The organism is Lederbergia graminis, assembly GCF_042655485.1.
Lineage (GTDB): Bacteria > Bacillota > Bacilli > Bacillales > Bacillaceae_C > Lederbergia > Lederbergia graminis.
In genome coordinates this window covers 1-115,343 of record NZ_JBHSMC010000025.1, presented here as the reverse complement: position 1 = coordinate 115,343, position 115,343 = coordinate 1, and the positions used below count along the sequence as shown (strand labels likewise).

At 37.8% G+C, this 115,343-nt stretch carries 85 protein-coding genes (1 of these 85 running past the window's edge); 24 read left to right on the top strand and 61 right to left on the bottom strand.

From position 1 onward, the window contains the following. From ACFPM4_RS16790 to ACFPM4_RS16715, 16 genes are all read right to left on the bottom strand, one after another. Positions 1-905, bottom strand: partial view of a sulfatase-like hydrolase/transferase gene (locus ACFPM4_RS16790; RefSeq protein WP_382354293.1) — the 5' portion only. 613 nt of this gene lie to the left of the window's left edge; the window shows 905 of its 1,518 coding nt (coding positions 1-905); the start codon lies at positions 903-905; the stop codon falls past the left edge of the window. Beyond that, positions 905-3,103: a DUF6259 domain-containing protein gene (locus tag ACFPM4_RS16785; protein WP_382354290.1), complete on the bottom strand. Its 2,199-nt coding sequence runs from the start codon at positions 3,101-3,103 to the stop codon at positions 905-907. Before ACFPM4_RS16785 ends, ACFPM4_RS16790 begins: the two co-directional genes overlap by 1 nt. Positions 3,104-3,176: 73 nt before the next feature. Beyond that, on the bottom strand, positions 3,177-3,995 hold the full coding sequence (locus ACFPM4_RS16780) for a carbohydrate ABC transporter permease (protein WP_382354287.1): 819 nt from the start codon (positions 3,993-3,995) through the stop codon (positions 3,177-3,179). Positions 3,996-4,022: 27 nt separating this feature from the next. Continuing rightward, positions 4,023-4,907, bottom strand: a complete 885-nt coding sequence (locus ACFPM4_RS16775) for a carbohydrate ABC transporter permease (RefSeq protein WP_382354284.1) — start codon at positions 4,905-4,907, stop codon at positions 4,023-4,025. 111 nt (positions 4,908-5,018) lie between these two features. Beyond that, positions 5,019-6,365, bottom strand: coding sequence for an ABC transporter substrate-binding protein (locus ACFPM4_RS16770; RefSeq protein WP_382354281.1), 1,347 nt, complete (start codon positions 6,363-6,365; stop codon positions 5,019-5,021). Between the two features lie 255 nt (positions 6,366-6,620). Continuing rightward, the gene (rbsK, locus tag ACFPM4_RS16765; protein ID WP_144922111.1) at positions 6,621-7,538 is read right to left on the bottom strand and encodes a ribokinase; all 918 of its coding nucleotides are present in this window, start codon (positions 7,536-7,538) and stop codon (positions 6,621-6,623) included. Positions 7,539-7,793: 255 nt separating this feature from the next. After that, positions 7,794-8,852, bottom strand: a complete 1,059-nt coding sequence (locus tag ACFPM4_RS16760; protein ID WP_382354278.1) for an aldose epimerase family protein — start codon at positions 8,850-8,852, stop codon at positions 7,794-7,796. Positions 8,853-9,002: 150 nt separating this feature from the next. Then, on the bottom strand, positions 9,003-9,728 hold the full coding sequence (locus tag ACFPM4_RS16755) for a response regulator transcription factor (RefSeq protein WP_382354275.1): 726 nt from the start codon (positions 9,726-9,728) through the stop codon (positions 9,003-9,005). Then, entirely contained in the window at positions 9,728-11,755 is a 2,028-nt protein-coding gene (locus ACFPM4_RS16750) for a sensor histidine kinase (RefSeq protein ID WP_186324687.1), read from the bottom strand. The genes ACFPM4_RS16755 and ACFPM4_RS16750 overlap by 1 nt, the downstream gene beginning before the upstream one ends. Positions 11,756-12,473: 718 nt before the next feature. Continuing rightward, positions 12,474-12,773 carry a hypothetical protein gene (locus ACFPM4_RS16745; RefSeq protein WP_382354272.1) on the bottom strand — a complete coding sequence of 100 codons (300 nt, stop codon included), beginning with the start codon at positions 12,771-12,773 and terminating at the stop codon, positions 12,474-12,476. A gap of 270 nt (positions 12,774-13,043) precedes the next feature. Beyond that, positions 13,044-16,160: a beta-galactosidase, LacZ type gene (lacZ, locus tag ACFPM4_RS16740; protein ID WP_382354269.1), complete on the bottom strand. Its 3,117-nt coding sequence runs from the start codon at positions 16,158-16,160 to the stop codon at positions 13,044-13,046. 110 nt (positions 16,161-16,270) lie between these two features. Then, positions 16,271-17,299 (bottom strand): LacI family DNA-binding transcriptional regulator, encoded by a 1,029-nt coding sequence (locus ACFPM4_RS16735; protein ID WP_382354266.1) that lies wholly within the window; start codon positions 17,297-17,299, stop codon positions 16,271-16,273. Positions 17,300-17,476: 177 nt separating this feature from the next. Then, the gene (locus tag ACFPM4_RS16730) at positions 17,477-18,820 is read right to left on the bottom strand and encodes an ABC transporter substrate-binding protein (protein WP_382354263.1); all 1,344 of its coding nucleotides are present in this window, start codon (positions 18,818-18,820) and stop codon (positions 17,477-17,479) included. A gap of 358 nt (positions 18,821-19,178) precedes the next feature. Next, a complete protein-coding gene (locus ACFPM4_RS16725) occupies positions 19,179-19,973 on the bottom strand; it encodes a carbohydrate ABC transporter permease (protein ID WP_144922222.1) in 795 nt (264 codons plus the stop codon). 45 nt (positions 19,974-20,018) lie between these two features. Then, positions 20,019-20,963: a carbohydrate ABC transporter permease gene (locus ACFPM4_RS16720; RefSeq protein ID WP_382354260.1), complete on the bottom strand. Its 945-nt coding sequence runs from the start codon at positions 20,961-20,963 to the stop codon at positions 20,019-20,021. Between the two features lie 100 nt (positions 20,964-21,063). Beyond that, positions 21,064-22,392 (bottom strand): ABC transporter substrate-binding protein, encoded by a 1,329-nt coding sequence (locus ACFPM4_RS16715; RefSeq protein WP_144922173.1) that lies wholly within the window; start codon positions 22,390-22,392, stop codon positions 21,064-21,066. Between the two features lie 1,146 nt (positions 22,393-23,538). Here ACFPM4_RS16715 and ACFPM4_RS16710 point away from each other — a divergent pair. Further along, positions 23,539-24,432 carry a helix-turn-helix domain-containing protein gene (locus tag ACFPM4_RS16710; RefSeq protein WP_144922176.1) on the top strand — a complete coding sequence of 298 codons (894 nt, stop codon included), beginning with the start codon at positions 23,539-23,541 and terminating at the stop codon, positions 24,430-24,432. A 138-nt stretch (positions 24,433-24,570) separates the two neighbouring features. Here ACFPM4_RS16710 and ACFPM4_RS16705 read toward each other — a convergent pair whose 3' ends face one another. From ACFPM4_RS16705 to ACFPM4_RS16685, 5 genes are all read right to left on the bottom strand, one after another. Continuing rightward, positions 24,571-26,505 (bottom strand): glycoside hydrolase family 127 protein, encoded by a 1,935-nt coding sequence (locus tag ACFPM4_RS16705; RefSeq protein ID WP_382354255.1) that lies wholly within the window; start codon positions 26,503-26,505, stop codon positions 24,571-24,573. A gap of 114 nt (positions 26,506-26,619) precedes the next feature. Further along, positions 26,620-28,134, bottom strand: coding sequence for an alpha-glucosidase/alpha-galactosidase (gene melA, locus ACFPM4_RS16700; RefSeq protein ID WP_382354252.1), 1,515 nt, complete (start codon positions 28,132-28,134; stop codon positions 26,620-26,622). A gap of 52 nt (positions 28,135-28,186) precedes the next feature. After that, positions 28,187-28,894 (bottom strand): hypothetical protein, encoded by a 708-nt coding sequence (locus ACFPM4_RS16695; RefSeq protein ID WP_382354249.1) that lies wholly within the window; start codon positions 28,892-28,894, stop codon positions 28,187-28,189. 36 nt (positions 28,895-28,930) lie between these two features. Then, complete coding sequence (locus ACFPM4_RS16690) at positions 28,931-31,225, bottom strand: beta-L-arabinofuranosidase domain-containing protein (RefSeq protein ID WP_382354246.1); 2,295 nt, start codon at positions 31,223-31,225, stop codon at positions 28,931-28,933. Between the two features lie 17 nt (positions 31,226-31,242). Then, positions 31,243-32,112, bottom strand: coding sequence for a glycoside hydrolase family 43 protein (locus tag ACFPM4_RS16685; RefSeq protein WP_382354243.1), 870 nt, complete (start codon positions 32,110-32,112; stop codon positions 31,243-31,245). 137 nt (positions 32,113-32,249) lie between these two features. Between ACFPM4_RS16685 and ACFPM4_RS16680 the strand changes: the two genes are divergently transcribed. Further along, entirely contained in the window at positions 32,250-33,110 is an 861-nt protein-coding gene (locus tag ACFPM4_RS16680) for a helix-turn-helix domain-containing protein (protein WP_382354240.1), read from the top strand. 43 nt (positions 33,111-33,153) lie between these two features. On the opposite strand, the gene ACFPM4_RS16675 is transcribed toward ACFPM4_RS16680, so the two are convergent. The 24 genes from ACFPM4_RS16675 to ACFPM4_RS16560 form a co-directional block, all read right to left on the bottom strand. Continuing rightward, a complete protein-coding gene (locus tag ACFPM4_RS16675; protein ID WP_382354237.1) occupies positions 33,154-34,044 on the bottom strand; it encodes a family 43 glycosylhydrolase in 891 nt (296 codons plus the stop codon). Positions 34,045-34,080: 36 nt separating this feature from the next. After that, positions 34,081-35,691, bottom strand: a complete 1,611-nt coding sequence (locus ACFPM4_RS16670; RefSeq protein ID WP_382354234.1) for a glycoside hydrolase family 43 protein — start codon at positions 35,689-35,691, stop codon at positions 34,081-34,083. Positions 35,692-35,813: 122 nt separating this feature from the next. Beyond that, positions 35,814-42,584 (bottom strand): LamG-like jellyroll fold domain-containing protein, encoded by a 6,771-nt coding sequence (locus ACFPM4_RS16665; RefSeq protein WP_382354231.1) that lies wholly within the window; start codon positions 42,582-42,584, stop codon positions 35,814-35,816. Between the two features lie 214 nt (positions 42,585-42,798). Continuing rightward, entirely contained in the window at positions 42,799-44,307 is a 1,509-nt protein-coding gene (arfA, locus tag ACFPM4_RS16660) for an arabinosylfuranosidase ArfA (protein WP_144926287.1), read from the bottom strand. Positions 44,308-44,555: 248 nt separating this feature from the next. After that, the gene (locus ACFPM4_RS16655; protein WP_382354226.1) at positions 44,556-45,899 is read right to left on the bottom strand and encodes an ABC transporter substrate-binding protein; all 1,344 of its coding nucleotides are present in this window, start codon (positions 45,897-45,899) and stop codon (positions 44,556-44,558) included. 289 nt (positions 45,900-46,188) lie between these two features. Then, positions 46,189-47,922 (bottom strand): phospho-sugar mutase, encoded by a 1,734-nt coding sequence (locus ACFPM4_RS16650; protein ID WP_382354224.1) that lies wholly within the window; start codon positions 47,920-47,922, stop codon positions 46,189-46,191. 53 nt (positions 47,923-47,975) lie between these two features. Next, entirely contained in the window at positions 47,976-48,482 is a 507-nt protein-coding gene (locus ACFPM4_RS16645) for an AAA family ATPase (RefSeq protein WP_382354221.1), read from the bottom strand. Positions 48,483-48,554: 72 nt separating this feature from the next. Next, complete coding sequence (locus tag ACFPM4_RS16640) at positions 48,555-49,646, bottom strand: Gfo/Idh/MocA family protein (RefSeq protein ID WP_144926274.1); 1,092 nt, start codon at positions 49,644-49,646, stop codon at positions 48,555-48,557. Between the two features lie 282 nt (positions 49,647-49,928). Further along, complete coding sequence (locus ACFPM4_RS16635; RefSeq protein WP_382354217.1) at positions 49,929-50,807, bottom strand: sugar phosphate isomerase/epimerase family protein; 879 nt, start codon at positions 50,805-50,807, stop codon at positions 49,929-49,931. A 141-nt stretch (positions 50,808-50,948) separates the two neighbouring features. Continuing rightward, positions 50,949-52,574, bottom strand: a complete 1,626-nt coding sequence (locus ACFPM4_RS16630; RefSeq protein ID WP_382354214.1) for an extracellular solute-binding protein — start codon at positions 52,572-52,574, stop codon at positions 50,949-50,951. A 63-nt stretch (positions 52,575-52,637) separates the two neighbouring features. Beyond that, positions 52,638-53,534: a carbohydrate ABC transporter permease gene (locus ACFPM4_RS16625; RefSeq protein WP_144926266.1), complete on the bottom strand. Its 897-nt coding sequence runs from the start codon at positions 53,532-53,534 to the stop codon at positions 52,638-52,640. 15 nt (positions 53,535-53,549) lie between these two features. Beyond that, positions 53,550-54,515, bottom strand: coding sequence for an ABC transporter permease (locus ACFPM4_RS16620; RefSeq protein WP_382354210.1), 966 nt, complete (start codon positions 54,513-54,515; stop codon positions 53,550-53,552). Between the two features lie 33 nt (positions 54,516-54,548). Further along, complete coding sequence (locus ACFPM4_RS16615; protein WP_382354207.1) at positions 54,549-56,732, bottom strand: hypothetical protein; 2,184 nt, start codon at positions 56,730-56,732, stop codon at positions 54,549-54,551. A gap of 353 nt (positions 56,733-57,085) precedes the next feature. Further along, positions 57,086-59,137, bottom strand: coding sequence for a GxGYxYP domain-containing protein (locus ACFPM4_RS16610; RefSeq protein WP_382354204.1), 2,052 nt, complete (start codon positions 59,135-59,137; stop codon positions 57,086-57,088). Positions 59,138-59,501: 364 nt separating this feature from the next. Beyond that, complete coding sequence (locus tag ACFPM4_RS16605; protein ID WP_382354201.1) at positions 59,502-60,755, bottom strand: GntR family transcriptional regulator; 1,254 nt, start codon at positions 60,753-60,755, stop codon at positions 59,502-59,504. Between the two features lie 417 nt (positions 60,756-61,172). Continuing rightward, entirely contained in the window at positions 61,173-61,928 is a 756-nt protein-coding gene (locus ACFPM4_RS16600; RefSeq protein ID WP_382354198.1) for a phytanoyl-CoA dioxygenase family protein, read from the bottom strand. A gap of 113 nt (positions 61,929-62,041) precedes the next feature. Then, positions 62,042-63,556 (bottom strand): response regulator, encoded by a 1,515-nt coding sequence (locus tag ACFPM4_RS16595; protein ID WP_382354195.1) that lies wholly within the window; start codon positions 63,554-63,556, stop codon positions 62,042-62,044. Then, a complete protein-coding gene (locus ACFPM4_RS16590; RefSeq protein WP_382354192.1) occupies positions 63,549-65,399 on the bottom strand; it encodes a cache domain-containing sensor histidine kinase in 1,851 nt (616 codons plus the stop codon). Before ACFPM4_RS16590 ends, ACFPM4_RS16595 begins: the two co-directional genes overlap by 8 nt. A gap of 142 nt (positions 65,400-65,541) precedes the next feature. After that, complete coding sequence (locus ACFPM4_RS16585; protein ID WP_382354189.1) at positions 65,542-67,200, bottom strand: extracellular solute-binding protein; 1,659 nt, start codon at positions 67,198-67,200, stop codon at positions 65,542-65,544. 263 nt (positions 67,201-67,463) lie between these two features. Continuing rightward, entirely contained in the window at positions 67,464-68,363 is a 900-nt protein-coding gene (locus ACFPM4_RS16580; protein ID WP_382354186.1) for a carbohydrate ABC transporter permease, read from the bottom strand. Positions 68,364-68,378: 15 nt separating this feature from the next. Continuing rightward, positions 68,379-69,311 carry an ABC transporter permease gene (locus ACFPM4_RS16575; protein ID WP_382354319.1) on the bottom strand — a complete coding sequence of 311 codons (933 nt, stop codon included), beginning with the start codon at positions 69,309-69,311 and terminating at the stop codon, positions 68,379-68,381. A 501-nt stretch (positions 69,312-69,812) separates the two neighbouring features. After that, positions 69,813-70,043, bottom strand: a complete 231-nt coding sequence (locus ACFPM4_RS16570) for a hypothetical protein (RefSeq protein WP_382354183.1) — start codon at positions 70,041-70,043, stop codon at positions 69,813-69,815. 16 nt (positions 70,044-70,059) lie between these two features. Continuing rightward, a complete protein-coding gene (locus ACFPM4_RS16565; RefSeq protein WP_382354181.1) occupies positions 70,060-70,614 on the bottom strand; it encodes a DUF6241 domain-containing protein in 555 nt (184 codons plus the stop codon). A gap of 149 nt (positions 70,615-70,763) precedes the next feature. Further along, complete coding sequence (locus ACFPM4_RS16560) at positions 70,764-71,858, bottom strand: Gfo/Idh/MocA family protein (protein WP_144926229.1); 1,095 nt, start codon at positions 71,856-71,858, stop codon at positions 70,764-70,766. A gap of 662 nt (positions 71,859-72,520) precedes the next feature. On the opposite strand from ACFPM4_RS16560, the gene ACFPM4_RS16555 reads away from it, so the two are divergent. Beyond that, positions 72,521-73,336: a hypothetical protein gene (locus ACFPM4_RS16555; RefSeq protein ID WP_382354177.1), complete on the top strand. Its 816-nt coding sequence runs from the start codon at positions 72,521-72,523 to the stop codon at positions 73,334-73,336. Positions 73,337-74,193: 857 nt separating this feature from the next. Here the strand turns inward: ACFPM4_RS16555 and tagU are convergent. After that, positions 74,194-75,141 (bottom strand): polyisoprenyl-teichoic acid--peptidoglycan teichoic acid transferase TagU, encoded by a 948-nt coding sequence (gene tagU / locus ACFPM4_RS16550; RefSeq protein WP_144926223.1) that lies wholly within the window; start codon positions 75,139-75,141, stop codon positions 74,194-74,196. A gap of 272 nt (positions 75,142-75,413) precedes the next feature. Between tagU and ACFPM4_RS16545 the strand changes: the two genes are divergently transcribed. From ACFPM4_RS16545 to ACFPM4_RS16510, 8 genes are all read left to right on the top strand, one after another. Beyond that, a complete protein-coding gene (locus tag ACFPM4_RS16545; RefSeq protein WP_382354174.1) occupies positions 75,414-75,899 on the top strand; it encodes a hypothetical protein in 486 nt (161 codons plus the stop codon). Between the two features lie 423 nt (positions 75,900-76,322). Then, positions 76,323-76,466 (top strand): sporulation histidine kinase inhibitor Sda, encoded by a 144-nt coding sequence (gene sda, locus ACFPM4_RS16540; RefSeq protein WP_382354171.1) that lies wholly within the window; start codon positions 76,323-76,325, stop codon positions 76,464-76,466. A 103-nt stretch (positions 76,467-76,569) separates the two neighbouring features. Further along, on the top strand, positions 76,570-76,722 hold the full coding sequence (locus ACFPM4_RS16535) for a hypothetical protein (RefSeq protein ID WP_186324817.1): 153 nt from the start codon (positions 76,570-76,572) through the stop codon (positions 76,720-76,722). A 260-nt stretch (positions 76,723-76,982) separates the two neighbouring features. Then, entirely contained in the window at positions 76,983-77,486 is a 504-nt protein-coding gene (locus ACFPM4_RS16530; protein ID WP_144926214.1) for an Lrp/AsnC family transcriptional regulator, read from the top strand. After that, positions 77,483-78,652 carry an aminotransferase gene (locus tag ACFPM4_RS16525; protein ID WP_144926211.1) on the top strand — a complete coding sequence of 390 codons (1,170 nt, stop codon included), beginning with the start codon at positions 77,483-77,485 and terminating at the stop codon, positions 78,650-78,652. The genes ACFPM4_RS16530 and ACFPM4_RS16525 overlap by 4 nt, the downstream gene beginning before the upstream one ends. A 398-nt stretch (positions 78,653-79,050) precedes the next feature. Beyond that, positions 79,051-79,770 carry an AzlC family ABC transporter permease gene (locus ACFPM4_RS16520; protein WP_144926208.1) on the top strand — a complete coding sequence of 240 codons (720 nt, stop codon included), beginning with the start codon at positions 79,051-79,053 and terminating at the stop codon, positions 79,768-79,770. Then, positions 79,761-80,084 carry an AzlD domain-containing protein gene (locus tag ACFPM4_RS16515; RefSeq protein ID WP_144926205.1) on the top strand — a complete coding sequence of 108 codons (324 nt, stop codon included), beginning with the start codon at positions 79,761-79,763 and terminating at the stop codon, positions 80,082-80,084. Before ACFPM4_RS16520 ends, ACFPM4_RS16515 begins: the two co-directional genes overlap by 10 nt. A gap of 509 nt (positions 80,085-80,593) precedes the next feature. Next, entirely contained in the window at positions 80,594-81,022 is a 429-nt protein-coding gene (locus tag ACFPM4_RS16510) for a YugN family protein (RefSeq protein WP_382354164.1), read from the top strand. A 44-nt stretch (positions 81,023-81,066) separates the two neighbouring features. Here ACFPM4_RS16510 and ACFPM4_RS16505 read toward each other — a convergent pair whose 3' ends face one another. The 4 genes from ACFPM4_RS16505 to ACFPM4_RS16490 all read right to left on the bottom strand — a co-directional run bounded on the left by ACFPM4_RS16505 (position 81,067) and on the right by ACFPM4_RS16490 (position 87,315). Continuing rightward, a complete protein-coding gene (locus ACFPM4_RS16505; protein ID WP_382354161.1) occupies positions 81,067-82,893 on the bottom strand; it encodes a glycoside hydrolase family 127 protein in 1,827 nt (608 codons plus the stop codon). Positions 82,894-83,051: 158 nt separating this feature from the next. Next, the gene (locus ACFPM4_RS16500; RefSeq protein ID WP_382354158.1) at positions 83,052-84,083 is read right to left on the bottom strand and encodes a glycoside hydrolase family 76 protein; all 1,032 of its coding nucleotides are present in this window, start codon (positions 84,081-84,083) and stop codon (positions 83,052-83,054) included. A gap of 22 nt (positions 84,084-84,105) precedes the next feature. Further along, positions 84,106-85,263: a family 43 glycosylhydrolase gene (locus ACFPM4_RS16495; protein ID WP_382354155.1), complete on the bottom strand. Its 1,158-nt coding sequence runs from the start codon at positions 85,261-85,263 to the stop codon at positions 84,106-84,108. 60 nt (positions 85,264-85,323) lie between these two features. Further along, entirely contained in the window at positions 85,324-87,315 is a 1,992-nt protein-coding gene (locus tag ACFPM4_RS16490) for a glutaminase domain-containing protein (RefSeq protein ID WP_382354152.1), read from the bottom strand. A gap of 215 nt (positions 87,316-87,530) precedes the next feature. Between ACFPM4_RS16490 and ACFPM4_RS16485 the strand changes: the two genes are divergently transcribed. Both ACFPM4_RS16485 and ACFPM4_RS16480 read left to right on the top strand, forming a co-directional pair. Further along, a complete protein-coding gene (locus tag ACFPM4_RS16485) occupies positions 87,531-88,439 on the top strand; it encodes an ArsR/SmtB family transcription factor (protein ID WP_382354149.1) in 909 nt (302 codons plus the stop codon). A gap of 379 nt (positions 88,440-88,818) precedes the next feature. Further along, the gene (locus ACFPM4_RS16480; RefSeq protein ID WP_382354146.1) at positions 88,819-89,280 is read left to right on the top strand and encodes a hypothetical protein; all 462 of its coding nucleotides are present in this window, start codon (positions 88,819-88,821) and stop codon (positions 89,278-89,280) included. Here ACFPM4_RS16480 and ACFPM4_RS16475 read toward each other — a convergent pair whose 3' ends face one another. From ACFPM4_RS16475 to ACFPM4_RS16465, 3 genes are all read right to left on the bottom strand, one after another. Then, complete coding sequence (locus tag ACFPM4_RS16475) at positions 89,281-89,442, bottom strand: hypothetical protein (protein ID WP_186324879.1); 162 nt, start codon at positions 89,440-89,442, stop codon at positions 89,281-89,283. Between the two features lie 655 nt (positions 89,443-90,097). Next, positions 90,098-90,685: a P-loop nucleotide/nucleoside kinase family protein gene (locus ACFPM4_RS16470; protein ID WP_382354143.1), complete on the bottom strand. Its 588-nt coding sequence runs from the start codon at positions 90,683-90,685 to the stop codon at positions 90,098-90,100. Positions 90,686-90,872: 187 nt separating this feature from the next. Continuing rightward, entirely contained in the window at positions 90,873-91,553 is a 681-nt protein-coding gene (locus tag ACFPM4_RS16465) for a peptidoglycan recognition protein family protein (protein ID WP_382354141.1), read from the bottom strand. Between the two features lie 177 nt (positions 91,554-91,730). On the opposite strand from ACFPM4_RS16465, the gene ACFPM4_RS16460 reads away from it, so the two are divergent. After that, positions 91,731-92,297: a dihydrofolate reductase family protein gene (locus tag ACFPM4_RS16460; protein ID WP_382354138.1), complete on the top strand. Its 567-nt coding sequence runs from the start codon at positions 91,731-91,733 to the stop codon at positions 92,295-92,297. A 13-nt stretch (positions 92,298-92,310) separates the two neighbouring features. On the opposite strand, the gene ACFPM4_RS16455 is transcribed toward ACFPM4_RS16460, so the two are convergent. Both ACFPM4_RS16455 and ACFPM4_RS16450 read right to left on the bottom strand, forming a co-directional pair. Further along, positions 92,311-93,303 (bottom strand): glycoside hydrolase family 43 protein, encoded by a 993-nt coding sequence (locus ACFPM4_RS16455; protein ID WP_382354135.1) that lies wholly within the window; start codon positions 93,301-93,303, stop codon positions 92,311-92,313. Between the two features lie 37 nt (positions 93,304-93,340). Next, positions 93,341-94,330 carry a glycoside hydrolase family 43 protein gene (locus ACFPM4_RS16450; RefSeq protein WP_382354132.1) on the bottom strand — a complete coding sequence of 330 codons (990 nt, stop codon included), beginning with the start codon at positions 94,328-94,330 and terminating at the stop codon, positions 93,341-93,343. A 257-nt stretch (positions 94,331-94,587) separates the two neighbouring features. Between ACFPM4_RS16450 and rhaM the strand changes: the two genes are divergently transcribed. After that, complete coding sequence (rhaM, locus tag ACFPM4_RS16445; RefSeq protein WP_382354316.1) at positions 94,588-94,911, top strand: L-rhamnose mutarotase; 324 nt, start codon at positions 94,588-94,590, stop codon at positions 94,909-94,911. Positions 94,912-94,954: 43 nt separating this feature from the next. Here the strand turns inward: rhaM and ACFPM4_RS16440 are convergent, their stop codons facing one another. Then, positions 94,955-95,242, bottom strand: a complete 288-nt coding sequence (locus ACFPM4_RS16440; protein WP_382354313.1) for an RNA polymerase alpha subunit C-terminal domain-containing protein — start codon at positions 95,240-95,242, stop codon at positions 94,955-94,957. A gap of 91 nt (positions 95,243-95,333) precedes the next feature. Next, a complete protein-coding gene (locus ACFPM4_RS16435; protein ID WP_382354129.1) occupies positions 95,334-96,770 on the bottom strand; it encodes an alpha-N-arabinofuranosidase in 1,437 nt (478 codons plus the stop codon). A 187-nt stretch (positions 96,771-96,957) separates the two neighbouring features. Between ACFPM4_RS16435 and ACFPM4_RS16430 the strand changes: the two genes are divergently transcribed. The 8 genes from ACFPM4_RS16430 to ACFPM4_RS16395 all read left to right on the top strand — a co-directional run bounded on the left by ACFPM4_RS16430 (position 96,958) and on the right by ACFPM4_RS16395 (position 104,151). Beyond that, positions 96,958-97,869 carry an ArsR/SmtB family transcription factor gene (locus ACFPM4_RS16430; RefSeq protein WP_382354126.1) on the top strand — a complete coding sequence of 304 codons (912 nt, stop codon included), beginning with the start codon at positions 96,958-96,960 and terminating at the stop codon, positions 97,867-97,869. Between the two features lie 307 nt (positions 97,870-98,176). Next, positions 98,177-99,361, top strand: a complete 1,185-nt coding sequence (locus ACFPM4_RS16425; protein ID WP_382354123.1) for a beta-ketoacyl synthase N-terminal-like domain-containing protein — start codon at positions 98,177-98,179, stop codon at positions 99,359-99,361. A gap of 79 nt (positions 99,362-99,440) precedes the next feature. After that, positions 99,441-100,889 carry a sensor histidine kinase gene (locus ACFPM4_RS16420; protein ID WP_382354120.1) on the top strand — a complete coding sequence of 483 codons (1,449 nt, stop codon included), beginning with the start codon at positions 99,441-99,443 and terminating at the stop codon, positions 100,887-100,889. A 31-nt stretch (positions 100,890-100,920) separates the two neighbouring features. Further along, positions 100,921-101,310, top strand: a complete 390-nt coding sequence (locus tag ACFPM4_RS16415; protein WP_382354117.1) for a response regulator — start codon at positions 100,921-100,923, stop codon at positions 101,308-101,310. A gap of 164 nt (positions 101,311-101,474) precedes the next feature. Next, entirely contained in the window at positions 101,475-101,612 is a 138-nt protein-coding gene (sda, locus tag ACFPM4_RS16410; RefSeq protein ID WP_382354114.1) for a sporulation histidine kinase inhibitor Sda, read from the top strand. A gap of 100 nt (positions 101,613-101,712) precedes the next feature. Continuing rightward, the gene (locus tag ACFPM4_RS16405) at positions 101,713-102,558 is read left to right on the top strand and encodes a mechanosensitive ion channel family protein (protein WP_382354111.1); all 846 of its coding nucleotides are present in this window, start codon (positions 101,713-101,715) and stop codon (positions 102,556-102,558) included. Between the two features lie 1,111 nt (positions 102,559-103,669). After that, positions 103,670-103,897: a Spo0E family sporulation regulatory protein-aspartic acid phosphatase gene (locus ACFPM4_RS16400; protein ID WP_144928238.1), complete on the top strand. Its 228-nt coding sequence runs from the start codon at positions 103,670-103,672 to the stop codon at positions 103,895-103,897. Then, on the top strand, positions 103,894-104,151 hold the full coding sequence (locus ACFPM4_RS16395; RefSeq protein ID WP_382354108.1) for a DUF2533 family protein: 258 nt from the start codon (positions 103,894-103,896) through the stop codon (positions 104,149-104,151). Before ACFPM4_RS16400 ends, ACFPM4_RS16395 begins: the two co-directional genes overlap by 4 nt. Positions 104,152-104,212: 61 nt before the next feature. Here ACFPM4_RS16395 and ACFPM4_RS16390 read toward each other — a convergent pair whose 3' ends face one another. The 4 genes from ACFPM4_RS16390 to ACFPM4_RS16375 form a co-directional block, all read right to left on the bottom strand. Continuing rightward, complete coding sequence (locus tag ACFPM4_RS16390) at positions 104,213-108,118, bottom strand: carbohydrate-binding protein (RefSeq protein ID WP_382354105.1); 3,906 nt, start codon at positions 108,116-108,118, stop codon at positions 104,213-104,215. A 347-nt stretch (positions 108,119-108,465) separates the two neighbouring features. Further along, positions 108,466-109,227: a sugar phosphate isomerase/epimerase family protein gene (locus ACFPM4_RS16385; protein WP_382354102.1), complete on the bottom strand. Its 762-nt coding sequence runs from the start codon at positions 109,225-109,227 to the stop codon at positions 108,466-108,468. A gap of 51 nt (positions 109,228-109,278) precedes the next feature. Beyond that, positions 109,279-111,921 (bottom strand): alpha-L-rhamnosidase, encoded by a 2,643-nt coding sequence (locus tag ACFPM4_RS16380; RefSeq protein ID WP_382354099.1) that lies wholly within the window; start codon positions 111,919-111,921, stop codon positions 109,279-109,281. A 131-nt stretch (positions 111,922-112,052) separates the two neighbouring features. Continuing rightward, on the bottom strand, positions 112,053-113,582 hold the full coding sequence (locus tag ACFPM4_RS16375) for an alpha-L-arabinofuranosidase C-terminal domain-containing protein (protein WP_382354096.1): 1,530 nt from the start codon (positions 113,580-113,582) through the stop codon (positions 112,053-112,055). 319 nt (positions 113,583-113,901) lie between these two features. Between ACFPM4_RS16375 and ACFPM4_RS16370 the strand changes: the two genes are divergently transcribed. Further along, positions 113,902-115,113, top strand: a complete 1,212-nt coding sequence (locus ACFPM4_RS16370) for an IS4 family transposase (protein WP_382354093.1) — start codon at positions 113,902-113,904, stop codon at positions 115,111-115,113. Positions 115,114-115,343: the final 230 nt, after the last annotated feature.

The window sequence follows — 115,343 nt, the reverse complement described above, 5'->3', positions numbered from 1 at the left end:
ATGTACACAATATACGTATTATCATATAATCCTTGTGCTTTTAATTCTTCCACGATTTGTCCAACCATATCATCCATCGCCGTTATCATACCATAGTAAGTGGCAATGACCTTCTTCAATTGTTCTTCCGTTACTACACCTAGATCTAATGATTGTTGAAAACGAAATAACGCAGGGTGCAAATTTTCATTTGGAAACTTCGCATCATGTGGAAGTTCAATTTTATCTAGTTGTTCATAATACATATCATAGTATTTTTTCGGTACAGTAAATGGCCAATGTGGATAGAGTAATCCGACATAAAGTGCCCATGGATCGTTTATATCAGACTTAGCTTTTTCTTTAATATAATCAATCGACCACTCCGTTACAATCCGATCATGGTCATAGAATCCCAATGGCCCATGCCCATTTTCACCGTCGGTTATTACATCTGGACGAATGCCTGCGTTTTCAATGTGTTTTCGTTTATCAGGTCGAATATATCCTTTTAAACGAGAGTCCAACGGCGTATTCCTTGGATAAGGGTCATATGCAGCTCGCCGTTCGATAATCTTGAAATCTGTAAAGCCACCATCTTGATAGTCTCCGCAGAAATCCATTTTCCCTAACATGGTAGACGGTATCCCTGCTTCGTCTAACCGACGGGCCCACGTCATTTCATTAGGATCTAGGGGGCAACCAATAAACCAACTATCAATCTGAGAAACGTATTTCCCTGTTATAAAACTCATTCTACTAGGAGTGCACACTGGCGAGTTACAGTATGCCCGTGTAAAATGAGTCCCGTCCTCCGCAAGCTTATCTAAATTCGGTGTTTTCACTAGAGAGTGTCCTCGATATCCTGTCATCAATGGATGATGTTGATCACTGCAAATAACTAGAATATTAGGTTGGTTCGTCATTATTTTACCTCCAACATAATGACACTCCTCGGATTGATAGAAAATGTGATAGTGCCATCTTCATTTGCATCCAAACGGGTTTGCCCCTGATAAACATGTAATCTTTCATTATATAATTCAATGTTTTCCTTATCTAAAGCAAACGTTACATTTTGACTCTCTTCACTTACATTAGCAAAAAACACCCCAATACTTTCATTCTTATATTGCCACGCAGAATGAACAATACTATCTACTACTAATTCACCTTTAGCATCATAATCAGGGGAATTTTCTCCACAATTATAATGATACCAACTAAGCTTCACTTTATTACTAGAAAAATCAAGTGGTCGTAACATTTTTCCATAAGCTAAATATTTATTTCCCATCCCTGTCCGTAAATTGGCAAACTGACCAACATATTTAGCGCGTTCTGGATCAAATTCATATCCCTTTGGTTGAAACGAAAAATAATGTTCCTCAGGTGAATTTTCCTCCCCGTCAATTGCTTCCATTGGACTATATTCATAGTTTAATTCATATAATCCACCCCACAAATACGTACGGGCAACAGTATAGTAAAATAAATCACCAATCTCGTTTACTAACTTTCCCCAACCATCTAAGCGGACTGCACCATACTCGTGATAAACATACGCAAACATTGGAATGAGTTCTGCTTCCCCAGAAATTAATAAATGTTTTATATTCCATCCTTCTAGCATCGATGCTGGTTGTCCACCCGCTCTTGCTTGATAATAATCGAGCACATCCAAAAATATTTCATTCATCATTTCTGTGCCCATTGGAACATACTTACCTTGTGCTTCTTCCCTCAATGCTTGCTTTGTATTTATATAATTATCTCTGAATGCGAGAGCAATTTGTCTTCCCGCTCCTATCGTATGTTGATGTGATTCATCTGTACAATTCATCATGACATTATTAGCGGAAATATCATAGTACACCGCATCTACATCTTTTTCTTTTAATAACTGTACGTCACGTTCAACATGAAGGTTCTGTGTAAACTCCTCTGTAGGACAAAGAATCGGAAATACATACTTATCAATACTTTTCGTTGGAGATTTAGGTATTTTTTGCATTGCCTTCTTTCCGAGTTCACCATCGGAACCGTTTACATTGAATAAATAGCCAAATTCAAACGGAGCATATTTATCTCCATATGCTTTTATCGCTTTTAAGTTTTTTTCATTAAACCTTGTTGGAAACCAATCCCCTATGCCACCAGGAAAGCGATTATGAAAATCTTGGTTTGTTTTTGGCCAATCTGGTCCTAATATATGAAACATCTTTGTTTCGATGTATTCATGATATTTTTCCAACCATTTCGTCCGATCTACTCCGGCATTGATTCCGAATGTGGAAACACCCATTTCTTCTAACAACCATGTAGGTTTTTCTTCATTAGGTAAATCTACTACTTTACCATTTTGACACCAATATTGGTTGTGTGCCCATTGTTTATACTTATCAGCAGCTTCATACCAATCCAAACCATCAAGCAAGGATACGACAATGGGATATTCCACTTTCATTCCTTTTTGTGCGCCAATATCCTCACACGCATGAATGAAGGATGCCTCTAACAAATCATGATCATTTTTATAAAAATTGAGCCATTTCAAATAGCTATCTGGATCATACGCCGCAAAGTACAGTCCACCTTTTCCTTGACCATAGTAACTAAAGAATTGCATGGTCGAACCAGAAAAGGATTCCGGATAAGGCATGTAGGTAAATCCTCTCCAATCCTTTTTAAAGTGAATAGAAGGATTGTGTATCCGAAACCCCGTTGCAAAGGAATGTGCAAGATAATCATTTTTTCCATCTTCGGTAATCATACCTAAGTTCGGGATTATCGGATACTCGATACTAATCACGGAATAAGTTGATCGATTATCAACTTCGCTAGTAAAAGAGACTTCCTTTTTGTCTTTAGATAAGGTTACTTGCGCCGATACATGTAAGTTGGATTGTACTTTCCATGTAAAAGCAAAGCCCTCATCTCCTAACGATGTTTGCGTAAAATCTTCAAATTCACTTATCCGTTTATCCTCGATTTCAACGCGAAATGGTACGGCATGTTGTTTTTCTTGAATGTACTCTAGCTGCTTTTCTTTATCGAAAATACTTGTAATCGATCCTGTTTCATGATCAAAAGAAATCGATAGGTAATCGTTTTCTAATCTCATCATGTTTCCCCCTAAGTTTTTCGTTTTTTTCAAACTTTCACTTAAAGGTTATCATCTTTTCTATTGTAAAGCATTACTTAATTCCAGAAATTTTAATTCCTTCCACAAGATGTCTTTGGAAGATCAAGAACAATACAATAGTTGGAATCGCCGCTACAGTTGATCCTGCCATTATCATCGCCCAATTTGTATTTTGCTCAGATCGGAAATAAGATAGCAACTGCATAATTTGATATAAGCTTTCATCCGAAATTGTCATGATTGGCCAAATTAATGCGTTCCAATATCCTAGAAATGCACTAATACCTACAAGTACAAATACTGGGATGGATAAAGGAATGAATATATACCAATAAATTTTGAATCTGGATGCTCCATCTATAAAGGCAGCCTCTTCTAATTCGGTTGGGATGTTTAAATAAAATTGACGCATTAAGAAAACGTTCATTGCAGAAGCCAAACCTGGAAGAATAAGCACTGCCATTGTATTTAGCATTTGTAGTTTCGCAACTACTATATAGGATGGAATCAATATTGCCATTGATGGAATAAAGATAGTCATAATCACGTACATAAACCAAAAATTCTTTAATGGAAAATTCAATCGCGCAAACACATAAGCAGCCATTGAATTAATTAATAATACTAATACTGTAAAAATAATCGCTCCAACAAACGTTATTCCCATCGAACGTATAAACGCAGGGTCTTGGAACAATTGTTGATAGTTTGAAAAGTCCCATTCTGTCGGGAAGAACTTGAATGGATAAGCAAGTACTTCTCGGTCTGATTTGAATCCGGCAAGTGCCATCCAAAACAGCGGGAAGATTGCTGCTAATCCGATCAGAATTCCTATAATTCTAAGGGTTATTCTCTTTACTTTGTTATGCATATGCTCACCTCCATTGTTGTTACACAATTAGTCTTTATTAGAATTCATAAGTCTGAAGATCAATGCTGAAATAGCTCCTAATATGACAAACAATAGTAATGCTGATGCAATTGTATATCCCATATAAGGATCATTTTTAAAATGATTATAGATAAATAGGTTTGGAGTAGTCGTTTCGTTTAATGGACCTCCGCCTGTCATCATATATGGTAAGTCAAACTGTTGAATTGCACCTGTCACACCAACAACGAGTAAATATACAAATATATTTTTCAACAATGGAATTGTAATACGGAACATTTTTTGAACCGCATTCGCACCATCTATTTCTGCAGCTTCATAATATGAACTCGGAATATCATTTAAACCAGCAAGCATAATAAGGGTTGTAAAACCAAATCCTAGCCAAATTGCAGGAACGGATATACTTCCTAAGGCAATCTTAATATCATTTAGCCATGCAACTGGCTCTGCACCGAAAATTTCCAGAACAGCATTAGCAAGACCACCATGATAATCATAAATGAAAATAAAGATAATAGATGCTACAACACCGGAAATTACGTGTGGAACATAAATAGATGTTTTTACAAAGCCACCAATTTTCCCACCAACAAAGCGAATTAAATTAGCAAAAAGAAATGCTGCTATTAACTGAACAGGAATTACGATTAAGGTGAATTTCACACCTACCCATAGCGCCTTGAAGAAAAGTGGATCTTTTATAACCCTTTCGAAGTTTTGAAAGCCAACAAAAACATTATCTTGGTAAAAACTCCATTCATAAAAACTTACATATATTGCATAAATGAGTGGAATGACAACGAAGGCTGACAATAAAATAAGATTCGGAAGTAACATTCCATAAGCTGTCTTCACATCATTCTTTTTTAAAGAAAATTGGCTTTTCATCATTTCACCATCCCATTAGTAAAGCGTAATTACCATTTAATTTCGATTTCACAAAGTATAAATTTGGGAGTCTGGAGAATTGCTTCTCCAGTCCTCCCTACTTGAGTCAAATTAGTTTTGCTTTGGATTTGTACCTGCATAATCATTCGTCTTAATGTAGTCATTAATTTCTTTTTCAGCTTGTTCTAATGATTTTTTCACATCTGCACCTTGCAGATAAACACGTTCCATTGCATTTGCATAAGCCAAGCTAATTTCCCAAGCATAAATTGGTTCTGCTACCGCATAAGGTACAACTTCTTCTGCAATCATTTTTCTCCATGGATCATCTTTTGCTTCAGGATCCTCTGCTAATACTTCATCAACAGATTTACGAACAGCAAATTTTGAGAATTTTGTTGTATTCTTGAAGAAGTCAATCATGATTTCTTCATCGCCAGCTAGCATATATTGAATGAAATCAGCAGCCTCTTCTTTATGATCAGAGTTACCATCAATTGTTAATGTCCATCCACCTAAAGATGCAGTAGGGACATCTTGATTACCATCTGGTGTCGGTAATACAGCTACACCAATATTATCTAGAATTTCAGGATAGTCATTTCTTAATTGGCTAATTGCCCAAGAACCATTAATTGCCATTGCAGTACGACCTTCAGCAAACGGCTGAATATCTGTATATGGACCTGGCATTTGTTTAGGGAAAATACCTTCTTTATAAAGTGTTCCCCATAAGTTTAATAGACTTTCATATTTCTCATTGTTAATTGTTGCTTCAGACCAATCATCGCTAATCGGTGAAGCTCCTACCATCGCTTGAAGACCCCAATGTGTCCAACCAAGCTCTGACGTGTTACCTGCAGCTGTTAAACCAGAAATTCTTCCATCCTTTAATTTCTTACCATATTCGATTAGCTCATCCCAAGTCTTCGGTGGCTTGTTCGGATCTAAGCCTGCTTTTTCGAACATTTCTTTGTTATAGAAAAGTAGTGAAGATGGTTCTACTAGCATTGGGTATGCGTAATGCTTACCATCAACTGAAATAAAGTCACGAACGTTATCATATAGATCATCGAAAATTGCTGCATCTACATAATCGTCTAATGCTACGATTTTCCCTTGGTCTGCAGAGAAAACAATTTTATTATAGTTCATCGTTGTAATATCAGGGCTAGTTCCTGCAGCTTGTGCAGCAGTTATTCTTTGATCCCAAGCATCTCCAGGGATAATTTCAATTTTTACATATACATCTTCTTGTTCTTTGTTATATTTATCAATCCATTTATTCCACCAATCTTCTGATGCTTCATCCCATGCAGGTGTCCAGAAATTGATTACTGTTTTTCCTTCCATATCTGGATTATTCTTTCCACCTGGGCCATCACCACATGCGGCAAGAATAGTAGAAACAAATAATAGTGTAGCAATTAGAATTATAAAATGCTTTTTGCGCTTCATCTTTCAAACGCCTCCTTATTCATATTTTTCTCAAATACAATAATTTTTCTTGATGTATGGAAACTTCTTTGAAGTAATTCCCAGGTAAAGGTTTACATAAAAATCAGTGTTGTTTTATCGACAAATTTCGACAAATCGGGCGCATGATTACACGCCGGTTTCGTGCACCACCTCCTTTAAGTTGTATAAAAGCAGATAAGCAAATTGTTGTTATCTACTTTTATACAAGATGATGAGTTGATAAAAACCTAATAATTATTTATATTCTTTCATAAATTTCTCAACGTCTTCGGCGTATGGTAAAGATGGAATAGCGCCTTCTTTAGAAACAGTTAAAGCCCCAACCGCATTTGCATATCTCACATTTTCTTCCAACGGTTTACCGTTTACAATCCCAACGGCAAGTGCTCCGTTAAATGAATCACCTGCAGCTACTGTATCAACTGGGGAAACAGGGAATCCAGGAACAAAGATTGGACCGTTATCATTCATAACTAAGCAACCTTTTTCCGCAAGTGTCATTACCACATTTTTCACGCCTTTATTTAAAAGCGCTTTCCCAGCACGTACAGCATCATCATCTGTTTCGACTTTTATACCAGTTAGTATTTCCGCTTCTGTTTCATTTGGTGTAAGATACGTAACATTTGCTAATAATTCATCGCTTAACTCTTGTGCAGGTGCAGGGTTTAAAATTACTGGTACATTATTTGCGGCAGCATATGCTACTGCATCCTCTGTCATTTTCAAATCCATTTCTAACTGAACGATAAGTAAATCGGATTTTTTGATAATATCCTTTATTCCTTCTAAGTCAGATGATAAGTAATTCATATTAGCGCCAGGTACAACGATAATTCTATTATTACCATCTGCCTCTAATGTAACGGAACCAACTCCTGTTGACAGCTTATCGTCACGTAAAAAGTAATCAATATTAATGTTTTCATTTGCGATTGTAGCTAATGCTTCATCTCCAAATGGATCGTTACCAACCTTACCAACCATTGTTACATCGCCACCTAATCTTGCAGCAGCAACTGCCTGATTAGCACCTTTCCCACCTGGAAATTGCGAAAAGCTAGTACCGATGATTGTCTCTCCATTTTGTGGTGCTCTTGGTGTTCTAACAACCAAGTCCATCATAAAACTTCCGATAACTAAAATACCCACTGCAGCATCTTCCTTCTACTGTTTATTTAATAATAACTATGGTTATCGTTTTCAGGATATTCCTAGATTAATTAGTAATCGTTTACACAATTACTAGTGTTTTTATTAAATCTTCTAGGTAATCGTTTACATATATAATAATATTAACATGAATATTAGTCAACTATTCTTTTGAAAAAAGTTAAGATTCATAGAAATGAGTGCTCTACTTATTTCTATGAAAGTAAGAGAGCACCCTTTCTATAATGACGATGATTAAGCTTTTGCAGAAATTGTCCCAAATTTATACTTGGTTACGGAAGTACGTTTTTGATCTTTCTCTAATATCCAATTTGGGAAATGTGGATGATTCGGTGCATCTGGATAACCTTGTGTCTCAAGGCAAATTCCTAAATACTTTCTAGAAGGAACACCATACACTTCTCCCTCTTCTGGAAGCATATTGGATGTATACACTACAACTGCTTTTTCATCTGTTTCAATTGTAAGTGTACGTCCACTTTCAGTATCTTCCAAGTAAATTTCACTATCATGGTTGGTACTTAAGACAAATGGGTGATCATATCCAGAATCTGCTAATTTATTTTGAGCATAATCGGATTCCACACCTGTTCTAATCTTTCTACCAGAACGGAAATCAAATGTCGTACCTTCCACAGGAATAAGTTCGCCTGATGGTAGTAGATTATCTCGTAATTCTAAGAACTGATCACTCTTTAATGTTAATGTATGGTCTAAAATATCACGTTTCAATTCGCCACTAAGGTTAAAATATGAATGGTTCGTAATATTTAATAATGTTGTTTCATCTGAAATTCCGTCATATTGAATCGAAAATTCATTATCATTATTTAAAGTATATGTTACTTTTAATTGTAAATTACCTGGATATCCTTCTTCCCCATCTACACTTAAGTATGAGAACTCAATGCTCGCTTCATCTTCGCCTTCTTTTACTTCAGCATCCCAGATTACTTTGTCATATCCTACTAATCCACCATGAAGATGGTTATCGTTTTCATTTTGTGCTAGCGTATATGTCTTGCCATTAAGTTCGAATTTAGCACCACCAATTCGTCCAGCAACTCTCCCTACTACTGCTCCAAAATATGGTGATCTATGTAAATAATCTTCTAGATTATCATGACCAAGCACAATGTTTTCAAGTTTGCCATTTTCATCTGGTGTGTAGAGCTTTGTGATGATGCATCCATAGTCAATTGCTGTTAGTTCTACATTGTTGTCGTTTTTCAGTGTGTAAGCGTATACTGGTTTGTCTTGCAAATGCCCAAATAACTTCTTCGTTACATTCATTTGTTATGTCTCCCTTTTATTTTGTAATCGTATCCATACTATGATTCTATCATAAATTATGGAAAAGTTATAAGAATAATTAACATTAATACTTAGGGATTCATAGACAGTATTCGCATAACATCTTTATGAATATTACTTGTTATCTCTTTATAAAGTCATTCCCTGTTGTTCATACTTATTGTCACCGACGAATTTATATCCAAAGCCACGTACGGTTTGAATATATTCAGGTTTAGTAGGATCAGTTTCTAGCTTGCGTCTTAATTTACTGATATGAACTTTTACTGTTTGGATGCTCCCTTCTGAGTATTCCCCCCAAACATGATCATATAATTGTTCTGCGGTCCATACACGATTCGGGTGTTTGGCCATCAACAATAATAGCTGAAACTCTTTCTGCAAGAGACGGATTTGCTTTCCATTTAAAAAAACTTCATATGTATCTGTATGAATGTGTAATTGATTGAACGCAAGAATGGTAGAATCTCTTTTATCTTTGTTCCCCCATTCACCACGGCGTAAAACCGCGTATATCCTTGCTTCTAATTCATTAAAATCGAAAGGCTTTGTAATATAATCGTCACCTCCGACTTTTAATCCATTGATCCTATCAATCGAATCCTTTTTACAACTTACAAAAATAACAGGAACCTTTGTAATCATACGTATTTGCTCACATATATCAAAGCCCTGCATCCCTGGCATCTCCACATCTAGTAAAATGACATCCAGTTGCTGTTTAATAATAATTTCTAGAGCTTTATATCCGTTATCTGCTAATAACACTTCATAACCTTTTTTCTGCAAGAATAATTGAATTAGTTCACGAATTCCCTCTTCATCATCTACAACAAGAACGCGATCCTTACTCACTAAACTCTCTCCTTTATATGAATTCGATTTTGTAGAAGTGGCAGCGCAATATAGAATGTAGTTCCATGAAGAACTTTACTTTCTACCCAAATTTCTCCCTTATGGGCATGGATTAATTCCTTAGTAATTGCAAGCCCTAGCCCCATCCCATTATCATCCTTCTGTATATTGGACGCTTGATAGAAACGATTAAAGACGAATGGAATATCTTTTTCTGGAATCCCTTCACCATTATCATGAATTGCAATTATTACTCTACCTTCTAATTCATCCTCAGCATACTCCTGCACTTCTTCCTGCATTTCAATCGTGATAGTAAGCGTAATTTCTCCTTCCATCTCGGAGGTATGTTTAATAGCATTCCATATTATATTCGTGAAAACTTGATCCATTCTTTCTTTATCAATGGTGATATATAAACCGTCCATCTGTTTATACTCTTCAAGTGGAGGATAGTGAAATATGCGCCCACTTTGGTTCGTATCAAGCTCAATTGTTTGCACGAATTTCTCCACCCAGTCCCCAAAATTTACTTGCTGGAAATCAAGATTAATATGATTTGACTGCAGCTTCGCTAATTCTAATAAATCTTTTGTCAAACGATCTAACAATGTCAACCTCTTTTGAATCATATTTATATATCTTGTATTGTTAGCCTCAATTAGTCCTTCCTGCACTGCTTGAGTATAACTTTGCACTAATGTAATCGGTGTTCCCAATTCATGTGCAATACTTGTTAATAATGCAGTACGTGACTTTTCCATCTGTCTAAGTTGCTTATTAGCGACTGCCAGTTTTTGACTTTCTCTTACTTCACGTTCCGCTATTTCCTTCTCCCGACGCATAATCGTAATGCGATCTCCAAGTGCTAATGAAAGCAATATCATTTCAAATACACCAGCAATTTGAGCTGAATATTTTGTCCAAACAACTAACGGCAGAATTCCACCATCAGCTAGGATTGATACAAAAAAGCCTATTAAATAGACAACCCAAGCTAATAGAAAAAAGCGAGCTTGCCTTATACCTTTTTTCAAGCAAATAAATGATGCGCTCAATATCGTTACAATCGTGACGACAGCACTAACTACCATTACATTTAAAGCAATGGGATAGGAAATAAATAGAAGACCAGCATTTAAGAAGTTCATCAAGATCGCAAATTGAAAGAACCGCTTAAACTTTGGTAAATATATGTTCATATCTAAGAAATTCCTTGTGAACAGAAGCGAAAATGCACTTCCTAAACAGATGAAAAATACGATGGATCGCATATTCCACCATGGATAATCTGGCCATACGTATTGAAATGCTAGACCATTTAAAGCTAGATTAGCAAACATAGAAGTGAAAATTACCATCACATAGTATAGATAACTTTTATCACGTAAGCTAAAGAAGAGGAACAAATTATATAAAATCATGGAAGCTGCTATACCGTAATATAGACCTAAATAGATAAACTCTTTTTGCGTTTTTTCAATAAAGGTAGTTGGCTCCCAGAGCGTTAACGGCATTTGGAGTGCTCCGTCTGTCTCGAAACGAATATAAATCAGTTTACTTTCTTCCAGTTCCATATCGATAGGTACAACAAAATTCCGATGAATGATTTCTCTAAATTTAAACGGATACTGGTTTCCATACTGGTGTTTCTCATATTCACCATCTTGATTTGGAATATATATAGATATCTCATTAAGTGGTGGATAACTTATTTCTAGCATCCACGTATCCAGCATAGATTGATTCGTTATTTCAAACCGTGCCCAATATACTGATGCTGCATAACCAAAGTTTGGAACCTCTGTTGATTCATGAGAGCTAAATTGATTGGAGTATGTTGGTGAAACTACATCTTCTATTGTTAGACTATTATCCTTGTCTTCCAATAATTCTAAAGATGAATGTAAGATTAGTTTATTGGTGGAAGGTTGTAAGGTGGCTGCTTGTACTTTCGGGTGACTTATACTATTAATAAAGATAATGATGAAAAGAACAAAAACATATTTTAGTAGTCTTAAAGACATAAACTCCCCTCTATCCAACGCAAAATTTATGAATATATTTCCAATTATACCATTAAATTGTGCCATATGTTGTAAAATTCCTAAACATTTAGAACCAGAAATTTAATATATTTGGTGAGAGAAGACCCAACATGTATAAGAGAATAGGAGGAGAAAGGTTGATTAGGGATGGGGTTCTTTTGGACAATATGTTGATTAATAGTGATCTATGAGTTTTTTCTTAAAGGATACGAAGATGTGGTGTTGATTAGAACCATTTTTATTGAAAGAGGTTTGTATTAGACATTTCTGCATGTATTCGTAGTAGAAATGTCGATTTGAATCATTCTATAAGACATTTTAATTTAGTTTCTATGACGAAATGTCCATTAGAATGAGTCTATTAGACATTTCAGCCACAACCTTTGCTCAAGTGTCCATTAGAATGTCTCTATAAGACATTTCAGCCCAAATCCTTTGATCAAGTGTCCGTTAGAATGAGTCTATTAGACATTTAACTCAAAATCCCTTGATCAAATGTCCATTACAACCGCTCTATTAGACATTTCATCCAAATTCCCTTGATCAAATGTCCATTACAACCGCTCTATTAACAAACTACATTTGAAACACAAAATGTCTTTAACATACAAATAACTACCAATCATTACAAACCCCAACTAAAAACAAAAAGGCAGCAATTTATTCAACTACTTGAATAAATAACTACCTCTAATCGTTAAAGGGAATATGCTATTAATGGTTCCTTCTTATCATTTTTCGTTCTTTCTAATGATTCTACTACCCTTTCTAAATAACTAATATACGTTTCTAGTATATTTTTATGGTATGGGTCCAATTGCATGAGTGCACGTTCGATTTCATGTTCATGAAACTCTGTAACAGAATGGACCGCTTTGTCATACAACTGTTGCATTAACTCCTCTTCCGTTAGCACATCTGTATAATAGCCAGTGTCTAGACAGAACTCCCGATAAAGCGGTTTGCCGTTTATTACGATTTTTTCATACTTCGCCATTCGTCGCATTCGCCCCCTATAAGAAATCACCTTTAATACCAAAAAATTCACATTACTTTCATTTTAATGGAGTAAGGTTAAAATTAGGTTAAAAAATCATAAGTTAAATCATTTTTATTCTGTTACTTTCTGTCAAAAAAAGAAAGAAAACTGTCGAACACACCTTTCGCATCACGTCTTAAGATATAGAGTTATATAAATAAACAGGAAAAAAGAAGGACACCTTCTTCACTATATGGTGCAGTGAAGAAAAATATCCTTCTTTTTTTGTTAGTTATGGACCACTTTTAATATGAAGCTATAACGATAAGTTTCATTTGCATATAGCGTAAATTCCGGATGAGTTTTCTGGCCCCAACTATCATCGCCTCCTACGCCCATTTGCTTATGATTAATTCTTAATACTGTTTGCTTACTTTCTGGTAGCTTATAGCTGTGACTATGTTCTTCCAGTTCTTCAGGTGTATATGGGAGTGCATTGATTTCCACAGTATCTAGTGCTGCAACTTTCAAACCAACACCAGCATTATTTGTAATCATTGCCCACCTTACATCTGTTTTATTTCCACATTCTTGTGGTTTTAAATAAGGAACATACTGATCATTTACTTTGCCGTCATAAAGTCCAAGTTTTGCACCCTTATTACGATCAATGTAGTTTTCATGTGGCCCTCTTCCGTACCACTTCAGATTCTCAAATTGCTCCTCCATTATAAAGAGTAACCCTACTTCTGGTATTTCCGGCAAATCAGAACCAGGTGCTAATTCATAATCTACTTGCATTTCGCCAGAGCCATTAATCGTATATTTAATTTCCACTCTAGATTCAGTAGTTGTAGGGATACTATAGAGTACTGTAACGACAACCGCTTCATCCGTTACTTCATATTTAAAGCTATCTAATTTCCGATTAAAGCTTGCTTCTCTCCATGTTGCACTACGTTCATTCAATCTGCTACCACGGTCATTATCGGTCATAGCTCTCCAAAAGTTTGGTACTGGAGCTGATTTGAGTAATTCAACACCACTAGCAGCAATTGATTTCATCTCTCCAGTCGTTTTATTAAAATGAATGTCAAACTTACTTCCAGAAATAATGACTTCGTTATCCATTTCTGCTGTTTTTGGAGCAGCGCTCTTTTCTAGTTGCTTACGTTGAGAAGGTTGTAAAACAAATTGTTCATATGCAACTTCATGATTTTTATCTGCCCATAATGTGGCTGCTTTTTCATGAAAACTTACTGTAAGTACTAACTCACCTGTATTCGCTTGAATGTCAGCAAAATTGTAACCTAATTGGATAGATTTTGTTTCTCCAGGCTCAATGGAAACTGCTACTGTACCTTCTTGAATTACTTCTCCATCTTCTGCAATTGACCATTTGAAATCGTACTTATTGACATTAATAAATAGGTTTTTATTTTTGATTTCTACAATGCCTTTTTCTACATCCACTGCCGTAAAATCAATATTTTGATAGCATTTCTTCACTTCAAATATTTTCGGTGATACCGTTCCATCTGCAAAAATAATCCCATCACCTGAGAAGTTACCATCATGTGGAGATTCTCCGAAATCACCACCATATGCTAAAAACTCAATACCTTCTTCTGATTTTTTCCTTAAAGCCTGGTCTTTCCAGTCCCAAATAAATCCACCTTGTAAAATTGGGTATTTATCAAAAAGATCGGTATATTTGTAGAGATTCCCACATGAATTCCCCATCGCATGGCTATATTCACAAATAATGTATGGTTTCAATGGCTGTTCTTGCGCTTTAAGTGCATATTGTTCCATTTTATCTGCAGGGATGTACATCGTACTTTCCATATCAGATGCAGCTGCTGATTCACGATAATGGAAAACTCCCTCGTAGTGGACAAGACGAGTTTTATCTTTCGATTTAAGATGAGCATGCATCTTTAAGAAGTTATCGCCACCAAACGATTCATTTCCAAGAGACCAGATGATGACGGACGGATGATTTTTATCACGTTCGAACATCGTGTTACAACGATCGATTACATTTGCTGTCCACTCCGGTTTGCTACCTGGAATTGCATCACCTAATCCCTTTTGCCCATACTTCCATGTACCATGTGTTTCCATATTTGTTTCATCAATCACATACAGACCATACTCATCACATAGTTCATAGAAAAGTGGATTGTTTGGATAATGAGATGTACGAACTGCATTGATATTATGCTGCTTCATCAACTTTACATCATGAACCATATCTTCATAAGTGACGGCACGCCCACGATCGGCTGCAAATTCATGACGGTTCACACCTTTAAAGACAATACGCTTTCCGTTTATTTTCATTAATCCATCTTTTAGTTCAAATTGACGGAAACCTACTTTACAACTCTCATATTCTATTATCTCACCACTAGCATCATATAAACTTAGTACAAGTGTATATAAATTTGGCGTCTCCGCACTCCACTTTAATGGATTTTTCACGAAAACCGAAGTACTAATTTCACTAACTTCTTCGTTAGATACATCTATACGTTGATTAATCGTTTCAACCTTATTTCCCTTCGCATCAATAAGCACTGCTTCAAACGTAGCTTCTTGATTTTCCTCCATATAGTAATTATTGACTTTCGCATCAATTTCTAATTCTGCATCACGATAATCTTCATCCAATATAGTTCTTACGAAAAAATCTTGGATGTGAAGCTTTGGTGTTGCATATAAGTATACATCTCGGAAAATACCGCTCATTCTCCAGAAGTCTTGATCTTCAAGCCAGCTTGCATCACACCAGCGATACACTTCTACAGCAAGTTTGTTTTCCCCAGCTTGTAAGTAAGGAGTTAAATCAAATTCAGCTGGTGTAAATGTGTCCTCACTGTAACCAACAAGTTCTCCATTCACCCAAACATAGAATGCGGATTCTACACCTTGGAAACATATATTAACAGGGAGACCATCCCAATCATTAGGTACAGAAAAAGTCGTAATATATTGCCCAACAGGATTATATTCTGTTGGCGCAAATGGTGCTTGTACATCTTCATTTCCATCCCATGGATATCTGACATTTGTATATTGCGGATAATCATACCCTTGTAGCTGCCAATGTGCTGGTACTTTAATTTCATCCCAGTCAGCACTGTCAAAACCAGCCTCATAGAAGGATAGATTTCGTTTCTCCGGGTTCTCAGAAAATGAAAACTTCCACATGCCATTTAATGATTGATAATAATCTGACGCTGTACGGTCCCCACTAATTGCTTCTGCTTCCGTTTTATACGGCATCAAAGTAGCATGTGCAGGTAGACGATTAAGTTGAAAAATATCTGGATTGTTATTCCACTCTGGATAACCATTAGCTGGTGGCGTGTACTGGAATTTTTTTAGTTGTTTTAACATGAGAAAACCTCTTTTCTATATTTATTTTTTGATTCATCAAACTAAAAGTCTATATATTAATGGAGGGACTTATAACATTGCAACCGGTCCCAAAATACTTGAAAAAAATTTTATTTTTTTACGAGACTTGATTCTCTAATTACTAATCTTGTATCTATGAGAATTTCTTTCTCAACTGGTTTTCTCTCTATTATATTCTGGACAGAGTGAACAATTTCCGTGCTTAACATTTCATAGTTGTGATTAATGGTCGTTAAGCTTGGGTACACAATATCAGAAGGAAAGATATCATCAAAACCAACAAATGAAAAATTATCAATAGGGACATTTTGTTCACGACATTCTTTTAATGCGCCATAAATAACCATGTCATTGATACCGATAATAGCTGTTGGTCTAGGATCCTTCTGCAATAATTCTCTCATTGCATGTCTACCATTTTCTATATCATAACCTGAGTAGATTTGCCATTCATCTCTGAATTCTAAGCCTTTCTTCTCTATTTCTTCTTGAAAAGCTTTCACCTTTACATCAGTCGTCGATATTCCTTCTGCCCCACCTATTAAACTAAGATGTTTATGACCCTGCTCAATTAAGTGTGATACAATCTTACGAATTCCGTCTTCTTCATTTGTACAAATTCGGTGGCATTCGACCCCTTCCATTTGGCCATTCACCATAATCAACGGAACCCTCTCCATTACTTCTAACATTTCTTCTACTTCATTAGGATCGCTATCAACCTTATTAATTCGGCCTCCCATAAACACAATACATTCCACACGTCTTTGCACAAACTCTCGTAAATGAGTAGATTCCATTTCACTTCGATTCATAGAATTACGCAATAATACCGTATAACCTAATTCATGGGCTCTTCTTTCTACTTCGATATATGTTTGTGAGAAGAATGGATTTGTAATGTCTGGAAGAATGAAGCCAATCATATTTGTTTGCTTCTTCGTCAAACTTCTTGCAGCTTCATTAGGTGTAAAATCCATTTCTTTCATTTTTTCGAGCACTAGCTTTCGCGTACTTTCTTTTACAAGTGGATTGTTAGTTAACACCCGGGAAACTGTTGTAGGAGATACATTCGCTTCCTTCGCGATATCATAAATAGTAATGTTTTTCTTTTTCATGTTTGTATTACCTCATTTGCAGTCGATAATAATTCTATATTTTAGCAGTTTTATGTAAAATACTACTTATCTCCTATTATGCAAGATATTAAGAAAGAAAGCCACCTTTTTTGATATCGTTTACAACTCAATATAGATGAGCCCCTTTACAATTCCATTGTAAAGGGACCTGATGAATTATTGCCCAATTTCTTGTTTCAGCTTTTCAATCTCCGCTCCAAGTTCGCGATAAACTCTATCTTCTATTTGGTTCATAGTAGTTTTTGAATCAATATTCTCGTCAATTGCTTTTGCGACTAATTCAATATAGATTTCCCATGCTGCACCATCAAGTGACGTTAATCTTCTTACAGGAATATCTTCATCTAGTTTATCGTAGAATGCATAATCTTTTTGCCCACCTAAAAATTCACTTTCATGATTTGCATACCATGGTAATGTTGAGATGCTATTCCAACCTGGTTGAATAGAGTGTTCTGTAAATACCTTCCATGCCTCTTCACTACGATTCATGAACTCAACAAATGCCCATGCAGCATCTTTGTTTTGACTCTGTGATGGAATGACATGAGCTGAACCACCTAGACCAGCATTGATACCTAATGGATATCTTGTCACTCTCCATTTGCCAGCCTGATCAGGGAATGTGTTCTCTATATCACGAGCTGCATGACTTCCACCTGGAAAAGAGGCTGTTTTCCCTTGTGCAATTAGCTGTTTTCCTTCATCAGAGAACGCAGAAATTTGTGGAGACCACCCTACTTGTACTCCTTCTTTAACAAAGTCAAGTAGTTCTACCATTCTATCATTATTACGTACCCAGTTTAATTCTGAATCAAAGTATCCAGTTCCATCTCCATAATGGTTTGGAGGTGAATCACGCCATTCAAACATATAAATATCATTTGCTGCAAGTGTTTTTGCTGCTTCGATTACATTCTTATCATCTTGTAGAAATTCCCCAAGTTCTTCTGGATCACTTGGTAGACCGTGTTGTTCATAAATATCTGCTCTATAGTAAAACACTGCTGGTGTTACATCCCACGGCATCGCAAGTAACTTTTTGCCATCAATCGATTTCCAACGTTCCCAGTTATATTCTGAAGTATCATCTTGATAACGCCCCGCATTATATGGCTCTTGCAACAAATCTTCCAGCATATCTGCACCATATCTAGTGAACGCACCTTGTTCCACTACTGCTACATCCGGAGCTCCAGTCCCAGCAGCCAATGCTGTTTGTAATTTGTCATGCATCTCCCAACCCATTGCTACTTGATTCACTTTGATATTTGGGTATACCTTGTTAAATTCAACGATGACTTCATCATAAATGTTAGGAAGGAAATTCCAAAATGTAATTTCCCCCTCTAGTGACGTATCAAATGTTAATTCCTCTTCTAAACTTTTATCCTCATTCGTATTTTTATTTTGATCTGAAGTTTTATTACTGTTGCTACATCCCGAAACTACTAAAATAGCAATAATTAAAAATAGTAATGTTTGTAATGATTTCTTCATTTTTTATCCTCCTATTATATGTGCAACTTAAACATTGAAACCGGTGTCATTTCATCCAATAGATTATTAATTACAGTTTCTTCTAACCCCCCGTTGATCACTTCCAACCGCAACCGGTTTCAATTAAGGGGAAGCAAAATTGAAACCGACTGTGCTTGAAAGGATAGTTAAAGTAAGCACTTTATTGCAACCGGTACCAATAGATTGAATAAGGTTATGAAACCGGTACCAATTGCATATTACAAGAATACTTTTCTTCTTTTTTGAAGTCAACCTTTTTATGGAAATTACTGTTTTACATTTTGTTGCATTTTTCGACAAATACACCTATAAAAAGTCCCTCTTAGAAAAGAGGAACTTATCCCTTCACTCCTCCAACCGTTAATCCTTCAACGAAATAGCGTTGGAAGAAGACAAATAGAATGATAAATGGAATTATTGTCATCATGGATCCAGCAATGAGCACATCATAGTTGTTCCCATAAGGTGTTAATAGTGTTGCGAGACCAATCGGCAATGTAAACATATCACTTGATCGTAAAATGATTAATGGCCATAAGAAATTATTCCAACTACCCAATCCTTGTAAGATTGCCATTGCCGCAAATGCTGGTGTCATTAATGGCATCATAATTCGGAAGAAGATTCCATATTCTGTAGAACCATCTATCCGAGCTGCATCCATTAATTCCCTCGGTAATCCTAATGCATATTGTCGGAAGAAGAATACAGCAATCGGCGCTACGATAGCTGGGAGCATCACACCCGTATATGTATCAATAAATCCCCAACTAATCATTAACTGGTATAGCGGAAGCATCAAGATTTCAAACGGCACCATTAAGATAAACAACACTAGCACGAAGAAAAAATTCCTACCTTTAAAATCATAAACTGCTAATGCATAACCAACCATGGAGGAAAAGAATAATGATAGTATAATAGTAATCACAGTAATTATTAAACTATTGCCATACCACGACCAGTACTTACCTGCTTCTGTAAATATATACGTATAGTTATCTAAATTTAATGTGCTTATATCAAATTGAATACTAATTCCATTTCGCATTAACTCAGAGGATGGCCGAAAGGAAGATAGTAATAAGCTTAGTATTGGAAATAAAGCAATGAAAGAAATTATAACGAACATAATGTTCACTATCCATTTCAACCCAATATTTTCTCTCTTCTTCACTTATTCATCCCCCCTTTTAAATGCTCCTGTCAGGACTAATTGAATAAAGCTGACTATAAAGATGATAATCATCAATACAACTCCAATAGCCGCTCCGAACCCTAAGTTATTTTGCTGTATACCTTGTTGATAAATGTATCCAACAACCGTTAACCCGATATTACCTGGTGATCCTGCTTCCCAGAATACAAAACTCTCTTCAAACATCCGATAACCATTAATGATGGATATCGTCGTAACGAAGATTGTTACAGGTTTCAAAAACGGCAGTGTAACAAATCGAAATTTTTGCAGTCGGTTGGCACCATCGATGTCTGCTGCTTCGAATAATTCTTTCGGAACATTTTGCAATGCTGCGAGGAAGTATAATATATTAACCCCCATCCAACGCCAACAGCAAAGTAACACCATTAACAGCATTCCAGACCATGCATGATAACGCCAATCTACTGAATTTAATCCTAACCAATGCATAATTTGATTGGCTGCAGCATTATCTGTTTCCCCAAACATAAGACGAAATACCATCCCTGCTACAATGGTCGAAGTTAATGCTGGAATGAATAAAGCCGCTCTATAAATTGTCCTCATCTTCACAAAAGTAGAGTTTAGTAGAGTAGCTAAAATTATCGGAACGGTAACTAAAATGACAACTGTGAGTACGACATAAATCGTCGTATTCGATAATGCCTTATAAAAAGTTGGATTAAATATTCTCGAATAATTAGCTGTTCCAACAAATTCTATTTGTCCTGGTAATATACTTTGAAAACTCATTATGATTGCCCTTATAGATGGATAAAGGGTAAATATGAGAAATGTTATGACAAAGGGTGCTATAAAAATATAGGGAACCACTTTTTTTGAATTAAAGAAGTTAAAGAGCTTATTAGGCTTTTTCATCGGTGCAAGCGTGGCTGTTGTGTTCTTAGACGCTGGTAACATATAATCCCTCCTTCATTCATTTGCAAGAGGGGTTATTTTTCGAAGCACTTTCGAAAAATAACCCTAGGAAAAGACATACTATTGCTCTATCAAACTCAAACTATTTCATGCCACTTTCCACTGCTTCCTGCGCTTGGTCTAATGCTTCTTTCGCAGTTTGTGTTTTCTGTCTGAGCACACTATTAAATACATTGGTATTTATCTCGGTAGCAACTGCTGGTGTATATTCTGTAATATTTACAGCATTAATTTCATCTCGAATATCTAGGAGAGTATCGAAAATATCATTACCAAAAAATTGATAGTATTTATTATCAGCTTTTACTGCCTCATCTTCCCAAACATCCCAACGCGGCGGATCAAATCCTAACACTGTCCATAACTTGATATTTGCTTCTTTGGATAATTTCGCAAATGCTAGGAAATCTTTCGCAAGTTCCGCATGTTCTGTTTGATTAGTTACTACAGTCCCTGTACCTCCCATACCAGCTGAGCGATTTCCACCTTCTTCCCAAGCCGGCATTGGACGAATTACCATTTTTCCTTTCAGGTCTTCCATATAGTCTGTGAATCTACCCATATACCACAATGGCATCACAACACTAGCTGCTTTCCCATCATTCATGTAAGCATAGAATTCTTCCGCATGTGGTTCTCCACCTGGTGTTAGCTCTGCAATCTCATGTTCATATAATAAGTCATATAAAAATTGTAGTGTATTTACATTTGTTTCTGTATTCACAGTTAAATTTCCGTTTTCATCAAACCAGTCCGATCCTTGTTGATTTACCATTTGCCAAAAAGTCATATAATCCCCAGTATGAACTGTAGTCATCATCGCATCTGTTTTTTCAACTACCTGTTTACCTGCTTCCACATAATCATCCCAAGTAACAATGGAATCAATATCTACTCCTGCTTTATCCATAATTTCCTTGTTGTAATAGATGACTGAAGCACCAACGTGTGTCGGCATACCGTAATATTTCCCGTCTTTTCCATATATCTCAAATCGCGATTGCACAAAGTTATCTATTTCTGGATCAACATATTCATTCATCTCTAGTAATTGAGGCTCACCCTGCAAAAAGTTTGGAAAGCGGCCAATTTCAATATCCGCAAGATCCGGGGCACCTTTTCCCGATTGTAGTGACATGAGTAGATTATTATGCATTTGATCAAAAGGGTACGTTTCTGCTACTAGTTTTATAGGTCTATCCGGATTCTCCTCATTCCACCTCGGAACAGCATCTTCAAAGAAGTCCATGTGTAATTCAGCAAACGTCCAGTACGTCAATTCCGTGGCACCTTCAACATCTCCACCAATGACTTTAGATTCCTCTGCATCACTGTTTGAGTCTTTTCCACCACAAGCAGCTAGTGCAAATACAACCATCCCTAAAAGCATTGTAAAAAGTAGCTTTTTCATCAATAATCCCCCTTCAATTTATCTTTAAATTGAAAACGCTATCATTAAAGCTCCAAATTACACCTCCTAACCACAGTTGATGGATAAAAAAGTTGATTAATTAACAACATGTACGAACAGGTTAACATCTCACAAAAAGTCAGTCAAGAACAAAACCATTGTTTCATACCCGTCAAAAGCCTATATTTTCACGACATTTTACCTTGTTTTTAGTTCAGAGGACTTAGCCAATTTTGCAGAAAAATCTCTATAACTGTCATTTATTATAGTAAAATAGTACGTACAACTTACCTTAGTCCTATGACTTTATAATCAAAATTAAAATGATATGTAAGGGTAGGTCCATCTTACTTTTGTTATTCCTGTTTTAAGCAAAAATAAAGAAGCAGTTGAGGCTTTCGTAGAATGTGACGAATGTAGCAGAGGAAGCGTGGAAGACCTTCGTGTATGATTCGATCCAACCGCATGGAAGCACACAACAAAGTCACTATGGTATCAAGAGCATGTGAATAAATATCTAGCTAGGCATTTGGGATGATAGATTATCTGACTCTATTAATGGAAAACATCCCAGTACGACGTTATACTCCGCTAGATACACAAGCTTGCCAATTTATACACTAATCTGTAGATAGTAAAATTGCTTCTAGAACAGAAAAAAATTGAAGAAGCAGAAATGAAACGGGTGGGAACAGAAATTGAGAAGTTGAAGCAAGGAACAGAATAATGGAGTAATAGAAAAGCACTAAATAATCATATAGGTCAGAGTGCTTTTAAGATTCATCGATTTTATACGACTCTAGTAATTAATGTAAAACACATCACTTTCCTTTGTTACAAATGACGTTAGGCTAAAAATGTTTCGTCCGTCCCTCTATCATGAAGAACAAATGTATCTACAACCATATCTCCTGAGTTACCTTCGACGGGAATAAACGAAACCTCTCTTTTTGCTAACTCAATTACTTACCACTGCAAACCCCCTTACATTTTACAGTAACCACCCTCCTTGCCATTTGCAATAAAATATTGCTCCATCATTGTATTGATTGTGTTTATTCAGTAAGATATAAGTGTTGTATATTCATGATAATTTTTCCCAACGTTTCCTTCAATGGTAAAAATAAATGAAAGTAGGGTAAAATATTGCCTTTTGATCTACAAAGTAAGAATTATCAATCGTATGGATTTCTTTTTAAAGGACAACATCAAGAAGATATCGTTGGTCTTTATTCAATGGGCTGGGAAGAAGTGAAAACGCATACGTATAATTGGCATGGAATGGAACGAGATGAAATTGGAAAGTGTGTGTTTCAATACACATTATCTGGTAAAGGTGCAATTGAAATTAATGGCCAGTATCACACATTAGAAGCCGGAGATGCATTTCTTGTACAAATTCCGAGTAACCACCGGTATTTTTTACCGCAATCAAGTGATGCTTGGGAATTCATTCACATTACGTTATATGGGAATGAAGCAAGGAAAACATATCAATATTTACAAGAAACAAAAGGACATATTATTCAGGTAAGTCCAGATTCGGATTTAATAAAGTTATGGTTTACTATATTTGAAGAGGTTTCTAGCAAAAAAATTAGTGATTCCTTTCAAGCTTCTACTTTTGGATACGCATTCATTATGGAATTATATCGATATGCTCAAAATATTGCCTCATCACCTGAGAAATGGCCAGAAGCGGTAACGAAAGCCATCATCTTTATGCAAAATAATTTTAGTAAACAAATTGGTTTAGATGATATCGTGGATGCTTCTGGACTATCAAAATACCATTTCACAAGACTTTTCCATAAAGTGACTACCCTCACTCCAATCCAATATTTAACAAAGATTCGAATCGATAAAGCAATCGAATTATTGCGTTTGACGAATAAGTCTATTGAAGATGTTGCAATGGAAGTCGGTTATTCAAATGGGAATTATTTTAGCAAAGTGTTTTTAAAGAGGATTGGGATGTCTCCGGGGATGTTTCGCGAAAGTAAAAATAAGATACCTGTGGATTATTTAGTGATTGATTGAGACAGGGGCAAAAAATAATGAGAGAAATAAAAAGCCAAACTATGCTTACATCATTTTTAACATAGTTTGGCTTTCCTATTTGAAATTTTTTCTGGTAATCGGTAGCGGTATAGCTACACATTTCAGAGTATTGTTAGTTTAATTCTTCTCATTCACCCAAACAAGCATTTCTCCAGGTTCGCGGTTGCACCATGCGTAGTATGGAATTGCTTTTATTTCTATAGGTGTTGTGTTCGTTTCAGCTCGACGATATAAATGATTTCCCCAATCTTTCTCACTTACTCTCTCTGCGAGTCCTTTTATTTCCACAACTCCATCGAGTAAATCAGGGTTAAATTCTGCTTGTAATTCCGCTGTTCTTGGTAAGAAAATACCGTGTAAGTTTTTTCCGTTATCAACTTCCTCCAAGCAATAAACGACTGGCCCACGATGTAGTGCCACTTTTCCATTATTATGCCGCACTAATGGATTTGCCTGAATCCGCTCAACTTCCATTGGTAGAATGAGCTCAATTTTGTCGTCCTTCTTCCAATTCCGTTGAAGACGAATGTACCCATCTTTCATTAATGACTCATGATCAATGAGCTGACCATTAATTTTTACGATAACTTTTCTTGCCCAACCTGGAACACGAAGAGAAATCATAAAGTCTGTTTGCAACTCCGTTGATACATGAATCTCAACATTGCCATCCCAAGGGTAATTAGTGTGTTGGGAGAGAAGAACCTCTTTCCCATCTATTTCAAACTTCGCGTCATTCCCCATATAGAGATGGACAAATAGCTCTTTTTCTTTTTGTGAATAGATATAGTGGCCAATCGATGCAATTAATCTAGCTAAGTTTGGCGGACAACATGCACAGCCAAACCAGCCTTGTCGTACTGATTTTATATGACGTTTGTCTCCACGTTTTTGGCTAGCTTCTGGTAAAACTTCTAATGGGTTCACGTAAAAGAACTTTTTACCATCGAGATCCATGCCACTTATTGTGCCATTATATAAGGCAAGTTCCATAATATCTGCATACTGACTATTAATATCTAAATCTAGCATGCGATTTGCCCAAAATACGAGCGCAATCGATGCACATGTTTCAGTATAAGATAAATCGTTTGGAAGGTCATAATCAAAGGAGAATGCTTCACCAAATACCATGGAGCCGATACCTCCGGTAATATACATCTGTTTCCGTGTTACATTTTCCCATAATGTTTCACAAACCTTTTTCAATTCTGGATCATTTGTTTTTGCGGCTAAGTCTGCCATTGCTGTATACATATACACGGCACGTACTGCATGACCCACTGCTTCTTTCTGTTCGCGGACAGGTTTATGAGCTTGATTATAGGCGTAACTAATATTAAAGAAGAACCGATTTGAATCACTTCTTTCTTTTTTCTCTATTTCAAAATAATGTGGTTGCTTTCCTCTTTCATCTATGAAAAACTTACTTAAGTTTAAGTATTTTTTATTGCCCGTTACATCATATAATTTCACAAGTGCTAGCTCAATCTCCTGATGGCCTGGATAACCTTTAATCTTATCCTCTTCTGGGCCAAAAACAGTATCAATGTAATCAGCATATTTGATCATAATATTTAGAAATTTATCTTTCCCTGTTGCACGATAGTAGGCGACAGCCGCTTCAATTAAATGTCCCGCACAATAAAGTTCATGATTATCACGTACATTCGTCCAGCGTTTCTCTGGTTCTTTTACGGTATAATACGTATTGAGATAACCATCTTCCCCTTGCGCTCTACCTAATAACTCAATTACTTCATCCGCTGTTTTTTCTAGATCTGGATTTGGTTTTGTTTCAAGGCTAAACGCAACCGCCTCCAGCCATTTTGCGACATCACTATCTTGAAACACCATTCCATAAAACTCACCTTCCGCTTCACCTGCTGCAATTCGGAAATTCTCAATTGCATGACTCGGTGCAGTGTTAGGTAGCCTATCGTTCAATGCTTCCCATTGGTATGGAATAACTTGTTCGCGCACAACTTCTTGATAATGTCCCCAAAACTTATCACTTATCTTTACGCTGTTCTTTGCTTTTTCAACAATCATCGTGAATCCACCTTTCGAATTGGTTTAATTTAAAAAAGGATCATACCTGTATTTCTGCAATTCTATCTGTGGTTGTGATTGTGTTATTCTAGTAGCATTTTTTTAATACTTACATTACTTTTCTATAGCTTCAGCTGGTCTTTCTTGAGCTTTGTCGGCTTCTCCGGCATTTTTATTTGCGGCTTCGCGGTCTTCCGCCATCTCCTCGACTGACTTAACTTTTATACGGGCAGCACCAGTGTAATTATCTTTTGTTGGGAGTAAGTCTCCTAATTCCAGCCTTTCCTTAGCAGCAGCAATTGCTTCTGTATATTGCGGCAACCATTTCTCTTGAGCAACAAGGAATTCATCGACCATTTGCCATATTTCCTTCGGGTTACAAACAGCCCCAGTTAATGGATCCATCATCATCGCTTGGCGTAATAAAAAGTCGTCACCATTAACTGCTGCTTCTACTGCAAGACGTTGAACGGAAATACTCACATTACAAACTGCAGCTGGTCCAAGAGGTAATTCACCTACTTGTGTCATATTAATCCCATTTCGATCAACATAACCAGGTGCTTCAATAATGGCATCATCCGGTAGGTTTGAGATCACACCATTGTTAACAACATTGAAATGCCCACGATATACTCTGCCTGTTTCTAATCCTTCAATAATATAGGAGCCATGTTCCTTACTGCGATTCTCTTGTTTATATTCAAATGGTTTATCTTTTAACCAGTTTGGAAAATCTGTTTCAAACCAATTTCTTCCTTCTGTACAAACACGTAAATATCCACCTGTTTCCCCATTTATCCAAACGCCAAGATCAATCCAGTCTTTAATCTCTTCTGGACGCTTACGATACCAAGGTACATATTCACTTAAATGACCATTGGATTCCGTACTGTAATAACCAAATCTACGCAACATATCAATGCGCACTTTTTCCGTTTTGCTATATTCCGGGTGTTGTTCAAATGCAGGGAGTAATTTATCTGTTAAATCTTCCCCTTTATGTTTGATACTGATGTACCATGTTTGATGGTTAATACCTGCACAAATGACATCTACTTCTTCTTGTTTCAAGCCAAGCACATCCGCTATTTGCCAATGACCATGCTGCACACCATGACAGAGACCAATCGTATTCACGCCACCATATTTATTACATGCCCACGTAATCATCGCCATTGGATTCGCATAATTAAGTAAAAGTACATCAGGAGCAGCAACTTCGCGGATGTCTTTACATATTTCTAGCATTTCTGCGATACCACGCTGACCATACATAATACCGCCAGCACACAATGTATCGCCCACACACTGATCGATACCGTATTTCAATGGTATGTCAATATCTGTTTGGAACGCTTCAAGGCCACCAATACGCACAACTGAAAAAATGTATTTCGCATTTCGGAACGCCTCTCTTCTATCAAGTGTTGCATGGATTTTAATATGCAACCCATTCTCATCGATATCACGTTGGCAGAGCTGTGTGACCATGTCTAAATTACGTTCATTAATGTCCGTAAATGCAACTTCAATGTTTGCGAATTCTGGTACTGCGAGCAAATCCTTCAACAATCCACGCGTAAAGCCAATACTACCTGCACCAATAAAAGCAACTTTGAATGACATATGGTTTCCTCCTTATATAGATTGATTTTGAATCCGATTTTGGTGTTTTTTCTTACTTAGGGGGAATCATTGGACGACTTTGATTCCCTTTTTGGAATTTTTTCGACTTGGAGGGAATCATTCGCGTTGTTTGACTCCCGTTTGCGATTTTTCTTGCTCCAGAGGGAATCATTGAACGGCTTTGATTCCCATTTTGGAATTGCTTCTGCTTGAAGGGAATCATTCGCGACGTTTGATTCCCGTTTCCGATTTTTTTCATTTCAGAGGGAATCATTGGACGGCTTTGATTCCCGTTTTGGTATTTTTTCTGCTTAGAGGGAATCATTCGCGACGTTTGATTCCCGTTTCCAATTTTTTTCTCTTCAGAGGGAATCATTGGACGACTTTGATTCCCGTTTTGGAATTTTTTCTGCTTGGAGGGAATCATTCGCGACGTTTGATTCCCGTTTCCGATTTTTTTCACTTCAGAGGGAATCATTGGACGACTTTGATTCCCTTTTTGGAATTTTTTCTGCTTGAAGGGAATCATTCGCGACGTTTGATTCCCATTTCCGATTTTTTTCACTTCAGAGGGAATCATTGGACGACTTTGATTCCCGTTTTGGAATTTTTTCTGTTTGGAGGGAATCATTCGCGACGTTTGATTCCCGTTTGCGTTTTTTCTCGCTTCAGAGGGAATCATTGGACGACTTTGATTCCCGTCTTGAAATATTTTCTGCTTGGAGGGAATCATTCGCGACGTTTGATTCCCTTTTTGCATCTTTTCTAGCTTTGAGGGAGTCAATTTTCCACTAAATCATTCTTTTTCGTTCGTTATTCTTACACCGAATATTCCTCCGGATACTTTTCCTTCTTCTGATGTAAACTTGACCTCGATTTTGTCTTTCCCTTCTATCCAATCAGCAGGAATTTTATAGCTAACATCATAAAGGCGGTCCGTGCGCTTACCATCTAGTTTATGTTCTGCTAGTTTTTTACCATCTATTAAAATATCAAACTTTCTTTCATACCACTTACCATTGAAGAACATGGCTCTGTCACCATCAAAATACGTAACTTGCAAGTACATTTGTTGTTCTGGCTTAACTGTCATTTTATAACTGAAGTGCCCGCCATCACGGCTATCACGCCAACTTCTTTGAGCAATATTCAAATAACCTGCGTAAGAGTTTTCTGATTGGAAATCGTGTTCAATTTCTGGTTGTTGTTCTCCAGGTTGAACATAGTCAACCGTGATTCTTTGTAGTTTTTTCACACGTTCCTGTTCTTCATCCACAAAGTTCTTATATGTTTCTTCATCTAAAATATTCCAATAAATTGTATAACGTTGGTGGTGAAGTTCATAAAAAGGAATGAGCGTTACTTTTACGTCTCCTGGTTGTCCAACCGCAGCCGTTTCAAATTTTAAAGCATCCTCTTCTACACGTGTGATCCAACTTGCTATATCATTTTTATCTGCGACTAAATCCGGAACATTTATAAGTGGATGGTTATCCAGCTTCATGTGATCGTCTAATATATCTGTTTCCGGGAAGTCCTTATTACCAAGAGCACCAGCTAACACAACTGGTCCATATAAAATACCAACCTTATTAGGGTCATCTTTTGCTTCATATGTGTGTAGTCCCATTGGGAAGTTTATTGCAATAGAGTCCCCGGTATTCCATGTGCGGGAAAACGTAATATAGCCATCAACAGCTTCAACTGCAATATTTTCTCCATTCAATGTCACGGTGACAGCACCTGCAACCCAATACGGAACACGGACTTTCACAGATTTTACTGCTGAACTAGCTTGTACAATTTCTAGGTTAACTAGTTCTGAATTCGGGAAGTCAGTTACTTGTTTTACTGAAAAATCACCATCCACACTTGTCCATTCTGATGCAATGAATAAATTCACATATAATGTATTCTCTGTATGGTAGTAAATATTGCGATTATAACGTGCTGGGTTTTCCATTCCTGTTCCTGTACAACACCAGAAAGAATTATCTGGAGAGTTATAAATCTTAAAGTGGCCAGGCTGTGTTGGAATAAAATACATTTTCATTCCAGAATCAGGATCTTGTGATGCTAGAATATGGTTGTACAATGCTCGTTCGTAATAATCCATATACTCTGCTTTTTGTTCCCAGTTATATAAAAGTTCCGTTAAAATGAGCATGTTATACGTATTACATGTTTCCGCAGTTTGAACACCCAGCTTTTCTTGATTTGGTTGTCCGAAATGCTCATAAGCACTATTTCCACCAATAATATAAGAGCGTTTCTTCGTCACTTGTTCCCAGAAAAACACAGCCATTTGCTTATATTTTTCTTCTCCAGTAATATCATATATTTTCGCAGCTCCGATTACTTTCGGGATTTGTGTATTCGCGTGTCTTCCTTCTAATTGATCAATTCCTTCCGCAAGCGGATCTAAGATTTCGTTATGACAGAAACGAATTGCCAGCTCTAGATAACCTTTGTTTTTAGTAATATTGTAGAGGTCTGCCATCACCTCGTTCATTCCACCATGCTCACAAATTAGCATGCGTTGAAATTGCTCATCACTCAAATTATCCGTACCACGCTTCGCCCAATTTGCTAGTTTCACTACAACATCTAATGCCTTTTCATTCCCCATTAGTGTGTAAACATCGATTAACCCTGCATAAATTTTGTGTATGCTGTACCAAGGTACCCAACTACCACCAAGGCCAAAAGCTTGTACCTCAAACGTTCCTGTAAATACACGATCAAAACAATCACGTGGAAAGCCACTTACATACCCATCTGCATCAAAGCTTTGCACATGCGCAAGCTCATTTACCGCATATTCTACTTTTGCACGTAATGCTTCATCATTTGTAACCGTATACATTGTAGCTGCAGCTGACAACCAGTGACCGACAGAATGACCGGCAATTTGCTTCGCTTCCCAACCCCCATAGCGTGGTTGCTTCGGCGTGAGATTAATAGCTTCATAACAAGGTGCAATCAACCGATCTACATCTAAGTACAATAAATACTCTTTTCCTTTTTCTTGAGAGCGCTTAAATAAACCATCTAGCAGTATTGTCTTTTCTCTATTTAATGTATGTTCCATTATCCTTCACTCCTCTATTAATCTTGTAATATTAGATTGCCATCTACTTCTTTTATTTTGAAAAATACTGGTCGTTCCATCGGCGAATTATTTGGTGCGTGGATTGTGAGCATTAGTTGCCCTGAAAAACTGTGGAACAACATGCCATGACCACCATCTGTATCGAATAATGCCTCTTCGTCGTGTACCCACGGACCTGTGATTTCTCCTGAGTGGGAACGTGCAGTACCAATGGCGTACCCTTTTTCTCCAAAGCTAGACCAAAGTATGAGTAATTCTTCCTGTTGGTTTCGATATAGAAATGGCCCATCTGTTATACAATTACCGTCTCCGGTGAAACTGCTCCAGCTTGCCCCGCTTGCTTGGAAAAATACAACTGGCTCACTTACAGCTGTTTTCAAATCATCGGAAAGTTGGATGGCACACATCTTTCCATCCTTCACTTGTACCCATTCATGACAGAAAACCATCCATGGACGTTCCTGTTCATCGATGAAAAGTGTTCCATCTAAACATTCCCAATCCCTAGGTGTTACCGGCTCATTTGTTAACGGTTGAAATGGACCTTGTGGACCATCAGCAACTAGTATTTGCGTTCCACGGCATTTATCATCTGCTTTGAAACTAGCAAACATATAATACTTTTCCTTATAAACATGAACTTCAGGCGCCCAAAAATTTTGGTCTGCCCAAAAATCCTCATCTGGACGGAAGACTGGAAATGGCCCTTCCCAATTTTCTAAGTCCTTACTTTTATACACATCAAAGCCAACTGCTGTACCGTTCCAAGGATTTACATCTGTCGTCCCGTATAAATAATAGGTTTGGCTCTCTGCAATTGGTAAGATAAATGGATCTCGAATACGAATATCCTGGCTTTTCAACATATACTCCCCCACCTTTTTTACACTATAATTCTATTATCACGTGCAAGAGAGCTATTTTGAATTCACAATCTCACAGAATACATATCCTTTTTTTAGATTTTATGGTACGTTTAATAAAAAGAACAAAGGTGATGTCGATGCATCATTTTCAGTTACCTATCCATTCACTACCTCTCGTTCGAGAAACCGGATACATGTATGACACAAATGGAGAGTTCACACACCCTAATCGAAAAATGGAGAAAATCCATGTATTTGTTTTTGTCGTAGAAGGGTGTATTTATGTTTGCGAAAACGGTGTAGAGTATAGTGTAAAAAAAGGCTCATATCTTTTTTTGAGGAAAAACAATACTCATTGGGGAACGAAACACTATCATCCTGGAACAAAGTGGTTTTACATTCATTTCTATCAAGCTCCTACTGTAATTGGAGATAAACCCGAGTATAATCATTTGACGCAAACTTCATTAATTTACGAGGATGTCTATGATTCTAAGATAAGCTTTCCTATTCATGGAGATATTACAAATGTGGAATATATGGCAGCTAAATTACAGAAACTGGTCTCTATGTATGAACAACCGTTACCAATGCGCCCTTTACATTTATCGATTGCTGCATATCAATTTTTCACAGAATTGTACTCTAATCAATTGGAAAAGAATCAAGAAGCGAATAAACATTATGTTGTGAACCAAATGATTGATTTAATGAGGAATTCTAAGCACAATCTTACAGGTGAAGAGATTGCTGAGACACTTGGTATGAACTATGCATATCTATCTACTTTATTTAAGAAGCAAACGGGCATGAGTGTAAAAAGATTTCAAAATGAACTGTTAATCGAAAAGGCAATCGAAATGTTCAAGAAAAAAGAAGGAAATGTTTCTGAGGTAAGTGATGCGTTAGGATTTTCCAATCCATTTTATTTTAGTAGAGTGTTTAAAAAAGTTACAGGTGTCCCACCAACCACGTATATAAATGAGAGATTTTATTAAAGTAATGGAGGTGCTACCCCCATTACTTTAATAGAATTCATTCTTATTCATTCATAACATAAGGCACTCCATCTTCCCAACCAATTTCCACTTTGGAAAGATACCATGTTTTCCCCATGTCGTTATTCCCTTGAAAGAATAAGTATGTTTTGTCGCCATCTTCAAATAAGAAAGGGTGACCCGATTCGCTAGAGTTCCAACTACCAGGCGCACCATTTCGTAGTAAAGGTTCTTCAAAAAGTCGTTCAAAATGAATGCCATCTTTACTCACAGCGCACCCAATTTGTTGTGGTGCATTGTTATACGCTCCTGCGTAAAACATATATAATATCCCGTCTCGTTTACACATTGCTGCAGCTTCTATGCAATCTTGTTCCCAGTCTAACTCTGGTTTCAGAATAGACTCTGTACAAACTTGAGTCCAGTCTGTTCGTGCAAATTCTGAATCTATCGGTGCTGTACAAACTCCTTGCATTTGCACTTCCCCTTTTGGATCCCGTGTAGCAAAATACATGAATAGTTTTTCATCATGGACAACTACATCCGCATCTATCGCTCTCCCATTATTCCAGTCTCCTGTTGGTGAAAAAACAGGATTCGTAGCATCTTTTATAAACGTAACGCCATCTTCTGATACGGCATGGCATAGAGCGTCCTTACTGCCGTTCCCATATGTTTGATAGAATAGATGAACTTGATTTCGAAGGACGATAGCGCCTGGTGCACATATCCCATTTTGTTCACATAGTTGTTCCATAGGAAGCTCACCAATAATTTCCCAGTTCTCCAAATCAAAACTTTCTGCAATGCCTATCCCCCAGCGTCCGTCTTCAGAAGGTGCTTTTGAATAATATAAAAAATACTTACCCGCAAATTTTACTACTGCGGGATCCTTCGCAAAAGGATAACCTCTAGAATTATCGGCAAACATCATTTTAATCACTCCTTAGTTATAGAAAATGGAAAACTTTTATATACGAATACCCCAAATTGATTTTCCTTCATTAGACAATGCAGTAAAAGCTGTGTCCACTTGTTCCGTTACTTCATTCCATTGTTGTAAAAACACACCTTTGTATGTTTGACCAGCAATATTAATTTCGGCTTGATACTTGTTGATTAGTTTCCATGACCCTTGTGTAGATCCAGCAATTGTTCCATCTTCCTGTAAAGTAATTGCGGTTGTTTTTTTCACCACTTTAGAGATATCTTTTTCATGATTCACAAATTGATAGGTACCAATAATTTGGTCCTTTCTTATTTCTTGTAAACTCTCTCCTGTATAACGAGAAGGTGCGACAACTGGCCAAGCGTCTCCATTCATAAATAATTGGTGGATACGTAATTCATGGCGCTCCCCTCTATTTAAGAAACGTGTATGAAAGACTAATAGACGAAGATTATTTTCTACATCTACATATACAGAGTTATGCCCTGAGGACACATAATTGTATCCAACTTCTTCCTCCACATTCTCAACAAATTGGAAATGACCAAATAATTTATTTCCAAATGGCGCATGGTCCGTATCATGGGTACCATTCAAATCGGTTGTTTCTACTCCCATGAAAGCATGCTCTGGCTTAAGTACAGCATCTTGCCCTGAAATATCTACATATGGACCATCCGGTTTCTTCGAACGGAATACCCTCATCTGATATTCGCCATTCGCTCCTAGCCAGCCATAGGTAACAAATAAATAATAGAATTTTGTCTCTGTATCAAAGTAGACATATGGACCTTCACAGGATTTGCGATACCCTCCTGCTATTTTCGTACCAAAATAGCGATCTATTATTCTTCCATCTTCCGTTACTCCATCTTCACCAGGATAGATAGCTCTTCCTGATTCTTTATCAAGTTCTAGAATAAATATGCCACCAGACCAGGAGCCGTATGTCATCCATAGCTTACCTGTTTCGTCATAGAATAAGTTGGCATCAATGGCATTAGGGTACATGCTATTATTGTAAGCACCATCGGGATGGAACCAATCTACTTTCGCATCCTTATTTTTAATTTCCCCAGCTTTTATTAGTTGTAAAATATTCGTATTTGACCATTTTTTATTCACATTACTGCGTTTATCATACGCATCATCTCGTGTAAAACCAGAATAAATGAGGGTATCGACATATTGATAAGGTCCCTCAATTTCCTTTGCAACCGCAAAACCAATTGCAGAACGAATCGGTGTAGAAGAAGCACTATAGTACAACATGTAGGCACCTTTTGTTCCATCTTTATGTAAGTAATCTTTATTCCAAAACGGTTCAGGAGCCCATACACCAAAACCACCTTTACAATTGGCGTCATCCTCACCAGCCCATTTGAAGGTTTCTGCTAAATTTGCAGACATATCGCCATATAATGTGTTATTTGGTGTTGTATAACCATTTGTAAACCTTGTCCATTTCATGAGGTCCTTTGACTTAGCAGCAGTAACATGCGTTCCAAATACATAGTACGTATCATCTACTTTGATGATGGATGGGTCATGTACTGATACATTTTCGAATTGTGGATTAATTCGAGCGTTTTTTTCACTTTCTACATTCGTTTTAATAGGAAACGCCTCCATCTTCTTTTCATTCTTATTAATATTATTCTGCGAATTTCTCTTATTACCTTTGTTAAATAGAAAAAAGAACGGTAAAAGCCACGTCGACATGAATCATGACTTTTACCTATAAAACTTACAGATTATCTAAGACTTCTACGTCTGATGATAAACAACGATACTCCACCTAAAGCTAACAATATGAAACCTATTAATAATAGGTTATACATTGATGTCGCTGTGTTTGGAAGCTCTTCATCCTTATCATCTTTTTTATCGTCATTGTCCTGGTTACCAGGCTTTTCTGAGTCACCTGGGTCAGCTGAATCGTCTGAATCACTTGAGTCATCTGAATCATTTGGAGTGCCAGGATCACCTGGATCGCCTGGGTCACCTGGATCGCCTGGATCACCTGGGTCACCTGGGTCACCCGGATCGCCCGGATCACCTGGGTCACCTGGATCGCCCGGATCGCCCGGATCGCCTGGATTCCCTGGATCGCTCGGATCACCTGGGTCACCTGAATCTGCGATTTCGAATACACCATAAGCGCTAAAATGACGAACCTTTGCTGTTACAATGCCGTTTTCTCTGTCAATAGATTCCGGTGTAATTTCCTCCTGTTTTACGCCATTTTCATCAATAAAGACCACTTTTAAGTTATCCCAGTTCGTAACTTCGCTTGGATCTACTGTGAAAGTCAACGTAATCGGTTCAGCAAATTCAGTTACATTTTCACCATTCGCTACGATAGTGAAGTTATACAGTTTGCTTACAGCATCCGTATTTTTCTCTGCGATTACATCTGAGACTTCTCTGAAATTAAACGTAATATCCGCTCCTGCTTGTAAAAGTGCAACAGGTATTGTTACGTTCACTTGTCCATCCGTTAAAATAATTGAAGCATCTTCTTCTAACTGCTCTAATACTTCTTTCTTTAACGTGACAGACTTAGCAGGTTTTTCAACCTCATAAATACCATCACCACTAGCTATTAAATCCTCCTTCGAGCCAACTTCTAAAGAATCAACTGGAGGAAGGGAAATAGACTCATAGTAATCCTTAATATCTTCTCCAGATAACACCATATTCTCATAGACAAGTAGTTCGTCCATGAAACCTTTGTAAGGAGTATCCCAGTAGTTTACACCGAGTGCGAATACTGCATCATCCGTTGTAAAGACGTTCGGGAACCCAGTGCTCGTGAATTTGTTGACACCGTCAATGTACACATCCACTTTTCCTTTATCGACTGTGAATGCGACGTGCGTCCACTCATTCGCTTTGATTTGCAAGCCCGTTGGAGCATCGAACCACTGAGTACCAGACCATAACATCGTTTGATCATTTACTGGACCACTTGGAACGAAGCTTATCCAACTATCTGTTGTTCTAGCACCAAAGAATGTCGTTGTAAAGGCCGTTAACTCTTCTGGTTTTAACCATAAGGAAACAGTATATTGATTACTACTTATTAATCCTTTTGGTAAAAGCACCCCAGAATCGCCATTAAAATATGCTGCTTTTCCAAGCACACCATTTTCAAAGGTGATTGTTCCACCTTCAGCATCAATCCGATTACCGGTAACCGTTCCGTTTTCACTATTTCCACTGTTTTCCACTAAGTCATCATCGAAGGAATAGTGAGCAACTAAACTTCCTTCCGCTACAACAATAATCGTAAAGGTTTTAGTTGTGCTTGCTTCCCCTTTCGTAATTGTTGCAGTCAAGGTTACTTCTACATGTCCAGATCCAGGTACAGGTCTTGTAACAATACCTTCATTCGAAACAACCGCTTCGTTGGAGGATTGCCATGTGATTTTTGCCCCATGAATTCCTTGTGATGGTAAATCTATGTCGATTGAGCATGTGTCACCAAGAGTTAACTGCTCTTTTACAATCTCGACAATTTCTACATCTGATTGTTCATATGACTTTCTAATGCCCCAAATTGATTTACCTTCTTCAGAAACTGCTGTAAAAGCCATCTCTGTTGATTCTGTCACTTCATTCCACTGTCTTACAAATACGCCTTTATATGTTTTTCCATCAATCGTTAACGTCGCATAGTATTCATCTACTAACTCCCATGTTCCATTTACAGGTCCAGCAATCGTACCATCTTCATTCAATGTAATGGTTACCGACTTTTTAATCGTTTTGGAAATATCCTTCTCATGATTTACAAATTGATATTCACCAATGATTTGATCAGGATTTATTTTATCCAGTTTTTCACCTGTATATCGAGATGGTGCGACAACTAGCCACTCATCCTCATTCATAAACATCTGGTGAATTCTTAGTTCAAATGCTTCTCCCCTATTCGGGAAGCGAGTATGGAATACTAAGAAACGCTCACCAGTATCAGGATCGATATACGCAGAGTTATGACCTGATGAAACATAACCATAGCCCACTCCAGTACCAGGATCTCCTTGTTTTCTTTCGAATAAGAAGTGACCTATTAGTTTATTCCCAATTGGCGAATGATCTGCATTACTTGTGAGAACTGCGTTTTGTCCAGAAATATCTAAATATGGTCCTTCTGGATTTTCAGCTCTGAACAATCGCATATTATATTCGCCATCTGCTGCAAGCCAGCCATATGTCACATACAAGTAGTAGTAACCTGTTGCTTTATCATATGTCACATAAGGACCTTCACCTGATTTACCAAAGCCACCTGAGATTTTTGTACCGAAATATCGGTCTATTAATCTACCATCTTCAGTTGTCCCATCTTTTCCAGGATGTATTGGCTTCCCTGTCTCTTTATCTAATTCAAGTAGGAAGATTCCGCCTGACCACGAACCATATGTCATCCACAACTTCCCATTTTCATCATAGAAAAGATTCGCATCAATGGCGTTAGGGAAAACACCGTTGTTATAAGAACCATTGCTATTAAACCAACCTGGCCTTACATCGGATAATGTGCCATCTTCGATCAAGCCTGGAATATTTGTGTTCGTCCATTTCTTATTCACATCACTATTAGCATCATATGCTTCATCTCTTGTAAAACCGGAGTAAATGATCGTGTCCACATATTCATATGGACCTTCAATATCCTTGGAAACAGCAATCCCTAGAGCTGAACGAATATAAGTGGACGATGCACTATAATACATCATATACGCACCTTTAGAGCCATCTTCGTTCACATAATGCTCATTCCAGAAAATTTCCGGTGCCCATACGGAAAAGCCACCTTTACTATCGGCATCATCTTCTCCTGCCCATTGGAACGATCCTGCAAGGTTCGAAGATAAATCACCATATAATGCATTACCTGGTGTCGTATAGCCATTTGTAAACCGTTCCCAATTCATTAAGTCATCTGACTTAGCAGCTTCAATATGTGTACCGAATACATAGTACTTGCCATTTGCTTTAATAATGGAAGGATCATGGATTCCGACATTTTGGAAATTCGGATGTGCTTCCGCTTTTTCCAAGCCATCGATAGCTGCTTGTAATGCAATAATTTCTGCGCTCCAGTCATCTTTCGTATCACTTTCAAGTGCTGCTTCATACTCTTTTATAAGCGTTTGTAATGCTAAAAATGACTCATCTGTATATGTGCCATAATTTTTGATGACCTTAGCATTGACTAGTAATTCTTGAAGTTTTGTCCTTCCCTGATTTAGTTCAGTTGGGAATTCTCCTGTTTCAAAGTACGTTTTTATTTCATTAGAGGATAATACTATGCCATCATATATGAGTAATTCATCCATTAACCCTTTGTATGGTACATCCCAATAGTTGACAGCTAAACTAAATACAGCATCTTCCGTTGTAAAAATGTCTTCCAATCCTGCGCCAGAAAATTTTCGTTCTCCATTTAAATAAACTTCGACTAATCCTTCATTTACAGTGACAGCAAGATGACTCCACGTGTTTGTTGGAATTCGTGAGCCTACCATACCATCAAACCATTTTTCACCATTCGCTGTATTCGCTCTAGACCAAAGACCTGTTTGATTACCTGCATTTCCACCTGGAAGTAAGCTAATCCAGTCATCCGTTGATCTTGCTCCGAAGAAAGAAGTAGTGTATTGCGTTAATGTATCTGGTTTTAGCCATAAAGAAATGGAGTATTTATAGCTAGAAATTAAGCCATTCGGTAATTTCACACCAGAGGCTCCATCAAATACAGCTGCTTGTCCGCCGTTTACACCTTTTGTGAACGTAATCTGACCATCTGTATTATCAATTCGATCACCTGTAACGGTTCCATCTCCTGCATTTAAAGTTTCATCGGAGAGATTACCATCAAATGAATAGTATGCAGATAAGCCTGGTTGTTTGATTTCAACCAACCCATTAATAGCTGCTTGTAAATCAGCGATTGCTTGATTAAGTTCTGTTTCAGTTGTAACTGTATCAAGCGCTGCTTCTGCATCCGAAATAGCTGTTTGCAAAGCAGAAAGACTCGCTTCTGTAAAAGAACCTTCTACATATTGCTTTGCAGTATGGATTAACTGTTGTAACTTTGTTGTATTAATAGGAGTTTCTAGTTCAGGTATTTCACCTGTTTCATAGTAATCTTGTATCTGTTCTTCCGTTAGGTTTCCATTATCATAGAAGAGTAGTTCATCGATTAACCCTTTGTATGGAAGGTCCCAATAATTCACACCGAGTCCAAACACGGCATTTTGTGTGGTGAAAATGTTCGGGAAGTTTTTGCCTGTAAACTTATTTACACCATTAATGTAAACTTCTACATTCCCGTTATTAACAGAGAAAGCAATATGTGACCATTCATTTACGTTAATTTTCGTATCAGTTACGGCATCATACCAAGCTTCTCCCGACCATAACATCGTTTTTCCAGCATCACCGAGACCTGCCGGAAGAAAACTTATCCAGCTGTTTGTTGCACGTGCACCAAAAAAGCTTGTAGTAAATCCAGTTAGTTGTTCCGGATTCAACCAGAATGAAACTGTATATTGATTGCTGGCGATGAGTCCTTTCGGTAACAAGATTCCAGAAGCACCGTCGAACTTAGCCGCTTTCCCTACTTTTCCATCTGTAAAACTGATTGTTCCACCTTGCTTATCAATGCGGTCGCCTGTAACAGTTCCCTCACTGACATTTCCGGTTTCATCAGTTAAATCATCTTCAAACTGGTAGTGAGCAACTAATCCTGCTGCTTTTTCAGCTAAAACAGTGATTTCAAAGCTTTTCTTCGCAGCATATGCCCCTTTTGTAATTGTGGCGGTTAACTTCACTAGGACATTATCTGCTCCAGCTGATGGTCTTGTTACTACTCCAGTTGTAGAAATAACAGCACGGTTGGATGATTCCCAACTAATTTTCACACCATTAGCACCTGCTGTTGGAAGCGATAAGTTAGCAATGATGCCACTCGTATCACCAAGGTCTAACTCATTTTTCACTGTATCAACAAGTTGTTTATCTGTTTGGCTTACAGTCTTACTTCCCCAAACTGCTACGCCTTTTCCAGATAAAGCGGTGAATGTAAGATTATAACTTTCTGTTGTCGGGTCCCACTGACGTAAAAATACTCCTTTGTACGTCTCTCCATTTACTTTCAATGTCGCATGATAATCATCTGACAATTCCCAGCTTCCTTTGACAGGTCCTGAAATAGTACCGTCTTCTTTTAGGGTAATCGTCGTAGGTGTTGCGAGATTCATGACGATTTCTTTTCCATGGTTAATGAATTTATAATCACCACTAATGTCTGCTTTCGAAACCGCTTGTAACGTTTCCTCTGCATAACGATATGGTGCTACAACTGGCCAGCCATCAGCATTCATGAACAATTGATGAACGCGAATTTCATGCGCTTCTCCTCTTCCTGGGAAACGTGTATGGAAAATTAAGAAGTGTTGTCCAGTTGCTTCATCATAATAAACGGAGTTATGTCCAGCAGATACATATCCAGTATCTACTCCCGCTTCTCCTGGGTTTCTAGTAAACAAGTAATCTCCCATTAGTTTGACACCGTAAGGCTTTATCGACTCATCATCAAATAATGGCTTACTTCTGTCCGCTTTTACTTTGGACATATCATTACCTTCTGCATCCACATATGGACCATCCGGATTTTTGGAACGGGCAACACGCATATTGTAGCCATCACCAGCAGCAAGACCACCAAAAGTTGTGTATAAATAGTAATATTCCGTATTTGGGTCGTATTGAATGTAAGGTCCTTCAATTCTACTGTGATTGCCCCCAATTAAGTGCTTTCCATAGCCTTGGTCTGGGTATGGGAATCCTGTTTCAGGATTAAGTTTCAAGATAAAAATTCCACCAGAATAGGATCCATATACCATCCAAAGTCGATTCTCTGCATCGAAAAAGGTATGTGGATCTATCACATTAGGATGAACAGTAGCATCATAAATGGTGTCATCTTCACTGGTTTCATTCCACATGCCAGATTTCAAGAAAATCCCTAAGTCCTTATATGGACCTTCGATATGATCGGCTACAGCAACACCAAGTGCGGAACGAGGCGAATCTCCTTTACAAGCGTTGTAATACATGTAAAACTTTCCGTCTTCTAGCTGAATAATATCTCCAGCCCATAATGTTTCAGATTCTGCCCAATCGAGCGCCTCTGCTAATTCCTTTGTTACATCATCAAACAACGGATTTGCTGCATTTACACCATCTGCAACTTTATCCCATTGCATCAAATCCTTCGTCTTCGCCATAGCTAGATGAGATCCGAGTACGTAATACGTATCGTCCACCTTAATGACAGAAGGATCATGTACAGATGCATTCTTAAAAACAGGCTTATCTTGTGATTCAGCCGGTTTTACTTCTACTTCTCCCTCACCGTCAGCTGCATATACAGATGCTGGTGCAGGGACAAGTAATGATAGTGCTAAAAAGTAATATGCGATCTTTTTCAGCACATTTCTCCCCATTGCTACTCCCCCTTATTCAATTTTCAACAAATACTTTCACGATCGACTAATCATACTTATCCAAAGGCATCACACTCCTTTAAGTATAAAATGAAAGCACTTTCATTATTTTGATTTGAAATCTAAGTTGATGAAGATGTTAGTGGATATCATGAGGTAAGAATTGTTTGGGGTTAGCCCCCAAACAATTCAGGATAATGCGGGGTAAACCCCATTATTGTTTTTTCAAGCGAATTACGTTCCATGATAGCTTAGGTAGTGATGCTGTTACATGGCCATTGTCATTTTTAGCGTCTCCACCTGTGTGTGGTGCAACTGCTTGATTTGTAGCTGTGTTTACTTGCTTTAAATCATCATTTTCTAACACAATGTGTTCCAGAACGCGGTAACCATCGAAATTGCGAATGTCTGCTTCTAGTAATAAAGTATCTTCTAGGTCACGGTTAACCGCAAAGATTGTTAGTTCTTCATTTTCTTCGTTGTACACTGCAGTTGTATCCAAAACAGGTACATCTGTGAAATCTTTACTATCGTATTTTGGACTAGAAACGATTGGGTTTAGAACAACCCCTCTTCCAAATGTAGATGTATGCATAAATGGATAGAAAATCGTTTGCTTCCATGCTGGTCCACCATTTTCAGTCATAATTGGTGCAATTACGTTTACTAACTGAGCCATACATGCAATTTTTACGCGGTCAGCATTCTTCAGTAATGTAATTAACATAGAACCAACTAGTAATGCATCTTCGAAATTGTAAATATCTTCTAGTTGTGGTGGTGCAATGGACCAAGGCTCGATTTTACGGTCAGCATCATTAGAGTGATACCATACATTCCACTCATCAAATGAAAGATTAATAGTCTTCTTGCTACGTTTTTTCGACTTGATATAGTCTGCAATTGAAATAACAGATTTAATAAAATCATCCATTTCAAGAGAGCTAGCTAAATAGTTTGCTATATCATTACTGCGGTTACCGTAGTATTGATGTAAAGAAATATACTCAACATTGTGGTATGTATGATCAAGTACAGTTGCCTCCCAATCTGCAAATGTTGGCATCGTTCTACTTGAGCTACCACATGCTACTAATTCAATCGAAGGGTCAACTAACTTCATAACCTTTGCAGCTTCATTTGCAAGTCTTCCATATTCTGTTGCTGTCTTAGCGCCAATTTGCCATGGACCATCCATTTCATTTCCAAGGCACCATGTTTTAATTTTGTGAGGTTCTTTATATCCATGAGAGATACGAAGGTCACTATAATAAGTGCCGGATGGATGGTTACAATATTCTACTAGATTACGAGCAGCATCTACCCCTCTAGTACCAAGATTCACCGCCATATTCACTTCAGCACCAACTAATTTCGCCCAATCAGCAAATTCATTTGTTCCAATTTCATTCGTTTCAATTGTACGCCATGCAAGTTCCAAACGACGTGGGCGATTTTCTTTCGGTCCAACCCCATCTTCCCAGTTATAACCGGACACGAAATTCCCACCAGGATAGCGCACTAAAGGTACATTTAATTCTCTAACGAGTTGTGCTACGTCTTTACGGAATCCATTTTCATCTGCTTCCGGATGACCTGGTTCATAAATTCCACCATATACACATCGCCCTAAATGCTCGACAAATGATCCATAAATTCGCTTATCTACCTCAGATACTTTAAAGTCCTTTTCCACTATCATCTTTGCTTTTTTATTAGCCAACTTCCTTCTCCTCCCTCACATTCAAAATTTCGACAAAATCTAGCGATGACAGTCTAATTGTTTCTTACCTGTCACCATATATACGTACAAGGGGAAAGGTTATTCGATTACCAGTCATCTTCAACAACATAAACTTGTACGTATATTTATGATTTGATTTTATCATGTATTTACATTTTTTCAATGGAAACGCTTTAAATATTTTCATATTTTGCTATATTTCTAAAAAGAATGTGAGAAAAGTGGCCTTAATTCGATTCAGATTCTAATAATTTATTAATCTCTGGACGGATTTGTTTTTCCGCTTGGTCTTCAATTTGGTTTAACGTTGTCTTGGAATCAATATTTTCATCAATGGCTCTTGCAACGTGACTAATATAAATTTCCCAAGCTTGACCATCAAAAGGTGTTAATCTTCTAACAGGAATGTGCTCATCTAACGTATCGTAAAACGCATAATCTTTTTGCCCACCTAAGTATTCATTTTCATGATTTGCATACCAAGGTAATGTGGAAATGCTTGTCCAACCAGGTTGGATTGAATGGTCAGTGAAAATCTTCCACGCTTCTTCACTACGATTCATCCATTCTACAAATGCCCAAGCAGCATCTTTGTTTTGGCTTTGAGCTGGAATTACGTGTGCAGATCCACCAAGCCCCACATATAAATCAAGTGGCATTCTCGTTACACGCCATTTGCCAGCTTGGTCAGGGAATAACGTTTCTAAGTCACGGGCAATTTGGCTACCTGCAGGAAAGGAAGCTATTTTCCCTTGAGAAACTAGTTGCTTACCTTCATCAGAGAACAATGCTGACACTTGCGGCGCCCATCCAATTTGTACGCCTCTTTTCACAAAGTCTAATAGGTCTGCCATCTTTTCATCATTTCTCAACCAATTGTATTCCGAATCATAGTAGCCAATTGCATCTCCATATTGAATCGCTGGAGAATCGCGCCATTCATACATGTAAATTCCATTGGCTGCAAAAGTTTGCGCTGCAGTTAACACATTTTCTGGATCTTGGAGAAATTCACCTAACTCATCAGGATCACTTGGTAATCCATGTTGTTCATATAAATCTTCTCTATAGTAAAAAACACCTGGTGTTACATCCCACGGCATACCGAGAAGTTGCGTACCATCTACTGATTTCCAACGCTCCCAGTTATACTCCGATGTATCTGATTGATAGCGTCCTGCATTATATGGTTCCTGCAGCAGGTTTTCTAGTACACCGTTTCCATAGCGAGGAAAACTCCCTTGTTCTACTAACGCAACATCTGGTGCTCCACTTCCAGCAGATGTTACTGTTTGCAATTTATCATGCAGTTCTCCAAATTCTAATACAACATTTTTCACCTTAATGTTTGGATAAACTTTATTGAACTCTTCTATCACTCCATCATAAATATCAGGGAGGAAATTCCAAAAAGTAATCTCACCCTCTAAAGAGCTATCAAACGTTAATTCTTCCTTTTGATCTGCGGACTTTTCTCCTTCATCCTTAGTACTTTTCTCCCCGCTGCTACATCCAGAAATTACTAGAACAAGAGAAACCATTACAAGGAATGCGCTTACAAACTTTTTCATACTGTCTCCTCCTCTATTCGAATATTCCCTCTACCTCTTTTCACAAGTATGCTAACATATAACTTATACGTACATTTTAAATGAATCTTATGTAACATCACCCTCTAACATCGTCCAATTTCATAAAGTATCCACTAGGATGCGTTCACAATATCCATAATATACATAATCTTGACCGTACATGTCAACCAAAAAATGTAATAATCTACTTTTTAGATGAAATATGTCCGTATAACACAAAGAACCCCCACACCGTTCTACTATCTAGATTAGTGTGGGGGTTAACAGCTTATTTAATTAGTTCGTCTACTTTACCCATAATATTTTCGACAAGTACCGATAATTTTTGTTCGCTGTCTTGTAGGGAATTGCCTTTGACTGCGAAGTAGAATTTCACTTTTGGTTCTGTTCCAGATGGACGGAGTGCGCACCATGATCCATCTTCTAGGATAAATTTTAAAACATTTGATTTTGGTAATTCAATTGTTGTTTTTTCATTTGTAGCTACGTCTAGACTAATACTTGTGTCATAGTCTTCAATTTTGCTGATCGCAACACCGTTAATATCTTTTGGTGGATTATTACGGAACTCTTCTAAAATGCCTGCAATTTGCTCAGCTCCGTCTTTTCCTTTTAACGTCAATGATCTTAGTGTTTCTTTATAGAAGCCGAATTTTTCAAAGATCTCCATTAAGCCATCATATAGAGATTTTCCTTGTGACTTATAATAAGCAGCAACTTCTGCTACAAATACAGCTGTTTGTACGGCGTCTTTGTCACGAACAAAATCACCTATTAAATAACCATAGCTTTCTTCATAGCCAAGTAAAAATGTATGTTCATGTGTTTCTTCAAATTCTTTAATTTTTTCACCGATAAATTTAAATCCTGTTAAAGTATCAATCGTAGAAAGTCCGAAATGTTCTGAGATTGCTCTTCCAATTTCTGAAGTTACGATTGTTTTGATGACAACACCATTTTCAGGAAGGGTACCATTTTGTTGTTTTTGTTCCAATATATAGTTCGCTAGTAGCGCTCCTACTTGGTTACCGGTTAATACGATATATTCACCTGCATCATTTTTCACTGCAATTCCTAATCTGTCTGCATCTGGGTCTGTCCCCATTAGAATATCTGCATCAATTTCTTGTCCATATTTGATTGCCAATTCAAATGCAGCATGTTCTTCTGGATTTGGAGATGCTACCGTTGAGAAATTCGGATCAGGTAGCTCTTGTTCTTTTACAATCGTGACATTTTCAAAGCCAAATTCCTTCAAACCTTCACGAACAGGGAGATTCGCTGTACCATGAAGTGGTGTGAAGACAATTTTAAGGTCCTTCCCAACTTTTTCAACAACCTCGCGATTAATTTGAATAGACTTCATTGCTTCAATATAAGCTCTGTCCACTTTTTCACCGATGTATGTTAGAAGACCTTTATTTGTAAGCTCTGCTTCATCAGCTACTTCAATTTCTAGTTCATTGTCTGCTTCTTGTACATAACGGATAATCACATCCGCTTCTGCAGGAGGTAGCTGACCACCATCTTCACCATACATTTTCAATCCATTATATTCTGGTGGGTTATGACTCGCTGTAATCATTACCCCTGCATACGCATGTAAATAACGTACTGCAAATGAAAGTACTGGTGTTGGACGGAGAGATTCAAATAAATATGCTTGAATGCCATGTTTTCCAGCTACTTTTGCTACTTCCAATGCGAATTCTGCAGACATGTGACGTGGGTCATAGGCAATTACGATACCACGTGCCATTGTTTCCGCACCTTGTTCCAAAATAAAACGAGCAAGACCTTCGGCAGCCTTACGCACTGTATAAATGTTCATTCGGTTTGTACCAGGGCCAATTTCTCCACGCATTCCACCAGTACCAAACTCTAAATCTTTATAGAAGCTATCTTCTAATAATTTCTCATTTCCTTGCATTGCTTGTAATTCTTCTTTTAATTTCGCATCTAAATGCTCAAATTCTAGCCATTGCTTTAACTTCAAATCCATGATAACACTCACCTTTCGATAGAGGGGGGCGGTATTTTCAAGTTCGCCCAATTTTACTTTATTTTTAATGGAGGAAACTCGATAATATCCTTTGCGATTTCCTCCACTGCTTTATCCATTGTATCGTATAAATACGGTTTGTTAAAAGCTGTTTCATTTTCTAATTTTTCAAGTAAAAATAAGGAACGTTCAGTTATTTCAACATCACCACGTTTTAGTATACGCTCTTTTAATTCAGATGCATCGGCTCGTAAAACGACATAGCGAATCTGTACATTCATATGAGAAAAATGTCTACAAAACCATTCTAGCTCATCTTCAACTACGGTATCAATTATAACGTGAAATTGATGCTGTAGGAGATTTTGTGTGATCGATAATATATTCTTCCACATGATAGCTAACATTTCTTCCCATGGTGGTGATGTAGCTTCATTATATATATGTAAAAAATCATCACCGTGAATAAGCGCACTCTTCGGAATAAGACGAGTTAATTCCTTTGAGACAGTCGACTTACCCACTCCGCACGGGCCAGAAATGATAAAAATTTGCAACATCTCATCATCCCCATTCCACATAGTATCATACCACAATTTTATATCGAAATTCGAAGAAAAATCGGGAGGTTGTTACCCCCCGATTTTTGGAATATGGATATCCACCTCTTTACCGATTTCGGATGAGCGTAGAATTCCATCAATTATAGCTTGGTTTATTAAAATCTCTTCTCCTGGAATCGGAGCTTCTGTTCCTTCCTTCACCGCTACTACAAAGGCGCGTACTTTTTCGTAAAAAATATCGACATTATGTTGCTGAACAGAAATAGGACTTTCTGTATGATGCCCTTGAATGTCATGGAAAAGGGTAATCGAGCCAATTCCTCCATCCCAAACACCGCTCCAAGGTCCACTTCCTGCAGGAGTTAATTTCAAGCCTGCATCTGTTCCAAGGAAAAGAGTTGGTCCTAATGAATCCATATGCATCGCCCAGGATATTTTAAAGTTCAACACTTTTCCGCCTTCTAATCTAACAAGCGCCACACCGAAATCTTCTACTTCAAACTTAGAAGCTTCTGCATGGTAATGCGGATTTGTACCAAAATGATTCGATGTGTAAGCAGAAACACTGAGTGGTTTCGGATAGCCAAGTGCATTTAATGCTAAATCTAAGGAATAACAACCGATATCAGCCATTGCTCCTGCACCAGCAAGTTCTTTATTTATAAAAGTCCCCCCTGGCATGCCTCGTCTTCTACCGCCACCAGTTTGTACATAATATACATTTCCAAGCTCACCTGATTGAACAATGTTTTTAACGGTTTGCATGTTCGGATCATAACGCGGTTGGAAGCCTACAGATAAGATCCTACCTGCTTTCTTGCCGACCTCTACCATTTCTACCCCTTGCTCTAACGTGACGGCAAGTGGTTTTTCTACTAAAACATGTTTTCCTGCTTGGAGTGCATCGACGCTTGTGCGATGATGGGCCACATTTGGCGTACAAACACTCACACCATCAACATCTAATTCTAGTAATTCCAAATGACTATCAAATGCCTTTGCACCTGTAATTCCTAACCTATTAACGAACTCAGCAGCTTTCCCTGGAATGACGTCTGCTACTGCAACAATCTCCACATCATCCATGCGCATATAAGCGCGTGCGTGTGCCTGCGCAATGCCACCGCTACCAATAATTCCAATTTTTATCTTCTTCTCCATACCGTTGTCCTCCCATTATGAATCGAGTGGTGTTTTCACCACTCGACTAAAGATCTGTCTTTCTCGCAAGCTTGTAAGCTTTTAATTATTTGGCTCTGTTAAATTTCATTGTTGTTAACAACTTAGTTGATTGTAGCGGATGTACACGAGACTCCTGCGGGAACAGCACGAGCCGAAGATCCACTTGGCAAAGCGGTTTTCTTTGCCATGTTAGCTGAGGCCGTGCCCGCGGAAAGCGAGTGTACAGGAGCGAAAATCAACGACAGAGTTTAACAGAGCCTATTATTTAAATATAGACTCCAAATGTTGCTTCGCCTTCAAAATCCCTTGTTGTTCCTTTTCCAATGTACCCCAGTAGCGGTGATCTTCTAGTTCAATACTAATTGGTCCCTTATAGCCAATTCCTTCAAGACGAATCGCTACTTTTTCCCAATTGACGTCTCCTGCTCCTGGAATTGTATATCGCCATGAGCCTTCCGAGAAATCATACTTATTACCGAATGTAGCTGCTAAGATGCCCATCTCATATTTATCATCTGTTAAAATTTCCGTGTCTTTTCCATGACAATAATTTACCCTTGATCCAAATTCAGATAAGAATCGTAAATGATCAATTTCCAAACGTACAAGATGGGATGGATCATAGTTGACACCAAAATGTTTTGATGGAATGGCTTCAAACATGGCCCGTAACATTTCTGGTGTACATCCAATCGAAGGATATTGTGGTGCAGGTCCAGGCCATCCTTCTAAAGCAAAATAAACATCCGATTTTTCTGCTTGTGCCACAACCTCTGGAAATGTTTCCTTCCAAATTTCAAAACTTCGTGAACGCGGTTGGGATATATCATCTGGTGCCAGACATATAAACATCGTCTTACCACCTATTTTAGCGACCTCACTAATTTGCTTATTTAGGGCATCCACCGCTTCCCGGCGTTTTGCTTCATCTTCACTTAAAAGCTTTGTCATCCCAACTGCTCCAACGCCATCAATCGAGCCAACCTCAATCCCAACTCTGTCAAATATCTCTTTTACTTCTTCGTTATAATACGGAACATCTACCACATCTAACCCAACACTTTTCGCCCAACTTGCTACACTTTCCATGCCTTGAGCACCAATTTTCGGCGGAATGCGCATCCCAATTTTAAATGACATATATGTATCCTCCAGTAATAAAAGATTAGTAGTTATTCTAAAATCACTCTTTCTACTATATTCACACGAATGATTTTTAGTAGTTTTTATAAGAAAAAAAGGGAGAGATTCCCTCCCCCTAAAGGCAATTTCATTACTTGCTTAGTTCGATGTTCTGTAACGCATGAACTCTGTTCCAGATTTAGCTTGTTTCGTAATCTCATCTTCTACTTCATGAATTCCTGCTTTTTCTAATGCGTCTCTTGTTCCATTAATTAATTCTTTTGCTTTACCTTCTGATGTCGCATGAATTGCTTGAAGAACAACATCACCCATCGTATCGAAAATAGCTTTGATTTGCTCATACTTCGGATGCTCATTAAACACTACGTTAGGATCCTTACCAGTTGTAGCTTTGATTCCATCTGGTGTCATAATCTTCTCGAATTCTGCTTGCACTTTATATCTTTCATCATATTGATATCCGAATGGACCACCAGCTAATGATACTTGGCGATTCAAACCAGATAAGCTTCCAAACATAACCCCTTCATTCGTTAATGCTTTTGGATCTTTTTGGACCTTATCTACCCATTCCTTCTTCGCTTCTACTTTGCCATCCTTCATTTCATAGTGGACGCCTTCGATTCCATAGTTCGCTAGTAAATAACCTTCATCCGATGCTAAGAAATTCATTAACTTCATCGCTGCTTCTAGTTTTTCTTTGGAAGCAGTTTTCGGAATTGCAATTAAGTTATTACCTGTTACATTCACTTCCGTACGATACTTATCACCATTAAAGTCATTCATAGGTCCAAGTGGAACATACTTATCTTGAAGACCAGCTTTTACTAACTCTGTCCATAATCCAGGGAACTGATTTGGAAGAGCAGCAACACGGCCTTGTGCAATTTTTTCTTTCGCGATTGTATCCGTATGTGTATATACTTCTGGATCTAGTAGACCTTCACTTAACAACTTGCGCATGTATAAAATATAGTTCTCATACTCTTCTGTCATGAAGTTCAGTCTTGTATTTCCATCATCATCAATAAACCACGCTGTTGATCCAGCCACTGGAACAAACATCTCCGACATAATATCTAATGGCCATCCACCACCTAGAGCACCTAGTGGATAGATTGGATTACCGTTTACTTCAAGGTTTGCATCTTTTATCTTTTTTAGAAAATCATACAGTTCTTCAGGCGAGTGAACCGTTTGTGGATCAACTCCAACTTCGCTTGCAATTTCTTTATTTACATACAGACCGTATAACCAGTTTGTAACGTCTGCATCTGTCGCAGGGTAGTTTGCATGAAGCATGAATTGGCCACCCTTTTGCTTGCTAATGATATTATCGTATAATGATTCAGCAAAGTTTTCTTTTTTCACTAATTCTGCTAGATTCGGATACTTCTCAATATATTCTGTTAAATCCCATAGTTGTCCTTCATTTGCCGCCTTCAGGAGCACTTCACTTTCTCCGCCCCATGCAGGACCAGTGTACATATCAAACTCTTCCCCTGTAGCAAACATCTGTGTAATTCTTTCTGTTTCACTACCAGTAGTGTATTCAAACTCAACACGCACACCTGTTTCTTCTAAAATCTTCTCTGCAACAGGGTTATCAAGCATATTTTCAGCCCCGCTTGAACCATTCCAGTTATGCAAGACCTTCAATGTGATAGATCCGTCTGCATTCGTTTCTTCCTTTTTACATGCGGACAGTCCTACAAGCACTAAAACTAGCAAAAAAGGTAATGCTAATCTCCACGCCTTTTTCATCTTACTTCCCCCTCGTCACCACATATTTTTTATTGATAAACTTCTCCCGTTTCGAAAGAAGGTTCATCCTTTAATAGAGCCAATCATTACACCTTTTACAAAGTACTTTTGTAAGAATGGGTATAAACATAAGATTGGTAATGTCGCAATCATTAAGGTTGCCATTCGCAAAGACTCTGGTGTCGTCTGTGATGCATTCACTAATCCGGTTGAAGTACCAATTTCAGAAGCTCTCTTAGCGGCATCTGCTAATGCTTGTGATTCATTCAAGAGATTATTCAATAAAGTTTGTACTGGTAAAAGTTCTTTACTTGTCACAAAGTAGGTACCCGTAAACCAATCATTCCAGTGAAATACTCCATTAAATAAACCAATTGTTGCTAATACGGGAATCGATAATGGCATAATAATTCGCATGAAGATTTGGAAATCTCCACAACCATCCATTTTCGCTGATTCTTCCAATGAGCTCGGAATTTGCTGGAAGAACGTTCGCAAAATAATAATATGGAAGAAACTATATAGAAATGGAATGACGTACACCCAAAACGAGTTAATCAATCCTAAATCACGATACAATACAAATGTCGGTATTAAACCACCACTAAATAGTGTTGGTATGAAGATAAAGAATGTGAAGAAGCTCCGACCTGGGAGATTCTTTCTTGTTAGTGCATAAGCGAATAATGCACTTAAAAACACATGAAGAACTGTTCCAATCAATGTTCGCAATATCGTAATTTGATATGCACCTAAGAATTTCGTATCTTTGAAAATAGTAATGTAATTTTCAAATGTAAATCCTTTTGGTAAGAAATAGATCGTATTCTTCATCGCCTCTACCCCGTCACTTAGCGAATAAGCTAGGATGTAAATAAAGGGGTAAAGTGTAGTAAAAGCAAAAAGTGCTAGTAGTGAATAATTTATGATGGAAAAAAGCGACCACTTTCTTATACGCATTTTATCCCCTCCTATTTACCATAGTGACGTTTCATTTACTTTGCGGCTAATTTGATTTGCGGTGATGATTAATATCATTCCGACTAGTCCTTGGAATAAACCTACTGCTGCCGCATAACTAAATCTACCTTGCTCTAAACCTGCTTTAATGACATATACATCCAATACCGTTCCAATTGAAGCCGTGGAAGGTGTATTTAAAAGTAATAATTGTTCATAACCTACAGACATAATTCCTCCACATGCTAGGATGAATAAGATAACCATAATTCCTCGAATCGAAGGTAATGTCACATGCCACATTTGCCTGAAACGGTTAGCACCATCCATTTTTGCGGCTTCGTATAACTGTGGATCAATCCCGGAGATACCAGCCAGGTAAATGATAGCTCCCCAACCAACTCCCTTCCAAATATCAGAAAGAATGATCAGTTGGTAAAAGTACTTTATATTCCCTAAAATTTGCACTTTGTCAAAGCCTAATGCGGCAATAATTTCGTTTACTGGTCCACCATACGGTGTAAACATCCTTTGCATCAATGTCACCACAACAACCCATGAGATGAAGTGTGGTAAATACGAAATAGTTTGTACCGTTTTCTTGAATTTAGGGAAACGAATTTCATTTAACATAAGCGCTAATATAATCGGCATTGGAAAACCAATGATTAGCTTTAGTAAACTAATAATTAATGTGTTACGGATAATTTCGCCAGATTGATAGTAATCAAAAAATTGTTTGAAATACTTCAGCCCTGCCCATGGACTACCAAATATTCCTTGTGCAAAGTTAAAGTCTTTAAAGGCAATGGTGATACCATACATCGGAATATAGGAAAAGATAAAAAACCAAATGACACCTGGAAGTAAAAATAAGTAAAAAATTCGATGTTCCCAGATTCTTTTCCAAAGATTTTTTTTATTGGCTTTTCTACTAATATCAGGCTTTCTGTTTATTGGCGCTTCCGCATGACTTTTCATTTTTCCCCCTTTCCCTAAGGCAAAGCCTCAGATTTAGTCATTTTCCCATCTAACTTGTATCTTCACTTCCTGATCGGAATCATGAAAATAATGAAGTAAAATGGTATTTGATGATTCATCCCACTCCCACTTAATTTCATTCGCTTTGTCAGCAGTTACCATGGAAGCATGTTGTGGTTTTCGCGCACTATATACTCGTGCTACTGCCTTCATTTTCTCTGGACCTTTTACGACCATTTCGAAACCTTCTTCATCATGAACTAGATTCTCAATACGAGAAGACGCTGCAATCACTTCAACTTGATTATTTTGTCTCTCGTAATTTAAGTCGTAAAGAAATACATTATCGTCTGGGTTCAATACAATTTTTTCTCGAATGGGCAATTGTGAATCAAATAAATCTACAAACTTTCCTTCGATTTCAAGGGGACTTAGATGTATCGATTCATCCATTACGGCAGCAATTCGATATGGTCCTCGTTGTAGCATAAAATAATTATTTTCTTCCCATTTAAAACTTTGGTCAGCAGTTTCTAAACTGCTCTTCACTATTTCTCTTAAAGCATCTGCACCTTGCTTACTTTCCGCACAGCTATCAGGAGATTGTGGAAGATAACCAACGATTCCTTTCCCTACTGAATGGATTCCGGCATGTATGTTAGTTGTTAAGCCTAAGCTCTCAAACAAATGCTCCCTTGGCGAGTCATACTTCTGCTTGCCATTATTCCACCACTCTCGTACTTTGTGGTATGGATCGCCGTCATCGCCAACATAGGTTAGAATCCCCCCATCTTTCACCCATTGGGCAATTGCATTATGTAAATCAGGATATTCCGGTTTCAAAAATTCATAGCTTAACATTAAAACACGGTAGTCTTTTAAGTAATTGGAAAAACGACGTACATTATCGAGCTGAACAGGCCTTACCCAAAATCCTCTTTTTAATAGAGGTAGTGCTAAACCATAGAAATGAGAGAAGTTTAATAGTTTGATATCTTCTTCTTTTTCCACTGCAGCTGCATCTGTTCCATCATATTTCGCCTCTGAGCCTTGAGCAGCAATATTCTTTCTTTGATACATCATGGAGTCAGAAAGGAGGATACCGATTTTTTCCTGTCTGCCATATACTTGAACATCATCTTGATTCATATTTCCAAGCGTGTGCATGATGTTCAGTAATGTCGTTGCATACTCTTCTGGGATGGCTTCTTTCACCTCATGATTTTCTTCACTCGGGTACTTCCCATCAAAAATCCTTCTTGGCCAAGGAGACACTTCGAATCTAGCAACCTCTGGATGTAAAAGTGATGCGACAACTGTTTTAAAATAGTTTTTCTTATAATCAGACCATGTGTAGCGTGGATTATCTTCAATTGGATCGTGTAGGAACCACATTCTCCGTTCTGTTCCACTAACAAGCTCCTGCATCATGCCATACTCCAGAAAAGCGCTTTCAAATGTTCGTTCCTTTCGTACGCCTTCGTATACATTAGGAGTCCTAGATGTTCCTGTCCAAATTTGTGCAATATATCCATCTACTGCTGGTAAATCAATTAATGCGGATTCTGGACTTACAATACGCCATTGTGTGTAATTGATCAGACTATGTGTTGGTACATAAAAACGGAGAAAACGATTATATTTTACGAGTGCATATTCTTTTAATTCACTACATAGTCGATCCAAACTCCGTTTATATAAATAGGCTTTTAGTTTGGAAGCTCGGTATTGAGCGTCTTCTGATTCATGCGGTGGCATCCATGGTTCTTTATAATAAATTTGCCATTCGCGTTTGAATGCGTCTGAGTAACCACCATCCACCCAAAATTCTGGTTCTTCTAAGTGAATTGCCTCTACTCCCGCATCTACAGCTATTTTTATTCGCTCTGTTAAGTAGTTCGTATAAGCAACCGTTGGTACCATGTATGGCACATCAACACCATGACTAATGTGATCACCTTGTTTGTTTTTCTGGGCTTCATCCCAATGTGTTCTACCGTCTACTTTTCCGTATAAATAGTCTTGGTACTCGCCCCAGGCAACTCCTGTCATGAGGTGGATGACATATCCTTTTTCTTTCCATTTCTTTATTCGTTCTGGCATCGTTTTATCGATTCCATAGACCATGACAAAGTCGGTTTGCAGGTCATAGGAAGACCTGTAAGGAGCTGATTCCTGAAATCCTGTACGTTCTTCTGTTCGATTTCTGTTTGTCATTTTTACCAACCCTTTTATAATGGATTATTGATTTCCGCTCCAGACACTCGCTTTCCGCGGGCGGTTCGGGAGCCTCCTCGGCGCTAGGCGCGCCTGTCTAGCTCAGGCTCCTAGCGGCTAGAGAACGAGCCATTCCTTTCCTTACGATAAGTCAACATCGGCTCGTTCCTCGCCGTGTTTCCTTTATCTCAGTGCAGGAATGTCTCGCGTTCATACGCCGCTGTTCAGTCACCTTCGCTTTTCTAACTGTGGGGTCTCCCGGCTACCGTTTTTCCCGCAGGAGTCTCGTGCCCTCCGCTCCAATCAACATTGCACGAAAAATTCTTACAGAAATTTAATGGTAGTTTTTACAATCACTTCTTCGGTAATCCGTTGGCTTCGCGTACGAGTTCGAAATATTGGTCACCGCGGACAACTTCAAATTCTTCTCCAAGAGAGTTAACGATTTCTTCAATTTCACTCGGGCCAATTGACCATGCTAGCATTCCCATTGCAACGAATAATGGTGATTCGCCATCCCAATCTGCTGTTTCTCTAGCAATGACTTCTTGGGCTTGCCCAACACTGCTTGCAGATAAAAGAATAGATTGTGGTAATTTTCCATTTAAGATCGTTGTTTCGGAATAGTTATCCCAACCGATAAAAATTCCATTTGGATTTGCGTAGTCAATATAAGCCTGAGCTTTTTGTTCTGTTAACATGACATCTCTGTGATCTTCACGGTTCAGTGCATAAATAATATCCATACCTGTTTTCTTCATGTATTTACCTGTTTGTTTCGCAAACGTATGGAATGTTTCGTCTGGCCAAACATTTGGATAAATATATCCAGCTCCTGATGGACCAGCAATTAATAGGTCATTATCAGTTGCAGTTTGTTGGAAATGACCAAGAATGGAAGGTGCAACATCGTATAATAACGGGCTTGTTGTCCAGTTAATTGGAACACTTCCACGTCTCTCGTCATCCCAAATGATTCGCATGCGATGTTGGTTGTACTGAAGGTTGTCACCTTCACCTAATGTAAAAGTAATATAAATCTTGTTTTCCAATTCCGGTGCTGCTACTGGTTTTTGTTTTTTAATTTTCCCTTTCGCTCCTGAGAAAACAGTCATATTATTAAACCAGTCTGCTGCTAGCACGTAATTACCATGCTTCGAAGCAAGCTCTGTACCACTGAATTCACCTGCAACATCATTTCCAAACCAACCTAAGTATGGAGTGTTCGGCTCTGTAGCAGATAAAATTTCCTCGAATAATGCTTTTTCTTCTGTAAGATTTGATTCTAACCAGAACACCATTGCTTTATTTGCCACTGCATAGTCACGTAAGAATCCATAAGGTTCTTGATCTCCAGATGCAACTGGCTTCACATTGGATGCTGATACTTTAAACTGGTTCCACATATCAACTGAAACAGTTAATTCGTCAGTATTTGCTGGAGGCGTAAATTCGTATACAAAGTATGCTCCGCCATCTGCCCAGCGATGATAATCAAAACGCGAGTCTGAATTGGATCCATCGGCATCATATAAATATGGTTCTTCACTTTCTGTACCTGGGATAAACTGCGCAATCACTTCTCCATCCGCTCTCACGGTTACTTCATGTACAGCAGGACCCCAGCCATCAGCTGAGTAAGCATCTTGGAAACGAAGGTATACTGCATCCTCACCTAGGAATTCCGTTAAATCGATCTCGTATACATCGCGATTAGAACTATCACGAACTTCTTCTGCTACTAATTTTGTAACGAAGGAGTCAAAGTTATCATCTGGAAGTGGAACACCTTTTGTTGGACTTAACCCAATTAACATACGATGTGTTGTTCTTGGCCATAGGTGCTCGAACTGCCATTGATAAGCTTCTAACCCATCTTCAAATTGGCCACGGAAGTCTTTAAGAATCTCAAGACTGAATGGTTTTCTTTGAAGTCTTGCAGCTAGTTCCGGACTTACTACAACGGCATTTTCCAAACCTGCATATGTCGTTGCAACATTCACTGTATCTGGCACATCTGGATCATAAATTACCATGCCATCAATTTCATCTTTATACTTATACAGTACATTCCATGGGTTTTCTGCCTCAGTATAAGGAACTTTTAAATCATTCAACCAAGTATATTTGCCTTCTTCCACATTCTCAAAAAGATATATTCTCGGTCTTTCTCGATTTATATTTCCTTGTAAAGTGGCGAAAAGTAATTTCACATCACCTGGCTCTTTTTCTATATCAACTACATCTAGATGTTTTGGCTTTGCAAAGGAAGGTAGCGCTTGACTAGTTGGCCAAGTAATTTTGCCATTGTTCGCTGGTTCAGGATTAGGACCTTGCGCGTAAATTGTACTCCCTGATAAAACGAGCACTAGCATCAAACTGATCAAAAATAGTTTTCTTACCATTTTCTCCTCCTGCAACATTTTTTGTTTTCTTTTAATCTCGTATCACTTAACTAGCATTCTACTAATCTATTCACCTCCAACAATAAATTTTTATATCAAGGGAATAAAACTAATATCCCATAGATATTGATTGTGATTAGATGTGTTGCTTCGATAAATGATAGCGCTTAATTTTTTCTGCAGAAGGAATATGTTAGTTTTGCGCTTTTGAAGGAATTGCTGATGAGATTCATGATGAAGTATTAATCATATAAGTAATTAGAATTATCTAATATGTCTTATGTCATTATAACAATTACATCATTTATGTCAATAGATTTTCAGAAAAAAATACCTCCTTATATTCGGAGGTATTATTAGCTAGTTATTGAGGTACTGGCCCAGTAGTAGACTTCACAATTAATTTAGGTGAAAGATTCTTTTTTCGATAATGAATGATTCGATCTTGTTTTTGATCTTCCAAAACTTGTATAAGAATTTTAGCTGCTTCCCGGCCAATATCTTGTTCAGATTGAGATATATGGGTGTAGACGCCAAAGTCCGTATCAAATGAAGGATCATCAAACGTTATAATCGATATATCCTCCGGAATTCGTAATGATAATTCCTTAGCAATACGTGCGATATAAACACCTAACTTGGCATTTAATGCGATATAAGCACTTGCATGACGATTCTTGATAAAATCATATAAAATATGATTTTCATCCACATGACCAGCACCTACTTTGAAATCGGTCACAATTAAGTTGGGATTAATCATTGTCTCACGTTCCTTGAGTGCATCCATATAACCCTTAATGCGGTGATCGACTGTAATTGTTGGTAGTGCTGAATCTGAACAAATGGCAATGTTTCGGTGCCCTAAATCCCATAAATGAGAAACAGCTAGCTTTGCTCCTTCCACGTTGTCAGAGCATACATAGTTCGTTTCAACACCTGGTAAGTAGCGATCAATTAATACAAACGGGAAGTTTTTTACTTTTAATTCTAAAATATCCTCATTATAAATTTCTGCATCCACTGGGAATATGAGTAACCCTACTGCTTGCATGCGCAATAGTTCACGAATTGCCTCGCGCTCCTGCTGTTTAGAGTTCTGACTTAGCATAAGTGTCACCATATATTCCGATTCATTAAATACTTCATAAATCCCATTAATTAATCGAATCGCGAAGAAATCTTCAATCACTGGCAGGATTAAACCAATAACTTTACGATTTGTTACAGTTACCCCGGAATTTTCAGTTTTTTCTTCTAGAATAGGAGTTTCATAGTTGGTGTTATTATTTCTATGTTGTAGGTTTTCAGCTGGTAGTAATTCAAATTGAGGTTCTTCTAGTTGCGTAGATTCCTCCGAAGCATCCTGCTTAGAGACTGCTAATTGCTGCGCTCCATCCTGGACAAAACTACCTTTTCCAGGAATTCGATAAATTAACCCCTCTTTCACTAGTTCCGCAAGTGCATTTGTGACTGTAATTCTACTTACATTAAATTGTTGCATAATTTCTTTTTCTGTTGGAATTTTTTCATGAGCAGCTAATTGATTTGTAGAGATCAGCTCTTTAAAATACTCATGGATTTGCAAATAAAGCGGCTCTCTGCTCCCACGCACCATCATCACAACACCTATTTCCCTTGATTGTTTTAAATCATTATAACAAATATATCATTTGGCGCAAACAAAAAAATTATAATTGTAGGAAAAAAGTCATATTTTTCGATGAAGAGGTACTTGAGGTTTTTTAGATTAAAAGAGGAGGAGATCCTTAATTGGACCTCCCCCTTGGAAAAGTATTTTGCTGTTTGTTTTTGGTAAAATGTAGGTAGCCTAGAGCTATTGGACATTTGAATGTTGGATTGCTGGTGAATTGTCTGTTAGAGGCAATCTATTAGACAATTCAACCTCATTTCCCTTGTAAAATGTCCATTAGAAGCATTCTATTAGACAGTTCGACCACGATTCCCTTGTAAAATGTCCATTAGACATGCTTCAAATAATCTTCTCAACGACATTTTTCAACTAACATGTCCACTAACTCTCCATAAATTTCCTTACATTTGCTCCAGCAATCATTAGGCCTTGTCCCCAATTGACGTGGACATTTTTTGTTGGAAGATCTTCTGGGTCACGATATTGAAATAGGACATTGCGTCGTGTTCTTTCACTACGGTTTGGTTTGGAGCCATGAATCGTTAAATAATTAAAGATTAATACATCGCCTGCTTCCGCTGGACAAGCAACACCCGAATCTATCGGATAGTCCTCACTACTCAAGTAATAGCTGCCTTCGTGTTCAATCGGACCTTGTTTATGTGAGCCAGGTATGACATGGATGCAGCCATTTCGTTCATCTGCATCATCTAAATGAACACTTGCTGCTAACATCGAATGGCTTTCATGCGGAAAATACGGATGATCCTGATGCATCGGGAATGCTGCACCGTTTTCTGGTGGTTTTACCAGCATTTTAGAGTGATGCAATTGAACATTTGGACCAATCAATTTCGAGAGAATGGCTACCATTTTTGGATGTGCAACTGCTTTTGTGAATGCTGCATCATGATAATGGACATCATGGAAGCCTTTTAAATCCAGTTGTTTCAGTTCTTCTTCAGGAATATAATCCCCTTGCCATGTGTGGTTCACATCTTTATTAGCTTGTACAGCTCGCTTTAAAATTTGTTCCACTGCCGTTCTCATTTCAGCAACCTCTTCTGGATTAAATACACCTTTCACTAGCAAATATCCATTTTCCTTGTAAAATTCTACATCTTGAGATTGAATCACACTCTCACTCCCTATTCGTTAATATATTCCCAAACAATATATGAACCGATTAGGACAAATACAACCACAAAAAATCCGGGAACTTAAAATATTCCCGGATTTCTCCACTACCATCAGTCGCTAAGTAATTTTTCTTGATATTCTTTTGGAGCAATTCCTACAAACTCTCGGAAAACTCTTGTGAATTGCTTCGGATTTTTATACCCTACTAAACTGCTAACTTCATAAATTTTTAATTCAGGGCTAGTCAGTAATGTTTTTGCCTGTTCAATCCGCACTTTCTTTAAGTAATCAACAAAGCTATGGCCAGTATATTCTTTAAACATATGGCTGAAGTACGAATAATTCAAGGAAACATAATTAGACACAACTGCTAAATTTATATCTTGGTTATAGTTGTCATGTATATACTTGATGGCCATTTCCATATACTTTTGCTCAGAGTATACAGATTTTAACTGTTTTTGATACTCATGTAAAAGAAAAATCATCTCTTCCAATGCATAAAAATAGTCATAAAAACTCTTAAAATGATAAATATACCCTACTTTATCATAGCGTTTTAAAATTTCTACCGAATCCTCACCTAGTCTGTGGTAGGCAGCATCTAGAATAATCGTATTAATGGACCTACTGAGTAACTCCATATACTCAATTCCTTGATGTGTGATTTCCTCTAAATTTAATACTTCTAGTAAACACGTTTTAATTTCCTGTTCTCGATTGGTGCCAATCATATGAAAAATTTTCTTCAAGTTATCTACTGGTATATCATGATCGGTGATTTTACTCTTATTTACATGACTAAAATGAATGAGCGGTTTTTCTGGATAAAGAAAATAATTTTTCAGGGCAAAAACAGCTTGCTCATAGGCGGTTTTAATATGTTCTAAGTGAGTATGTCTGACACTTATCCCTAGTGATGATCTTTTTGATTTCATATGTGATTTTAGTGTATGAAATAACTGTTCCTCGCAAGTGAGTATAATTACGTTCCCATCCTTGTCTCGAAAGCAGAAATATTCACTGCCACTACAATACTTAGCAATCATATCTTCTACATAGGCAACATTTTCTTCCTCACTAGATTCATGGAACTTCATTGCCCCAACATAATAACCGTCCATAAAAGCATCCAATTGTAGGTTCGTGACAATCTTATTCACTTCTTCTTCCCGTATCTTCGGGTGGATAAAAATATAATTTAATTGATTGGAACAATATTCATTAGCAGCTTTTTTTGTATTTTGTTCGACTTCTGCTTCCAGTAGAACACGTTCTAAAGTTTGTTTTAATTCATTGCGATTGATAGGTTTTAATAAGTAATCTTTGACGCGAAATTTAATTGCTTCTTTCGCATATTGAAAATCGTCATAGCCACTAATGATAAGAACAGTTGGTTTGTATGCGAGATTTTGTATGGATTGGACAAGTTGAATACCGTCCATTTCTGGCATTTTAATATCAGTTAATAAGATGTCAATATCATTTGAATTTAATAGTTCAAGAGCTTCCAACCCGTTACTAGCTAAAAGAAATTCGAATGTTTCTGGGAATGCTCGACTAATCATTGCTTGAATCCCAAGTCGAATATTCCTTTCATCGTCCACAATTAATAGCTTATGCATCCCTACTCGCCCCCCTTATGATTAAATAAGGCAGTCTAATCATCACTGATGTATATTCGTTTTTCACACTTTTCACGGAAATTCCATACCCTTTTCCATAAAACAAAGCGATACGTTCATGGACATTTCGCAAGCCAATTCCGTCTTCACTCGTGGACTGATCATTACTTAGTCCATTAATTTTTCGATTAAGCGTATATAATTGCTGGGTATCCATCCCTACCCCATTATCGGTTACCTCGATGATTACTGTTTGGTGTTGCAAATATGCTTTCACATGAATGGTCGACTCCTCATCCTTCATCGAATTTGGTTCGATACCATGCTTGATGGCATTTTCAATGATAGGCTGCAGCGATAGCTTTAATATTTCTTGATCTCGTAACTGATCAGGTATATCTACTACAAGTGAAAGTGGTCGATTCAAACGCAGATTCATAATATCAACATAATTTTTTATATGTGCAATTTCTTCACTTAATACGACATATTCATTTTTCCACTTAATATTGTAACGCATCATTTCACCTAAAGAAGTGATCGAATCAGATATTTCATATTTCCCCTCTATTTCCGCCATCATCTTAATATTTTCTAATGTATTGTAGAGGAAATGAGAATCAATTTGTGTTTTCAATGCTTTTAATTCGGTATCTTTTGTCACTGCCTGTTTATACACTGCATCCGCAATCAATGTATTAATTTTACTTAGCATTCGTTTAAAGTGAAACGCAAGAATAGCAATTTCGTCATGACCATCTGTATTTATTTCAGTGGAAAAATCTCCTTTTTCCACTTGTTTCATATTATCTATTAACCTATACAATTTTTTCAGTAATAGCGAAATAATGACATACGTAAGTACTGATAAAATAAATAAAATAACCATTGCTGTTATTAATGTAACATTTCTAGCTTTTTTCGTTTCCATATAAATATCTTGAAGTGAAATGACATTAACCATATGGACATCGATATCTTTCACATATGTCGCAACGACTAAATAAGGGATATGACGATTCGTTAATAAAAAACTATCCGTTTCTTCTTCATCTGTTAACTTATCTAAAATAATGCGATAATCTTCACTACTAAACTTTTCATCTTGCAAAAAATTATTTGCTGGGTTTGTATAGATTTCTTCATCATTATTAATGACGATCATCTCAGACATTCCATCTGAAATCGGACTAAACATCCGTGGAAAAAAATTACTTTGCAGCATGGAAATTTCAATAATTCCTAGATGGTTTCCATACAAATCATTAATCCTTCTATACAAGGAGATCTTTGGCCTTTCTTCTTTAATATTCGATAATAAGTCTATATCATCGTGCTTTAGCCACCATAGCTCTTTTCCATCGAGATTCATTACTTCGGAATACCACGGTGTTGCCACAATACGAGATTCTTTATATAAAATCGGCCACATCTCATACATTGATTCATTATCCATAAATAGGCGGAAATGATTAATACTAGGGTTTACTGTTTGCACATTCACCATTTTCGTTATATGTTCTCGTTGAAATTCAATTAATTCACTTACAGTTCGCTCGTTTCTATTGCTGATAAAATCGATGATGTGATCATCAGATGCTATCATTTGTGCTGATTCACGCATCGTTTCTATATTCTTTTCGATATGAATTTTTTCCATTTCCATCAAATATTCATTTTGTTCTTTACTATCTTTGACCGCATTTTTGTAAAATGCATTCGAATAAAAGAAAACGATGATAATGACAGGAATCATAAACAACATTACATACAAAACGACGAATTTGTTTTGCAAGGATAACTGGCTATATCGTTGATAGATGCTTTTCGCTATTTTTTTCATAAATATGATGACCACATCCTACATATTGTCCATAACTCCATTATCACACAATCATTTACTTTAAGAAACGAGGATTTCAATACCATTGAAGTGAGAAAACCCTCCTAAAATCTAGGAGGATTTCTCACTATAGTACACGTATCTATTGATTCATTGCTTTTTCAATTTTCGCCTTATTTTCTTGGAACTTCTTCGTTTGGTACTCACGGACTTTCTTATATCCTAATTCATCACGTTTTTCAATAAACTCATCGAAAATTTTGTCAAACTCACTATCAGATTCTGCTAATATTAGCTTCGGAAGAGTTTTACCCCATTCTTGGGCTATTTTCGTATTCGCTACCCCTTCTGATGATGTACCTTGTGGGTTAATATCATCATATACTGCAAAGCTTTGCGTTTTTCCTTTTGTCCAATCCTCTAGTTGTTTAAACGGCTCCGAAGTTGGTGGCTGCCATTGCAATTGCATGTCGGTATCCATTAACATCCAGAATGTATGAGAAGCTCCATATTTTTGGTCAAATGCAGTTCTGTCACTATTTAATAATTCTAGAACTTCCGGTTTGAACTGATCCTTACCATCAATCGTGTCATACGTTACTCCCTTAGGACCAAGATACATATCCCGTTGACCTTCTTCACTAATTAAGTAACTCATAAAACGAATGGCTCTTTCTGGATCTTTTACATTTTTAGAGATTAGCGTAATCGTCCAACCTGATAAGCCGTCACCAGCAAGTGTTGGTGCGTCTAGATTAGAATTTGCTGGCCCATCTACTGCAATATAAACAGAATCTGGATCATTTTGGTAAAGTCCTAATTGCTGTGCTTGCATATCACTTCGTTGATACAGCATTGCAAAATAACGGCCTTGCGCAATTTTTTCTTCCATTTGTGGACGCTTATCTATGAAAATATCTTTCGCTAATAGTCCGTCTTCATTTGCCTGTCTAAATACTTTCAACCATTTTAGATATTCTGGATCTGTCGTACGGTCATATAATTCGCCGTCTTTTTCCATCGGAATTGCTAAGAAATTTTGTAAATATCCTTCTAATGAATAGTTTCCATTATCACCAAACTCATGTAAACCTAATGGAATTAGTGGAGCACCATTTACTTCTGGAAATTCTTCTTTCGCCTTCTTTAATGCATTGAGGAAGCCTTCAGGTGTTCTCATGTCTGGGCTACCAATTGCTTCATACATATCTTTACGTACTAAAAATGTTTGGTTAGATGGCTTTTGATCCTTATATTTATCAAAATTAGCTGGTGAAGAAGAGGCATTTGGATATCCATAAACATTACCATCTTCTTGTCGATACCACTCTAATTTCCCTGCATCCGATACCTTAAAGAAATATGGATCATAACGATCAGCAAGTTTATTTAATGGAAGTACTAGTTCTCCTTCAATCATTTGTTTAACAGCATCTTCCCCCCAAGACAATGTAAGGAAGTCTGGCAGATCACCTGACACAATCATCGTATTCATTTTTTCCGCTTCATTACCAGCAGGGGAGATTAGGTTTAAAGTTACCCCTGTTTTTTCCGTAATATATTTGGAAGTTGCGTCATTTCCCCACTTACTTGCAAACCAAGAGAAGTTAATATACCAATCGAACGTAATTGGAGATGTATCCTCTTTCCAACCTGGTTCATCCTCCGTTAGTTCAGTTTGCGGCTTCTGATTAATGACAGAATCACTGTCTTTTTTCGATGTACAGGCCACAAGCAATGCTCCTATAATGGAAACAACAAACATGAGATACAGGCTTTTCAGCCATCTTTTTCTCTTCATTTTTTCATAACCCCTCTCTTTTTATTAAGGCTCTGTTAAAGTTCATTGTTGTTAACAACTTAGTTGAATGTAGCGGATGTACACGAGACTCCTGCGGGAACAGCACGAGCCGAAGATCCACTTGGCAAAGCGGTTTTCTTTGCCAAGTTAGCTGAGGCCGTGCCCGCGGAAAGCGAGTGTACAGGAGCGAAAATCAACAACAGAGATTAACAGAACTTTTATTAAAATGTGAATTCCTCATAGAGGAAGAACTACTAAATGTATTAACCTTTTACGGAACCAATCAACATTCCTTTGACGAAGTACTTTTGTAAAAATGGATACACGAGTACAATCGGTAACGTTGTAATCACCATTGTTGCTAGTTTTAAAGATTGTGATGTTAATGATTTCGCCGCAACTCCACTTGGAGCATTGACCATCATTTGATTGGAGCTCGATTCCGCTACCACTTTATATAAATAAGTCTGAATCGGCTGCAGGTCCGCATCATTGACAAAAATGACCCCTGCGAAATAATCATTCCATTGGTATACACCTTGGAAAAGGGCAATCGTTGCAATTACTGGCATCGATAAAGGAATAACTACTTTGAAGAATATTTTCAAATCACTTGCTCCGTCAATTTTTGCTGCCTCCTCAAGTGAAGTAGGAAGCTCTCTAAAAAAGGACACGAAAATAATTAAATGAAAGAAATTAAATAATGCTGGGATAATGTACACTAAAAAGTTATTTAATAATCCAATATCTCGTAGAAGTAGGAAATATGGAATTAATCCACCACTAAAGAACATCGTAACAATACCAACAAACATGTATATATTTCTTCCTCGTAAATCCTTACGCGACAGCGCATATGCAACCATCGCTGTGAAGAACACATGAGAAATGGTACCGATGATTGTTTTTGCTACCGTAACCCCAAACGAAGTTAAAATACCTTCATTGGAAAGAACTGCTTTGTAATTATCCAATGTAAATTCTCTCGGCCACCAATAGATACCACCTTTCATCGCATCCATTCCTTCATTTAAGGAATTCACGATGACATACCAGATAGGATAAAGCGTGATGAAACAGATGAAAATCATGAGAAGAATGTTGATATTATCAAAAATGTATTCACTCGTTGTTCTTCTATTTCGTTTTAATAGTCTTAACATGTGTATCCCTCCCTTTTAAAACAAGGATGTTCCATCAAGTTTTTTCGTAATTTTATTGGCAGATAATAAGAGTATGAAAGCAATGATTGACTTCAGCAACCCTACTGCCGTTGCATAGGAGAATCGTGAATTTTGAATCCCAACATTGTACACGTAAATATCAATAACACTACTCGCACTTTCGTTCAATGCGTTACGTAGCACTAATATTTGGTCGAAGTTCGTATTTAATACGCCACCAACTGCTAAAATAAATAGAATTGTAATGGTTGGTCTAATTGCAGGTAGTGTCACATGCCAGATTCTACGGAAGCGATTCGCTCCATCGATTGTTGCTGCTTCATATAATTCGGTAGAAACACCAGCGATTGCCGCTAAATAAATGATGGCCGACCACCCTAACTCTTTCCATATATCGGAGATGACAACAATTCCCCAAAAATATTCTGGTTCTGCTAAAAAGTTTAGCCGCTCATTGGTAACCCCTAAGCCAATTAAAATATCATTAATGATACCAATATCTGCAAGCCAAGTTGTTAAAATACCTCCTAGTACAACCCAGGAAAGAAAATGCGGTAAATATGTAATCGTCTGAACCATTTTCTTAAATTTCAGCGATGTCAATTCATTTAATAATAATGCAAAAATAATAGGTAATGGAAACCCGATAATTAACTTGATTAAACTAATACCAAGTGTGTTTTTGATAACAATCCAAAAATAATCATCTTGCACAAATTCTTTAAAGTGCATTAAGCCAACCCATGGTGCCTCTGCAATGGTGCGAATCACACTATACTCTTTAAATGCAATAATTAATCCATACATTGGAAAATAGTTAAAAACAATCATCCACACGACACCAAGTAGCGCCATGATCTGTATTTGTTTCTGTGAAGCGATATCCTTCATTAACTTCTTAAATCTCGATCCTTTACTTGGGGTAATGACAAGCTCTCTATTCTCTACTTTCCCCTTCAACTAAAACACCTCCACGAATAAGGATAGCGCCAACCTTACTTTTATCTTAAGGAATTACCCGCAGGTATGTAAGCGCTATATTTTTGGAAAAGGGAGCAGAATTTTAGGCGTCTGTTCACTAGTAAACGAACTCCAGCATTTCCTCAAAAAAATGAGTTTTTTTCATAAAGGAATATGGTTGCAAATAAAAACCGAACTATAACTTGTTTCAAAACAAGATAGTTCGGTCACTTTATCAATTATAAAAATTTTATAGTTACCAGCGAAGTGTATTTCCGAAGCGGTATAGCTCCACTTACATTGTTCGGATTTACATCCATGCCAATTCATTTTGTCTAAGCCTTTATTAAAATTGATATTAAAGGGCTTATTAAGAAGATTCCATCTTGGATCAGTTGTAGGATATTAATGTGAGCGACTAAAACCTTTTAAGGGGAATAACAATTGGAAAGAAATAAACCTCAATTGTTAGTATTTAGATTCTACATTTCTTTTATATAGAAAACGAATGGGAAAATAACATAGCACTATCGTAATGAGCGTAACGATAGTAACGGAAAATGCGGTTGGCTCGCCAAATATAAAATGCCAAACATTAGCTAATGAAAAATACAATCCTAACGAATCTAAGAAACCAAATATAAATTGACTCGCAATAACACTTAATAGCAAACTAAATATAAATTTTGTTTTACTCATTATCTTCCTCCTCCACTTATTGTGGTGTATATGTTGAGCCTTCTTCCGAAGTTTCTATGTATGCAACCTCTTCTTCAGGAGTCAATAAACCCGTTGCTCGACCTATTGAACCATTTTCCAAATCCCAAATGGCATTATGATCTTTATCTGCTATAGAAAAATCCCCATTCTTCCACCTAATCAGAATTTCTCTGTATAATTCCTCATGTTCCAACTTCGCTTTATCTAGAGATGCTAGTAACCAATTAATTCGCTCAGGAGTCATTTGATAGAAACCGATCTTCACGTCTGCCTTCACTTTTTGGTGCGACATTTTATGAATATATTCTTGTACTTTTGCATCATTTAATCGCTCTGGTGAAATTTTGTCATGAAACGGATTCATTTCCGTGTACTCTTCTAATTCGCTTTCCACGAGTCCTTCCTCGACTTCAGCTACTATATTCATTACTGGTTCTGGTTTTTCTTGCTCTTTCACTACTCCTTTAATGTCTCTCCAAACAATAAATCCGAATACCAATGCTAGACATGCTGCCATTGCTGCTAATATCCAAAGAGTTTTCTTTTCCACACAAACCCTTCTAAAATGATAGCGGTTTCATTTAGATCAACTTTAACTTTTATTATAACAGAAGATTCGCAATTTAACAGAAGTATATAAAAATGGTGATCAATAAATAGATTTCTCTACTTATTGACCACCATATATAAGTCCTTCTATTATACTAGTACTTCATCAAAATATACAGCTTTACCAGTTCTTGCAGATTCATAGATTGCTTCCAAGATTTGTGTAACAACAAATGCTTGTTCTGGCTTTACTAAAGGCTCTGTATCATTGATAATACTTTCAATCCAAAGTCTTGCTTCTAGGTCTGCATCTGATTCCATTTTTCCATCATAGAATGCAACCCCACCAGCATCAAGTTCTGCTTTTTTCGTGTAAAGTTTACCAAATTCCTCGCCGTTAATGCGAAGACCATCTTTCATGTCAGCTCCAGCTTCTGTACCACTTAAAGATACTTTTGCTTCATCTACATCTAATGTGTTCAATGCCCAGCTAGATTCAAGAACGATAGTAGCTCCATTCTCCATTGTAATAAAGCCAAATGCTGAATCTTCCACTGTAAATTTCTCTGGATCCCACGGACCCCAAGCATTAGCAGCATTTTCTTTTGATCCTAGTTTATGATAAACATTTCCCATAACGGATTTTGGTTTATAGTTATTCATCATCCATAATGTTAAATCAAGTGCATGTGTACCGATATCGATAAGAGGGCCTCCACCTTGTTTTTCTTCATCAAGGAATACTCCCCAAGTTGGTACTGCACGGCGGCGAATTGCATGTGCTTTTGCAAAATAAACTTCTCCTAGATCACCGCGCTCACACAAATTATGTAGATGTAAGCTATCTGGTCTAAAACGGTTATTATATCCAATTGTCAGCTTCTTGCCTGTACGTTTTGCTGCTTCTACCATTTGTCGTGCTTCTTCTGAAGTTTTTGCCATCGGCTTTTCACACATTACGTGTTTTCCAGCTTCTAATGCAGCAATTGAGATTTCTGCATGAGAGCTATTAGGTGTTAGAACATGAACCACATCAATTGATGCATCTTCTAATAATTCCTTATAATTCTCGTAAACTTTAGCATCTGCTACTCCATACTGTGCAGCAGCTTTCTCGGCTCTGTCTACTTCAATATCACAAAATGCCACTAACTCTACTTGCTCCACTTTGGACAAGCTAGGTAAGTGCTTGCCATTCGCAATTCCGCCACAACCAACAATAGCAACTTTTAACTTTTCAGACATGTAAGCATCCCCTTTATTAAAATCTAACTTCGTTTATAATTTAAACGCTTTCAAACTTTTAGTCAATACAAACATTTTTTTATTTGTCAACTAATCTCTTAAATTACATGATTACTTTTTATTAGTAGTGGATTTCTTGTATTGACTTAGCGTCTATACAATTAGGTACTTATTCCTATTAAAATTACAGGAAACAAGTATATTTCCAAGGCTATTTATATTGAATAGGAAGAAGTATAATTGTTACCTTTTTGTAATATTTATGATAGAATCATGTATAGGTTTTTGTATTTTCTATATTAGGAGGGGATAATTACATAGTCGGATTTACTTTTTGCGGAATTTTTGCAGCTGGTAATAATCTTATAGGATCTTATTTACGTAAAGATGACATCCAATGCTAACACTTTCTATTGTTACAATGGAACTAGAACTTATTTTCTTCTTATATTTGCGTGTGTCGCTAATGTCATTTTTTTTTTATGTTTAGTAGATTCATAATATTCGTTTACTTTCCTGTAAAAAATTACGTTAAAAAGAAGCACCAGCTAACAAAAAGAAAGTTTGTATCGGCACATATCAGAATATTTGAATAGCTGGTACATATGATGTACGTAGGCCTTGCTACTTACAAATGAACATGGAATTTGGAGGGAATTTTGATGCAATGTGCAAATTGCGGTAATGAACAAGCAACTGGAAAATTTTGTGGGAAATGTGGAGCTGCGATGGAGGCTACTAGCCAACAAGTAAACACTACAAATGCTCCTCAAAATGAGTACACAGTAAACACACAACAAACGGTACAACCAGGTGAGCCAAATGTTCACGTGGAAAAAGTGAAGGAAACATCTAAGCAATACTGGTCATATTATTTAAGATATTTGAAAAATCCAACTGCTATTTTACAATCAGGTCATGAATTTATTAACGGCATTATTTCAATTGTTATTTTTGCCTTATTATCTAGTATTACGGTTTATACGTTAGTTGTACAAATCTTTAAAGCAACTATGGGTGGCTTTGCTGAACTCCTATTAGAAGATGTTAACTGGTTCTCAACTATTGCAAGTTCATTCTTCTTTACGTTATTATCGATGGCCATTGTGGTTGTATCTATGTTCCTAATTACTAAGTTTTTCGGACCAGACTTTTCATTTAAAACAATCATTACTCACTATGGTGCGTTACTAAATGGAGCAATCGTTGTTCTTGTTGCAGGATTGTTACTAATTTTAGTAAAAGCATTTGTGTTTGCAACTATCTTAATTATTGCAGCATCTGTAATTGCTACATTAGTTGTACCACTTTACTTAATGGGTAGATATTTAACTCAAAGAGCAACTACTATCGATCCATTCTACAGCTACATCTTATATATTGTAGTATTCTCTATCCTAACTGCAATCGTTGGCGGAATTATTATGGATTCTACAATTGGTGAATTGATCAACGAAATAAGCTTAGACTCTCTATAAGATAATAAACAGCACCTTTCCATTTGGAGGGGTGCTTTTATTTTATTCACAGTTGGTGTTTAACCTTTGGTCATGGCCTATATTTGATGAAACGAACTGCAAATCTGCCTTAATCTTAGACCTCTCTACCGTTTCCTGCTAGTTCTTTGAATAAAGTGTCATGATAACGTTCATCAAGACAGATTAAGCGAAAAGTTACTGCTTATCTGTCGTGACAATACTTATCGAGACAAGTGTGAGCAAATATTCAAGGATGAAACGTCGTGATAGTAAGTAACAAGACTGGTTTAAGCTTATATCCACGGGGGAATTGTAGTGATAGCACTGCTCAAGACAGGTTCTAGCTTAAATCCATCGTGATAACTGCTCTCAAGACAAGTTCAAGCTTATACTCACAGGTAAAACGTCGTGATAGCACTGCTCATGACAGGTTCAAGCTTATACACACTGGTAAAACGTCGTGACAGCACGGCTCATGACAGGTTCAAGCTTATACACACTGGTAAAACGTCGTGACAGCACGGCTCATGACAGGTTCAAGCTTAAATCCAGGCATAATCTGTCGTGATACTTCTTCTCTAGACAGGTATTAGCTTTAATCCACGCATTATCCGTCGTGATAACTGCTCTCAAGACATGTCCTCGCATTAATCTAAGCATGAACCGTCGTGATAACCGCTCTCAAGACGAGTCCTAGCTTTAATCCATGTATAATCCGTCGTGATAGCACGGCTCATGACAGATTTACCCCCAGACCCAGAGGCGAATCATCGTGATAACTGCTCTCAAGTCTCTTATAACAGCACACACAAAAAAGCTCCTTGGGCAAAACTAGGTTTATCCAAGGAGCTTTTTACTTATAATCCTAAATGTTCTTTTAGACGGTTTTGTACTTTCGTGCGTTCTTCATCTGATACGATATAGTACCAAATATTTTGTTTGCCGTTGTGAATCATTTTTCCAGTACCAGCAATTTGTAATTGTTCGATGTTGTGACGAGCATCCGCGTAGTTTTTCTGAATATCTAGCATTTCGTCAAAGCTAATATTCGTTTCTACGTTTTTACTGATTGCTTTTAATATCTCATCATATTTCCATAGTGCTGAAATGTTGGCACCTTTATTAATGACTCCTTGAATGATTTGACGTTGTCTTAATTGTCTTCCGAAATCACCACGTGAATCTTGTTTACGCATTCTTGCATAACTTAAAGCGTCTGCACCATTCAAATCTATTTTTCCTTTAGGGAAGGTTGTCCCCCCTGCAGAAAATTCCAAGTCATTATTTACAGTTACTCCACCGACAGAATCGACGATGTCCTTAAAGCCTTCCATGTTCATTTTAATATAATAATCAATTGGAATATCGAGGAAACGTTCCACTGTATTCATGGACATTTCCACACCACCAAAGGCATAAGCATGGTTGATTTTATCCTCTGTACCACGACCTACGAGCGTCACGCGTGTGTCACGAGGGATACTTAACATTTCCATAGATTTTTTATCCGGATTCACCGTCATTACAATCATCGTATCGGAACGTCCGCGATCACCAGGACGCTCGTCCACTCCAAGTAAAAGAACAGAAAATGGTTCTCTTTTTGTAAGTTGTAAATCTGTTGGCCTTTTTACTTCTGGTGTTCTTTCAATTGGTTTATGAACCGTTGATACAGCTTTATTAATATTATGATAAATTGAATATCCATAAGCGGTTATTGCAGCTAATATGACAACTAATATGATGAGAAAAATTTTTAACCCTTTTCTCTTTTTTTTGGGTGTATGTCTTTGTGTAGTTTCCATCGTTTTGTCCCTTCTCCATTTGTAATTCATAATAGTAGACGTTCATTATCGACAAAAAGTTTCATTTTTCCAAGTAGGTAATAATTGTAAATATCTTTAGTCACATCATCTATTATCGCACTCCCCTTCTGCCTAATCAATAACAAAATTGTTACGTTTATGGTGTACAGCTACTCTTGATTCGACAATTTCCTCTTGGATGAATATTCATGTCCGAATAATCTTTTTGTGAAAAGAATATGATGAATTATTAGTGTGTTGGGGGGATGTACGTGTTTGCATATTATCGTTACAAGAAAACGACCCTTATATTTGTGCTTGTTCTTATCATTAGTATTTTCTTTTGTTTTATGATTATTTCTTTCATAACATGCAAACCTACGGATGAAGTCAAAAAAGTTGTAACGGAATTTTACACGTTAGAGCAGCAAGGGATGTATTCCTCTTCCTGGATGCTTTTCCACCCTATTATGCAAGAGAAATTTAAAAAGCCACACTATATCCAAGACCGTGCTCATGTGTTTATGAACCATTTTGGTGTGGAAACTTTTTCTTTTACAATAGAAGAACCAGAAAAATTAGAGACGTGGAGAATAACAAGTGACTCTCCAACATTTGAAGATGTATATAAGGTAAAAGTGACACAGACATACGAAAGTAAATATGGAAACTTGCAAATATTACAGGACGTGATTGTCATACAGGAAGAGGACCAGTGGAAAATTGCTTGGGACTATCAGTTTCATCATAAGGAATAATTCCGATAACTTTGCTCCATACCATAATTTCAATAAAGAGAATTGTTAAAAGATGTCGAACTTTTTATTTGAATTTTGTTGTACTTTGTATGGAATTTTATGTTAAAGTATTGGTTGTAAAGTAATATTTCCATAACCGAATAAAAACCTTTCGAAAAAAGTAATATACAGGGCGCGTGGTATTTTGGAAGGATTGTGTTAGTGCGCACCTTCCAGTTACATCCTCCTGATTTGCAACATGCGTGCCCATACTAGCTACTTACTATAAGTCAGCCATTATACAATACTTTATCTCTATCAAATATCTTCCATTCTTAGGTATTTAGTCTAGATTTGGATAGATACTTTTTTATATGGAGTTAAATAAAGGTTTATCATAAAAGAAATTTGGTTAAATGGATAATAAGTGTTAAGGAGGAGCAAATGGAACTACTTACAGATGAGGATCTACTTTTGTCGTATGAAAAAGCAAAAGCGTTAGATGACATTGATCAAGTTTTTATTACGCTCTTAGAAGAGGAAATTGACAAAAGAGGGCTATTACTACCGCAAGCGGTAACTGATTAATTTTTTTGTAGATTCAATTCAAACGTTTCAATAAACATCTGAAAATAATTCATTCCCTCACTCACTTTCATTACAATAATGAACTCTCCGGGGAGGGCTACCTTTGCAAAACCTGGATGAAACAAAATTATTTATGAGGGAAATTTATCGTCTACTTGATGACTTTCAAAGATCCCCACTAAATATGCGAGTTGATATCATGAAAGACATACAGGTTTTATTAAATGCAGTTAAAAAAATTACGTATGAAAAATAGGAAATTTCCCTCGTTTTTCATATACTTTTCAAATGATAAAACATTACTACAGACCATAATTTATAACAGCAGCCTTTTTACCTATGTAAGACTGCTGTTTTTTTTGGTTTTTTTTTTTGCATTCGTTCCATACTTGAAAGACAATAAAGTTTTTTCGACATTTTTACGGAGGTACCTGTCACTTGTCGGAAAGTTGTGATATATTTTGTTTAGATTGTTTCCGCATGTTTTTACTTTAAGTAAAGTGGAGGTTTTTTACAATGAAGCTTACAAGCGAAGAGATTGAAATATTAACGATATTAGAGGAAAGTCATAAAGTATCTGCAGAAGATATCGCGAAAATGATTAACTCCACCAGTGAGAAGGTTGAAAATACGATTAAAAAGTTAGAAGAAGAAAATATTATCGTTAGTTATCCTGCCTTGATTAATTGGGATAAAGTCCAAGGAAAAGATACGATTGTCGCTATGATTGAAGTAAAGGTGACGCCGAAGCGTGGTGTTGGTTTTGACGAAGTTGCAGAACGCATCTACCGCTTCCCCGAGGTGACTTCCCTTTATTTAATGTCAGGAACATTTGATTTATCGATCACAATCGAAGGTAGAACAATGCAGGAAATTGCTACATTCGTTTCCAATAAACTATCTACTATTGAAAATGTTGTTTCTACTACGACACATTTTATGTTGAAAAAATATAAGCATGATGGGGTTATTTTGGATGGAAATGAAGATACTGACCGTAGAATGGTGGTATCACCGTGAAAGATTATGATTCCTATTTATCCGATACAGCTAAGCAAATCCAACCATCTGGGATTCGAAAGTTCTTTGATTTAGCCGCAAGTATGAAAGGGGTTATATCCTTAGGGGTTGGGGAACCTGATTTTGTCACACCATGGTCTGCAAGAGAAGCAACCATCGCATCTCTAGAGGCGGGCTTTACTTCCTATACTGCAAATCCTGGTCTACTGGAATTGCGCCAAGAAATAGCTTCTTATTTAAACAGTCGATTTTCGGTTACGTATAACCCTGAAGATCAGATCATTGTTACAGTAGGAGCTAGTCAAGCTTTGGACCTTGCCTTTCGTGCCTTATTAAATGAAGGCGATGAAGTGTTAATTGTTGAGCCAGCCTTTGTTTCTTATTCGGCACTCGTTACGATTGCTGGTGGGACACCTGTTCCTTTAGCAACTTCTGCAGAGAATGGATTCAAGGTAACCGCAGCACAAATTGAAGAAGCGATAACAGACAAAACAAAAGCGATTTTACTATGTTCACCTAACAATCCTACAGGGACATACTTAAATAAAGACGACCTTCGTGAAATCTCCGAAGTGATTATAAATCATGATTTAATTACCATTTCGGATGAAATTTACGCAGAATTAACATATGATGAACGCTATACTAGCATAGCTTCTATCGATGGAATGTATGAAAGAACGATATTAATAAATGGATTTTCCAAAGGTTTTGCGATGACAGGTTGGCGACTAGGCTTTGTAACGGCACCTACTGAATTTGCAAAGGTAATGTTAAAAATCCATCAATATACTACTATGTGTGCTCCACATATGTTACAGCACGGCGCGATTGAAGCATTACGTGATTTAGATAATGTGGAAATTATGAAAAATAGTTATCGTAGAAGAAGGAATTACTTCGTCCAATCACTAAATAATATTGGGTTGGATTGCCATACTCCTGGCGGCTCTTTCTATGTATTTCCTTCCGTTCGAAAAACAGGACTCACCTCAGAACAATTCGCTGAGCAATTACTAAAGCAGGAAAAGGTAGCAGTTGTTCCTGGTTCCGCATTTGGTGAAAGCGGTGAAGGTTTTGTTCGATGTTCCTATGCAACGTCCTTAGAACAATTACAAGAAGCAATAAAAAGAATGGCTAGATTCATAGCCTCTTTAGAAAAATAACGCATAAGCGCCAAACTATTAATGGATAGTTTGGCGCTTTTAATAGAAATGATCTGTTAAAGTTCATTGTTGTTAACAACTTAGTTGATTGTAGCGGATGTACACGAGACTCCTGCGGGAACAGCACGAGCCGAAGATCCACTTGGCAAAGCGGTTTTCTTTGCCAAGTTAGCTGAGGCCGTGCCCGCGGAAAGCGAGTGTACAGGAGCGAAAATCAACAACAGAGTTTAACAGAGCTAATAGAAAAAGATAAGTGGTGCTCAGCATTGTGTTGAGAATCTTTTTTAGTTGAGGTAATAATAGGTGTAAGACATTCTGAAGCTATCTTTAATTATTTTTAGTAAAATAGCAGTATTAAGACTTTTTAAACAGTAGAATTACTTCTTTGAGGTGTACATATGAAAACAGAAAGTAGCGTTCTTATTAAAGAGGATAATAGTTTTTTAGATGGGGTGCGAGCCTGTATCCCAACCTTACTTGGTTACTTAAGCATTGGATTTGCGGCTGGTGTGGTCGGAAAAACAGCTGGGTTAAGTGTAGCGGAAATTGGTTTAATGAGTTTGCTCATTTATGCAGGTTCTGCTCAGTTCATTGCAGCAGGAATGATAGCTGTAAATGCCTCTGCAGCTGCGATTATATTTACGATTTTCTTTGTAAATCTGCGACACCTACTCCTCAGTGCTGCGCTATCGCCATACTTGCGTCATCTCTCTCCGTTAAAAAATACACTCATTGGTTCTTTATTAACGGATGAAACATTTGGTGTTGCAATGAATGAAGCGACAAGCAAAAAAATATTAAGCGAGAAATGGATGCATGGACTAAATGTAGCAGCTTACATAAACTGGTTTCTTGCCACGATAGCTGGGGCCTATTTTGGAGAATGGATCCAAGACCCAGAACAATTTGGCTTAGATTTTGCCTTGCCATCTATGTTTATTGGTCTGCTTATTTTACAAATGTTCGCGCGCAAAAAATGGTTACTAGATATCATCGTTGCCCTTAGCGGCGTTGTCATTGCTGTGGGTGTGAGCCTTGTGACATCCACTAGTATAGGTGTAATCGTAGCTATTATCGGGGCTGCAACCATTGGAATGGCGGTGGAGAAATGGAAGTAAATCCTTATATTCTGCTCATCATTATCGGATCGGCATTCGTAACCGTAGTACCAAGGGTGCTCCCTCTCGTCGCTCTTAGCCGCATAAATTTACCGGAATGGAGCATGCGCTGGCTCAGCCATGTTCCAGTCGCCGTTATGGCTGCACTTGTAGGACAAGAATTACTTTTAGCTGACGGAGATTTTTCTATTCATCAAAATCTCGATCTATTCGCTGCACTACCAACATTTGCTGTTGCCATTTTAACCCGGAGTTTGCTAGCAACTGTTTTAGTAGGAATTATATCAATGATGTTACTTCGGTTGTTATTTTAATATAGTGTATGTAGAAAGTGGTCACGCTGGATTATTGCGTGACCGCTTTTTTGTTTTTTCGATATGGGTGGGCATGATGGAGGTGCATGCGTTACCTCTTCACTCTGTTTTTGATTGGAGGGGGAACGATGGGCGCTCAGTGTTACCTCCTTCATCTATTTTGGCTTCGACCGGGAACGATGAACGCGCTTGCGTGACCACCTACTCCTGTTTTTACTTCGACCGGGAACGATAGACGGCCCAGCGTTATCTCCTTCATCTATTTTGGCTTCGACCGGGAACGATGAACGCGCTTGCGTGACCACCTACTCCTGTTTTTACTTCGACCGGGAACGATAGACGGTCCAGCGTTACCTCCTACTCAATTTTTAACTTCAGGCAGGTGAGTAGAAACAAAATTATAAATAATCCTACCCAAAAGTATGGTATGTCAAAATCAGGTTTACTTGTATTGTTTTCCTATTTCTTGAGCACAATAACCATATATACTTTGTTGGAGGTTCATGTGGATGATTAAATTAGAAAATTCTGTGCTCGAAGGGAAAAGGGCGACCTTTGGAGACGTGCGTAACCTATTTTTATCACATGGGTGTAGCTTTTGCAGTAATTTTGAATATGATCAGGGCAAGTTCGATGCATTGTTATGGCGTGAAAACGGCGAGTCTATTTACTTAAGAATCCCATTTGATGTGATTGAAGGTGAGTTAGATCGTTCTGATGCGTATATTCAATTTGGTACACCATACTTGATCAAGCATGTTGTAAATCTCGGTCTCGATTATGATGAGAATTCCTTGCTGAGTGCATCGGGATTTAACCAATTCCAAAAGCCAATTGACAAAGACGGACATATTCGAGATAAAAGTAAGTGGGAACAAATGGGCGAAGAAACAATTGAACAAGTTCTTGGCTCTGTGCAAGATTTACTTACGTCCTAAAAAAGTAAAAGAACTTCCTTTTAATTGGGAAGTTCTTTGCTTTTTTATCGATATAATGCATCTGTTTCTCTTTCACGTAGCCAAACTTGCATAAACCCTGGGTCCCGGTTGTCCCATATATAATATGGAATGAAGGTGTACGATTCATCTCCTGCAGAAGTCGTCGTTAAGGTAATAGCACCATCCAGTAAATCTTTCTGGTATTTTACTTGAAATTGCGTATCTGAGGACAGTTCTATGTTTCCATATTGTAAGTGGTGATTATCAACCTCTTCCAAGCAATATACAATAGGTCCACGCTGGATAGCAATATGACCGATGTTCGCTTGTACAAGTGGGTGGGCACGCACGACTTTGACTGGCATGTCTAACAGCAGCTCGATGATATCCCCTTTTTCCCATACACGTCTCAAATTAAGGTAACCTTTTTCATAAGAGAGAATATCAGTTTTAGCTCCATTCACTAAAACTTGATAACTTTTACACCAGCTAGGAATTCGTAATTTTACAGAAAACTCATCCGTAACATCTGGAGTAATTACCAATCCAACTTTTCCGTTCCAAGGATACTCTGTTTTTTGCTCAATCTGCACTACATTATTTTCTCGAACTACTACTTCACTCGTTCCATTTACATATAAATTGACTGCTAATCCATCATTCGATTTAGCATATATGTAGTTTCCAATGGAAGGGATGAAGCGAGCTAAATTTGTCGGACAGCATGAAACATTGTACCAGGATTTACGGTGATGCCCACCATTTGATGCAAGTGGATTTACGTAAAAAAATTTGTCGCCAGAATGAGAAAGTCCTGATAGCACTCCATTATACATCGCACGTTCAATGACATCGGCATATTTAGCATCACCAAATAATAAATTCATGCGTTGATTCCACAATACCATCCCAATTGCCGCACACGTCTCGCAATATGCGGATTCATTAGGCAAGTCATAATCCTCGGTAAAACCTTCATTTTGATGAGTTGGTCCAATACCACCTGTAATATACATATTTTTATGGACAACATTCTCCCAAACGGAAAGCAGCGCTGGAAGATACGAATCACTATTTTTGGCACGAGCAACATCTGCCATAGCAGTGTATAAATACATTGCGCGAACTGCATGACCTTTTACTGTTTTAATTTCCTTTACTGGTACATCATCCTGACAGTAAGCAGGTCCCCAGTCTTCTTTTTCCCAAATCATTCCTACACCATGTCCATGGCCACGTTCTTCCAAAAGCCATTCTGATAAGTGCAGATAACGCTCTTCCCCAGTAATGCGGTATAGTTTCAGAAGCGCCAGCTCAATCTCCTCATGTCCTTCCACCCAATGTCGTTTTCCAGGACCGAAGATAGAATCATAATGATCAGCTAGCTTACAAGCAACATCCAAAAGTTTTCTCTTCCCAGTTGCTTCATAATATGCAACCGCAGCTTCCATTAAATGACCACCGCAGTACATTTCGTGTTTCTCCATGTCTGTCCATTTTTTATCTGGTGCTTCCAGTGTAAAATATGTGCACAAATACCCGTCCTCTTCCTGAGCAGCAGCAATCCAGTCGACAATACGATCTATTTTTTCTTCTAAAGCCGGATCAGGGGTTGTCATTAATGAATAGGCAGCACCTTCGATTACTTTGTACACGTCCGAGTCATCGAAATAGATGCCTTCAAACTTCCCTTCCATTAAACCTGCAGCCTTGGCAAAGTTGGCAATTCTCCCCGTTGTTTCACATTTTTCAAAACAAGCTTTTAATGTAACATTCTGTAGAACTTCCATACGTGGTCTCCAAAACGTATCAGCAATATTCACCTTGGTAAATGGAACTTGCTCCCAATTTGCTAGCTTCGTTTGTTGCATCGCAAACAGCTCTCCTTTTTAATGCTTTTGATAAACCGGATTTATGGTTAAACCTTCGCCTATAAGACATTTCAAAGACAGTTCGATGCTGAAATGTCTATTAGGACCTCTCCATCGGACATTTCGTTTCAGGTTGAACACGCATATGTCGATTAGACTTACACTTTTATTTCTCCATGATTTTTTTCTAAAATTGCTGCGGATTCCACTAGCATCATTCCGCTTAAATATGTCGATAATTGTGTTTGTTCTTTTGGCTGCTCCCATGAAGTGCCAATTAGTTGGTCTGCCTGAATTGCTGCTTTCATTTGTTCTGCATTATATAGTAGTAGTGATTTTACTTTTTCATCTTGATATTGTTGATAGTAAAGAGTTAAATAGCGTACGAGAATACCTTTAAATAAGCCTGCATCATCTCCACCTTCATCTTGTAGCAAACCTTGAGCGTTCACTAGTTGATTGAGTGTAGCAGTCACTGTTTTTCTCGCATCTTCCAAATACTTTTCTTCACTTGTGATAGAATGTAGCTCGATTGCCGCTCCAATAAAAACACCTTGGCAATACGTGAATTTCCAATCCTTATCTATTTCTCCATCCCCGAGGCGATTAATACCGTCATACACAAAGCCTGTTTCCGAGTTAACGAGCATTTTTTTGTTAAACTCATATATTTTCTGCGCCCACTTTAAGTCGGTTTCATCATGGAAATTCCGGTATAAACGTGCCGCTAATATTGCTGCGGGTGCATTTGCCGGTGTATTTTTATAATCTAGCTGCGTTTTTCGCCATGCCATGCCGCCACCCATATGATCATTCCACGCCGTCTTAATATCCGTCCACAATGTGAACACTTTATTTTTAAAATAATCTGCTTTCGTTTGTTCATACATTCGAAGTAATGCGAGCGCCATCCATTCCATATCATCGTAATAATCATTGATTAGACTGTCATCGTTGTAACGCTTCACACTCTCTATTAAAATAATAATCTTTTCTACATAGTCTTCTTTTTGTGTACGTATATATCCATCTATCAGTACATCAACTGTATGGGCATACCACCAATAGTTAAAAGGTTGTGAGTTTTTATCAAAAGGAAGATCACTAGCACTGTTAAAAATTTGCTTTTCTTGATTCCAAAATTGATCCATTAATTGAGCTTGTAATTTGTCCGCATATGAATCCCACATCGTATTCATCTCCTTTACCGCTTTATGTATTAGGGGCTTTTTGTACACCTACACTCGGTGTTCTATTTTTTATTGTTGGCCAACCATCCACCCATTCCATCTTGTCCATCATCATCGGTCTTCTTGTTGCATTACTCGTTAATGTCGGATTGGCAATATCTATTGCATGATAAAACATCCAGTCGTCCCCAGCATCATCCTGAATAACCGAAATATGACCCGGACCGACAAATTGCTTTCCATCCTCTGGTAAGATATGTCCACGAAGAATCGTTGCACTACTAAAAGTATCGATTAAATTTTTCCCGTTCGCATCGACATAGGGGCCTTCTATCGATTCTGAGCGACCTACAATTACTTGATAACTGCTATTTGCACCATCACAACAGGAACCTGGTGATCCAAATAGATAGTAACAATTGTCACGCTTAATTAAGTAGGGTGCTTCTACACCTTCCCTAGTTAACTGAATAAATTCCCCATCTAAACTTAGTGCGTCTTCTTTCATTTTTGCGATAAATAGCCCATCAGTTAGTCCACCGGAAACTAAATATGGGACCCCATCATCGATAAATAATTGCGGGTCAATAATTCCTAACCCCACTTCATAAGCAGTGAAGATTTTTCCGACATCCTCAAACGGGCCTTCAGGAGAATTGGAAACGGCAACACCGACTCCAACATTCGGATCACCCCATTGCGCTAACGTATAATAAAGATGATATTTGCCGTTATAAAATTGAACATCTGGAGCCCATACAAAATTATTAGATGATATCCATCTTGGTTTTGATGTAAATGCATCCCCAATATACTCCCAATGAACAAGGTCCGTTGATTTTACAATCGGTACAACCTTTGCGGCTTGTCCCCTTTCCCAAGCATCTTCGGTACCATAAGCATAATATGTCCCATCCTCTGCTTTCATGACTGCTGGATCTGCTAAGACTGGCTCAAATACAGGGTTTTGATATGTCCCTGGTTCAAGGCTATCCTCTTCTTCCTCTTTTATATCTTTCTGTTCATCTTCTTGATTATCCACTTCGATAATGTCCTCATCGGCAAACTTAGTTGTTTCCTTAGAGCTGTTAAAGGATAGAACAATTATCAAGACTGCTACAACAACGATTACAAATGCACCTGTAAATAGAAACAAGACCTGCCTATTTTTCCAAAACATTCAAACCCCTCTCCTTCCGGTGCAAAAAACGGGTGGTACGGATACCACCCGAAAAACATTTTATGTCAGCATATCTCGTAAAAGTGGCATGTAGAGACCACCTTGTACCGTTCTATTTTTGAAATGCATAAAGCTTCCTGTTTTTGTATCATACCAATCAGAAAACGCGACGCGAGAATCGCTTTTTTGTAAAAATTGATGGATTGGTTGAATGAGAGCTTCAAAGTCCTCTTTATTGTCTGCAAGTGATGCACACCATAAAATCCAATCACTTTTCGTGTAATCTTTTCGACTATCCAGCGGTGTTCCAAACTCATTGGTCACCTTAACATACCATTTTATCTCTCTAGCAATCATTTCTTTCGAGAATAGTTCAGTGCCAAGCAATACATCCCAAACAAGGTTATACTTCAAGCTCCAACCATCTTCATTATCAAATGTAAGCCTTGTTCTTCCTTCAGTTTCTGCATCTGTTTCCCACTTCTTCGCCATTTTCCGCGCTTGTTGAAGATACAGCTTAGCTTCCCCTTCTCTTCCAAGCTCTTTCAAAATATAGGCATAAGATGCGATTCCGACTATTGCTTTAGCTGATAAGTTAACATTATGGCTTAAGTGACCAGCGAAGTCATCTGTACATAATTGTTCACCAGGATCTTGACCATATTTAAGCAAGTAACTCACCCATTTTTCAAGTAACCCAATGTTTTCAGCAGCAAAACTCGCATCTTTTTCAAGCTTTGTTACTGCTGCTGCCATAATCAGCATGTTTCCACATTCCTCAACAGGCATTTGGTTTCGTAGTCCATATGGGTTTTGCTCTTTACGATATTGATAAAACATTGGTGGTACATCACCATGACCTAGACCAGTACCGTTTCCTTCTTTATGGTCTAATCCATATACTTGCCCTGTTGCATAAGGATAGCGTCCGACATCATGTGGAGCAAAGTCATATGGCCAAACTGGTAAACTAGCAAACTTAAAGATTGGACGCATCATTCCTTTTACAAGCTCAGGATTATACATTAAATACAACGGAATGGATGGATAACTTACATCGACTGTACCAATACATCCATTAGAATCACATTCCTTTGAAAGGAAGATGACTTCATCATTTTCATCCAGAATGAGCTTATGTGCTGCAATTGTTTGACGATATGCTAAAGAAGCAATTAATTGGTATGCTTCTCCGCCTCTTTCAAACGCTTGCTCAGCTAGTTGTTGGTCAAACACATAACATTTTTCTAAAATTTGTCCATGTTCTGCAATGGAATCTTCTAATACATCAAATATTGTGCGACCATCCTTCGCCCAGTAAGCTTTCGTTGGTTGACCAAAATACATGATGGACACGACATCATCATATGCCACGGACAGAAACGCATGCTTCCCTGTTCCATTAACTGTTCCAAAACGCAGGCTTGATTTTATAAAAGCATCATGATCATCCGTTGCTTGCACATATTCGGAATATACAACATCGTTTTGCTCAGATGCGACGTATAGATAACCCCAATCGATATCGATATGATCTCCTGAATGACCAAGCGGTGTTTGTTTCGACTTGCCCATCCACGCATATGGAGTAATGCTTTCTCTTTCGGTTGCACCAAACATCTTTTCACGAGTTTGTGCATCATGACAAATTCTTTCGTCAAATTCAAAATTTACTTCAACATCATGTTCCGCACCGTCTTTTGAACTTACGGATACATCTATATATGTCACTGGACGAGAAACAAGTTCTAAATCATACAAGATCAATGGTGAAGTAAATACTACTTCTAACGAAACGACAGGATGCTCAAATTGATAAATAGTTTGAGTAGGAGTGATGTTAAGTCCAACTTGCTCTAATGTTTTCTCCTCACCGGTACCCAAAAAGCGATAAACTTCGCCATCAATTGTAATGTTTCCGCGAATCGGCTTCTTCGCCCCCGTCCAACTCTCTGTTTCTGTGTCATACAAGTGATCTGCAGGTGACCAGATTGAAAAATAAGGGTCATTCGTTATCAAAGGGACTGAAGGAACACGTGTCATTTTTCCCATTATGAATCTTCCTTTCTCCATCAATATTATGTACTTTTTAGTACACTAAACTAAAAGGATATTTCACACGTATTATATCACCACAAATAATTTATAGATATAACCGCTTACATTTGACATAAATTCGTCATACCATTTACTTATTTGTATACTATTGATACTATTAATCTATACTTTATGTAGATTCGTATACTATTTTGTACAGGAGGATCATGATGCAAATTCCATTTAATAAAGAAAACCTCCCTATATTAGAAGCGCTCGCAAGTGAAACACGCATGAACATCATTGAATTACTTGCGAGCAATGACATGAATATTAAACAATTAAGTGAAGCACTAGGAATTACAAGTTCGATTGTCGCTCGCCATGTACGCCAATTAGAAGAAGCGAAGGTAATTAAAACAAAGCACATCCCAGGAAAATCAGGATTACAAAAAGTGTCTACACTTGCTATCGAAAATATCAATATTATTTTTCCAAAAAAAGTATTTCCGGATTATTTAGTAAAAGAAGTGTCTCTACCAGTGGGCATGTATACCGATTTTGAAGCACACCCAACATGCGGTCTTGCGACGGCCCATTCTGTCATTGGGCTAGATGAGCCTAAGGTGTTTATGGATTCCCGACGCATGGATGCAAGTATTATTTGGCTTTCAAAAGGGTTCGTCGAATACCGGATTCCTAATCCTTTAACAGAGAACCAACAATTAGCCCTATTGGAGTTATCAATGGAGCTTTCCTCTGAATTTCCATACTCTAATAATAATTGGCCATCCGACATTTCTTTCGCCATTAATGGTAAAGATATTGGAACTTGGACTTGTCCTGGAAACTTTTCAGATACACGAGGAAAATTCACACCAGGGTGGTGGAGCGATAATTCGAGTCAATATGGTTTACTGAAAACTCTCCGGATTACTCCATATAACGTCGCCATCGACGGAGATATTATTTCAGATGAATCTATCTATACATTACATTTTGACGAAGAAATTATAAAACTGCGCATTGAAATAAAAGAAGATGCTACACATGTTGGCGGATTTACGATATTCGGTAAGGGCTTTGGAAACTGGGATCAAAATATCGAATGGAAATTTTACTATACAGAGAAAAAATGAAAAGAGTATCTCTATCCGTCATGAGCACGGTTAGAAATACTCTTTATTTTGTATGGCTCTGTTAAAGTTTATTGTTGTTAACAATTTAGTTGATTGTAGCGGATGTACACGAGACTCCTGCGGGAACAGCACGAGCCGAAGATCCACTTGGCAAAGCGGTGTTTTCTTTGCCAAGTTAGCTGAGGCCGTGCCCGCGGAAAGCGAGTGTGTACAGGAGCGAAAATCAACAACAGAGTTTAACTGAGCTTTTTGTATAAAAAATAGGTGACTAACAAATACTACCAATAATAAAAAGAACGGCTTTACAAAATGGCAGCTTACTTTTATACAGTTGTACTAGTCCGTTCTATCCATTCATCAAGATAAAAGGACTCATGAGATGATATTATTAATAACTTCAATTTTAATTTTCAATATCCTTGCATATTTTAATCATGATAAATTAACCCTCAACCAAATGGTTCATATATGGTGTTTTACAATTGCATTCCAATTGGCCTTTGACACCATCATAATTGAAAAATATGAGGGATATTGGTATTTCACAAAAGATATTGAGTGGAAATCTATACCAGCTTATTTATGTTTAATTCCACCAGTCAATATTATGTTTTTAAATTGGTTTCCATTTAACACTTCATGGCATCATCAGCTGCGTTATTATGCGATGTGGGTCGTAATTTTAGTATTCTACGAAGGATTGACACTAGTACCAGAACCTTTTGGCTTTTTTACATATGGGTGGTGGAGTGCCTGGACAACGATCATTGTAAATCCGATACTTTTATTTATCCTTGTCGCATACTATAAATTTATCGTTAAAGTAGAAGCGAAACTATAATCACTCACTAACTAAAGGTTCCAATTGCTTTTTCAATTCATCTATCAATTCCTGCAATGTGATATTGTCGGAATAACATTTATCATATGCCTTCTCCATCACCTGTATGAGGAGGGATTGATTCGTCTCTAAATCCTTGATTTTAACCAACTCCTTATCCATTCATAATAATATTGTGTAATCTAAAATGATGTAAGTTTCTAATTTTTGAGTAATACGGGATTACGAATTCAACCCGGTACCAAATTTGTGAGATTGTGGGCATGTAAAGCTCTGTAGTAAATCCAAACTTTTTTAGTTAGGATTTCGTAACAATTGTTTTGTTACCACTCTCTTCTGTTTCTCAAGTAGCACGGATCAGTGAACACGGCCTGTGTTATTTTTCCGTTTTTACGTTATTACGAGAAGGTGGGGAGGTTTACTGGTTGCTGCTTATGTCCACTACACTTTTTTTCAGGTACTGCAATCGCCATATTGTATGACAAACGCCCTGTTTCGGTTACTATGGTAAAAAAGGAATAGTTTGTCATATTCCATTATATACATTGAGAAAAATATGTAAAACAAAATCTACCAAAATGTGCTACTATTCTATTAATTTAAACAAGAGAATTCGATAGAAATAGAGATTTGCAGTAGTGAAAATTGTTGTTTGGTGCGTTTGGAAGTTAGGATGAAGTGTGTGTGAAGATGTTGTATGTGAATAATTGATTAGGATGATGTGAAACGGTGCACATGTTGTTGAAAATAAAAAACAACCACTAAAGCTGCTACCCCAAAAGGTTGAATCTTTCAGGGTACAGACTTAAGTTATTGTTTATTTTTCAAGGAAGTTAACAATTTCCTTCACTTTTTCTTCTGTTAATTCACCAGAATTATCAAAAACGAGAATATCAGATTCCGGAATATCCCAGGCTACTTCAGGGATCGCTAGACTTTGTTCATATTCGTCCCAATTATCAATTTTCCATTGGTCACGGTCCATTGCTCCGCGCTCAATAATGCGTTGTTTTTGTAATTCAGTATCCGTTAATGTAACGAATAGAATTTTAACCGTAACATCTTCACGAGTAAGGCCGAATTGGGCTAGCTTTTGGTCTAACCAATCTGCTGTTTCGATTTCCTTTGTATATGGTCCGATTAACATCGAATCTAAACCTAGAGTAGCGTTTTCCATCGCAATATCCATTGTGACATCATATTCAATATCGCGGCAATGCTCTTTATAATATTTTGAATCGCGATCACTCGGATCATGACCTGTCGCTTTCAAAAAGTTCTCACTAAACTTACCTCCGACTGTGTCCTTGTCCAAATAAACAGCAGGAATATACTTATGAACATGCTTCGAAACCGTTGTTTTACCAGTTCCAGCAACTCCACTAACAAAAATCACCTTTGGCATTGAACATTTCCCCTTCATATATTGTGGATTTCCTTCTAGCTTTTTGGAAAGTTCCCACTATTTCCTATATACATTTTCCTTTCACTTACTATAACATCATCGATAGGTTCACTCAAGTGTTAAAAGAGAGCGATTACGTCTCTGCACAAGGGGGCAATTCACCCATTTTTAATAAAAAAGCATTTGATTAGTTATCTTCAGGATTTATCCAACTCCCAGGTACGCCTTCCATTCTCGTCACATTTAACATCCCTCCATGCTCTTTAAAAATATGGTAGATCCCTGGCTGCACTTTCGTCCTTTTATCCACCCTTCGTTTGGCGTCATTTGCTGTGTAGTAACCATTTAGTACTTTGTTTACTTTATACGTTTGCGGCAGTCTCCCTGTTGCTAGCTTCCTTTTTACCATCTTGATAAAATCTGTCCAAGTCACCCCTCTTGATCCTGCTCGTAATAATTGTGGACAATTTTTCTTGCTCCAATGATGGTGCTGGACGACATTTCCAATTGGAATGCCGTGTTTATTCATTAATATTGCTACTAGATGGACTGCGTTCTTAACAGCCTTAATAAAATTCCCATCAGGATGAACACAGATTTCGATAGCGATGGATTCGCGATTGCCTTTTCCACGACCATCACCGGCATGCCAGCACCTAACCTCATCAGGGAAGGACTGAATGATTTGCTCATCATCCACCTGATAATGCCACGTTGCTGAATAGCCTCGAGATTGGAGATTCGCATGTGCCTGCGCATCCGCTCCCAGTGAAAAATTTCCTGTTTCATGAATGGTAATAAAACGACAAGGATTCCCACCACCATACGTATTCAAACGACTTAAAACGAACTGCTGTTTAATCAACATATAAAAATTTCCCTCCCTACCTCTTAGATAGAAAGAAGTCGTCCGAAAGGATACCTTGGTGCCTTTGTGTCGGTGCCTGGCACCGACACACTTCGGGTACAATTCAGAATAGTGTCAGAGTTGTGCGGGTGCCAGGCACCACCTTTTGGTATACTGAAAGAATGAGGAGGGGAATGCATGTCCAATAATAGATCGCAAAGAAGAGTAATTTTAGACTTAGCAGTTACGTTAGATGGGTTTATTGAAGGTGAGAATGGTGAAATTGATTGGTGCATTATGGACGCTGAGATGGAGTTTGATAAATTCCTGAATCAGATTGATACTATTTTTTATGGCAGAAAAAGCTATGAGCAATGGGGACAATATTCTCCTAGTAGTGATGCTTCGGAAGAGGAAATAGCCATGTGGGATAGTGTTCACAGCAAAGAAAAGTATGTATTTTCTCGAACTCAAAGAAGTGATAATGATAACGCAATTTTTATTCATGATCATATTGTGGAAGAAGTAAATAAAATAAAAAACAAGCCAGGAAAAGACATATGGTTATATGGCGGAGCAAGTCTTATCGAAACCTTCATCCAGTTAGGACTTGTAGATGAATACCGGTTATCGGTTCACCCTGTAATTTTAGGAGAAGGAAAACCATTATTCACCGGAATAAGAGATAGAATAAACGTAAAACTAAAAGAAACAAAACCGTACTCATCCGGAGTTGTACAACTAATATACAGTGCCTGGCACTAACACAAATCGGACACTATTCAGAATAGTGTCCGATTTGTGTGGGTGCCTGGCACCAGCAATCTTCTGTTTCGATCATGTCGTATATTTTTGCGCGTGATTCTGGGAAGCTGAATGGTTGGTGGAGAATGAGCTTCCATGCTCCTTCAAAGGTTTGGAACAACATGCCATGACCGCTATCATCATAAACTAATGGTTCGAGTTGCTCCCAAGGCCCTTGCAGTTTTCCAGTACGCGAACGAGCAAGAGTCTGGACGTATCCATCCTTATTCCAACTAGACCACAACATAATTAAGTGGCCATTTTTTGTACGATATAACTGACAACCATCGGAAACATATACAGATTGTTTCACGCTTGGTTTTCGTTCCTCATTAATCCAAGGTGCGTCAGATGCTTTGAAAAGATGGATAGGCTCCCCACAAGCTTCCGACAAATCTTCTTTTAGTGGTATCGCCTCAAACGTACCATCAATCACTTGAATCCATTCATGACAATATACCATCCACGGCTTGCCATCCTCATCTTCGTATAACGTCCCATCCAATGTCATAAATTCCTTCGGAGGTACTGGTCCGTCTTTCTTTAACAATTCGAACGGACCTAGTGGTGAATCTGCAACTGCGATACTCGTTCCACGCAGATGATTCGTATTCCACACTTGTGGAGGCTCTGCTAAAATGGCATCCCGATTATGGAGCGTAACGAAAAGGTAATACTTCCCTTTATATCGATGAACCTCTGGTGCCCATGTGCCATGTTGCGGATGAGCCCACGAATCATCTGGAACTGTAAAAACAACAAATGGACCTTCCCACTCTTGTAAATCCTTACTCTTATACACTAGGACACCAGATCGCTCTAAATCTGTGAATCTTGGAATCCCGCTCGTATACAAATAATAAGTCCCATCTTCAGCTAAAACAAAGGGATCATGTGCAGGTATATCTTCAAGTCGATGTCCCCCTGTAGGATTGGACGTATCAGAAGCCTTGTTATATACAACCATAACCATCTCTCCCTTTCGTGCCTGGCACCGACACAACTCAGATACTATTCTGAATTGTTCGGGTGCCTGGCACCGTATTTGCAACTGGTTTCCCGAATTGCGGGTATCCGTTTTCGTCGTAGTCAAATACTTGTACACAAGCATGGCGGCCACCGTCATTTAGCGCGTCTTCGTAATCGTTTTTGTGGTCCCTTGCATGGTAGACTAGAATATCATGTTTGCCATCCTCTGAAACGGTAAAACTATTATGTCCAGGTCCGAACTTTTTGTTTTCTTCACATGTAGTAAATACAGGTTCCTTTGACTTCTCCCATGATGCAGGGTCTAAGAAGTCACTATTTTCATCTGCCGTTAATAATCCCATGCAATAGTTTTCATCTGTTGCACTTGCGGAATACGTGATAAAAATCTTGCCATTACGTTTTAATACAGCAGGTCCTTCATTCACTAGGAATCCAATTATCTCCCATGAATACTCTGGTTTTGAAAGTAATACTTGCTTCGTTTTTAATGTCCAAGGATTTTCCATTTCGGCGATATAAAGGTTTGAATTACCCGCTATCTCCGGATCCTTTTGTGCCCACACATAGTACATTCTGTCATTATGCTCAAACACCGTCGCATCCAAGGCAAAAGATTCCCAATCCGTTTTCACTTGTCCTTTTTCAACCCAAGTCCCCTCTAACGGATTAACACTTTCATTCTCGAGCGCAAACATACGGTGCTGGAATGTATGGTGTTCTGGATGTGGCTCCTCTGTATGTGCAGCAGCAAAATAGATATACCATTTTCCTCGTAAATAATGGAGCTCTGGTGCCCAAATCAACTTACTTAATGGTCCAGTATCATGCTTACGCCATACAACAACTTGCTCCGCATCTCGTAATCCTTCTATTGTTTCCGCTCTACAAATCTCAATACGGTCGAACTCTGCAGCTGATGCGATAAAATAGTAATAACCATCTGTGTGTTTATAAGTCCAAGGGTCTGCTTTTCTTTCTAATAAAGGGTTTGAATACTGTAACATGTAAAAAAATCTCCTTCCTGATATGAAATTACGATTCTAGCTCTATAAATAGAACTAGTTTAATTGAATCCCCTTACATTTTTCGTTATCTTGTACGTATAAGTTGATCCATACCTATTTAAAAACATCATAAGCTAGAACGACATAAAAATCAACAAACAAGATAAATCGACGCACGTATGTCGAAGGATTTGCCTGTATCACTTGAGTTGAACATGGTACAATTTTGGAAAAAGGACGAAAAGGAGGAGGTTATGATGATTAGAAAAGGCTTTATCATGTACGTATATCCTCATATGCATGAAGAGTATGAACGTCGTCATCATGAGCTTTGGCCGGAAATGCTAGAGGAATTGTATGAACATGGTGTAACCAATTATTCTATCTTTCTAGATAAAGAGACGAGTCAGCTTTTCGGCTATCTAGAAATTGAAGATGAAGAAAAATGGAGCAAGATGGCGAAAACAGACATCAACCAGAAGTGGTGGGCATATATGGAGCCAGTAATGGAGACAAATCCTGATAAAAGCCCGGTTACGAAAGAGTTGCGAGAAGTGTTCCATATCGAGAAAAAAGATTAAGCAAACAAAAAGGGACGAAGAACTTACTTCGCCCCTTGCGTATTTATTCTTTAAAAGCTAATCCTTCTTCTTCTAATAATTTTCTCATAGTTGGAATTGATGCTCGTCCAATACCATGGATTTTCAGTATTTCTTTTTCAGTGTATGTAGAGAGCTTTTGCAAAGTATCAATTCCTTCATGAACTAAAGCGTTTCTAGCTGGTGAACTAAGTTTTGAAAGGAAACCGTTATTCGGCTTATCCTCTTTGTTACAAATAGGACAACTTGGACAATCGCTACTCTTATAATACTTATGTCCTCTCTCACATACCCTTAACGTTTTTTCCAATATAAAAATACCCCCCTGCAAACAAATTCAGTACTGAGTATTTCCGGTGCCAGGCACCCGGACTATTCTGAATAGTCCGGGTGCCTGGCACTTTTTATTCTACTACAATCGTTGCAACGCTCATTGGTGGTAGGGAAACTTTTAATCCATTTTCAGTTGCTTCGTATCCAGTGAATTCTCTTTTTTCTACTTCGCTTGGATTTTCAAATGTATTATGAGCATCCATTGTATCAGCTGTAATGAATTCGGCTTTTACAACGGAAGAAGGTCCAGTAAATGTTAGGTCACGAGTAGCTTCCAGGTCATAGTTACAAATAGAAATCGTTACTTTTCCATCCTTTTTAGAGGCTGTGTAGCTTACATGTTCTTCTACATCTCCATATGAATCTACTAATTGTGCTTCCATATGATCTTGATATAAATCAAACACATGGTACGTCGGCGTCTTTACGATTTTATCGCCTTCTGTAAGGAGCATGGATTGTAGTACGTTAATCATTTGGGCGATATTCGCCATGTGTACTCTATCCGCGTGTTTGTGGAAAATATTTAATGTAACAGCTGCAACCATCGCGTCACGAATCGAGTTTTGCTGATATAAGAATCCTGGGTTTGTACCTGGCTCCACGTTGTACCATGTTCCCCACTCATCTACAATAAGTCCTACCCGTTTTTCTGGATCGTATTTATCCATAATCGTGCTATGTTTTTCAATAAGCTCGTCCATGAATTGAGCATGTTCAATAACAGAGAACCATTCTTGCTCAGGGAAACCTGTCGCATTCCCTTTGTCATGCCATTTTCTAGTTGGAATCGAATAATGATGTAAGCTTAAACCGTCCATAAATCTTGCTGCATTTTTCATCAGTACTTCTGTCCAGTTGTAGTCCGCGCTATTTGGTCCACAAGCAATTTTATAAATTCGTTCCTTGCCATAATTTCGCACGTACGTCTGATATTGACGATACAAGTCAGCATAGTATTCAGGGCGCATATGACCACCACAACCCCAGTTTTCATTTCCTACACCGAAAAATTGAACTTTCCATGGTTCATCTTGGCCGTTTTCTCTACGCCAATTTGCCATTGGGGATTCTCCACCCATTGTCATATATTCAACCCATTCTTGCATTTCATGAACAGTACCACTACCAACATTTCCGTTAATATAAACTTCACATCCGAGCTGACGAGCTAATTCGAAAAATTCATGTGTACCAAAGTGATTGTTTTCTGTAACGCCACCCCAGTGGGTATTGATCATCGTCGCACGCTTTTCCTTTGGTCCAATACCATCCTTCCAATGATATTCATCGGCAAAACAGCCACCTGGCCAGCGCACAACCGGAACATTAATTGCCTTCAGTGCTTCGACAACATCTTTTCGTATCCCATTTTCATTCGGAATGTCGGAATCCTCTCCAACCCAAACTCCCTCATAAATACAGCGTCCTAAATGCTCCGCAAATTGCCCATAAATATATTTACTTATCTTCGGTCCTTCTTTTTCAACTAATAGATTAATAGCCATTGTTTCCCCTCCCACTTTTCTTTTCGAAGACAATATAGCACTCTATGAAAGCGATGTCAATAACTCGTAAGTAAATATAAAAATAGGTATTTATACATATGGTTAACTAAAAGGTTACCCTAATAATAGATATTGCTATCCATCCCTTCATTATATATATTTGTATTAACAAGGAGGTTAACGACATATGCAATTAGACATTTCTGAAGCTTCTATTCCTGTGTATGAGGTGTTAGCAAGCCCAACGAGAATAAAAATGATTCAACTTTTATCGAAGAAAAAAATGAATATTAAAGAATTAGCGAAGGAATTAAATATAAGTAGTGCGATTGTAAGTAGACATGTTCAGAGAATGAGTGAGGCAGGATTAGTAAAAACAGAGGTTGTTCCTGGAAAATCCGGTCTGCAAAAAGTGGTTATTTTAAAGGTGGACCATATCGAAATTCAATTTCCACAAAAAATATATTCAGCCTATGAAAGTTATCTTCAAGAAATTCCGGTTGGCCATTATTATGATTTTGACGTCCATCCTACATGTGGACTTGCTACAACAACACATACGATCGGGGAATACGACAACCCAAATTATTTTATGGATCCAGAGAAAAACCAAGCAGCAATTTTGTGGTTTACAAAAGGATTCATTGCCTATCGAATCCCATCGCTTTTAAAAGAAAGGGATACGTTAGAAATGATAGATATTGTACTCGAAGTATCTTCAGAGTTCCCATATTCCAACAATGTATGGCCTTCGGACATAACCTTTTCCTTAAATGGAAGAGAATTATGTACATGGACAAGCCCTGGTGACTTTTCTGATACAAGGGGCAGGTACACTCCGGAATGGTGGTCGAATGACACGAACCAATATGGGATCCTCCTTACGATCCGCATTACGAATGTTGGTGTCTATGTCGATGGTAAAAAACTATCAAACATTAGCATTGACCACTTCCGCGAAGACATTGGCATGTGGGACCTAAAAATCGAAGTAAAAGAAACCGCCCAAAACGTAGGCGGCGTCACTCTCTACGGCAAAGGCTTTGGCAACTATGACCAAAACATTAATTTTGTTACGTATTATAGTGGAGAAGGATAAATTTGTAAGTTCTCACTGTTGCTTTTTGTAAAAATGTGGTATATATTATGAATAATTGATAAAAATTATGGAAAATTATCACAATTACTCAATCCCTGTTGTGATAAATATTTATAGCGTTTTTGAATTTTTGGTTAATATGCATAACAGATAATAAACGGGTTTTGATTTTCAATCACACACAGACTTTTTGCTATTCTAGCTATGCTAGAGTAGCCATTTTTATGTTTACACCTTTTTACGACAAAATAGGACAATTTTTGTAAAAAAAACTGCCTCAAGTCGAACTACAGGAAGGAGATGCATAATGAGTAAAATAGTCATCACGGGTTATGGTGTCGCAGTACCCGGTAGCATGAATAGCATTCAATTTGAAAAGCAGCTACAAGCAGGTTCACATGGGATTACTGTTATTCAGGATGATTTATTAACGAAAAATAAACTTCTTTCACTAGGATTTATAGATACTCAAGTCTATAGTAGAAAAGAAAAGGCTTATAAGCGGTACCCGAATATATCAAAAGCGCAAATTACAACGGCAGAAGAAGCTGTACAAATGGCAGGCATTGATTTTACAAGGAAAAATATTGGTGTGTTTATTGGTACGTCACTTGGAGGTACGGAAGGCTATGAAAATAGCATCGCACTTTCGAGTCGTGGTAACTACAAAGTATTTCCTACATTCGCCTGTGGACATACAAACTACCATAGTACTGCATCTGCAATCAGCAACCACTTTAACATTACAGGAATTACGAAAACTGTCTCAACTGGCTGTACTGCTGGGCTCGAGGCGTTAGAAGATGCCAGCCTATATATAAAAGCTGGACAAATAGACTCTGCCATCGTTGGCGGTGTTGATATGGCAAATACTGCAAGTCTCATCTACGCATTTAGTAAAATTCGAACTCTCCCTCTAGGCCACCATATCGAAGTTTCTGGACTACCTTTTAGCAAAAATAGTAAGGGTTTTGTTCCTGCAGAAGGATCGGCAACAATTGTTATTGAAAAAGAAGAAGATGCCATCAAAAGAGGCGCAACTATATATGCAGAAGTAGTAGATACGAAGAGTAATAATGATGGATTTGGTGTGTTTGGTAGTGATTTGGAAGGAAATAGAATGTATCAACTATGTAGAGAGGTAGTAAAGGATCGAACACCAGATTATGTTAATAGTCAGGCTTTAGGATTGCACGCGAATGATATAGTGGAAAGCTTGACACATGAACGGCTTTTTCAAAACAGCATCCCAATTACATCGATAAAAAGCATGGTTGGACATGCGTTTGGCGCATCGGGTTTAATCCAATTAGTTGCTTCTATTATCGGCATGGAAAAAAATTTCATCCCTTTTACCACGAGAACGGATAAAAAAGGCTTTGAAGATTTGCAAATTATAGATAAACTAGAAAAGAGTGAAACTTCAGAGGTTCTTATAACGTCACATGGATATGGTGGTAATAATGCTGCCACATATATACGAAAATACTAAATACGATGTAGTTTACTAGTTGTTCATCACTAGTATCATAGGCTAACTCGTTATACTGCACTAGTGAGGAGGGAACTGCTTGATTTTTGCTGTTCTTATTTTTATCATCGGTCTTATTCCCATTTTCCTAGGTTACTCCTTATTTCATCTTTATGAAAAAAGCAAATTAACGAATTTAATTTTTTTGTTTATGCTATGTATCACTTTCTGGCAAATAGATGTCTCGATTTTGTACATAGGGAGCCCTTATTTAAATGAACAGACAACATTAATATTATTTAAGTTATTTAGAATTGGTCCAATTGCTGCCTTACCGTTAATTTTATTTATCACCTATGAATTATATAAAACATCGGTTCCCAAACCTAAAAATTTCCTTGGTAAAATTGAAAATGCCATGTTAAATAAAGGGATGGTAATCGCAGCTTTTATCAGTACTGGAATCGTATATGCAATCAATTGGACGTCATTTGGTATAGAAGGTTTAACAAAATATGAAAATAAGAATTTAGGAATGGAATACTATTATCCAATCTATGGAGATTTACAGTTTTCGTTTTTTCTACATCTTATCGTGCTATTACTTTTTTTAATTTTGCTCGTATTTGTTAGTAAAAGTATTAATAATATTAAGATGAAATCTTTTATCAAAACGCTTGTTATATCCTCCATTATCTTATTCTGTTTGGGTTTAACGAACTTTATTCCTTCTTACCAGATCTTAATTAGTAGTATTGCCGTTTTAATCTACTCCATATTTATCTTAATAGCTTTTATTAAAATGTATAATGCTTTAAATGCAGACTATTTAAATGTTGTACAAAGACAAAATAAATTAGATTATATCGGAAATATGACTGCAAGCCTTATTCATGAGGTAAAGAACTCACTCTCTATCATAAAAGGGTATTCCGAAATCATCCCTTCTTTACAAAAACTGGAACCGCATACAGATGAAATGATGCGCCATGTGATTACATCAAGCCAACAATTATCGAATCTAGTCAATGCCTATAACCAATTTTTGAAAAACGATTTAGTGATGGCGTTTAAAAGCCAAGACGTTGTACATTGCATTCACGTCGCCAAACAAGTATGTGACAAGTTGTTAAAAGAGAATAGGATAGAAGTAAAAATTACTTCGGATTTCAAAGTAATTCCTGCCTATATAAATGAGACTTATTTCACACAAGTGTTAGTTAATTTAATTAAAAATTCAATTGAGGCGATTCCAGAGGATCGGCAAAACAGAGAAATTGTATTCCATGTAAAGGATGTAAATCATAAAAAAGTGATAATAGACATGTTTGATTGTGGATGTGGGATTCCTCCGGAAGATTGGGATAAAGTATTTTTACCTTACAATAGTACAAAAGTCGAAGGCACAGGATTAGGGCTACCATTTTGTAATAAAGTACTATTTTCACACAGAGGCTTTATAGATATAATGAAAAGTACTCCGGAAGGGACACACTTTAGAATACAATTACCAAAAAGTAAGTTTATAGAAATAGAAAAAGCAATATAATAAGGGAGCTATGGAGATGGATGTGAAGAGTATGGAGAGAAAAAAAGTGTTAGTAGTGGAAGATATTAAGCAGATGTTTTTGTTATACCGTTATTGTTTGGATTCTCACTTTGATGTGCATATGGCTAAGTCATTTAAAGACGTTCAAAATTTTGAGAACAAGGACGATGTTGTCGTAACGATTTTGGACTACCATATTCCTGGAGAAAGCTTTGAAAATATACTTACATACATAAAAGACAACTACCCATTCTCCAAAAGACTTTTGATATCTGGACATGCCGATAGTTTAGGCTTGCAGGAAAAATACGGAAACGATCTCGATGGTGTTTTTTCGAAACCACTTGATGACTACACGAAACTAGCCGGCTACTTAGTCGACCTCGTCGGCCCTGAGAACCTGCAACGATCAAAAGTATAATTAATAAATACACCATGCATCCGACATCTATTGTAAAACGGTCAGCCTATGAATCTAGGTTGGCCGTTTTTAATTTTTCTAATTTAAGTTAAAGTGAATGAAGTTTTAAAGCTACCATTTGCGGTTATTAATATGATAAACACATCACGAAAGAGGGTTATAGTATGTTCGATACGATGTCAGATGCATTATTGTTATCTTGTTTTCGGAAGGCAAAAACACTTCGGTTGGATCAAGACTTTATCGAGTTATTACAAAAAGAAATGATGAACCGTGGATTAACAAGGAAATCTTCCAAATAGGACTTATCGTCTATTTAATATGAACACTTTAAAAAACTATTTATAAAAAGAAAATATACGTGTATCCTATGGACATAAAGCATAGGAAAGGAAGATTTTTTTGTTTGATTGGAAGAAATTTGATTGGGAAGGATTACTTGTCCATGCCGGTATTATCGCTTTAAAAATAATAGGGATTTTAATTGTCTTTGCGATAGTAAAAAGAATCGGTTCTACAATGATTAATCGTGTATTTACGAGGCTTGCGAGTCGAAATGAAATTACCAAAAGTCGTGCGATTACGTTACATAAGTTAGCTGAAAATGTTCTATCATACGTGTTAATTTTTACACTAGTAGCTACTATATTTGGTGTTCTCGGACTTCCCATTGGTAGTTTGATTGCAGGTGCTGGGATTGTCGGCCTTGCGATTGGATTCGGTGCACAAGGACTTGTTAGCGATGTTGTGACTGGATTCTTTCTTTTATTAGAAAAACAAATAGAAGTAAATGAATATGTCACCATTGGAAGCATAGATGGCGTCGTTGAATCTGTCGGTTTACGAACAACACAAATTCGCGGCTTTGATGGAACATTACATTTTATCCCTAACCGCGAAATTATCAGTGTTAGTAATCATTCACGCGGGACGATGCGCGCACTAGTTGACATTCGCATTTCCTATGATGACGATATTGATCAAGCAATAAGGATTATCCAATCAGCCTGTGATCGCGTTGCTGCTCAGAATAGCGATGTAATTGTGGATGGCCCTAATGTTATTGGTGTGCAAGCCCTTGGAACATCTGAGGTTGTGTTGCGCGTCATTGCCAAAACAAAGAACAATGAGCAATGGGGCGTCGAACGCGAATTACGCAAGACAATTAAAGAAGAATTCGACCTCCAAGGAATTAAAATGCCTTTCCCACACCAAGTGCTTGTCCAACAAAATAGCACAAACTCCTAACTTTGGTGGGAACTCCAAAGGTGCATATTTGCATCGTTGGAGTTTTTTTATTTGGTTGGGAATGCGCTGGGTTACGGCTAATTTTGTATGCGGTGATATAGTGGAGTTTGCTGTGTGAGTCTATTTTTCATGGAGGTTGATACATTGGGGCTTGCTGCATGACCTCCTATGCTTAATTTTTTCTGAGGTGGGCACGATGAACGACCTTGCGTGACCGACTCCACCTAATTTCTACCGAAGTGGGCACGTTGAACTTCGTTGCGTGACCACCTACATCCAATATTTCTCGAAGTGGGAACGATGAACGCTCCTGCGTGACCAGCTCCATCCATTTTCTCCCGAAGCGGGCACGTTGAACGCTCCTGCGTGACTACCTCTACCCAATCTCTCCTGATGAGGTCACGATGGACGTTCCAACGTTACCACCTCATCCATTTTCTCTCGAAGTGGGCACGATAAACTAGCTTGCGTGACCACCTACATCCAATTTCCCTTGAAGTGGGCACGATGGACGTTCCAACGTGACCACCTACATCCAATTTCTCCCGAAGCGGGCACAATGGACGTTCCAACGTGACCACCTACATCCATTTTCTCTCGAAGTGGGCACGATAAACTCGCTTGCGTGACCGACTCTATCTAATTTCTCCCGAAGCGGGCACGTTGAACGCTCCTGCGTGACCACCTCTACCCAATCTCTCCTGATGAGGGAACGATAGAACTTCCATCGTGACCTCTTATGATTATTTTCTTCCGAGCTGGGCACGATAAACGATTTCTTACGCCACTCCCTCTAATATCATCCAAAAAGGTTCTCAGCCGCTACACCTCTCCCCCACTAAACTCTCACATTATGAGCTACAGTAATAACCCTATCATTCATTCCACTTCCTACCAGTTCAAATTAGAAGCGTATTTTTCAAAGAGGCTAAGATTGCTTATATATCAATGTTTTCTTCTAGGAAATCGCTTTACATCATAGTTATTATTTCCTATAATAAAATAATACTATTTTAATAAATAGTAACTATTGATGATAGGCTGTTACTATATTTTCGTGGATAATATAGTGACACTTGGCACGACAATAAACAGTAGGTGGGTGTCTTGTATGGTCTATGAAACAGAACGCGATCTGTTAAAAGATATTTATATTACTAGACAGGCCATGGTCCGAGTTGGAAAGCTTCATGGACTGAATCACCCTGAAACACTGAAAATAAGCCGTCAATTAGACGATTTATTAAATGACTTGTATAAGCCCGAGAATAGACATCTTTTACTGCTTTCTGACCGTAGAAGTCAGGTTGCTGGAAACGGAGTGAATATTGGAAAATGAGTGTACATTTAGAATTAGCCCAACATGCGAAGAATCAAAATGCGATGTATAATCGGTTCCTAGAATTAGATCAGCAACGTGAATTGTATATTGAAGAAGCTATTACCTTATGCAAACAAGGGAAGATTTTTTCAACGGAGAAAATTAATGCAGTAACGAGAGAAATCAATAAAATAAATCTTCGTTTTATCCCAACACGTCAACTTGTTACACCTGAAATGGTTCAAGAATATGTTGGGAGAATGGCTAATTAATAGGGAGTTTAGGGTAAAATAGAAAAAACAGCCACCAGGGGTTGCCCCGGTAGCTGTTTTTTTATTTTAGATCCTCTAATATCACTTTTATTTTTTCGGAGGCACGGTCTGTTATTTTACTAGACTGTTTTTCCAGATGTGAAATTATATCTGATAGAAACTTGGCTGCCATATCTCCTCTACCTTTGGAGTTATGATGTTCAACTTGGCGAAGTTTGTTTTGTACCAACTTATACAGTGAGTGTTCTATTTCATCCTTTTCGTAAAAATAGTCGACTAACTCACGCGCTGAATCTACTGTTGCTTCCAGTGGACGTACATATATATTGTCATACTTCGTATCACTTAAGAAGCTTCGTACACCGATTTTCCCATGTGTGTAAGCATTGGCACTGTTGTCTGTGTAGTCAATCTTTGGAGTCTCCATGTCACCAACATACACTTTAATATTTGTACCCTCGGCTACAACTTTCACATGTTGGACCTCATCAATTGGGACATCCAAGCTCGCACCTGTGATATATTGCCAATTATAATTAAACTTACCGAGATGAACACCACCCTGATTAATAAAGGCAACATAACCTTGCAGCATATCTGCGCTATTATGGTTCAATTCCTTGCCATCTACTGGGTTTTGAACACGGAACAGAATTCCACCATCGCCATTTCCATCGACGACTTGCAGATCAGCTTCGACAATATAGTCATGCCAAGAGCTATCACCGTATGTCATTTTTCCATAAGTACCCGCTCCAGAACGCAATGTACCTTCCTGCTCTACGATTTCATAATCGCTTGCATCATGGAAGCTAATATGATGAAAATCAAATTCCCCACTTATCGTTTCCACTTTGATTGTATGCTCTCCAGCTGGCAATGTAATCCCGTCTTTTATAAAGCTGACCCAATTATCCCAGTTACCCGTTTGCGGAACAGTGATAATACCTGTCAAATCAACTTCGTCATCGAGCCACACACGCACTTGGGTCCCGGGTATTGTTGTCGCAACATTCATTTCCATGACATAGTTACCTGTTGTTGCAATATCCACTTTGTATTTATACCATTCACCAGGTTGATTCCATCCAATATTGAATGAACCGTCTGGATGATTACGAATATCAACGGTATCAAATCGGTATTGGCCACCAATATTCGCGACCGTCTTGTCATGGTAAGCAACACCTTCGCCACCAAGCATATAATCAACCGCCATGATTTTACCTGGTAATGCGTGTGCTTCTGCAAATGTATGGAAGTGTAACGTTGTAAAACTTAACTCTCCACTCACTACCTCAAGTGTTAGTTCCTGTTCTCCTGCTGGTAATTCAAGAGTTATCGGATCTGTTAACGAATATTCACCTAGTACAACATCGTTATTTAAGATAAACTTGACTTGCGTGTTTGCAGTCGTATTTTTTCCAATAAAATCAAGGGCATAAACACCCGCTTCTTCAGGCTTAACTTTTACTGTGTGTGTTTCTCCTTGGGCAAGTGTTGCATTGGATGCAAAGGACCCTGGAATTGGTTGGTATATGCTGTTTGAGCTGAAATTGAATTTAGCAATATCATATTCGCCTTCCACAATTTCAACCTTTAACGTATGCTTTCCTGCTGGTAATTCAACATCTTTTATTGTTAGCTCCTGCCAGTTATTCCAGTCACCTGTAGAAGGAACATCAACGACTCCTGTTAAATCTATTTCGTCATCCAACCAGAAACGGATCTTCCCGGATGTAAAAGTAGTACCATATTCCATTTTGAGGTCATAAAGTCCGGAACTCTTAATATCAACATTGTACTTCAACCATTCGCCTGTCTGGTTCCAACCAACAGCGGTTCCACCACCTGGCTTTGTACGAATATCAACAGCGTCATCTCGGCGTTCACCACCAATATTTTGTGGCGTTGTATCATGGTAGGCGACACCTTCACCACCAGTAATGTAATATGCAGCTTGAACATTTCCTGGAATTGGCTTATACCCATCAAACACATCTGTATTAATATTACCTGTATCTACACGCCAGCTACCTTCGAATTGCTGCCACCCTTCCGCAACTCCACTATTAAAATCTTCGAAATAAATAGGTGCATCCTCATACTTGTTCACATCAAGTTTTGCAAAATTTACTTCGCCAGAAATCACTTCTACCTCCAGTGTGTGCTTTCCTTCAGGGAGTGAAATGTTATTAAGTGTGAGGTTACGCCATTCATTACCGGAATTCGCTACATCGACAGCTCCTGTTAGATCCGTCTCCCCATCTAGTAATATGCGGATTTTCGCATTCGCTTCTGCTGCAACTCGTACATTAAAACTATAAGTGGAATCAGACTCGATATTCACGTTATACTCGAGCCATTCCTGCTCTGCCAAGTGAGCACTGTAACCACCTTCTGAATTTGGACGAATATCTACTTCATCTTTACGATAAGTATCGTTTACCTCTCCTAAAGCATGATAATTTGAATAATGAACAGCTTCCACAGAACCCGGTAACGGTTTATGGACTTCGAAAATATTGCTGCCATCTACATGATTACTCGTAGCAATATAGCCGAACTCTGCTTGTACATTGTTTGTTGTGTAACCAATTGCACCTCCAGCAAGCGACTCAACATTGCGTGTTTGCTTATGCATCCCATCTACAAAAACCTTTACTTCTGATTCTTTTTTCTCGACGCGAATAGTGTGGAGTGCTTCGTAGTTAAATTCATCTGGAAGTTCAGAAGTTTCCCAGCCAAGCTCACTGCCATCAACCATAATATTCGTCTCCAAAAGATTCTCCTCTGGATTTAGAACAGCAACCCCATAATTATTCTCATCTACATAAGAAAAAATGGCTCCATAATGCGGATTCTCGCCTTTTTCCAGCAGCGTCATATTGAATTCCGCTGTAAAATTGGCTGCAGATTGATACGATGTAATAATACGATTATCTTCGCTACTTTCCGTTTGTAAAAGTGCATTATTTTCAATGGACCATGTTCCACCATTAATTACAGACCATTCTGAACCAATCTCATTTCTTTTAAAACGATCACTGAAATCTGGCAAACTCGGATTCTCTTGCTCGAAAGTTGTTGGTCCAAGAACAAGCATCTTATCGCCATTCCAAGCGATGCGGTCCATATTCATGTACCGGCCCGGATTTGCATGACTATGATAAACGATAAATTCTGAATCTAAATCTGGTCCTCTAATAATCGAATTATGCCCTAGTCCAACATTCTCCCCTTCTGTTTGTAACAGTAGTGGATTTTGCGTTGGATCTTCCATGAATACTCCAGTTGGAGAAGTACTTGTAGCATAATTAATGCGATAGCCTTTACTCCAAACGTGGTTTCCTGTATAGGTCATATAATATTTTCCATGTCTTTTAAAAACGGTTGCCCCTTCTGTCCAGCCTTTCATTTCTGCACCAGTATTAATTTCAGGACCAAATGTATATGGATCCAACATTTTATAGGCGCTTATAAAATTGGCACCCGTTCCGTAGAAGTACCACTGGCCATCGTCATCAATGAATACATGACCATCAATCCCTCTACCGAGATTTCCTGTTTGTTGCACGAAAGGTCCAAGTGGACTCGAACTTTTATACACGTAGTGACCATGCCCACCTGGGGACGTGTACATGTAAAATTCTCCGTTCCAGTAGGTAACTTCCGGTGCATAAGCGGCCTTCGTGCTCGCCTCTTCGGTCACAAGTCCTGCGTACTCCCAATTAACAAGATCCTCAGAAGTCCACGCCTTTACACCACTCTTGTCATCCACCGTACTTACATACAGATAATAAATCCCATTATGCTTCAGAATATACGGATCGCCTTCACCATAAAAATCCCCATTATTCCATGTCCACGAGTCACTTAACTGAAATGGATTCGTATACGCAAACGAACTAGTTGGAAAAACTAAAAAAGCTACTAACATCAACACCAACCAACGAAATCGTCTCATCATAAACCTCCTTTAGCACTTTGCCCAATATAGTTATTGAATGTTGCACAGTCTGGTCCTCATAACCCAGAATTCAGAAAACGTTTTCACCTCACTTTTTAACTTTCCTTTGTTCTGTTGTTTTTTGTGTATGAGTGTATGATTTTGGGGTTGTCTTGTAAGGATAAGAAGGAAAGTTAGTATTACTTACAATATATATAGAATAGTAAGTTATCATATATAATAGGCTTAATATAAAAGGATAGTAGCGGGACAAAATGATTCTTTTGTAATAGGCGGAATGGTATATGAATGAAAAACGTGGCGCTAACACCCCTAACAAGGTTGGTGACACCACGTTTTACGTATTATACAAACAACTCCGATAAGAATTTTCTAGCTTCATATACTTCAGTTTCAAAATCGTCCCACCTGCATTCAATAGAAACGAGCCCCTCATAATTCGCTTCTTTTAAACAAGAAACAAATTGTTGATAAGGATAGCTTCCTGTACCAGGAGCTAATCTAGCAGAATCTGCTATATGAATATGCTTAAGGAAATCCTTGCCCTCGATGATATTTTCTAATGCTTCCTCTTCTTCCTCCATATGATAGAAGTCAGCAAGCACTTGGATTGATTCGCGGTCCACTCGCTTAGCAAGTGAAACCGCGTCTGGAATACTATTAATAATATTACTCTCTTTTTTATTCAGCGGTTCAATGACTACCGTAATTTCATTTAACTCCGCATAATCGGCAACCATTTTTAAAAACTCGACGATTTGTTGTTCCCCTTCTTCTGTAGAAAAATCAGCTGGCAACGATCTCGCTCCACCACTTCCAAACACTACTTTTTTTGCACCAATTTTCTTCACCCTTGATAGAGCAGTTGCCACATAGCATTCAATCACTTTGTAATCGACGGAACTTCCAACAATCTTCATATTTCCAGGCAAAAATACATTACATACTTTCACAGGGAGTGGACTTTCTTTATACTTTTTTAAAATAGCTTGAAATTCATTCTCATCTTCCGTCATCAGTGATGTGACCGTACATTCTAGAAAGTCGAAGCCTGCCTGTTTGACGATAGCAGCATTCGCAATATCGGTACAACAGCCTAAACGCATGTTATCTTCTCCTTTTTCCAATAAATTGTTTCGGAGGTCCAAATATGCTAGTTATGAAACTTGTATTTCATATGTTCCTGTTTTCAGCATGATGATCAAACGATCTTCTTGTTCCGAGCAACGAATCTGTTTCTGTTCTTGGAGCGGTACTCCATTTACTACCGTCGTACTTATTTTAGCGGATGGTAAAATCAATTCTGCTTGGGCGTCGAATGGGATGCGGAAATGGTAATGAACGTTATCCTCTTCATACCTCCAACCACTTTCATATCGTCCTGCAGCCGAGTTCAGTGTTGCTTTTGCATATTGTAATTGTGCATTCGGTTGAGGAGCTAAGCGAACCCTTTTAAAACCTGGGAACTCTTCTACTGGATTGATTCCACACATGTTTCGGTACATCCATTCTACAATGGAGCCATACGTATAATGGTTTAACGAGTTCATCCCAAGCTCTCCGAATCTCCCATCTGGTAAAAGCGAGTTCCATCTTTCCCAGATAGTTGTTGCGCCAAGTTTTACCGAATATAACCAGCTTGGAAATTCCTCATTCAGCAATAGACGATATGCCAAATCATTGTAGCCATTTTCCGATAACACCCGGCAGAAATACGGTGTGCCAACAAAGCCTGTTTTTAGGTAGTAGTTATTTTCTTCAAGATTTTTCACTAATGAGTCTAGTATTCTTTTTCGTAACTTATCCGGTACTAGATCCATAAATAATGCTAGAATGTGAGCTGTCTGTGTATTTACTACAAGCCGACCTCGAGGGGTGACAAATTCTTCACAAAATGCTTGCTTTACTTCCTTGGAAAGTCGTTCATACTCCTTGGCTAGCTTTTTTTCACCTAAAACGCGAGCAGCCTTTGCAACCAATCCTGCGGAATAGGCATAGCATGCTGTGGCGATTAAATCGGTTGGCGTACCACCACTTCGATGGAATTCATCGCCCTCTCCATCCAATGCTAACCAATCACCAAAGTGAAAACCAGTATTCCAGAGCCTGCTACCATCGTCTTGTCTCCTAATGCTATCCACATAATCTTTCATACTATGAAGCTGTTGCTCTAGTATCGCCTTATCTCCATAATGAAGATAGACATTCCAAGGTATGACTGTCGCCGCTTCCGACCAGGCACTGGAACCCGCATCTTGATATCGATCCTCAACTTTTTTACTTAAACCGATGCTTGGGATGAAATGCGGTACTACTCCATCCAGATTCTTTTGTTCTTTGGCAAGATCATATAAGTATTTATGGAAAAACGCATTTGAATCCATATTAAAGCAAGCAGTTCCGGAAAAGACTTGCGCATCACCGGTCCATCCCATCCGCTCATCACGTTGTGGACAATCTGTCGGTACATCAAGGAAATTCCCTTTTTGTCCCCACATCGTGTTTAAAAATAGTCTATTTACCATTGGGTTAGAAGTTTCAATATGTCCGATTGTCTCCAAATCGGAATAGACGACACAGCCAGTGAAATCTTCCGGTTTTACTTCTTCTTGCCAGCCTTCTACTTTTACATAACGGAATCCGTAAAATGTAAAATGTGGCTGGACTTCTCTCGGTTCTCCGTTTGAGATGTAGGTGAATTCCGCCTTAGCTGAGCGCAGATTTTCCCGGTAAAAACAGCCATCCTGCATGTCTTCTCCATATTGAAGATTAATAACCGTATCTTTCGGGGCATCGATGTTAAAACGAACCCAACCTACCATATTTTGGCCCATATCCAGGACTACTTCCCCTTTCGGTGTATGAATGACCTCAATAGGCTGGATCGTTTCTTTTATTAAAACAGGAATACTTCGCCGTGCTTCTAACAAGTTAAAGTCAATATCAATCGTACGTACGCCGTCCCAATCGTCATCAAGGATAGTAGGGGTGGACCAGTCTTTCACTAATTTATTTGCATCTTGAACTTCCCCATCGTAAATATTGCCTCCCATTATATAGGAAGGTTTTGTTTTCCAGCTTTCATCCGTAGCAATAATGTCTGTGCTTCCATCTGTATAGTGGACAACTAACTCACATAGTAATGCAAAGCGATCCCCATAAATCCCCTTTTCATTCGTAAAACCAAATCGTCCCTTATACCAACCATTTCCCAACATCGCACCTAACACATTTTTTCCTTGTGATAGATGATCTGTTACGTCAAAGGTTTGATATTGAAGCCAATCTGTATAACTATTGAAATAGGGGCTTAAATGCTCATTCCCTATCCGTTTCCCATTCATTTCCGCTTCATACAATCCTAAACCACAAATATATAATCGAGCTTGGGCAACTTCTTTGTTAATGTCAAATCCTTTCCTTACATATGGATGAATGGAGTTATCTTCCCATTCAGGAGTAATCCATTTCCCCTGCCAAGGTTCATCCATCTTTGCCGTTTCAAACCATGCGATAGGACTTCTTACTTCCCCAGCATCTGTCCAAACGTATACTCTCCAGTAATACCTCGTACATGGTTCCAGCTTCATCGGTAACGTATACCCAATACTATCAATCACTTTGCTTTGTCCACTATCATGTAAAATAGTATCGAATGCTTCATCAGCTGCGACCTGCACCTGACAAGCAATCTGCTTCGTCGCATCATCCGCTTCCGTAACCCAACTTAACCTTGGCCTGTCCAACGAATAACCTAACGGATTCACCATCCGATTACACATCATACGAGTAACTTCCATCCAACTTGCCTCCTTTTAACTTGGTATAGGTGCCTCTTTGTATAGGTGCCTTTGTATAGGTGCCTGGCACCGAAACATCTCTGACACTATTCGGAATTGTACGGGTGCCTGGCACCGAAACATCTCTAATACTATTCAGAATTGAGTGGGTGCCTGGCACCAATTTGAATAATATTAACAGAGTGAGATTTCAACTGTATTTCCATATTCTTTGAGTAGTCGCCTAGATCTTCTTTAAAAATGGTGATTTCATTTTTTCCGACATCATTATAGGAATCAGGGGCTTCTCCACTAATGCCATATAAGCTCACACTTTTTCCTGTAGGTGGAAATGGAAATGATAGAGTAATAGTCTGGCCTTCATCTGAAAGCTTATTGATGATTGCTAAGGCGATACCTGGTTTATCTATCCATTTGGTTGCAAGTATATCAAGACTCTCTATTTCTATTTCCACCCCATTTTTATGATTTACTTTCATAGTAGGTACTTCTTCAGACCATGAATCAATAATTGTATCTCCAAGATAATTAACATATAAATCAAATACATGGTATGTGCTTCTTAAAACGATGCCTTCAGAATTGCTATATAAACATCCTCTCGTGTTTAAAATAGGGGCGAAATTTGCCAAACCTACAATGTCACAATTTCGATTCATCGCACTTAAGAAGCTTGCTGTAAATATTGCATCAGCCATCGTATATTGGCTATTGTCATCATTTTTATCTCGAGGATCTATATAATCCTTCTTATGAATTCCTTGCTTAATTGTATGCACATTCGGATGATGCCAGCTTCTAAGGTTCCATTCATCAAAGGCAATTTTTATTTTTTTATCTAATTTCATCGCCTTTAAAAGTCCTCGAACTTCCTCTACGGCATGATCAATATGCTTCGTGAATGCCATACATTGCTCATAGGTTGCTAAATCATTCTTCTCAGGGACCATGTCCCAATATTCATGTATGGAAACCCAATCGATAAACTCACCAGCATTTTTAAGTAAGTTTATATTCCATTCAATATTTGGAAGTGCTGCAGCAGAAAGTTCAGCCTGTGGATCGACATGCTTCATCATTTTGCCTGCTTCTCGTACTAGTCGTCCCCACTCCTCTGCTGATTTTGCACCAATTTCCCAAGAACCATAATTTTCGTTTCCGATACTCCAATACTTCACATTGTGTGGATCGCGAAATCCATTTTGAATTCTCCATTTTGCATATTGTCCTTCGTGATCCAAATTGCAATACTCAACCCAATCACTCATTTCTTCTGCTGTACCGGTTCCTGCATTTGTACAAATATAAGGTTCACACCCTATCTTTTGACACAACTTTATAAATTCATCAGTACCAAATGTATTCGGGTCCTCTACCCGCCATGCTTTATCAAAGAAAGGTTTTCTATTATCACCAACACCCTCCTTCCAATGATAGGATGATACAAAACATCCACCTGGCCACCTGAGTATCGGAACTTTAATTTTTTTCATAGCCTCGATAATATCAGTCCGAAATCCATCCTCGTCTGCCAAAGGTGACTCAGGATCATAAATCCCGTCATAAATTTGCCTGTGAAAATGTTCAATAAAATGCCCATAAATTAACGGGCTTCTTATGCCATAACGCCTATTTTCATTCACCTCAATATTTACTGCCATTTTCATCCTCCATCATTCATGTGCCTCCTCTGTTTCGGTACCTTCTGTTTACGTGCCTCCTTGTTTTGGTGCCTTTGTTTTGGTACCTGGCACCAAAACAACTCCGGCACTATTCTGAATTGGGTGGGTGCCTGGCACCGAAACAACTCTGGAACTATTCTGAATTGTACGGGTGCCTGTGGTCAAGCACTAGCGTTGCACAGCAGTAAAAAAATGTAAAATGAACATAAATATTGATAAAAATAGAAAAAGCTCCTATTGTAGTGTTGGTAACGATGACTAAATCAGTTCCCTACACTTACAAAGGAGCACACAATGTATGAATAGTGTAGACCAAAAATTAGTCTTTCGTCAATATTTATCTTTATTACCTCGTAATACTTTTTCATGCCCATTACATAATTACGATTATAAAAAGTTAACGGATGAGTCTCTAGTTAAAATATTCCTTTTAGCTGGGTTATTTCGATGGGAAAGCCTAGATGAAATTGAAATTGGCATACGTTCAAAGAAACAAATAAGGCAAGAATTAGATTTAAAATCTATTAGTTCCTCTACATTAAGTCGTCGACTGGCGACCTTAAATACAAATGAACTTGCAGATATGCTTAGCCGTATTGCCCAGCAATACAAGTTTCTTAAAGCTGGTAAATCTAAAGGGTTAAACCCTAATGTAGGCCTTTTAAGAATCATAGATTCTTCTCATATCAAATTGCCTAACAATGCATCTAATTGGACTGCTGTCTCGAAAGATTCTAGCGGCGTTAAAATTCATTTACGTCTAGCGGTAGCCTCGTCTGACAGTGTATTTCCTGAAAAGATGATTCCATCTACCGCAAATATTTCAGACATAGATGCCGTTAACTATTTAATTGAGCCAGACAATACATTATATGTAATGGATAGAGGGTATGCTGAAAAAACCAAAATGGGTGGGTGGCTCCAAAAACAGGTTAAATTTCTTGTGAGGATCAAAAAAACGTTCCGTTTTGAAACTTTAAGATCCTATAAATCTGACCTTCCGAATGTAACTAGATATGAATTAATTTCTATCAGAACTAGGCCAGAAAAATTAAAACTAATAGAATTTATCGATGAAGAGGGAACATCCTATCGTCTTCTTACAAATCGATTGGACTTAAGCGAACAAGAAATATTGGATACCTATAAAAGCCGTTGGTATATCGAATTATTCTTTAAATGGTTAAAACAACACGTCAAAGTAGACCATTTATATAGCCAATCCCCAACTGGTATTTGGAATCAACTATTTATTGCACTAATTACTTTTGGATTACTAGAAATTATGAGGCTGCTGAGGGAACCAAATCGTGAGATTTGGACGTTCTTAAGAACAATACGTCAATATTTAATGGATCCATGGGAAGAAGTTCAGGCAGAATTTAATAGAAAACTTAAACCCAGTAAGGGAAGGCAAAAGATTCCCGATAAACCTGCCAGAGAAATAAATTTCGGTTTTGAAAGTGCAATTGTAAGTCCAATATCAAAAGAGCATTATATCAAAAAGTAAAATATGTAAAAAAAAGGGAACTGATTCATTTATAGAACCAGATCCTCGTTTTTACTCTTACCTGAAAGTTTTACTGGTAAAATTATCTATTTATTCATTTATTTTCAAGCTATGCAACGCTAGTGGTGGTCAAGCCCCCTAAAAGTGGACATTCCATAATTGTTTATTAAACCGCTAAATAATGTGCTTCAAAATAAGAGGTTGGGTTTAAATATCCCAGCCTTTTTTGA

Excerpts from the sequence above, each read along its gene's own strand:
- ACFPM4_RS16490 (WP_382354152.1), bottom strand. The coding sequence starts at position 87,315 with ATGGGAAAAATGACACGTGTTCCTTCAGTCCCTTTGATAACGAATGAC.
- ACFPM4_RS16570 (WP_382354183.1), bottom strand. The coding sequence starts at position 70,043 with ATGAGTAAAACAAAATTTATATTTAGTTTGCTATTAAGTGTTATTGCG.
- ACFPM4_RS16400 (WP_144928238.1), top strand. The coding sequence starts at position 103,670 with ATGGTCTATGAAACAGAACGCGATCTGTTAAAAGATATTTATATTACT.
- ACFPM4_RS16640 (WP_144926274.1), bottom strand. The coding sequence starts at position 49,646 with ATGGAGAAGAAGATAAAAATTGGAATTATTGGTAGCGGTGGCATTGCG.
- ACFPM4_RS16665 (WP_382354231.1), bottom strand. The coding sequence starts at position 42,584 with ATGGGGAGAAATGTGCTGAAAAAGATCGCATATTACTTTTTAGCACTA.
- ACFPM4_RS16460 (WP_382354138.1), top strand. The coding sequence starts at position 91,731 with ATGTCCAATAATAGATCGCAAAGAAGAGTAATTTTAGACTTAGCAGTT.
- ACFPM4_RS16495 (WP_382354155.1), bottom strand. The coding sequence starts at position 85,263 with ATGTTTTGGAAAAATAGGCAGGTCTTGTTTCTATTTACAGGTGCATTT.
- ACFPM4_RS16425 (WP_382354123.1), top strand. The coding sequence starts at position 98,177 with ATGAGTAAAATAGTCATCACGGGTTATGGTGTCGCAGTACCCGGTAGC.
- ACFPM4_RS16585 (WP_382354189.1), bottom strand. The coding sequence starts at position 67,200 with ATGAAGAGAAAAAGATGGCTGAAAAGCCTGTATCTCATGTTTGTTGTT.
- ACFPM4_RS16380 (WP_382354099.1), bottom strand. The coding sequence starts at position 111,921 with ATGGAAGTTACTCGTATGATGTGTAATCGGATGGTGAATCCGTTAGGT.
- ACFPM4_RS16730 (WP_382354263.1), bottom strand. The coding sequence starts at position 18,820 with ATGAAGAAATCATTACAAACATTACTATTTTTAATTATTGCTATTTTA.
- ACFPM4_RS16645 (WP_382354221.1), bottom strand. The coding sequence starts at position 48,482 with ATGTTGCAAATTTTTATCATTTCTGGCCCGTGCGGAGTGGGTAAGTCG.
- ACFPM4_RS16635 (WP_382354217.1), bottom strand. The coding sequence starts at position 50,807 with ATGTCATTTAAAATTGGGATGCGCATTCCGCCGAAAATTGGTGCTCAA.
- ACFPM4_RS16515 (WP_144926205.1), top strand. The coding sequence starts at position 79,761 with ATGGAAGTAAATCCTTATATTCTGCTCATCATTATCGGATCGGCATTC.
- ACFPM4_RS16630 (WP_382354214.1), bottom strand. The coding sequence starts at position 52,574 with ATGAAAAAGGCGTGGAGATTAGCATTACCTTTTTTGCTAGTTTTAGTG.
- ACFPM4_RS16685 (WP_382354243.1), bottom strand. The coding sequence starts at position 32,112 with ATGTTGAAAAGCCAGGATATTCGTATTCGAGATCCATTTATCTTACCA.
- ACFPM4_RS16510 (WP_382354164.1), top strand. The coding sequence starts at position 80,594 with ATGATTAAATTAGAAAATTCTGTGCTCGAAGGGAAAAGGGCGACCTTT.
- ACFPM4_RS16555 (WP_382354177.1), top strand. The coding sequence starts at position 72,521 with ATGCAATGTGCAAATTGCGGTAATGAACAAGCAACTGGAAAATTTTGT.
- ACFPM4_RS16650 (WP_382354224.1), bottom strand. The coding sequence starts at position 47,922 with ATGGATTTGAAGTTAAAGCAATGGCTAGAATTTGAGCATTTAGATGCG.
- ACFPM4_RS16610 (WP_382354204.1), bottom strand. The coding sequence starts at position 59,137 with ATGGTAAGAAAACTATTTTTGATCAGTTTGATGCTAGTGCTCGTTTTA.
- ACFPM4_RS16655 (WP_382354226.1), bottom strand. The coding sequence starts at position 45,899 with ATGAAAAAGTTTGTAAGCGCATTCCTTGTAATGGTTTCTCTTGTTCTA.
- melA (WP_382354252.1), bottom strand. The coding sequence starts at position 28,134 with ATGTCATTCAAAGTTGCTTTTATTGGTGCAGGTAGTATTGGCTTTACG.
- ACFPM4_RS16435 (WP_382354129.1), bottom strand. The coding sequence starts at position 96,770 with ATGGCTATTAATCTATTAGTTGAAAAAGAAGGACCGAAGATAAGTAAA.
- ACFPM4_RS16430 (WP_382354126.1), top strand. The coding sequence starts at position 96,958 with ATGCAATTAGACATTTCTGAAGCTTCTATTCCTGTGTATGAGGTGTTA.
- ACFPM4_RS16475 (WP_186324879.1), bottom strand. The coding sequence starts at position 89,442 with ATGGATAAGGAGTTGGTTAAAATCAAGGATTTAGAGACGAATCAATCC.
- ACFPM4_RS16760 (WP_382354278.1), bottom strand. The coding sequence starts at position 8,852 with ATGAATGTAACGAAGAAGTTATTTGGGCATTTGCAAGACAAACCAGTA.
- ACFPM4_RS16505 (WP_382354161.1), bottom strand. The coding sequence starts at position 82,893 with ATGCAACAAACGAAGCTAGCAAATTGGGAGCAAGTTCCATTTACCAAG.
- ACFPM4_RS16470 (WP_382354143.1), bottom strand. The coding sequence starts at position 90,685 with ATGCCAAAGGTGATTTTTGTTAGTGGAGTTGCTGGAACTGGTAAAACA.
- ACFPM4_RS16745 (WP_382354272.1), bottom strand. The coding sequence starts at position 12,773 with ATGGCGAAGTATGAAAAAATCGTAATAAACGGCAAACCGCTTTATCGG.
- ACFPM4_RS16705 (WP_382354255.1), bottom strand. The coding sequence starts at position 26,505 with ATGATTGTTGAAAAAGCAAAGAACAGCGTAAAGATAAGTGATAAGTTT.
- ACFPM4_RS16590 (WP_382354192.1), bottom strand. The coding sequence starts at position 65,399 with ATGAAAAAAATAGCGAAAAGCATCTATCAACGATATAGCCAGTTATCC.
- ACFPM4_RS16715 (WP_144922173.1), bottom strand. The coding sequence starts at position 22,392 with ATGAAAAAGCTACTTTTTACAATGCTTTTAGGGATGGTTGTATTTGCA.
- ACFPM4_RS16785 (WP_382354290.1), bottom strand. The coding sequence starts at position 3,103 with ATGAGATTAGAAAACGATTACCTATCGATTTCTTTTGATCATGAAACA.
- ACFPM4_RS16375 (WP_382354096.1), bottom strand. The coding sequence starts at position 113,582 with ATGGCAGTAAATATTGAGGTGAATGAAAATAGGCGTTATGGCATAAGA.
- rhaM (WP_382354316.1), top strand. The coding sequence starts at position 94,588 with ATGATTAGAAAAGGCTTTATCATGTACGTATATCCTCATATGCATGAA.
- ACFPM4_RS16675 (WP_382354237.1), bottom strand. The coding sequence starts at position 34,044 with ATGATGTTTGCCGATAATTCTAGAGGTTATCCTTTTGCGAAGGATCCC.
- ACFPM4_RS16480 (WP_382354146.1), top strand. The coding sequence starts at position 88,819 with ATGATATTATTAATAACTTCAATTTTAATTTTCAATATCCTTGCATAT.
- tagU (WP_144926223.1), bottom strand. The coding sequence starts at position 75,141 with ATGGAAACTACACAAAGACATACACCCAAAAAAAAGAGAAAAGGGTTA.
- ACFPM4_RS16580 (WP_382354186.1), bottom strand. The coding sequence starts at position 68,363 with ATGTTAAGACTATTAAAACGAAATAGAAGAACAACGAGTGAATACATT.
- ACFPM4_RS16695 (WP_382354249.1), bottom strand. The coding sequence starts at position 28,894 with ATGCAAAAAGGGAATCAAACGTCGCGAATGATTCCCTCCAAGCAGAAA.
- ACFPM4_RS16770 (WP_382354281.1), bottom strand. The coding sequence starts at position 6,365 with ATGAAGCGCAAAAAGCATTTTATAATTCTAATTGCTACACTATTATTT.
- ACFPM4_RS16725 (WP_144922222.1), bottom strand. The coding sequence starts at position 19,973 with ATGTTCGTTATAATTTCTTTCATTGCTTTATTTCCAATACTAAGCTTA.
- ACFPM4_RS16415 (WP_382354117.1), top strand. The coding sequence starts at position 100,921 with ATGGAGAGAAAAAAAGTGTTAGTAGTGGAAGATATTAAGCAGATGTTT.
- ACFPM4_RS16520 (WP_144926208.1), top strand. The coding sequence starts at position 79,051 with ATGAAAACAGAAAGTAGCGTTCTTATTAAAGAGGATAATAGTTTTTTA.
- ACFPM4_RS16750 (WP_186324687.1), bottom strand. The coding sequence starts at position 11,755 with ATGTCTTTAAGACTACTAAAATATGTTTTTGTTCTTTTCATCATTATC.
- ACFPM4_RS16780 (WP_382354287.1), bottom strand. The coding sequence starts at position 3,995 with ATGCATAACAAAGTAAAGAGAATAACCCTTAGAATTATAGGAATTCTG.
- ACFPM4_RS16500 (WP_382354158.1), bottom strand. The coding sequence starts at position 84,083 with ATGTGGGATTCATATGCGGACAAATTACAAGCTCAATTAATGGATCAA.
- ACFPM4_RS16395 (WP_382354108.1), top strand. The coding sequence starts at position 103,894 with ATGAGTGTACATTTAGAATTAGCCCAACATGCGAAGAATCAAAATGCG.
- ACFPM4_RS16620 (WP_382354210.1), bottom strand. The coding sequence starts at position 54,515 with ATGAAAAGTCATGCGGAAGCGCCAATAAACAGAAAGCCTGATATTAGT.
- ACFPM4_RS16720 (WP_382354260.1), bottom strand. The coding sequence starts at position 20,963 with ATGTTACCAGCGTCTAAGAACACAACAGCCACGCTTGCACCGATGAAA.
- sda (WP_382354114.1), top strand. The coding sequence starts at position 101,475 with ATGTTCGATACGATGTCAGATGCATTATTGTTATCTTGTTTTCGGAAG.
- ACFPM4_RS16690 (WP_382354246.1), bottom strand. The coding sequence starts at position 31,225 with ATGGAACATACATTAAATAGAGAAAAGACAATACTGCTAGATGGTTTA.
- lacZ (WP_382354269.1), bottom strand. The coding sequence starts at position 16,160 with ATGTTAAAACAACTAAAAAAATTCCAGTACACGCCACCAGCTAATGGT.
- ACFPM4_RS16670 (WP_382354234.1), bottom strand. The coding sequence starts at position 35,691 with ATGGAGGCGTTTCCTATTAAAACGAATGTAGAAAGTGAAAAAAACGCT.
- ACFPM4_RS16560 (WP_144926229.1), bottom strand. The coding sequence starts at position 71,858 with ATGTCTGAAAAGTTAAAAGTTGCTATTGTTGGTTGTGGCGGAATTGCG.
- ACFPM4_RS16450 (WP_382354132.1), bottom strand. The coding sequence starts at position 94,330 with ATGTTACAGTATTCAAACCCTTTATTAGAAAGAAAAGCAGACCCTTGG.
- ACFPM4_RS16385 (WP_382354102.1), bottom strand. The coding sequence starts at position 109,227 with ATGCGTTTAGGCTGTTGTACCGATATTGCGAATGCTGCTATCGTCAAA.
- ACFPM4_RS16465 (WP_382354141.1), bottom strand. The coding sequence starts at position 91,553 with ATGTTGATTAAACAGCAGTTCGTTTTAAGTCGTTTGAATACGTATGGT.
- ACFPM4_RS16735 (WP_382354266.1), bottom strand. The coding sequence starts at position 17,299 with ATGAAAAAGAAAAACATTACTATTTATGATATCGCGAAGGAAGCGAAT.
- ACFPM4_RS16530 (WP_144926214.1), top strand. The coding sequence starts at position 76,983 with ATGAAGCTTACAAGCGAAGAGATTGAAATATTAACGATATTAGAGGAA.
- ACFPM4_RS16615 (WP_382354207.1), bottom strand. The coding sequence starts at position 56,732 with ATGACAAACAGAAATCGAACAGAAGAACGTACAGGATTTCAGGAATCA.
- sda (WP_382354171.1), top strand. The coding sequence starts at position 76,323 with ATGGAACTACTTACAGATGAGGATCTACTTTTGTCGTATGAAAAAGCA.
- ACFPM4_RS16595 (WP_382354195.1), bottom strand. The coding sequence starts at position 63,556 with ATGCATAAGCTATTAATTGTGGACGATGAAAGGAATATTCGACTTGGG.
- ACFPM4_RS16775 (WP_382354284.1), bottom strand. The coding sequence starts at position 4,907 with ATGAAAAGCCAATTTTCTTTAAAAAAGAATGATGTGAAGACAGCTTAT.
- ACFPM4_RS16370 (WP_382354093.1), top strand. The coding sequence starts at position 113,902 with ATGAATAGTGTAGACCAAAAATTAGTCTTTCGTCAATATTTATCTTTA.
- ACFPM4_RS16485 (WP_382354149.1), top strand. The coding sequence starts at position 87,531 with ATGCAAATTCCATTTAATAAAGAAAACCTCCCTATATTAGAAGCGCTC.
- ACFPM4_RS16455 (WP_382354135.1), bottom strand. The coding sequence starts at position 93,303 with ATGGTTGTATATAACAAGGCTTCTGATACGTCCAATCCTACAGGGGGA.
- ACFPM4_RS16390 (WP_382354105.1), bottom strand. The coding sequence starts at position 108,118 with ATGAGACGATTTCGTTGGTTGGTGTTGATGTTAGTAGCTTTTTTAGTT.
- ACFPM4_RS16605 (WP_382354201.1), bottom strand. The coding sequence starts at position 60,755 with ATGGTGCGTGGGAGCAGAGAGCCGCTTTATTTGCAAATCCATGAGTAT.
- ACFPM4_RS16680 (WP_382354240.1), top strand. The coding sequence starts at position 32,250 with ATGCATCATTTTCAGTTACCTATCCATTCACTACCTCTCGTTCGAGAA.
- ACFPM4_RS16625 (WP_144926266.1), bottom strand. The coding sequence starts at position 53,534 with ATGCGTATAAGAAAGTGGTCGCTTTTTTCCATCATAAATTATTCACTA.